This window comes from Shouchella phoenicis, assembly GCF_047238345.1.
Classification (GTDB): Bacteria; Bacillota; Bacilli; order Bacillales; family Bacillaceae_D; genus Shouchella.
Genome location: NZ_JBDFMQ010000001.1, coordinates 624,994 through 737,358 on the forward strand (window position 1 = coordinate 624,994; position 112,365 = coordinate 737,358).

General features: G+C 40.6%; 130 protein-coding genes, 1 pseudogene, 1 riboswitch and 1 other annotated feature (2 of these 133 cut by a window edge). Of the genes and pseudogenes, 86 read left to right on the top strand and 45 right to left on the bottom strand.

What is annotated here, in order from left to right:
- Both ABC361_RS03540 and ABC361_RS03545 read left to right on the top strand, forming a co-directional pair.
- Nucleotides 1-988, top strand: partial view of an MFS transporter gene (locus ABC361_RS03540; RefSeq protein ID WP_413072700.1) — the 3' portion only. Its footprint begins 290 nt before the window's first position; only the last 988 of its 1,278 coding nucleotides appear in the window; its start codon lies beyond the left edge, outside the window; the stop codon is at nt 986-988.
- A gap of 405 nt (nt 989-1,393) precedes the next feature.
- Entirely contained in the window at nt 1,394-2,185 is a 792-nt protein-coding gene (locus ABC361_RS03545; RefSeq protein ID WP_413072701.1) for a GNAT family N-acetyltransferase, read from the top strand.
- Nucleotides 2,186-2,254: 69 nt separating this feature from the next.
- Here ABC361_RS03545 and ABC361_RS03550 read toward each other — a convergent pair whose 3' ends face one another.
- A complete protein-coding gene (locus ABC361_RS03550; protein WP_413072702.1) occupies nt 2,255-3,280 on the bottom strand; it encodes a serine hydrolase domain-containing protein in 1,026 nt (341 codons plus the stop codon).
- A gap of 109 nt (nt 3,281-3,389) precedes the next feature.
- Between ABC361_RS03550 and ABC361_RS03555 the strand changes: the two genes are divergently transcribed.
- The 13 genes and pseudogenes from ABC361_RS03555 (at nt 3,390) to ABC361_RS03615 (ending at nt 12,330) form a co-directional block, all read left to right on the top strand.
- Entirely contained in the window at nt 3,390-4,316 is a 927-nt protein-coding gene (locus ABC361_RS03555) for a phosphotransferase family protein (RefSeq protein ID WP_413072703.1), read from the top strand.
- Between the two features lie 133 nt (nt 4,317-4,449).
- Nucleotides 4,450-4,911: an NUDIX domain-containing protein gene (locus tag ABC361_RS03560; RefSeq protein ID WP_413072704.1), complete on the top strand. Its 462-nt coding sequence runs from the start codon at nt 4,450-4,452 to the stop codon at nt 4,909-4,911.
- A 117-nt stretch (nt 4,912-5,028) separates the two neighbouring features.
- On the top strand, nt 5,029-5,412 hold the full coding sequence (locus ABC361_RS03565; protein WP_413072705.1) for a hypothetical protein: 384 nt from the start codon (nt 5,029-5,031) through the stop codon (nt 5,410-5,412).
- 133 nt (nt 5,413-5,545) lie between these two features.
- Nucleotides 5,546-6,397: an MBL fold metallo-hydrolase gene (locus tag ABC361_RS03570; RefSeq protein WP_413072706.1), complete on the top strand. Its 852-nt coding sequence runs from the start codon at nt 5,546-5,548 to the stop codon at nt 6,395-6,397.
- 153 nt (nt 6,398-6,550) lie between these two features.
- The gene (locus ABC361_RS03575; protein WP_413072707.1) at nt 6,551-7,012 is read left to right on the top strand and encodes a GNAT family N-acetyltransferase; all 462 of its coding nucleotides are present in this window, start codon (nt 6,551-6,553) and stop codon (nt 7,010-7,012) included.
- A gap of 8 nt (nt 7,013-7,020) precedes the next feature.
- Complete coding sequence (locus tag ABC361_RS03580) at nt 7,021-7,464, top strand: GNAT family N-acetyltransferase (RefSeq protein WP_413072708.1); 444 nt, start codon at nt 7,021-7,023, stop codon at nt 7,462-7,464.
- A gap of 9 nt (nt 7,465-7,473) precedes the next feature.
- A complete protein-coding gene (locus ABC361_RS03585) occupies nt 7,474-7,944 on the top strand; it encodes a cytidine deaminase (protein ID WP_413072709.1) in 471 nt (156 codons plus the stop codon).
- Nucleotides 7,945-8,004: 60 nt separating this feature from the next.
- On the top strand, nt 8,005-8,478 hold the full coding sequence (locus ABC361_RS03590; protein WP_413072710.1) for a GNAT family N-acetyltransferase: 474 nt from the start codon (nt 8,005-8,007) through the stop codon (nt 8,476-8,478).
- Between the two features lie 87 nt (nt 8,479-8,565).
- Nucleotides 8,566-9,342: pseudogene (locus ABC361_RS03595) on the top strand (alpha/beta fold hydrolase).
- 24 nt (nt 9,343-9,366) lie between these two features.
- On the top strand, nt 9,367-9,885 hold the full coding sequence (locus ABC361_RS03600) for a DinB family protein (RefSeq protein WP_413072711.1): 519 nt from the start codon (nt 9,367-9,369) through the stop codon (nt 9,883-9,885).
- 4 nt (nt 9,886-9,889) lie between these two features.
- Nucleotides 9,890-10,303, top strand: a complete 414-nt coding sequence (locus tag ABC361_RS03605) for a DUF3997 domain-containing protein (RefSeq protein ID WP_413072712.1) — start codon at nt 9,890-9,892, stop codon at nt 10,301-10,303.
- A gap of 99 nt (nt 10,304-10,402) precedes the next feature.
- Complete coding sequence (locus ABC361_RS03610; protein ID WP_413072713.1) at nt 10,403-10,894, top strand: GNAT family N-acetyltransferase; 492 nt, start codon at nt 10,403-10,405, stop codon at nt 10,892-10,894.
- A 146-nt stretch (nt 10,895-11,040) separates the two neighbouring features.
- Complete coding sequence (locus tag ABC361_RS03615) at nt 11,041-12,330, top strand: acyl-CoA thioesterase/bile acid-CoA:amino acid N-acyltransferase family protein (RefSeq protein WP_413072714.1); 1,290 nt, start codon at nt 11,041-11,043, stop codon at nt 12,328-12,330.
- 86 nt (nt 12,331-12,416) lie between these two features.
- Here the strand turns inward: ABC361_RS03615 and ABC361_RS03620 are convergent, their stop codons facing one another.
- The 4 genes from ABC361_RS03620 to ABC361_RS03635 are packed head-to-tail and all read right to left on the bottom strand — an operon-like array spanning nt 12,417 to nt 16,142.
- Nucleotides 12,417-13,484, bottom strand: a complete 1,068-nt coding sequence (locus ABC361_RS03620) for a sulfate/molybdate ABC transporter ATP-binding protein (RefSeq protein ID WP_413072715.1) — start codon at nt 13,482-13,484, stop codon at nt 12,417-12,419.
- Nucleotides 13,481-14,299, bottom strand: coding sequence for a sulfate ABC transporter permease subunit CysW (gene cysW / locus ABC361_RS03625; protein WP_413072716.1), 819 nt, complete (start codon nt 14,297-14,299; stop codon nt 13,481-13,483). Before cysW ends, ABC361_RS03620 begins: the two co-directional genes overlap by 4 nt.
- Nucleotides 14,300-15,127 carry a sulfate ABC transporter permease subunit CysT gene (cysT, locus tag ABC361_RS03630; protein ID WP_099302488.1) on the bottom strand — a complete coding sequence of 276 codons (828 nt, stop codon included), beginning with the start codon at nt 15,125-15,127 and terminating at the stop codon, nt 14,300-14,302.
- A gap of 16 nt (nt 15,128-15,143) precedes the next feature.
- A complete protein-coding gene (locus ABC361_RS03635; protein ID WP_413072717.1) occupies nt 15,144-16,142 on the bottom strand; it encodes a sulfate ABC transporter substrate-binding protein in 999 nt (332 codons plus the stop codon).
- A 243-nt stretch (nt 16,143-16,385) separates the two neighbouring features.
- Between ABC361_RS03635 and ABC361_RS03640 the strand changes: the two genes are divergently transcribed.
- The 3 genes from ABC361_RS03640 to ABC361_RS03650 are packed head-to-tail and all read left to right on the top strand — an operon-like array spanning nt 16,386 to nt 17,598.
- The gene (locus tag ABC361_RS03640; protein WP_413072718.1) at nt 16,386-16,760 is read left to right on the top strand and encodes a response regulator aspartate phosphatase; all 375 of its coding nucleotides are present in this window, start codon (nt 16,386-16,388) and stop codon (nt 16,758-16,760) included.
- Nucleotides 16,745-17,479, top strand: a complete 735-nt coding sequence (locus ABC361_RS03645; protein WP_413072719.1) for a hypothetical protein — start codon at nt 16,745-16,747, stop codon at nt 17,477-17,479. The genes ABC361_RS03640 and ABC361_RS03645 overlap by 16 nt, the downstream gene beginning before the upstream one ends.
- Nucleotides 17,476-17,598, top strand: coding sequence for a hypothetical protein (locus tag ABC361_RS03650; RefSeq protein ID WP_413072720.1), 123 nt, complete (start codon nt 17,476-17,478; stop codon nt 17,596-17,598). Before ABC361_RS03645 ends, ABC361_RS03650 begins: the two co-directional genes overlap by 4 nt.
- Before the next feature lie 28 nt (nt 17,599-17,626).
- Here ABC361_RS03650 and ABC361_RS03655 read toward each other — a convergent pair whose 3' ends face one another.
- Both ABC361_RS03655 and ABC361_RS03660 read right to left on the bottom strand, forming a co-directional pair.
- Complete coding sequence (locus ABC361_RS03655) at nt 17,627-18,136, bottom strand: GNAT family N-acetyltransferase (RefSeq protein WP_413072721.1); 510 nt, start codon at nt 18,134-18,136, stop codon at nt 17,627-17,629.
- Complete coding sequence (locus ABC361_RS03660; protein WP_413072722.1) at nt 18,129-18,617, bottom strand: GNAT family N-acetyltransferase; 489 nt, start codon at nt 18,615-18,617, stop codon at nt 18,129-18,131. The genes ABC361_RS03655 and ABC361_RS03660 overlap by 8 nt, the downstream gene beginning before the upstream one ends.
- A 73-nt stretch (nt 18,618-18,690) precedes the next feature.
- Between ABC361_RS03660 and ABC361_RS03665 the strand changes: the two genes are divergently transcribed.
- From ABC361_RS03665 to ABC361_RS03740, 16 genes are all read left to right on the top strand, one after another.
- Nucleotides 18,691-19,119 carry a DUF3888 domain-containing protein gene (locus ABC361_RS03665; protein ID WP_413072723.1) on the top strand — a complete coding sequence of 143 codons (429 nt, stop codon included), beginning with the start codon at nt 18,691-18,693 and terminating at the stop codon, nt 19,117-19,119.
- Nucleotides 19,120-19,507: 388 nt separating this feature from the next.
- On the top strand, nt 19,508-20,695 hold the full coding sequence (locus ABC361_RS03670; protein WP_413072724.1) for a CaiB/BaiF CoA transferase family protein: 1,188 nt from the start codon (nt 19,508-19,510) through the stop codon (nt 20,693-20,695).
- Between the two features lie 14 nt (nt 20,696-20,709).
- Nucleotides 20,710-21,918, top strand: a complete 1,209-nt coding sequence (locus ABC361_RS03675; protein ID WP_413075710.1) for an acyl-CoA dehydrogenase family protein — start codon at nt 20,710-20,712, stop codon at nt 21,916-21,918.
- A 47-nt stretch (nt 21,919-21,965) separates the two neighbouring features.
- Nucleotides 21,966-22,289 (top strand): DUF3870 domain-containing protein, encoded by a 324-nt coding sequence (locus ABC361_RS03680; protein WP_413072725.1) that lies wholly within the window; start codon nt 21,966-21,968, stop codon nt 22,287-22,289.
- An 18-nt stretch (nt 22,290-22,307) separates the two neighbouring features.
- Complete coding sequence (locus tag ABC361_RS03685; protein WP_413072726.1) at nt 22,308-22,724, top strand: hotdog family protein; 417 nt, start codon at nt 22,308-22,310, stop codon at nt 22,722-22,724.
- Between the two features lie 10 nt (nt 22,725-22,734).
- Nucleotides 22,735-24,033, top strand: coding sequence for a sigma-54 interaction domain-containing protein (locus tag ABC361_RS03690; RefSeq protein ID WP_413072727.1), 1,299 nt, complete (start codon nt 22,735-22,737; stop codon nt 24,031-24,033).
- A gap of 178 nt (nt 24,034-24,211) precedes the next feature.
- On the top strand, nt 24,212-25,363 hold the full coding sequence (locus ABC361_RS03695; protein WP_413072728.1) for an acyl-CoA dehydrogenase family protein: 1,152 nt from the start codon (nt 24,212-24,214) through the stop codon (nt 25,361-25,363).
- 15 nt (nt 25,364-25,378) lie between these two features.
- Nucleotides 25,379-25,756: a hotdog family protein gene (locus tag ABC361_RS03700; RefSeq protein ID WP_413072729.1), complete on the top strand. Its 378-nt coding sequence runs from the start codon at nt 25,379-25,381 to the stop codon at nt 25,754-25,756.
- A 13-nt stretch (nt 25,757-25,769) separates the two neighbouring features.
- Nucleotides 25,770-26,570, top strand: a complete 801-nt coding sequence (gene menB / locus ABC361_RS03705) for a 1,4-dihydroxy-2-naphthoyl-CoA synthase (protein WP_413072730.1) — start codon at nt 25,770-25,772, stop codon at nt 26,568-26,570.
- Between the two features lie 16 nt (nt 26,571-26,586).
- Nucleotides 26,587-28,221: an AMP-binding protein gene (locus tag ABC361_RS03710; RefSeq protein WP_413072731.1), complete on the top strand. Its 1,635-nt coding sequence runs from the start codon at nt 26,587-26,589 to the stop codon at nt 28,219-28,221.
- A gap of 16 nt (nt 28,222-28,237) precedes the next feature.
- Entirely contained in the window at nt 28,238-28,984 is a 747-nt protein-coding gene (locus ABC361_RS03715) for an SDR family NAD(P)-dependent oxidoreductase (RefSeq protein WP_413072732.1), read from the top strand.
- Nucleotides 28,985-29,023: 39 nt separating this feature from the next.
- Entirely contained in the window at nt 29,024-30,172 is a 1,149-nt protein-coding gene (locus ABC361_RS03720; RefSeq protein WP_413072733.1) for an acyl-CoA dehydrogenase family protein, read from the top strand.
- A 19-nt stretch (nt 30,173-30,191) separates the two neighbouring features.
- On the top strand, nt 30,192-30,938 hold the full coding sequence (locus ABC361_RS03725) for an SDR family NAD(P)-dependent oxidoreductase (protein ID WP_413072734.1): 747 nt from the start codon (nt 30,192-30,194) through the stop codon (nt 30,936-30,938).
- Between the two features lie 14 nt (nt 30,939-30,952).
- Nucleotides 30,953-31,714 carry a 3-oxoacyl-ACP reductase FabG gene (fabG, locus tag ABC361_RS03730; protein ID WP_413072735.1) on the top strand — a complete coding sequence of 254 codons (762 nt, stop codon included), beginning with the start codon at nt 30,953-30,955 and terminating at the stop codon, nt 31,712-31,714.
- Between the two features lie 12 nt (nt 31,715-31,726).
- On the top strand, nt 31,727-32,176 hold the full coding sequence (locus ABC361_RS03735; protein ID WP_413072736.1) for a MaoC family dehydratase N-terminal domain-containing protein: 450 nt from the start codon (nt 31,727-31,729) through the stop codon (nt 32,174-32,176).
- Nucleotides 32,173-32,580, top strand: a complete 408-nt coding sequence (locus ABC361_RS03740; protein WP_413072737.1) for a MaoC/PaaZ C-terminal domain-containing protein — start codon at nt 32,173-32,175, stop codon at nt 32,578-32,580. Before ABC361_RS03735 ends, ABC361_RS03740 begins: the two co-directional genes overlap by 4 nt.
- A gap of 34 nt (nt 32,581-32,614) precedes the next feature.
- On the opposite strand, the gene ABC361_RS03745 is transcribed toward ABC361_RS03740, so the two are convergent.
- Complete coding sequence (locus ABC361_RS03745; protein WP_413072738.1) at nt 32,615-33,109, bottom strand: hypothetical protein; 495 nt, start codon at nt 33,107-33,109, stop codon at nt 32,615-32,617.
- 100 nt (nt 33,110-33,209) lie between these two features.
- Here ABC361_RS03745 and ABC361_RS03750 point away from each other — a divergent pair, with 100 nt between their 5' ends.
- On the top strand, nt 33,210-33,815 hold the full coding sequence (locus ABC361_RS03750) for a hypothetical protein (protein WP_413072739.1): 606 nt from the start codon (nt 33,210-33,212) through the stop codon (nt 33,813-33,815).
- Between the two features lie 29 nt (nt 33,816-33,844).
- Here the strand turns inward: ABC361_RS03750 and ABC361_RS03755 are convergent, their stop codons facing one another.
- On the bottom strand, nt 33,845-34,714 hold the full coding sequence (locus tag ABC361_RS03755) for a TetR/AcrR family transcriptional regulator (protein ID WP_413072740.1): 870 nt from the start codon (nt 34,712-34,714) through the stop codon (nt 33,845-33,847).
- 150 nt (nt 34,715-34,864) lie between these two features.
- Between ABC361_RS03755 and ABC361_RS03760 the strand changes: the two genes are divergently transcribed.
- Entirely contained in the window at nt 34,865-36,337 is a 1,473-nt protein-coding gene (locus ABC361_RS03760; protein WP_413072741.1) for a DHA2 family efflux MFS transporter permease subunit, read from the top strand.
- Nucleotides 36,338-36,396: 59 nt separating this feature from the next.
- On the opposite strand, the gene ABC361_RS03765 is transcribed toward ABC361_RS03760, so the two are convergent.
- A complete protein-coding gene (locus ABC361_RS03765; protein ID WP_413072742.1) occupies nt 36,397-37,251 on the bottom strand; it encodes a glycoside hydrolase family 16 protein in 855 nt (284 codons plus the stop codon).
- Nucleotides 37,252-37,506: 255 nt separating this feature from the next.
- Here ABC361_RS03765 and ABC361_RS03770 point away from each other — a divergent pair, with 255 nt between their 5' ends.
- From ABC361_RS03770 to ABC361_RS03795, 6 genes are all read left to right on the top strand, one after another.
- Nucleotides 37,507-38,688 (top strand): amidase, encoded by a 1,182-nt coding sequence (locus ABC361_RS03770; protein WP_413072743.1) that lies wholly within the window; start codon nt 37,507-37,509, stop codon nt 38,686-38,688.
- Between the two features lie 114 nt (nt 38,689-38,802).
- Nucleotides 38,803-39,138 (top strand): MazG nucleotide pyrophosphohydrolase domain-containing protein, encoded by a 336-nt coding sequence (locus tag ABC361_RS03775; protein ID WP_413072744.1) that lies wholly within the window; start codon nt 38,803-38,805, stop codon nt 39,136-39,138.
- Between the two features lie 10 nt (nt 39,139-39,148).
- Nucleotides 39,149-39,607: a hypothetical protein gene (locus ABC361_RS03780; protein WP_413072745.1), complete on the top strand. Its 459-nt coding sequence runs from the start codon at nt 39,149-39,151 to the stop codon at nt 39,605-39,607.
- Nucleotides 39,608-39,622: 15 nt separating this feature from the next.
- The gene (locus tag ABC361_RS03785; protein WP_413072746.1) at nt 39,623-39,949 is read left to right on the top strand and encodes a DNA-binding protein; all 327 of its coding nucleotides are present in this window, start codon (nt 39,623-39,625) and stop codon (nt 39,947-39,949) included.
- A gap of 35 nt (nt 39,950-39,984) precedes the next feature.
- Nucleotides 39,985-40,332: an antibiotic biosynthesis monooxygenase family protein gene (locus tag ABC361_RS03790; protein WP_413072747.1), complete on the top strand. Its 348-nt coding sequence runs from the start codon at nt 39,985-39,987 to the stop codon at nt 40,330-40,332.
- Between the two features lie 4 nt (nt 40,333-40,336).
- Entirely contained in the window at nt 40,337-40,654 is a 318-nt protein-coding gene (locus ABC361_RS03795; RefSeq protein WP_413072748.1) for a hypothetical protein, read from the top strand.
- 54 nt (nt 40,655-40,708) lie between these two features.
- Here ABC361_RS03795 and ABC361_RS03800 read toward each other — a convergent pair whose 3' ends face one another.
- From ABC361_RS03800 to ABC361_RS03810, 3 genes are all read right to left on the bottom strand, one after another.
- The gene (locus ABC361_RS03800) at nt 40,709-41,506 is read right to left on the bottom strand and encodes a MerR family transcriptional regulator (protein WP_413072749.1); all 798 of its coding nucleotides are present in this window, start codon (nt 41,504-41,506) and stop codon (nt 40,709-40,711) included.
- A 62-nt stretch (nt 41,507-41,568) separates the two neighbouring features.
- Nucleotides 41,569-42,285, bottom strand: a complete 717-nt coding sequence (locus ABC361_RS03805; protein ID WP_413072750.1) for an ABC transporter permease — start codon at nt 42,283-42,285, stop codon at nt 41,569-41,571.
- Nucleotides 42,282-43,004, bottom strand: a complete 723-nt coding sequence (locus tag ABC361_RS03810) for an ABC transporter ATP-binding protein (protein ID WP_413072751.1) — start codon at nt 43,002-43,004, stop codon at nt 42,282-42,284. Before ABC361_RS03810 ends, ABC361_RS03805 begins: the two co-directional genes overlap by 4 nt.
- A gap of 123 nt (nt 43,005-43,127) precedes the next feature.
- On the opposite strand from ABC361_RS03810, the gene ABC361_RS03815 reads away from it, so the two are divergent.
- On the top strand, nt 43,128-43,574 hold the full coding sequence (locus ABC361_RS03815) for a hypothetical protein (protein WP_413072752.1): 447 nt from the start codon (nt 43,128-43,130) through the stop codon (nt 43,572-43,574).
- Nucleotides 43,575-43,936: 362 nt separating this feature from the next.
- Nucleotides 43,937-45,865, top strand: a complete 1,929-nt coding sequence (locus ABC361_RS03820; RefSeq protein ID WP_413072753.1) for an endonuclease MutS2 — start codon at nt 43,937-43,939, stop codon at nt 45,863-45,865.
- A gap of 33 nt (nt 45,866-45,898) precedes the next feature.
- On the opposite strand, the gene ABC361_RS03825 is transcribed toward ABC361_RS03820, so the two are convergent.
- Complete coding sequence (locus tag ABC361_RS03825) at nt 45,899-47,263, bottom strand: FAD-dependent oxidoreductase (protein ID WP_413072754.1); 1,365 nt, start codon at nt 47,261-47,263, stop codon at nt 45,899-45,901.
- Between the two features lie 219 nt (nt 47,264-47,482).
- Nucleotides 47,483-48,319, bottom strand: a complete 837-nt coding sequence (locus ABC361_RS03830; RefSeq protein ID WP_413072755.1) for a class I SAM-dependent methyltransferase — start codon at nt 48,317-48,319, stop codon at nt 47,483-47,485.
- Between the two features lie 91 nt (nt 48,320-48,410).
- Between ABC361_RS03830 and ABC361_RS03835 the strand changes: the two genes are divergently transcribed.
- Together ABC361_RS03835 and ABC361_RS03840 are read left to right on the top strand one after the other, a co-directional pair.
- Nucleotides 48,411-48,587, top strand: coding sequence for a hypothetical protein (locus tag ABC361_RS03835; protein WP_413072756.1), 177 nt, complete (start codon nt 48,411-48,413; stop codon nt 48,585-48,587).
- A 96-nt stretch (nt 48,588-48,683) separates the two neighbouring features.
- Nucleotides 48,684-48,786, top strand: a riboswitch (TPP riboswitch).
- Nucleotides 48,784-50,133, top strand: coding sequence for an acetylornithine deacetylase (locus ABC361_RS03840; RefSeq protein WP_413072757.1), 1,350 nt, complete (start codon nt 48,784-48,786; stop codon nt 50,131-50,133). It overlaps the preceding riboswitch by 3 nt.
- Nucleotides 50,134-50,145: 12 nt before the next feature.
- Here the strand turns inward: ABC361_RS03840 and ABC361_RS03845 are convergent, their stop codons facing one another.
- Nucleotides 50,146-50,649: a cupin domain-containing protein gene (locus ABC361_RS03845; protein WP_413072758.1), complete on the bottom strand. Its 504-nt coding sequence runs from the start codon at nt 50,647-50,649 to the stop codon at nt 50,146-50,148.
- Between the two features lie 151 nt (nt 50,650-50,800).
- Between ABC361_RS03845 and ABC361_RS03850 the strand changes: the two genes are divergently transcribed.
- Nucleotides 50,801-50,980 (top strand): PspC domain-containing protein, encoded by a 180-nt coding sequence (locus ABC361_RS03850; protein ID WP_413072759.1) that lies wholly within the window; start codon nt 50,801-50,803, stop codon nt 50,978-50,980.
- 14 nt (nt 50,981-50,994) lie between these two features.
- Here ABC361_RS03850 and ABC361_RS03855 read toward each other — a convergent pair whose 3' ends face one another.
- From ABC361_RS03855 to ABC361_RS03870, 4 genes are read right to left on the bottom strand one after another with little or no spacing between them, the layout of a single operon-like run.
- The gene (locus ABC361_RS03855; protein ID WP_413072760.1) at nt 50,995-51,255 is read right to left on the bottom strand and encodes a YciI family protein; all 261 of its coding nucleotides are present in this window, start codon (nt 51,253-51,255) and stop codon (nt 50,995-50,997) included.
- A 20-nt stretch (nt 51,256-51,275) separates the two neighbouring features.
- Nucleotides 51,276-51,896, bottom strand: coding sequence for a class I SAM-dependent methyltransferase (locus ABC361_RS03860; protein WP_413072761.1), 621 nt, complete (start codon nt 51,894-51,896; stop codon nt 51,276-51,278).
- Nucleotides 51,897-51,920: 24 nt separating this feature from the next.
- Nucleotides 51,921-52,388, bottom strand: coding sequence for an HIT family protein (locus tag ABC361_RS03865; protein WP_413072762.1), 468 nt, complete (start codon nt 52,386-52,388; stop codon nt 51,921-51,923).
- Nucleotides 52,389-52,404: 16 nt separating this feature from the next.
- Entirely contained in the window at nt 52,405-53,118 is a 714-nt protein-coding gene (locus ABC361_RS03870; protein WP_413072763.1) for a hypothetical protein, read from the bottom strand.
- A gap of 169 nt (nt 53,119-53,287) precedes the next feature.
- On the opposite strand from ABC361_RS03870, the gene ABC361_RS03875 reads away from it, so the two are divergent.
- The 7 genes from ABC361_RS03875 (at nt 53,288) to ABC361_RS03905 (ending at nt 58,915) form a co-directional block, all read left to right on the top strand.
- The gene (locus ABC361_RS03875) at nt 53,288-53,884 is read left to right on the top strand and encodes a hypothetical protein (RefSeq protein WP_413072764.1); all 597 of its coding nucleotides are present in this window, start codon (nt 53,288-53,290) and stop codon (nt 53,882-53,884) included.
- 15 nt (nt 53,885-53,899) lie between these two features.
- Nucleotides 53,900-54,700 (top strand): SDR family oxidoreductase, encoded by an 801-nt coding sequence (locus tag ABC361_RS03880; protein ID WP_413072765.1) that lies wholly within the window; start codon nt 53,900-53,902, stop codon nt 54,698-54,700.
- 99 nt (nt 54,701-54,799) lie between these two features.
- Entirely contained in the window at nt 54,800-55,006 is a 207-nt protein-coding gene (locus tag ABC361_RS03885; RefSeq protein ID WP_413072766.1) for a hypothetical protein, read from the top strand.
- A gap of 101 nt (nt 55,007-55,107) precedes the next feature.
- Nucleotides 55,108-56,166, top strand: a complete 1,059-nt coding sequence (locus ABC361_RS03890) for a tetraprenyl-beta-curcumene synthase family protein (protein ID WP_413072767.1) — start codon at nt 55,108-55,110, stop codon at nt 56,164-56,166.
- Nucleotides 56,167-56,220: 54 nt separating this feature from the next.
- The gene (locus tag ABC361_RS03895; protein ID WP_413072768.1) at nt 56,221-56,700 is read left to right on the top strand and encodes a GNAT family N-acetyltransferase; all 480 of its coding nucleotides are present in this window, start codon (nt 56,221-56,223) and stop codon (nt 56,698-56,700) included.
- 4 nt (nt 56,701-56,704) lie between these two features.
- Nucleotides 56,705-57,595, top strand: a complete 891-nt coding sequence (locus tag ABC361_RS03900) for an aminoglycoside 6-adenylyltransferase (RefSeq protein WP_413075711.1) — start codon at nt 56,705-56,707, stop codon at nt 57,593-57,595.
- Nucleotides 57,596-57,697: 102 nt separating this feature from the next.
- On the top strand, nt 57,698-58,915 hold the full coding sequence (locus ABC361_RS03905; RefSeq protein WP_413072769.1) for an MFS transporter: 1,218 nt from the start codon (nt 57,698-57,700) through the stop codon (nt 58,913-58,915).
- 17 nt (nt 58,916-58,932) lie between these two features.
- On the opposite strand, the gene ABC361_RS03910 is transcribed toward ABC361_RS03905, so the two are convergent.
- The 3 genes from ABC361_RS03910 to metG form a co-directional block, all read right to left on the bottom strand.
- A complete protein-coding gene (locus ABC361_RS03910; protein WP_413072770.1) occupies nt 58,933-59,328 on the bottom strand; it encodes a RidA family protein in 396 nt (131 codons plus the stop codon).
- A 122-nt stretch (nt 59,329-59,450) separates the two neighbouring features.
- On the bottom strand, nt 59,451-60,209 hold the full coding sequence (locus ABC361_RS03915) for a class I SAM-dependent methyltransferase (protein ID WP_413072771.1): 759 nt from the start codon (nt 60,207-60,209) through the stop codon (nt 59,451-59,453).
- 371 nt (nt 60,210-60,580) lie between these two features.
- Nucleotides 60,581-62,230: a methionine--tRNA ligase gene (gene metG, locus ABC361_RS03920; protein ID WP_413072772.1), complete on the bottom strand. Its 1,650-nt coding sequence runs from the start codon at nt 62,228-62,230 to the stop codon at nt 60,581-60,583.
- Nucleotides 62,231-62,274: 44 nt separating this feature from the next.
- Nucleotides 62,275-62,535: a binding site (T-box leader), on the bottom strand.
- A 52-nt stretch (nt 62,536-62,587) separates the two neighbouring features.
- Here metG and ABC361_RS03925 point away from each other — a divergent pair.
- Together ABC361_RS03925 and ABC361_RS03930 are read left to right on the top strand one after the other, a co-directional pair.
- A complete protein-coding gene (locus ABC361_RS03925; RefSeq protein ID WP_413072773.1) occupies nt 62,588-63,553 on the top strand; it encodes a helix-turn-helix transcriptional regulator in 966 nt (321 codons plus the stop codon).
- Between the two features lie 61 nt (nt 63,554-63,614).
- Nucleotides 63,615-64,103, top strand: coding sequence for a DinB family protein (locus ABC361_RS03930; protein WP_413072774.1), 489 nt, complete (start codon nt 63,615-63,617; stop codon nt 64,101-64,103).
- Between the two features lie 39 nt (nt 64,104-64,142).
- On the opposite strand, the gene ABC361_RS03935 is transcribed toward ABC361_RS03930, so the two are convergent.
- The 3 genes from ABC361_RS03935 to fosB are packed head-to-tail and all read right to left on the bottom strand — an operon-like array spanning nt 64,143 to nt 64,955.
- Nucleotides 64,143-64,289, bottom strand: coding sequence for a hypothetical protein (locus ABC361_RS03935; RefSeq protein WP_413072775.1), 147 nt, complete (start codon nt 64,287-64,289; stop codon nt 64,143-64,145).
- Nucleotides 64,290-64,328: 39 nt separating this feature from the next.
- Entirely contained in the window at nt 64,329-64,520 is a 192-nt protein-coding gene (locus tag ABC361_RS03940) for a hypothetical protein (protein ID WP_413072776.1), read from the bottom strand.
- An 18-nt stretch (nt 64,521-64,538) separates the two neighbouring features.
- Entirely contained in the window at nt 64,539-64,955 is a 417-nt protein-coding gene (fosB, locus tag ABC361_RS03945; protein ID WP_413075712.1) for a metallothiol transferase FosB, read from the bottom strand.
- A gap of 408 nt (nt 64,956-65,363) precedes the next feature.
- Here fosB and ABC361_RS03950 point away from each other — a divergent pair, with 408 nt between their 5' ends.
- The 3 genes from ABC361_RS03950 (at nt 65,364) to ABC361_RS03960 (ending at nt 67,149) form a co-directional block, all read left to right on the top strand.
- A complete protein-coding gene (locus ABC361_RS03950) occupies nt 65,364-65,687 on the top strand; it encodes a YqfO family protein (RefSeq protein WP_413072777.1) in 324 nt (107 codons plus the stop codon).
- A gap of 85 nt (nt 65,688-65,772) precedes the next feature.
- Nucleotides 65,773-66,192 carry an Rrf2 family transcriptional regulator gene (locus tag ABC361_RS03955; RefSeq protein ID WP_413072778.1) on the top strand — a complete coding sequence of 140 codons (420 nt, stop codon included), beginning with the start codon at nt 65,773-65,775 and terminating at the stop codon, nt 66,190-66,192.
- A gap of 63 nt (nt 66,193-66,255) precedes the next feature.
- Nucleotides 66,256-67,149 carry an NAD(P)/FAD-dependent oxidoreductase gene (locus ABC361_RS03960; protein ID WP_413072779.1) on the top strand — a complete coding sequence of 298 codons (894 nt, stop codon included), beginning with the start codon at nt 66,256-66,258 and terminating at the stop codon, nt 67,147-67,149.
- 73 nt (nt 67,150-67,222) lie between these two features.
- Here the strand turns inward: ABC361_RS03960 and ABC361_RS03965 are convergent, their stop codons facing one another.
- Together ABC361_RS03965 and ABC361_RS03970 are read right to left on the bottom strand one after the other, a co-directional pair.
- Nucleotides 67,223-67,540, bottom strand: a complete 318-nt coding sequence (locus ABC361_RS03965; protein ID WP_413072780.1) for an AzlD domain-containing protein — start codon at nt 67,538-67,540, stop codon at nt 67,223-67,225.
- Entirely contained in the window at nt 67,533-68,222 is a 690-nt protein-coding gene (locus tag ABC361_RS03970) for an AzlC family ABC transporter permease (RefSeq protein WP_413072781.1), read from the bottom strand. Before ABC361_RS03970 ends, ABC361_RS03965 begins: the two co-directional genes overlap by 8 nt.
- Before the next feature lie 306 nt (nt 68,223-68,528).
- Between ABC361_RS03970 and ABC361_RS03975 the strand changes: the two genes are divergently transcribed.
- From ABC361_RS03975 to ABC361_RS03990, 4 genes are all read left to right on the top strand, one after another.
- Complete coding sequence (locus ABC361_RS03975) at nt 68,529-69,080, top strand: helix-turn-helix domain-containing protein (RefSeq protein ID WP_413072782.1); 552 nt, start codon at nt 68,529-68,531, stop codon at nt 69,078-69,080.
- A gap of 115 nt (nt 69,081-69,195) precedes the next feature.
- Nucleotides 69,196-69,771 carry an LOG family protein gene (locus ABC361_RS03980; RefSeq protein ID WP_413072783.1) on the top strand — a complete coding sequence of 192 codons (576 nt, stop codon included), beginning with the start codon at nt 69,196-69,198 and terminating at the stop codon, nt 69,769-69,771.
- Nucleotides 69,768-70,541 carry an alpha/beta fold hydrolase gene (locus ABC361_RS03985; RefSeq protein WP_413072784.1) on the top strand — a complete coding sequence of 258 codons (774 nt, stop codon included), beginning with the start codon at nt 69,768-69,770 and terminating at the stop codon, nt 70,539-70,541. The genes ABC361_RS03980 and ABC361_RS03985 overlap by 4 nt, the downstream gene beginning before the upstream one ends.
- Entirely contained in the window at nt 70,538-71,275 is a 738-nt protein-coding gene (locus ABC361_RS03990; RefSeq protein WP_413072785.1) for a hypothetical protein, read from the top strand. Before ABC361_RS03985 ends, ABC361_RS03990 begins: the two co-directional genes overlap by 4 nt.
- A gap of 45 nt (nt 71,276-71,320) precedes the next feature.
- On the opposite strand, the gene ABC361_RS03995 is transcribed toward ABC361_RS03990, so the two are convergent.
- Nucleotides 71,321-72,772: an aldehyde dehydrogenase family protein gene (locus ABC361_RS03995; RefSeq protein WP_413072786.1), complete on the bottom strand. Its 1,452-nt coding sequence runs from the start codon at nt 72,770-72,772 to the stop codon at nt 71,321-71,323.
- A 271-nt stretch (nt 72,773-73,043) separates the two neighbouring features.
- Between ABC361_RS03995 and ABC361_RS04000 the strand changes: the two genes are divergently transcribed.
- On the top strand, nt 73,044-74,120 hold the full coding sequence (locus tag ABC361_RS04000) for a hypothetical protein (RefSeq protein WP_413072787.1): 1,077 nt from the start codon (nt 73,044-73,046) through the stop codon (nt 74,118-74,120).
- A gap of 128 nt (nt 74,121-74,248) precedes the next feature.
- A complete protein-coding gene (locus ABC361_RS04005) occupies nt 74,249-74,797 on the top strand; it encodes an NADPH-dependent FMN reductase (RefSeq protein ID WP_413072788.1) in 549 nt (182 codons plus the stop codon).
- A 34-nt stretch (nt 74,798-74,831) separates the two neighbouring features.
- On the opposite strand, the gene ABC361_RS04010 is transcribed toward ABC361_RS04005, so the two are convergent.
- Nucleotides 74,832-75,155: a thioredoxin family protein gene (locus ABC361_RS04010; RefSeq protein WP_413072789.1), complete on the bottom strand. Its 324-nt coding sequence runs from the start codon at nt 75,153-75,155 to the stop codon at nt 74,832-74,834.
- 99 nt (nt 75,156-75,254) lie between these two features.
- Between ABC361_RS04010 and ABC361_RS04015 the strand changes: the two genes are divergently transcribed.
- The 3 genes from ABC361_RS04015 to ABC361_RS04025 all read left to right on the top strand — a co-directional run bounded on the left by ABC361_RS04015 (nt 75,255) and on the right by ABC361_RS04025 (nt 77,324).
- Nucleotides 75,255-75,731: a metal-dependent hydrolase gene (locus ABC361_RS04015; RefSeq protein ID WP_413072790.1), complete on the top strand. Its 477-nt coding sequence runs from the start codon at nt 75,255-75,257 to the stop codon at nt 75,729-75,731.
- A gap of 124 nt (nt 75,732-75,855) precedes the next feature.
- Nucleotides 75,856-76,578 carry an ABC transporter ATP-binding protein gene (locus ABC361_RS04020; protein WP_413072791.1) on the top strand — a complete coding sequence of 241 codons (723 nt, stop codon included), beginning with the start codon at nt 75,856-75,858 and terminating at the stop codon, nt 76,576-76,578.
- Nucleotides 76,578-77,324 carry an ABC transporter permease gene (locus ABC361_RS04025; RefSeq protein WP_413072792.1) on the top strand — a complete coding sequence of 249 codons (747 nt, stop codon included), beginning with the start codon at nt 76,578-76,580 and terminating at the stop codon, nt 77,322-77,324. The genes ABC361_RS04020 and ABC361_RS04025 overlap by 1 nt, the downstream gene beginning before the upstream one ends.
- A 46-nt stretch (nt 77,325-77,370) precedes the next feature.
- On the opposite strand, the gene ABC361_RS04030 is transcribed toward ABC361_RS04025, so the two are convergent.
- The gene (locus tag ABC361_RS04030; RefSeq protein ID WP_413072793.1) at nt 77,371-78,108 is read right to left on the bottom strand and encodes an NADPH-dependent oxidoreductase; all 738 of its coding nucleotides are present in this window, start codon (nt 78,106-78,108) and stop codon (nt 77,371-77,373) included.
- Nucleotides 78,109-78,253: 145 nt separating this feature from the next.
- Here ABC361_RS04030 and ABC361_RS04035 point away from each other — a divergent pair, with 145 nt between their 5' ends.
- Both ABC361_RS04035 and ABC361_RS04040 read left to right on the top strand, forming a co-directional pair.
- Nucleotides 78,254-78,445 carry a DUF899 family protein gene (locus tag ABC361_RS04035; RefSeq protein ID WP_413072794.1) on the top strand — a complete coding sequence of 64 codons (192 nt, stop codon included), beginning with the start codon at nt 78,254-78,256 and terminating at the stop codon, nt 78,443-78,445.
- On the top strand, nt 78,372-78,542 hold the full coding sequence (locus ABC361_RS04040; RefSeq protein ID WP_413075822.1) for a hypothetical protein: 171 nt from the start codon (nt 78,372-78,374) through the stop codon (nt 78,540-78,542). Before ABC361_RS04035 ends, ABC361_RS04040 begins: the two co-directional genes overlap by 74 nt.
- Nucleotides 78,543-78,560: 18 nt before the next feature.
- Here ABC361_RS04040 and ABC361_RS04045 read toward each other — a convergent pair whose 3' ends face one another.
- Entirely contained in the window at nt 78,561-79,847 is a 1,287-nt protein-coding gene (locus ABC361_RS04045; protein ID WP_413072795.1) for an alpha/beta hydrolase, read from the bottom strand.
- 186 nt (nt 79,848-80,033) lie between these two features.
- Between ABC361_RS04045 and ABC361_RS04050 the strand changes: the two genes are divergently transcribed.
- On the top strand, nt 80,034-80,636 hold the full coding sequence (locus tag ABC361_RS04050) for a DUF998 domain-containing protein (RefSeq protein WP_413072796.1): 603 nt from the start codon (nt 80,034-80,036) through the stop codon (nt 80,634-80,636).
- An 88-nt stretch (nt 80,637-80,724) separates the two neighbouring features.
- Here ABC361_RS04050 and ABC361_RS04055 read toward each other — a convergent pair whose 3' ends face one another.
- Together ABC361_RS04055 and ABC361_RS04060 are read right to left on the bottom strand one after the other, a co-directional pair.
- Nucleotides 80,725-81,438, bottom strand: a complete 714-nt coding sequence (locus ABC361_RS04055) for a TspO/MBR family protein (RefSeq protein WP_413072797.1) — start codon at nt 81,436-81,438, stop codon at nt 80,725-80,727.
- A 243-nt stretch (nt 81,439-81,681) separates the two neighbouring features.
- Complete coding sequence (locus tag ABC361_RS04060; RefSeq protein WP_413072798.1) at nt 81,682-82,545, bottom strand: phosphotransferase family protein; 864 nt, start codon at nt 82,543-82,545, stop codon at nt 81,682-81,684.
- A gap of 224 nt (nt 82,546-82,769) precedes the next feature.
- Here ABC361_RS04060 and ABC361_RS04065 point away from each other — a divergent pair, with 224 nt between their 5' ends.
- Nucleotides 82,770-83,993 carry an MFS transporter gene (locus ABC361_RS04065; protein ID WP_413072799.1) on the top strand — a complete coding sequence of 408 codons (1,224 nt, stop codon included), beginning with the start codon at nt 82,770-82,772 and terminating at the stop codon, nt 83,991-83,993.
- A gap of 47 nt (nt 83,994-84,040) precedes the next feature.
- On the opposite strand, the gene ABC361_RS04070 is transcribed toward ABC361_RS04065, so the two are convergent.
- Nucleotides 84,041-85,282, bottom strand: coding sequence for a hemolysin family protein (locus ABC361_RS04070; RefSeq protein WP_413075713.1), 1,242 nt, complete (start codon nt 85,280-85,282; stop codon nt 84,041-84,043).
- A gap of 228 nt (nt 85,283-85,510) precedes the next feature.
- Here ABC361_RS04070 and addB point away from each other — a divergent pair, with 228 nt between their 5' ends.
- The 3 genes from addB to ABC361_RS04085 all read left to right on the top strand — a co-directional run bounded on the left by addB (nt 85,511) and on the right by ABC361_RS04085 (nt 93,964).
- Complete coding sequence (addB, locus tag ABC361_RS04075; protein ID WP_413072800.1) at nt 85,511-88,960, top strand: helicase-exonuclease AddAB subunit AddB; 3,450 nt, start codon at nt 85,511-85,513, stop codon at nt 88,958-88,960.
- Nucleotides 88,953-92,627 carry a helicase-exonuclease AddAB subunit AddA gene (gene addA, locus ABC361_RS04080; RefSeq protein WP_413072801.1) on the top strand — a complete coding sequence of 1,225 codons (3,675 nt, stop codon included), beginning with the start codon at nt 88,953-88,955 and terminating at the stop codon, nt 92,625-92,627. The genes addB and addA overlap by 8 nt, the downstream gene beginning before the upstream one ends.
- 215 nt (nt 92,628-92,842) lie before the next feature.
- Nucleotides 92,843-93,964, top strand: a complete 1,122-nt coding sequence (locus tag ABC361_RS04085) for a DUF418 domain-containing protein (RefSeq protein ID WP_413072802.1) — start codon at nt 92,843-92,845, stop codon at nt 93,962-93,964.
- A 53-nt stretch (nt 93,965-94,017) separates the two neighbouring features.
- Here the strand turns inward: ABC361_RS04085 and ABC361_RS04090 are convergent, their stop codons facing one another.
- From ABC361_RS04090 to ABC361_RS04100, 3 genes are all read right to left on the bottom strand, one after another.
- A complete protein-coding gene (locus ABC361_RS04090; RefSeq protein ID WP_413072803.1) occupies nt 94,018-94,908 on the bottom strand; it encodes a TetR/AcrR family transcriptional regulator in 891 nt (296 codons plus the stop codon).
- Nucleotides 94,909-95,013: 105 nt separating this feature from the next.
- Complete coding sequence (locus ABC361_RS04095) at nt 95,014-96,219, bottom strand: CynX/NimT family MFS transporter (protein ID WP_413072804.1); 1,206 nt, start codon at nt 96,217-96,219, stop codon at nt 95,014-95,016.
- 166 nt (nt 96,220-96,385) lie between these two features.
- Complete coding sequence (locus tag ABC361_RS04100) at nt 96,386-97,333, bottom strand: sigma-70 family RNA polymerase sigma factor (protein WP_413072805.1); 948 nt, start codon at nt 97,331-97,333, stop codon at nt 96,386-96,388.
- Nucleotides 97,334-97,841: 508 nt separating this feature from the next.
- On the opposite strand from ABC361_RS04100, the gene ABC361_RS04110 reads away from it, so the two are divergent.
- Both ABC361_RS04110 and ABC361_RS04115 read left to right on the top strand, forming a co-directional pair.
- Nucleotides 97,842-98,276, top strand: coding sequence for an NUDIX domain-containing protein (locus tag ABC361_RS04110; RefSeq protein ID WP_413072807.1), 435 nt, complete (start codon nt 97,842-97,844; stop codon nt 98,274-98,276).
- 5 nt (nt 98,277-98,281) lie between these two features.
- Nucleotides 98,282-99,277 carry a phosphotransferase enzyme family protein gene (locus ABC361_RS04115; RefSeq protein WP_413072808.1) on the top strand — a complete coding sequence of 332 codons (996 nt, stop codon included), beginning with the start codon at nt 98,282-98,284 and terminating at the stop codon, nt 99,275-99,277.
- A gap of 5 nt (nt 99,278-99,282) precedes the next feature.
- Here ABC361_RS04115 and ABC361_RS04120 read toward each other — a convergent pair whose 3' ends face one another.
- Nucleotides 99,283-99,735, bottom strand: a complete 453-nt coding sequence (locus ABC361_RS04120; RefSeq protein WP_413072809.1) for a MarR family winged helix-turn-helix transcriptional regulator — start codon at nt 99,733-99,735, stop codon at nt 99,283-99,285.
- Between the two features lie 89 nt (nt 99,736-99,824).
- On the opposite strand from ABC361_RS04120, the gene ABC361_RS04125 reads away from it, so the two are divergent.
- Together ABC361_RS04125 and ABC361_RS04130 are read left to right on the top strand one after the other, a co-directional pair.
- The gene (locus tag ABC361_RS04125) at nt 99,825-100,256 is read left to right on the top strand and encodes a GNAT family N-acetyltransferase (RefSeq protein ID WP_413072810.1); all 432 of its coding nucleotides are present in this window, start codon (nt 99,825-99,827) and stop codon (nt 100,254-100,256) included.
- A 26-nt stretch (nt 100,257-100,282) separates the two neighbouring features.
- On the top strand, nt 100,283-101,686 hold the full coding sequence (locus ABC361_RS04130; RefSeq protein ID WP_413072811.1) for a DHA2 family efflux MFS transporter permease subunit: 1,404 nt from the start codon (nt 100,283-100,285) through the stop codon (nt 101,684-101,686).
- Nucleotides 101,687-101,719: 33 nt separating this feature from the next.
- Here the strand turns inward: ABC361_RS04130 and ABC361_RS04135 are convergent, their stop codons facing one another.
- A complete protein-coding gene (locus ABC361_RS04135) occupies nt 101,720-102,193 on the bottom strand; it encodes a GNAT family N-acetyltransferase (RefSeq protein WP_413072812.1) in 474 nt (157 codons plus the stop codon).
- 156 nt (nt 102,194-102,349) lie between these two features.
- On the opposite strand from ABC361_RS04135, the gene ABC361_RS04140 reads away from it, so the two are divergent.
- On the top strand, nt 102,350-102,490 hold the full coding sequence (locus tag ABC361_RS04140) for a YpzI family protein (protein ID WP_099302389.1): 141 nt from the start codon (nt 102,350-102,352) through the stop codon (nt 102,488-102,490).
- A 170-nt stretch (nt 102,491-102,660) separates the two neighbouring features.
- The gene (locus ABC361_RS04145; RefSeq protein ID WP_099302388.1) at nt 102,661-102,843 is read left to right on the top strand and encodes a hypothetical protein; all 183 of its coding nucleotides are present in this window, start codon (nt 102,661-102,663) and stop codon (nt 102,841-102,843) included.
- Between the two features lie 221 nt (nt 102,844-103,064).
- Here ABC361_RS04145 and ABC361_RS04150 read toward each other — a convergent pair whose 3' ends face one another.
- The 4 genes from ABC361_RS04150 to ABC361_RS04165 form a co-directional block, all read right to left on the bottom strand.
- Entirely contained in the window at nt 103,065-103,913 is an 849-nt protein-coding gene (locus ABC361_RS04150) for a 3D domain-containing protein (RefSeq protein WP_413072813.1), read from the bottom strand.
- A 359-nt stretch (nt 103,914-104,272) separates the two neighbouring features.
- Nucleotides 104,273-104,524: a hypothetical protein gene (locus ABC361_RS04155; RefSeq protein ID WP_413072814.1), complete on the bottom strand. Its 252-nt coding sequence runs from the start codon at nt 104,522-104,524 to the stop codon at nt 104,273-104,275.
- 157 nt (nt 104,525-104,681) lie between these two features.
- Nucleotides 104,682-105,386 (bottom strand): DUF554 domain-containing protein, encoded by a 705-nt coding sequence (locus ABC361_RS04160; RefSeq protein ID WP_413072815.1) that lies wholly within the window; start codon nt 105,384-105,386, stop codon nt 104,682-104,684.
- 252 nt (nt 105,387-105,638) lie between these two features.
- Complete coding sequence (locus ABC361_RS04165) at nt 105,639-106,286, bottom strand: TetR/AcrR family transcriptional regulator (RefSeq protein ID WP_413072816.1); 648 nt, start codon at nt 106,284-106,286, stop codon at nt 105,639-105,641.
- A gap of 128 nt (nt 106,287-106,414) precedes the next feature.
- On the opposite strand from ABC361_RS04165, the gene ABC361_RS04170 reads away from it, so the two are divergent.
- The 3 genes from ABC361_RS04170 to ABC361_RS04180 all read left to right on the top strand — a co-directional run bounded on the left by ABC361_RS04170 (nt 106,415) and on the right by ABC361_RS04180 (nt 108,490).
- On the top strand, nt 106,415-107,155 hold the full coding sequence (locus ABC361_RS04170; RefSeq protein WP_413072817.1) for an SDR family NAD(P)-dependent oxidoreductase: 741 nt from the start codon (nt 106,415-106,417) through the stop codon (nt 107,153-107,155).
- 256 nt (nt 107,156-107,411) lie between these two features.
- Entirely contained in the window at nt 107,412-108,080 is a 669-nt protein-coding gene (locus ABC361_RS04175) for a DsbA family protein (RefSeq protein ID WP_413072818.1), read from the top strand.
- Nucleotides 108,077-108,490, top strand: a complete 414-nt coding sequence (locus tag ABC361_RS04180; protein ID WP_413072819.1) for a disulfide oxidoreductase — start codon at nt 108,077-108,079, stop codon at nt 108,488-108,490. Before ABC361_RS04175 ends, ABC361_RS04180 begins: the two co-directional genes overlap by 4 nt.
- Before the next feature lie 28 nt (nt 108,491-108,518).
- Here ABC361_RS04180 and ABC361_RS04185 read toward each other — a convergent pair whose 3' ends face one another.
- A complete protein-coding gene (locus tag ABC361_RS04185; protein ID WP_413072820.1) occupies nt 108,519-110,177 on the bottom strand; it encodes a ribulokinase in 1,659 nt (552 codons plus the stop codon).
- Between the two features lie 172 nt (nt 110,178-110,349).
- On the opposite strand from ABC361_RS04185, the gene ABC361_RS04190 reads away from it, so the two are divergent.
- Together ABC361_RS04190 and ABC361_RS04195 are read left to right on the top strand one after the other, a co-directional pair.
- The gene (locus ABC361_RS04190; protein ID WP_413072821.1) at nt 110,350-111,429 is read left to right on the top strand and encodes an alcohol dehydrogenase catalytic domain-containing protein; all 1,080 of its coding nucleotides are present in this window, start codon (nt 110,350-110,352) and stop codon (nt 111,427-111,429) included.
- A gap of 63 nt (nt 111,430-111,492) precedes the next feature.
- Nucleotides 111,493-112,365: the 5' portion of an MFS transporter gene (locus ABC361_RS04195; RefSeq protein ID WP_413072822.1), read on the top strand. Its footprint extends 381 nt past the window's final position; 873 of the gene's 1,254 nt are visible here — the first part of the coding sequence; it begins with the start codon at nt 111,493-111,495; its stop codon lies beyond the right edge, outside the window.

The window sequence follows — 112,365 nt, forward strand, 5'->3', positions numbered from 1 at the left end:
CAATTTCCCAATGTTGCTTATTGGCTACATTGTGGTCGGAATCGCTGTTGGTGCGCTCATACCAGCAGCTTGGACCTATATAGCAGAAGAGGCACCGCCTAAAGAACGGGCAGCAAGGGTTGGTTGGAGTCAATTTGCTTGGTCGATTGGTCCGGCAATTACACTGTTTTTATCGGTTGCTTTAGCACCACTCGGTTTACTTGGCAGCAGGCTAATCTTTGCACAGCTCTTTGTTGTCGCGATTATTACTTGGATCTTGCAGCAGCAAATCAACGAATCTACGATTTGGGAAGAGGAACAACAGAAAGAAAAAGTAATTCGTGCAGCAGGTAAGCAGGTTCAGAAAGGATCAATGAAAGATCTGTTTACAGTAAAAGCAAATGTGAAAGCGCTTGTTTTCTTAGTTGGTATCTACCTTTTCTGGAATCTCGTCGCAGGAACAATGGGTTATTTTATGCCTTACATCTATGAAACCGTTGGTGGATTAACGGCCGCACAAGCCAACCTCTTGCAAGGTGTACTCTGGACCTTTACGGTCATTTCCACGTATATTGTGTTCATTCGACTTGGTGACAAAGTCAATCGAAAGCTCCTATTTGGAATCGGAAGCGTCATGGGTATCGTTGCTTGGATGATCTTAACCTTTGGTGGTATGGGCATTGTTGAATTGATTCTGTTTGTGACGCTTTGGGGAATCGCAGCAGGCTTTGGCGCACAGGCATTTTATGCTTTGTTTGCCAGCGAATTATTTCATACAAAGTATCGCGCGCAGGCGCAAGGGTTTATGTTCTTTGCCGTACGGATCGGCGTTGGTTTAATTTCACTGGTAGTGCCGGCGATGATTACTGGGATTGGCTTTCAGGCAGCAGGAATCATTATGATTGTCTTCTTGGTAATCAGTCTAATCATTGGTATAACAATGGCACCAGAGACACGTGGACGTTCACTTGAATCGATTCAAGACGAACGTTATGGAAAAAGCGCATAAAACGATTTTAGGCTACTAAAATTGTCTGAGAAGACACTTTAGTAGCCTTTTTGTCATGTGATTCTAAGAAGATTCATTCTTACCTTGCTTTTTTTCGAGATAGACCCAAAGATAAAAGATAGCCCAAAAACAGCTAATAATGATTAACGGTACAATGAGGTTATCAGTAAGATAGAGAATAGAGACACCTAACAATAAAGTTGGAACGATTAGGATAAAATACTTTTTCCAATGACCTGCCAATGTGATCACCTCTTATGTTTAATTCGTACTAACTCTTTACCACAACGTACAATTTCTAACATGATTGCTCTTTCTAAGAGTAAGATTGAGTTTATTTTATGATAAAATAAACAAAGGGAAATTTCTGAAAATATAGCCCGTATGTGCAAGGGGTGCTGATAGATGAAGCTGAAGAGACTAACAATAAACGATCATGAAGATGTTTTACAGTTATTTGGAGACGAAAAAAATCATTATTATTTCATCATTGATGGTATGATCCGCCACGAATACAAAGGAAATTTTACCGTTTATGGTGAGTATGAAGACAATCAATTAGTATCGTTATTACTGAATAACTATAATAATATCACTTATTTTACAAATACGGATAGAGATATTGAGATTTTTGAACCATTGCTAAAAAGGTTGTCTTATTCAAAGTTAAGTGGACCAAAGATGTTTATGGGGAAATTTTTGGCTTACATTCATGCGAAAGAAACGACACTCTCTTATTTAGGAGTCGTGAAAAAGATTTCAACGAAAGAAAAAAGAAGCGATCAAGTGAAAGCCCTTCAAACCGTAGAGGAAATAAACAAACACTATGATTTGTTCTCATCTGCCAATGAATATAACGAGACGTTGCTTGTTGATCGAGATACCTATATTCAAAGTGAATTAGGAAAATTGAAGAATGGAAACGGGAGAACGCTTTATTTAGAAATGGATGGAAGAATGGTTGCCTCTTGCTCAACTGTAGCAGAAGATAAGCACAGTGCCATTGTCGTGGGTGTATTAACAAGCGTTGATTATAGAAAAAAGGGGCTTGGAACAGACGTATTATGTAAGTTATTTTCAGCATTGTTGCGTGAAGGGAAGTATCCCTACTTGTTTTACAATAATCCTGCTGCAAAAAGTGTGTATGAAAAAACCGGAATGACTGAAGTCTGCGAATGGCAAGTGATTATTGTGTGAGTCTCAACGGCAATAAAACTCATTAAAGTATAAACAAGGGCTAATAAACCATCAGCCCTCACGACAATTTTATAAATGTACGGTAAGTTGTTCCACTTCTTCAAGAATTTCAAAAGCACCGTCTGATTTGTTTGAGCAAACAACAATGGTTAAATCTTCTTTTGGATAATAAACAGAACGGTAGTTGACGCCAGGATCGTAACCCATTTGAATGTATTTTATCATACCTGATTCATTTGATTGCTGAAATCCACCATAAGCATAATAAAGATCGTCGTCAACAGGGACGTGAGGCGTCATCAATGTGCGTACCATATCACCCGATAAAAGCTTTTCATTCATTAATGCTTTCCAGAAACGTCCAATATCGGGGGCTGTAACGTAAGCACCACCGTCAGGGCCGCCTGTAGCAGGTAATGAAAAGATATTTGTTTTCCATGTACCATCTGTTTTTTTTATGTAACCGATGGAGACATCAGCTGGTAACGCGTCGGCTGAAAAATATCCTGACTCGCTCATACCGGCCGGTTTAAAGATTTTTTCTTCAACATAATCCACAAATTTTATTCCGCTAACCTCTTCAATCACAAGCCCAAGAAGGATATAACCGGAATTATTGTATGTAAACGGACTGCCGACTTCTTTTTTCATAGGTTTATGCTGAAACAGTGGCAAAAAATCTCTTGGCGATTGAACTCGGTACATCGGATACTCTATCCATAATTCTTCGTAATCGTCCATTTCACTTTCATCAAAATAATCAGGGATGCCCGACGTGTGCGTGAGCAGGTGATGAATGGTGATGTTGTCATCGAAATGAGGAAATGGTATGGCTACACAATCCTTTAACTTTGTAGTGAAGGCAAGCTTCCCTTCTGCCACTAACTGACAAATGGCAACGGATGTAAAGATTTTGCAGCCAGATGCTATGGAAAAACGTGTCTTCGGCTGGTTTTTAATTTTTTCAGAATGAATGGCATAGCCAAAGCTATCTGAAAAGAGCGCTTGGTCTCGTTTGCTCACATAAATACTTCCAGAAAATTGAGTTTCTCGCTGCGCTTCAAACAATTTTGACCAGGTTGCATGAGTGTTCATATTGATCCCCCCTAGATACAGTGAAATAAAGCTATTTGTTTCTCTCATACATAAGATTAGCAGGTAGAATGAATTGTTACAATTGTAAAAATGTTATGGAGGTAAGAATATGAAAGACTTACTTGAACAAATTCCTCTTATAGGTCGTTACCGTAAGAGTGTGGAAATGACAAAAGGCTTCTCTTCAGATAAAAAATACTGCATCCATTTGCCAAAAGGAGAAAAGGTACTCCTTCGAATCTTTCATAAAGGAGAGTACGATTCCAAGCAGGTGGAATATTCGATGCTAGAAAAGCTGAAGGCCTGTGGTGTAGCTTGCGCAAAACCAATGGAAATGGGGGTAATTGGAGACCGAGGTTATATGGTCACCTCTTACATAGAGGGGCAGGATGCAGAAGAAAACATTCAGACGTATTCCCTTCAAGAACAATATGACCTCGGGTATAGGGCTGGAAAAGAATTAAAGAGGATGCATCAAATACCTGCGCCAGCCCACGTCACTTCTTGGTATAAAAGGAAAGTCGAAAAGCATAAGAATTACATCGATGCTTATGTAGCATGCGAGATTAAGATTACCCACGACGATAAAATTATGAGGTTTATTGATGACCACATTCATCTAATGAAGCAAAGACCTAATCTGTTTCAGCATGACGATTTTCATCTTGGAAACATAATTGTGAACGAAAGAAAATTTGCAGGTATCGTTGATTTTAATCGATATGATTGGGGAGATCCCGTCCACGAATTTCTTAAGGTGGGCATGTTTACCCGCCAAGTCAGCATTCCGTTTTCAAAAGGCCAAATAAAAGGATATTTTCAAAATCAAGAACCAGATGAAACGTTTTGGACATTATATGCCCTTTACTTAGCGATGTGTGTGTTCTCTACCGTCGTATGGACATTGCGAACAGTCCCAGACCATTTAAGCGACATGCTAGACAAGATCGATGTCGTGCTAGACGACCATAATTATTTTGCGAGCGTGAAACCTAAATGGTACGAATCCGTAGCTGATACGAGTCAGCTTAAATAAACGTATGTGGGAGGTGCTAGTATGAAGAAAAAATACGTTTTATACGTGTTAATCGCAGCGGCGGGAGTCATTGTCGGTGTCACGTTATCGAGGTTGGTTAATGGATAAAAAAATGTGGAGAGGAGAAGAGCTCATGAATGTGAGAAACGCAGCAAGAGCGGTGATTATAAAAGATGACAAGCTTTTGTTAACAAAAAATAAAGATGCTGAGGGATTTTTTTATCTTTTTACTGCTGGGGGACAAGAGCATGGTGAGACCTTACATAAGGCATTGGTTCGAGAGTGCCTAGAAGAAATTGGGGCAGAAGTCGAAGTGAAAGAGCTTCTCCATATTCGAGAGTACATTGGAAAGAATCATGAGCATGCTTCTTTTGATTCCGATGTGCATCAACTTGACTATTTCTTCGTCTGCCACTTAATCGAGCAAAGTCTCGATTCTGTTCCTATTCTCCCAGATTCCCATCAAGTGGGGATTGAGTGGCTCGATATGAAAGAACTTTCGCATTATCGTATCTATCCTAAAGAGTTAAAGGGACACCTTAAAAAATATAATCATCTTATTCCTTCACCTGTTTATTTAGGCGATGTCAATTAAACTGTATAGATTTTTAGGTTAATTATCAATAAATAAAGAATAATTATTTTATTAGTTATGTACTATGCTATGATGAACAAGTGACCTTTCCTATTATTTACATTCTGGAGGCGCACAATGGATCTTTTACTCCTATTAACCATTTTAGTAACACTATTATTTTTGTCTATCAGTGTTTTTCAGGTGTTTCTTGCGCTTGGCTTTCCGTTGGGGGAGTTCGCCATGGGCGGATTTTATAAAATTTTACCCTTAAAACTACGTATCGTCAGTATGTGTAACGCGATCATACTACTCATGATGAACGTTCTATTTTTGCAATATACTGGAGTCATAAACGGGTTTGACTTTCTTCCTGTGACCATTTTTGTTTGGCTCATTACGGGATTTTTATTTCTAAATACTGTAGCAAATTACTTTTCTAAAAGTGATAAAGAGAAAAAAGTTATGACACCTTTATCTGCTTTAATGTGCGTGTGTTGCCTGCTCATTATTCTTTTATAATATCGAAAAATAGTAAGGAGGTAGGTCCAATGGTAGAGCAAGTTTAATAGAAAATCTACAATTTAATAAGCTTGTTTAAGCGTGTAGATTTTCTCTCGTATCTGTTAGATATAAATAATAGAGGAGAATGAACATGCTTAATAAAATAACGAATGCTACTTATTATTTACTTAATGACGATACAAAAGAACGACCAGCCTTAGGTTTAGTTTGTGGCGATGATTATAGCCTTGTAATTGATGCGGGGAATTCATCGAAGCATGCGCAAGATTTTATAAAACAAATGAAGTTGATGAATGTACCTCCTGTCAAATATGTTGTCATTACCCATGGACATTGGGACCATTTTCTAGGAATGAATGAGTTTGAAGATGCAATTGTAATCGTCAATCATCTCACGGATCAGATACTGCATAAATGGCGAAGTGTCTCCTTTCATGACGATGACCTTCATAAATTAGTAGACGCCATGATGGTAAGCGAAAAACATCTACAGATTATAGCTGATGAAATACCGAAGAGAGAGTCATTTAACTTACAATGTCCAGATCTTGTTTTTCAAGAATCGCTTAAGATTGACCTAGGTAATAAGGTTTGTATGTTGGAAACCATAACATCGACACACACGGATGACTCAACGATTGTTTATGTACCTGATGACAACGTGTTGTTTCTTGGTGACAGTGCTTATGGAGCGACAACCCGTTCTCTTTTTCATTATAAGCAGGATCACTTAATTCCAATGATAGAAGAGATTCAGAAATACGATGCCAAGTACTTTATACTTGGACATGAATCAATCTGTGATCAAGAAGAAATGAACGTGTATTGGAACGAACTCCTCTCTACAAACCAAGTAACCACATCACCTTTTATGGATGAGGCAACGAATTCCTTTATATCCACGTTTAAAAGAGAGCCAAATCAACATGAAACAATCTTTTTACAAGCATTTGTGAATGACCAAATTCTTCGGAAAAGATGATGATTGTAAGTGGGTTGCCTTTAACGAGGTAACCTTTTAAGCAGAGGTTACTTTTTAATAACGAGCAGGTACTATTACAAATCATTTTTTACTAAAGAGATTGATGAGAGAACAATCATTACTGACATACATTCACTTTGTGAGGAGATTCATATGAAAATAAAATACTTAGAAATGAAGGATTTTGAAAAAATGAAAGAATTGTTTCGAGATGTATTTTCAAGTCATCCTTGGTTTGATAAGTGGGATAATCAAGCACAATTAGATGCCTATTTAAAAGATTTAACGGATAACACGAATTCGCTTTCTCTTGCTTTATATGATGAACGACATGAACTAATTGGTTGTTCATTAGGCTATATCTTTAACTGGTGGGAAGGAAGAGAGTACTTTATTAAGGAATTTTTTATCGCTAAAAACAAACAGAACCAAGGCGCGGGTCGCACTTTTTTACATTTAGCCGATCGTTTCTTACAGGATCAAGACGTTGCATGTATCATTTTAGCTACCGAGAAACATGTTCCTGCGTTTCAGTTTTATCAAAATAACGGGTTCTCTGTATTGGAGAATTCTGTGCATATGGTTAAAAGAGTTACACAAAAAGAGAAAGGTTGAGGAATTCAATGGAAATTAGACAGCCAAACGATGTAGAAATTGAAACAATCAGAGAACTGTCTCCGCAATCTATCTTGGAGGGGACCTTAGGTGCTGTTAAGCTAACTAAAGAAAAAATCGACAATCTCATCACTCCGCTATTAGAAAGAGGGAGTTATTATTTAATTGCTGTTGAAGATACAACGTTGATGGGGTGGATTCTGGTTGGCACGAATAAAGATCAGTTTACTGATTCTATAAACGGATTTATATATGAACTTTATGTGATCGAAGCGTATAGAGGAAATGGAATTTCTAAGCGTTTAATGACTGCGGCTATCAATCAAGTAAGAGAAGAAGGATATGATGAAGTAGCCCTGAATGTATTCTCAGGAAATGATGATGCTATTCAATTGTACGAAAAATTGGGTTTTAACGTAAAAACATTTTCAATGAGTTTGCCATTAAAATGAGAGACCAAAATGGTTGAGCGCAAAGAAGAAAGCAGGGACTTTATGGACAGCGAGAAAAAAATTGAGTTGGCAATGTATCAAAAAGCAATTGCCTTTATCCCAGAGAGATACCCGAGCGGTTGGGGAGGCGTAGCCATTATACGAACCGATGATGACCACTATTTTACGAGTGTCTCAATTGAAACAGCAAATGCAAGTGTGGATTTATGTATTGAGGTAGGCGGGATGTGTGATGCGCATAAATACAATAAGCGCGTGACCCATTGTATATGTGTTGTGCGTGATGATGAAACGAGTCCTTTTAAAGTGCTGTCTCCTTGTGGTGTGTGCCAAGAGAGGCTTCGATTTTGGGGAGAGGACGTCAAAGTGGGCGTGACCACGACAGACAATTTGTTAACTTTTGTCCGTTTAAAAGAGCTACAGCCATACCATTGGACGAGAGCATACCCGGCAGAAGAAATCGAACAGTACCAAAAATAGGTTCAACGTAGTTCTTACTTTTTTAACGGGTCAAGTTCTATTAAGTAAGGGGGATGTACCATGGCTTATGAATTCACTGTTATGACACAAGGGCAAGCAGAGAACATCGCATCATCCTGGCATTATGAAGGAATTTATTCATTTTATGATATGGAAGCTGATGAAGAAGACTTGGCTGCTTTTTTGAACCCTCAAGAACGTGGAGATCATTACTATATGGTGAAAAAAAGAAAAGAGGAAGTCGGCTTTTTCTATTTCAATCATAAAGATGAAGCTGTTGAAGTTGGATTAGGGATGAAACCAGAGCGGACTGGCGAAGGAGGGGGATTATCTTTTTTAAGAGCGGGCATGAATTTTGCAAGAATGAAGTATGAACCGAAAGAACTTAACCTCGCAGTTGCCACTTTTAATTCAAGAGCAATAAAAGTCTATCAACAAGCAGGATTTATACCCGATGGGACCTGCATGCAAGAAACAAACGGAAGTCTGTTTGAATTTGTGAAAATGAGCTATGCATGTGCTGGACACAAATGAAGGAGAGCGGTTATGAAAACGACGAATCTTAAAATCAATGAATCTCACGTTCATTATTACGAGTGAGGGACGAACAAAAAAACAACAATGGTTTGTTTACACGGACTTGCGAATACAGGTGCCGTCTTTTCCGAATTAGCTGAATATCTAAAAGATGAGTATCATCTCATTTCGTTTGATAGTCCAGGTCATGGAAAAGCAAGTTCTTTTAAAAAAGAAACAGATTATCTTTTCTAAAATCTTGCCGACTGGTATGACAACGTTTTTCAACAAATTGTACAAGAGCCTTTTTATATTTTAGGGCATTCTTGGGGAGCAGACATTGCATTACATTATGCAAAAAAATATCCTGAAAAGATAAAAGGCGTCATCTTGCTAGATGGTGGTTATACGTTTCCAGATTTTCAGGAAGACATGACTTTTTTGAACGTGTATGATGCGTGGAATCATTATATGGATCATTCGTCGACTTTTGACACTTGGACGGGTGTCGTTGAGGCGTACAAGCACTATACAGCGGATTGGAATGAGGAAAAAGAACAAATGGTAAGAACGCTTTTTCATCGAAAAGAAACCTATCAACTAATTAGTTCAACGTTTACGGTATTATCCATTATTAAAGCTTTTTTCAAAGAAAGTTTTCAACGAACGTACCCGTACATACAGTCACCATTACTATTAATTTGTGCAACGTTGCCAAAAGATTTAAATGAAGCGAGAAGTAAAGGGATAAGGGAACTAAAGCAGCATATTGAAAACGTTACAATCGTTCCAATAGATGAAGCCGGCCATATGGTTCACTGGGATTCTCCAAAAAAAGTGGCAGATTCTATTAAACACGGGTCTAAGAAAAGCGATAGCTAGGATTCTATCATTGGAGGCAGATGAATGATTGATTATAGGATAAGACCAGTTGAAAACTACACGGATAAGATAGGTGAACTTGTGAGCATGCTTGAACACGCTAGGCAAGTTACGTTAAGTGAAATTTCTTCATTCGATCAATCTGAGTTAGACTACTTGCCTTCCCAACACGCAAATTCAATTGGCAGCCTCTTATTTCACATTGCTTCAATAGAATTTGTCCACCAGGTTATTTCTTTTGAGAAAAGGGATTTAACTTTAGAAGAAATCAAAAAATGGGGGATGGCATTATCCTTAGGTAGTAAGGCAAGGCAAGAAATAACCGGTTATTCACTTAACTATTATCTCGATACATTATCAGAGGTCAGGGGAAAAACGCTAGCTCTCCTCAAATCTAAAGACGATACATGGTTATTTGAAGAGCACAACTGGGACAACGGGGTTCCCTACAACAATTATTATGTATGGTTTCATGTTATGGAAGATGAAATGAATCATCGTGGACAAATTCGCGCATTGAAGAGGCAGTTGGGAAATAGATGAAAACATGAAACGAACGATTCGTTATCTTTTTATTATGTTCATCACTTTAGTTGGTTGTGCTGGATTAGGGAACAAATCTTACCTCTTACAAGATGGCTATTCTGTTATGTATATTTCTGTTTATAACGCAAAGCTGATTTATGATGAGACTGGAACAAATACGAGTGGAAGTACGGTTATACCAGAAATGGTTGTTCGAATCAATGAAAATGACCGCTATATCATCGCAGAGCAAGAGCTTTTAAAAAGAGGCAAACCGACTGGAGAATATACTTATTGGATCGAAGACAAATTAAATCGTACTATCGTTGGTCGTGCCTTAGACTTTGATGATTTTCAAAATCAATTAAGTGAGCTCTCAATAAAGGATTTAGAGCTATTAGACGTTAAAACGTTCCCAGTTTTAGAAGAATCGTAGAGAATGTAGTTTTCTTGAACGTCGTTTTGGCGATCTGGTTGAAAAGAAAAAGGAGCATTAAACTTTCACTTCTCTATAGCTAGTACGAAAGGAGAAAAAATGATTGAACTGAAAAGAATAACTGAGGACAACATTGACCAAGTCATTGCACTTGAAGTTGGAGAAGGTCAACAACCCTTTATTGAAACGACGAACCTTAGGAGCATTGCAGACGCTTATGTTTTGAACGCAGATGGGATACCGGCCACGCCCTTTGCTATTTACGTAGATGAATTAGTGGTCGGCTTTTTAATGTATACATATGATACGACAGACCATGAATCATTTAAGAATACAGCTTTCTACGGGAAAAAATGCTATTTTATCTGGCATTTTATGATTGGAGAGCGTTATCAAGGAAGGGGATATGGTAAGCTTGCAATCGAAAAAATATTGACTGAAATTAAACAGATGCCCTTGGGAGAAGCAGAGTATGTGGACCTTTTCTATCATAGAAAGAATGCCATAGCAAGGACAGTATATGCCTCATGTGGTTTTGTAGATTCAGGCATCATTCAGGGAGATTCGGTGCATGCCAGTAAAAAGCTATAGAACGTTGGGTTAGCAATTGCCATCGAGAATAAGAATTGATCACATTAGAATGGAAATAGATGTGGTTGCATCTTGATGAGCATATTTAATCTTTTCTCCTTATATTGCGTATCGGAGAGAAATGAAAGGTTTTTTAGGAGGTCTACATGAGTCAGTTAACTACAAACATACAAATCCACGTAAAAGAAAAAGCGAGTATACTAGAACCCTTATCTGTAAAAATTGAGACCGGGGAACCTAAAACCGCGTTTAGGATGACATTGGAAACTAAAGACGACAAAGACAATGTTTTTATATCAAAAGCTGTGTTTGAAAGCGATGAGAATGGATGGATTGATGTAGCTACGTTTAAACCGGTTAGCGGCGACTATGAATCAGTTGATTATTTGGGAATGATTTGGTCGATGAGTGTAGGGAAGAAAAACCGAATGTTCGTAAAACATTCGGCTGAGGCGATCATATTTGATATGAATCTATATAGCTCTAACGGCGAACTTTTAGCAAATAAGTCGTTTGAAAGAACGTTCCTAGAGAAACCTATCATAAAAGAAGCGTTGCAAGATGATGTTGTTGGCTCGTTATTTTATCCAGAAGATCAAACCGATTTACCAGCAATTATTATCGTAGGCGGTTCGGATGGTGCTGTGCATGAGTCGGCAGCTGCAATATTAGCTTCAGAAGGGTATGCCGTTCTTGCGTTAGCGTACTTTGGAAAAGAAGGATTGCCTAAAGGAATTGAACATATTCCGCTCGAGTATGTAGATCATGCATTTTCTTTTTTGGAGAGTCGCACGAATGTTAATCAGGATAGGCTCGCCATCATTGGTCACTCGAGAGGTGCAGAACTTGCGCTTCTATACGCATCCAATCATACGAAAGTAAAAGCGGTGATTGCATCTGGGGCAAGCTCCGTTATCTTTTCTGGAATGATCAACTTTCAACCTACAAAAAAATCTGCGTGGACCTATAAACAGGTTCCTTATGAATTCTATGCTGTAGAAAGAGAATTTAAAGATACAGTGTCCTTTTTCCGACATTTGATATCGCGAAAACCTTATTCCGGTATAGAGACGATGAAAGCGAGTCTACAGGATAACGAAAGATTGGCGTTGTATTCCATCCCTGTCCAGAACATTCAAGCTCCGATCATGCTATTTGCTGGAACAGATGACCATGTACAGCCAGCTGAGCTTTTTCTGAATCGAATGAAAGCAGACTTATATGATCATGCGTATAGCAAGGATAATCAATTTATTCTTCATTCTGGTGCTGGACATTTTGCTGCATTTCCGAGTAGTTTGCCTAACCTACCGCAAACAGTGGAAGAGAGTAACGCGCTCATGACGTTAACATTTGGTGGAACGAGAAAAATAAATGCGGATGTTGCGCAGCAATCGTGGGACGAGACGGTCACTTTTCTACATACACACCTCTAAAATTCACTAGCTTTTTAACTGAGGGAGCTGAGATGACAGGATGAAAAGAACCTATATACTCGTATAGGTTCTTTTGCTTCGCGATTCTAAATCACATAGTCGTCAACATGGAAGACGCCAATTTTTTCTGGACGAATATAGGCGGTGTCGCCAACTTGTAAATTGAGATCGGCTAGATGTTTTTTTGGTTGTTGGATATCAATCATTTCGTTTTGTTCTTCGTGTTTCACTTCAATGAACACGATGGGGCCAACTGGATGAATGGATTGAACAATGACTTTTAAGTCGGCTTTCCCCTCGTATGTTGTTGAGATGGCAATCTCGTGTGGACGAGCAAACCCGACTGCTTGAGATTCTTCTAGTGTTGAGGCGGTTTGCCAGTCAGCTCCGTGTATGTGAAGTGTTCCTGCTTTCGCTTGGCCTGAGAAACGGTTGGCGTTGCCTAGAAACTCGTACACGAACGGTGTTTGTGGTTCTTCATAGACATGAGTGGGTGTGCCGATTTGTTCAATTGCGCCATTCCGCATAACGACGACCTTGTCTGCAACATCAAGTGCTTCTTCTTGGTCGTGGGTAACAAAAACCGTTGTGATGCCAGTTTGTTTGTGAAGCGTGCGCAACCAACGTCTAAGTTCTTTTCGTACTTGCGCATCGAGTGCGCCAAAAGGTTCATCGAGCAAGAGGACATCTGGGTTAATGGCTAGGGCTCTTGCCAAGGCGACGCGCTGACGCTGACCGCCAGAAAGTTCAGCAGGAAAACGATTGCCGAGTCCATCTAATTTTACGAGCGTTAGCAGTTCCTCCACACGCGCAGCAATCGCTTGTTTTGATGGGCGCTCACGCCGTTTTAACACATTGAGTCCATATGCAATGTTTGTGGCGACGGTCATGTGAGCAAACAATGCGTAATGTTGAAAAACAAAGCCAACTTTTCGTTCTCGAGGGGAACGGTTTGTCACGTTTTTTCCGTTTATATGAATATCACCTTGATTTGCTGTTTCAAGTCCAGCAATCATACGTAATAAAGTGGTTTTTCCAGAACCGGATGGACCTAATAAAGCGAATAACTCACCCTGTTCAACTTCTAAATCTATGTTGTGTAAAACAGGTGTTGTGCCAAATGCTTTATGGATGCCTGTCATTTTGATCGTCATTTCGTCTTCACCTTTCCTTGTCGAGATTCAACCCATTGCTTCACAAAAATGGTGACGATGGCAAAGAGGGACATCAACGCTGCGATGGCAAAAGATGCGGTAAATTGATATTCGTTGTAGAGAATTTCCACATGCAAAGGCATCGTATTCGTACTCCCGCGAATTTTTCCAGACACAACGGATACAGCGCCAAATTCACCAATGGTGCGAGCTGTACAGAGAATCACACCGTAAAGCAGGCCCCACTTTATGGATGGTAGTGTGACACGAAGGAATGTTTGCCATCCATTTGCTCCAAGTGTAATGGAGGCTTCTTCTGCTTCTGAACCTTGTGCTTCCATAAGTGGAATCAGTTCACGGACAACAAAAGGCAAGGTGACAAACATCGTTGCAAGCACAATTCCTGGTAAAGCAAAAATGATTTGAAACCCATTTGCTACGAGCCATTCTCCGAAGAAACCGTACACCCCATACAAGAGAATAAAGAGTAGCCCGGCGATGACTGGAGACACAGCGAACGGAATTTCAATAAGGGTAATTAGAAGTTGTCGGCCTCTAAACTGGAATTTCGTTAATGCCCATGCGGCGGCTAAGCCGAAAAGTGTATGAAGCGGAACCGTAATCACAACAACAAGAAGGGTTAACTGTATCGCTGATAACGCATCTGGCTCGGTGATCGATGCCACAAACACTTGAAACCCTTGGGCAAAAGCGCCTGAAAAAATAATGACGAGCGGCAAAAAAAGAAACAGTAGTAAGAACAAAAATGCAATGCTAATTAACATATAGCTCAACCATGTTTTTTCAGAACGCATTTAGGACAACCTCCTTTGACCTAATTTTCTCGATAAGAGCCATTGTAGGGCGTTGACTGCTAGGAGCAATGCAAAAGAGAGGACAAGCATCACGACAGCGATTGCCGTTGCGCCACCGTAATCAAATTGTTCAAGCTTTGTCATAATGAGAAGAGGAACAATCTCTGTTTGCATCGGCATGTTTCCTGCGATAAATACGACTGAGCCGTATTCCCCAAGTGCCCGCGCAAACGCCAGCGTCATTCCCGCTAGTAGCGCTGGGACGAGTAAAGGGAAAATGACGGTTCGAAACGTTTGAAAAGGTGTAGCACCCAGTAATGCAGATGCTTCTTCCGTTTCTTGATCAATGGTTTTTAAAACAGGTTCGACCATTCGAACAACGAAAGGAAGTCCGATAAACGTAAGCGCTATGGTGACGCCGAGTGGTGTAAATGCAACTTGAATGCCGAGTGGCGCAAGCAAAGAACCAATCCAGCCACTTTCGGTATAAAGACTCGTTAAGGCAATCCCAGCGACTGCAGTCGGTAAGGCGAAAGGTAAGTCAATTAACCCATCCATCAATCGTTTACCAGGGAAGGTATAACGAACCATGACCCACGCAATTAATACGCCGAACACACCATTAATGAGTGCCGCAATAAACGATGCAGTGAAGCTTAATCGAAATGCGGCAAAAACTCTTGGATCATTAAGGGCATTCCAAAACGTATCCCACCCGTTGTAAACCGTAAAGACAACAAGTGCTGCGAGAGGAATAAAGACAATAAAGCTCATATAAAGCATGGTGAATCCTAGGCTAATGCCGAAGCCTGGTAATATTCGTTTCATAATCGACTCCTACTTGTTAAGGTTGGTAGATTTCGTCAAAGATGCCGCCGTCTGAAAAGTGTTTTTCTTGTGCTTCTTGCCAAGAGCCAAATTTCTCGTCGATGGTGAACAAATCGAGTTCAGGGAATGAATCGCTATATTCAGCTAGAACATCTTCGTTTCTAGGACGGTAATAGTGCTCAGCAATCAAGCGCTGTCCTTCATCGGTGTATAAAAATTCTAAATAGGCTTCGGCGACGTCACGGGTTCCTTTTCGATCAACTACTTTGTCAACAATTGCAACAGGTGGTTCGGTTAAAATGGACATAGAAGGTGTTACAATATCAAACTCATCTTCGCCTAATTCATTTGCAGCAAGAATCGCTTCGTTTTCCCAAGCAAGTAAGACGTCACCAATACCACGCTCTACAAATGAGGTCGTTGCTCCTCTAGCACCGGAATCGAGTGCAACTACATTTTGATAAATGTCGCTGACAAAGGTTTGTGCTTCCTCTTCTGAACCGTATGCCTCTTCTGCATAGCCCCAAGCTGCTAAGTAATTCCAGCGAGCACCACCAGATGTCTTTGGATTTGGCGTCACGACTTCTACATCCTCGCGAATAAGATCATCCCAATCTTTGATGTCTTTCGGGTTTCCTTTTCGGACCAAGAAATTAATCGTCGACGTATATGGAGCTGAGTTCTCTTCAAATTGAGATTGCCAGTCTGCATCCAGAAGTTCCCGTTCTTGTAACACATCAATATCGTAAGCGAGCGCTAATGTCACCACGTCCGCTTCTAATCCGTCCAAGACAGAGCGGGCTTGACTGCCAGATCCTCCATGAGAAGCATTGATTTTAATCGTTTCGCCTGTTTCCTCCTCCCAATAATCAATAAATGCATCATCTACATCCGCATATAGTTCACGAGTTGGATCATACGAAACGTTTAATAGTTCAACAGAATCACTGGAACTTGACGTATTACACGCAGTAAGAACACCGATTGCCAGGATAGGGAACGCGATTTTTCTCATTTCAACACTCCTTTTTGTGTATCCCTATACATTTAGTAGGGATTAAGGTTAAAAAATATATGTAAGAATTGTGTTTTATATTATTCTTATAATTCCGATCTGTCAATAAGTTTTTTCTATAGACATCAAATGGACGTTTCCCAAGTTCTTTGACTGTATTGGGAAATATCATCATATCGACAATTTTTCCCATTTGTGTGGTATGTTTAATAAAACAAGTAAATAACGAGAAGGGGTGATTGAATGCAAGTGAAGATACCATCCGAAGCAGTCGGTGCCAAGATTGTTGAGTGGTATAGTTGTCTTGTTTCACGTTCGTATGACCAAGCTATGTTGTTAAGGGATGAAACAAAAACAATGATTCGTCAAATGGAGAAGAATGACAAGATTTTGGCATATTTTTCACTCGTTGACTATAGACACAGTATGCTTATGAACAGCTATGATAAAAATACACTAGACGAAGAGTTGTTGGAGGAGCATGAAGAGATCACGCAAATTGATAATATGCTCAAGTATTTTTATTATTTTATTAGTGGTCAATCTGAGTATGTGCATGAACGGTATCGTTCAGCTGTAAAACTTTTGAAAGAGCAGGTAGATTGCTGGAGCATGTGAATGATGAGGCAGAGGAAGCTGAGTTCTATCAATATACGGGATATGTCTATTACCGCTTAAATCAATACTTAATCGCTTCTTCTTATATGGAGAAAGCATCTGTTATTTATCAGCGACTTCAGTATACTGAACCTTATCTGAATTGTCAGATCATACTTGCCGCCATATATCAGGAACTACATAATCCAGATAAGGGTGAGGTATTATTAAAAGAGGCTCTAGAAAAGGCGAGAGGGAAAGGGAAACTTAGTGCTGTCATAATTAGAGTGTTAGGTTTAAATAAATTAAGCGTAAAAGATTATTTATCCGCAGAACTATATTTTAAAGAGGCTTTAACTTTCGGGGAGCATAAAGATGCTTTAGTCGGAGCGAAAACGTCGTATAACTTAAGTAATGCATTATTTAATCAAGGGAAAAAGGATGAGCCACTACGATATTTCCAGATAGCAGAAGCGGAAATGACCTACTACCAAAATAAAGAATATCTGGCGCGATGTTTAGCGACAAAAGGCTTGCATATTAAAAATGATTATCAGCTAGTGGATGAAGCAATTGAACGATTAACAAAACTCGGTTTAGATTTTGAGATTGCAGAAGTAGCAGAAGACGCTTCAGGTTACGCTGAAAAAGAAGGAAATGATTCGTTGGCGTTGAAGTATATGAAAGTTGCTCATAGAGCTCGTTTGTACCAAAATGCGATAGGAGAGGATAGTAAATGATTAAAAAGTTTGTTCTTATAACAATGTTAGCTGTTGCACTAACGGTAGGATCATCTGGAAGTCTCACCGCAGATGATGCAGATCTAATTCAAACGCGTGATAAAGCAGAAATGACGTAAAGAAGATGCTGGCATGCATCTTCTTTTTTCACCCTCTCCACATGCTAAACACGAGAATCTCTTTTCCCCATGTAAGAATGCGTTTTTCTTGCTCCATTCCTACACGTTTAGCAACACGAATGGAAGGATAGTTAAGTGGAGCAATTAAGGAAATAACCCGCTTGCGGTCCAATCGAGAAAAAGCGAAATCCCGACAAGCGGAAGCAGCCTCCGTCGCATAGCCATTTCCCCAAAAATCTCTTGCGAACAAATAGCCAATTTCAAGCTCGTCTTTTTCCTCAATAACTTGTGGAACAAGACCACATTGTCCGAGAAACGTTCCGGTTCGTTTATCTTCTACAATCCATAAACCCGCCCCTTGAGTGTCATAAAGTTGAAGTTGCCAGTTAATCCATTTCATCGTTTCTGCTTCATTTTTCGTTTTAGGGTAATGGGCCATTGCTTCGGGGTCGGAAAAAATCTTTAATAAATGCTCTACATCATGATGGGTCATAGCCCGTAGTGCTAAACGATCTGTTTCCATGATAGACTCACTCACTTTGCTTGCCTCCTTTATTTCTTAACTTGTATAGATGTTGAGATTCTCCGAACCGTTGAACGGTTCCCGTAACCTCCATATTTAGTTTTTCTAGCAATTTTCTCGAACGATGATTGGCTGTTTGTGTTTCGGCGACAAGATAAGGAAGGTGTAAGGACTTGAAAGCATAGTCGATGACGGCAGTAGCAACTTCAAATGCATACCTTTTTCCCCAAGCGTGTGGCATAAACTGATAGGAAATCTCGGTACTTGTTTTGTCATGATGCTGATCAAGAGAGATCAAACCAATAAAATTTTTTTGCGTATAAATTCCCCATGTGTGCTCGCTCATTTCCTGCTTAATTGTATCAAGACAGATGGTTTCTTGTTGGAGTGCTCCTCCTAAGTAACGTCGAACTTGTTCGTTTGTATACATGTTTAACAAATGATCGGGTTGCACATGTTCATGTGTAAAAAGTACGCAACGAGTCGTTGAAAGCATCGGCATCACCTTTTTATGAATTTTTATAGTGAATTAAAGGGAAAATAAAGCCATAGATAGAAAGGTGGTTAAGTTGAGTTTGCGTTGGTTAAGGAACATTATCTTTTTTGGGCTCATTGTCATGTCGTTGACGCAGCCTTCATGCGTGCAGGCATATACGGTTAATACAATGAAAGATTCAGATGAATTAAGGGTGTACGACAGTTTAATGGTCTTCTTAGCAGACCCAATTAATCAGGCAGTTAATACGTATTATAAGCCTTTTTTAAAAGAGGATGTGATTGTTTATGATTACGAAATTTATCTTTTAAAAATTGACCGCACTGAAAGCTTTCGTGGGTTTTCGTTTAATTTACTCGTTGAGGTTGAACCTGTCGTTGGTCCACATCTTTCCGTAGGTCGAGATCAGCTTCTGTTAAGCGTATCACCAATGAATCCTGAGAAAGTGAAGCTGCTCTCTTATGAACATTTAGAGACATATGAAGTGTCGAATTGGCGATGAAAAATAGTGAGGACAACGAAATGATACGACAATTTATGATTGATTGCGGCGACATTGAGCTTAGGGAATTTAGTATGAAAGATGCCAAAGGACTGTAGAAATTGACGGTAAGACGCATCATCATAATCAGAAGGTGCGAAAAAGATTAAAATAAATTGTTGTAAAATTCTAACGTCTATACTATACTAAAACAAATGACCATCGACTGCAATGACCTTGCAGCGTTTCTGGTCTCAACTGGAAAACGATAATAACTTGGCGACGTTCACTTTGATCTTCGGTAGCCTGAAGACGAGCCTTGAATAGAGTCAGTAGAGCAATTCATGTTTGTAAACATGGTTTGTTTTACTGGCTCTTTTTTGTTGCAACTAAAGAAGGAGGGAGTGTTTTGCGCGGCGCTTTAGAAGGGATGCGTATTATTGATACATCAAGGGTATTGGCTGGTCCATTTTGCTCGATGATTCTGGGTGATCTAGGTGCTGAAGTCATTAAAATTGAGCATGTCCGAAACGGTGACGAAACAAGAAGTTGGGGGCCTCCTTTTGTTGGGACTGAAAGTGCGTACTACTTAACCGCAAATCGCAATAAGCGTGGGATAACGTTAGATTTAGGTTCAGAAAAAGGGAAGGAGATCTTCCTTGAACTTGTAGTTGATGCGGATGTAGTGATTGAAAATTTTAAAGTAGGCACAATGGCAAAATGGGGACTAAGTTATGACGATTTATCCCAGCACAATGAAGGAATTATCCTTGCCTCGATAACGGGCTTTGGTCAAACAGGTCCATACCAATCCTTACCTGGCTATGATTACATTGTGCAAGCGATGAGCGGTCTTATGAGCATCACTGGAGAGAAGGAAGGCCCACCGTTAAAAGTGGGTGTGGCTATTTCAGATGTGTTAACCGGGCTCTATACGTGTATTGGCATTTTGTCGGCTATCCATCATCGACAGCAAACAGGAGAAGGGCAAGCAATCGACATCTCGTTGTTGGATTGTCAAATATCCGCTCTAGTGAACGTTGCGAGTAACTACCTTGCAACAGGTGACACGCCCACTCGGTTAGGAAATCAACATCCGAACATTTCCCCCTATCAAGTGTTTTCAGCGAAAGATGGAGATATGGTCATCGCCGTAGGGAACGATCGCCAGTTTGAGCAGTTCGCCCATGTGATTGAAAAGCCCGAGTTATTGGATTTACCACTGTTTCAAACAAACACGATGCGTGTTGATAATCGTACACGATTGCTCTCTATTTGCGGAGAGGCGATGCTAGCGAAAACGAAAAGAGAATGGAAAGCATTGTTTGATCAAGCAGGGGTACCGAATGGACCGATTCAGACAATCCCTGAAATGTTCGCAGATCCGCACATTCAAGCGCGGGAAATGTGTATGTCAATGGAGCATCCGTCGTTAGGCGCGTTAAAGCTAGTAGGATCACCGCTGAAATTAAGCAAAAGTCCTGTGAAAATGGCTAAACCGCCACCGCTATACGGGGAGCATACTGAGCAAGTCTTACGTGAGTTAGGTTATATAAAAGACGATATTGAAGGACTTAGACAAAACCACATTATTTAGGAGGCGTTTCTATGATGAATTTTGAACTGACTGAAGAGCAAGTAAGCGTGCAAAAAATGGTGCGAAAGTTTGTTGATAAAGAAATTATTCCATACATTCAAGAGTGGGACCGAAACGGGGAATTTCAACCACATATTCTAAAAAAGCTGTCGGAATTGCAGTTAATGGGCGTATGTATTCCAGAGCAGTACGGCGGGGCGGGTATGGATTATAACACGCTAGCAATTGTGTGTCAGGAGCTAGAGCGTGGGGACACGGCTTATCGGACCGCCGTATCTGTTCATACAGGTTTAAACAGTATGACCGTGTTGCAGTGGGGAACAGAAGAACAGAAGCGAAAGTATTTAACGCCTCAAGCAGAAGGAACGAAAATTGGTGCTTTTGGTTTAACAGAGCCTGATGCTGGTTCGGATGTTGCAGCGATGAAGTCAACTGCAGTGCGGGACGGGGACTCTTATATTTTGAACGGTTCCAAAACATGGATCTCTCTTTGCGATGTAGCCGATCATTTTCTTGTGTTTGCAAAAACAGATCATGATCAAGCGCACAAAGGAATCAGCGCGTTCATTGTCGAAAGAAGTTACGAGGGTGTGGAAACAAAGGCGATCAAAGGAAAATTAGGGATTCGAGCTGGGAATACCGGGGAAGTTTTTTTGACAGATGTTCGCGTACCAGCTGAAAATCTGCTTGGCGAAGAAGGAGAAGGGTTTAAAATTGCCATGTCGGCACTGGATAATGGCCGTTTCACGGTTGCAGCTGGTGCAGTAGGGTTAATTGAAGCGTCTCTTGAAGCGAGCTTAAAATATTGCCATGAGCGGAAAACGTTTGGAAAAGAAATTGGCAAGCATCAGCTTGTCCAGCAAATGATTGCAAATATGAGTGCGAATTTAGAAATCTCGCAGACGCTTGTTTTTAAGGCAGGATGGTTAAAAAATAACGGCGAGCGAAATACGAGAGAAACGTCTTTGGCAAAGTGGATTGCCTGTAATGCCGGCTTTGACGCAGCGAATGATGCTGTTCAAATTCACGGTGCGTATGGCTATTCAGATGAATATCCAGTCGAACGTTTTTTAAGAAATTCAAAAGCGCCGGTTATTTATGAAGGAACAAAAGAAATTCATACGATTATGCAAGCGGAATATGCGCTTGGTTACAAAGAAGATCGTCCGTTGCGAAAACAGCTACCTGCTTGGCCATTTGAAGAAGTAACGGTGACAAACTAAGGCGAAGCAGATGAAAGGTTGTAGCGCGGACATAAGGGAGATGTGTGATGAACACTTACTTTATTGCTGGCCATGCAAAACTTCCTCAAGGAATGGCAGCGCGAAATGTATACGATTCGCTCACGATTACGTTAGAGCTAGACTTTACGTACGGCGTAGTCGTGGATTGTTCTTGTACGCTAGCAACCGAGCACGGGCGCAACTTTATTCGCCAATTGTTGCGTGGGTATTGTTTACAACATGGTGTAGATGAATTAATTCAAACGGTCCAGCATCACTATTGTGGGAAAGCAGGGCACGCCATACAAGCTGCTTTAAAAGATGTCTACGCCCAGTATGAAACATCAGGCGCAACTTTTAAAGAAGTGTGAAAGGAAGGTGGTTAGGTGATGACGAGTCTAGTGGCTGATTTATTCATTGGGCAGATTGCGCGATTACAGCGAACCTTTACGGACGAAGATGTAAGGGTTTGCAAAGCGCTGACGAACGATTACAGTCCTGTATATAACTCGGATCAAGATGTGTGGAAAACGTATTATAATCAACCGATCGTGCCAGGGTTATTGGCAGAAGGTCTGATTACTCAGGTCGTCAGTGAAAAACTGCCTGGCAAAGCGTGTGTCCTTTTGCAAAAAGAGCTTGTGTTTTATCGACCTGTCCATGTCGGCGATGTCATTACAGCAGAGCTTGAAATAATCGATATTCATGAAGAACGCAGCTGGATTACGCAAAAAGTTACCTGTTTGAATGATCAAGGCAATGAAGTGATTAAAGGTCAAATTGTCATACTTGTTCTAGGTAATTGATGTGAAAAACATGCTTACTACGGCAGAGCGCAGGATCAATTGGGGTTATATTGAAACCGACGAACATAGTCAGATTGTTTTTCTTAGTGATGAGTTATGTGCTACTATCCAGATCAATAAAGAAGAGTGGGTAGGCATGCCGGCGAGGGAGCTCATTCGTGATCCGAGTAGCCGCAAACCAAAACAGGTCTTTTTTGGTATTATATCTGGCTATGCGTGTCTCATTCGAGTGGTACATCTTGATCAACATAGGCAATACCATGTTCTCGTCCGTCAAGATGATGTTGCGCATGTTGAATTGATGTCGTTTATGAATGCAGTGGATGGGTTAACAAAGAAAAAAAGCCAGTCGCGGCAAAGTAAATATAGTTTCTCTGAATTGATAGGTGGAAGTGAGTCGATGGAGCAGGCAAAAGAATTAGCTGCTCGGATTGCCACAAGTCAATCGACTGTTTTACTTACTGGTGAAAGTGGAACAGGGAAAGAGCTGTTTGCGCAAGCGATACATGGATTGAGTACCCGCAAACATAATCCATTCGTGGCAGTCAATTGTGCAGCGATTCCTGCTGACCTTTTTGAATCAGAAGTATTTGGTTATGAAGGTGGTGCGTTTAGCGGGGCGAAAAAAGAAGGGAAGCCAGGAAAAGTTGAGTTAGCTCAGCACGGGACGTTATTTTTGGACGAAATTTCTGAACTTCCCTATGCGGCGCAAGGAAAGTTATTACGGGTTTTACAAGAGCGAGAAATTGAACGGCTTGGCGGTACGAGTAGCAAAAATGTTGATATTCGCATTATTGCGGCCACAAACCGAGATTTAAGTATGCTCGTCCATGAAGGTAAATTTCGACAGGATTTGTTTTATCGGTTATACGTATTTGATTTGAAAATTCCAGCGTTACGTCAGCGTAAAGAGGACATTTTGCTTTTGGCTAATTCATTTGTCTCTTTATTTAACGACCGATTAGGTTTGCAAGTAGAGTCAATTGATATGGAGTTGCAGCAATGGATGCTCCACTATGAGTGGCCAGGAAATGTAAGAGAACTCAAGGCGTATGTGGAGCGAGCGATGAATCTAACAAATGGACGAACGTTGAAGCGCCCCGTCGAAACCATGCTTTCACAACCAGTAGAGGTAGAAGAAGATCGACCACTTTATTCATTGGAAGATGAGGTAAAGCGAGCGGAGGAGAACGCAATCCGTAAAGCGTTAAAACAAGCAGATGGGGATCGGACAACAGCCGCGCGATTGTTAGATATTCATTTGGCTAGTTTATATCGGAAGCTTTCTAAATATGGGATTAAAGACTAACGTGTACAACCTGACGGATTGTGCACGTTTTTCAATAGAGTCGCTTTTTCGCAATGGTGTTTCGCAGGAGTGCGAATAGATGCATTACTGCGAAACGGAAACGCTGAAAGAGGAGGGTTTATTAGCAAAATTCGGTTGGCATAACCTTTGCAAGAAGAGAGAGAAGGAGATGATAGAGATGGACTTTTCATTTAATGAAGAACAGCAGTACTTCGCTAAAATGCTACGAGAGTTTGCGAAAGAGGAGCTGCTACCAAACTATACACGCTGGGATCGAGAAGGGGTTACACCGAAGCACTTGTGGAAGAAGCTAGGCGAGCTAGGCGTTAATGGACTACGCATTCCTGAAGAGTACGGAGGCAGTGGTGCCGATTGTGTGACAACGGGAATTGCAGCCGAAGAGATTGGAAAAGGTGACTTTAATCTAACGTATGCCGTTATGCTCAATGCTCTGATTGGCGAAATCATTGCGACACATGCAAGCGACAACATAAAAAAAGAATGGCTTCCTAAGATTGCTTCAGGTGAGAGTATTGTCGGTATTGCCATCACAGAACCCTCTGCTGGCACCGATGCCGGTGGAATTAAAACGACGGCAGTCTATAAAGATGGCGCTTACGTGTTAAATGGCGAAAAATCTGGAATTAGTGTCGCCACTTCAGGCGATGCGTTTATCATTTTTGCGAAAACGAACCCTGAGCTCGGGAATCGTGGCATATCAGCTTTTATCGTGCCAGCTGATTTAAAAGGGTTAGAAACGAAAGGGTATGAGGATTTAGGCAATATTCCAGTGAGTCGAGGCTCTCTTTATTTACATGATGTTGTTGTGCCAGAAGAATATTTAATTGGGCTAGAGGGGAAAGGATTTGCACAAGTAATGAATGGGTTTGATTTAAGCCGATTGTTAATCGGGCTGCAATGTGTTGGAGCAGCGATGCAAAGCCTAGAGGAAACAATCGAGCATGTGAAGATTAGGCATTCATTTGGAAAACCACTTGCTACCTATCAAGGTGTTTCGTTTCCAATTGTTACCCACTATACACAGCTCGATATGGTGAGATGGCAAGCCTATCGAGGACTTTGGTTGCGCGACCAAGGCTTAAAACATTCAAAAGAATCGGCGGCAGTTAAATGGCTTGGACCTAAATACAGTCAAGAAGCGATCCATGAGTGTCTGCTCTTAAACGGGCATTATGCCTATACAAAAGAAATGCCGTTAGAACAGCGCCTGCGAGATGTCATTGGACTGGAGATAGGGGATGGCACCGCACAGGCGAACCAAATGGTCATTGCCAAAGACATTATTGGAAAAGAGTACCGGTCTTACTAAAGCGGAGTGGTGAGGATGAGAAAAGCAAATCACTATGCAATTGGTCAAGTGGCAAGCAGAAGCTGTTCGTTCCACTTAGAGGATTTGTCAAAATGGAAGGCACTTGGATGCGCAGAAGAGGGTCATTCTGCTGAAAAGAGACACGTACCTTGGTTGATGAGTGAAGGGTTTATCAGTGATGTCATGAGCAATACATTGCCCGGTGTCCCATGTGTCATGATGCAAAAAGAGTTGTACTACCTACATCCCGTCTATGTAGGGGATGAGCTCACAACGTATGTAGAAATCATTGACGTAAACGAAGAGCGGAACTGGTTAACCGAAAAAGTCACGTGTATGAACCAAGAAGGAATTGAGGTCATAAAAGGGCAAGTCGTTTTAAAACAATTATAGGTGGTGACGAGAATTGGAACTAAAAGATGTGCAGTATGAAAAAGCAAATGGAATTGCAAAGATTACGATTAATCGTCCAGAAGTATACAATGCGTTCCGAGCGCGAACGATTGAAGAGCTCATTTGGAGTTTTCGAGATGCATGGGATGACAACCGAATTGGAGCGGTAATTTTAACAGGAGCAGGAGAAAAGGCGTTTTGTGTTGGTGGAGATCAGAAAGAAAAAGGCGATGAAGGCGGCTACGATTATCAAGGCGGACTTGGCGGTGGGATTGGTCTTGAAGTGGAAAACTTGCATCAAACGATCCGGAATATTCCTAAGCCAGTCATTGCTGCAGTGAACGGATTCGCAATTGGTGGCGGTCATGTGCTCCATGTCATTTGTGATCTAACGATTGCCGCAGATACGGCCAAATTCGGGCAAACCGGTCCGAAAGTTGGGAGTTTTGATGCTGGGTTTGGTTCCGCTTATTTAGCTCGAATTGTCGGAGAGAAAAAGGCGCGGGAGATTTGGTATTTATGTGAGAAATACTCGGCAGAAGAGTGTAAGGAGATGGGATTAGTCAACAAGGTAGTTCCAGCTAATGAATTAGCACAAGCCGCTCAAGAATGGGCGGAGAAAATTGTTGAGAAGAGCCCAACGGCGATTAAAGTATTAAAGCTTTCGTTTAATGCAGATAGTCAAAATATCCAAGGAATCTCTCAGCTTGCCATGTCCAATCTAGCATTGTTTTACAATACGGCCGAATCAAAAGAAGGGAAGAATGCATTTTTAGAAAAAAGACCCGTTGATTTCAAAAAATTTAGAGGGTGAGTAGGAGGACAAACCAGTGAAACAAAACACGCTGTTGACTCCAGAGTATATCGCAAAAAACGAATCAAACTGGCCGAATAAAACGATCATTGAGTATTTAGACGAAGCGATTCGCCGTTATCCAAGTAAGAGAGCAATCGTTGATCACAAAAGTTGTTATACCTACGCAGAGCTTGGAAAAATAGTCAATCGTGTCGCGTTAGGCTTGCTGGAACATGGATTGCAAAAAGGTGACGTGCTTTCGCTTCAGCTACCGAATTGGAATGAATTTATTATTCTTCATTATGCAGCTAGTAAAATTGGCGTGATTACAAATCCACTTGTCCCGATCTATCGCGATCGTGAAATTGGCCATATGGTCGCAACAGTTGAGGCGAAAATGCTCGTCATTCCTGATGAGTTTCGTGGTTTTCGCTATACAGAAATGCTGGAGCGGTTAAAGCCGACATTACCAAATCTGCAAGAAATTTTCGTATTAGGCGAAAACGTTCCAGAATTAATGAAACCGCTTACTAGATTAATGGGTGAGCCATGGGAAGAAAGAAAGTCAGTCGCAGAGCTACAGCAGATTACCCATGATCCTAATGATGTAACGGAAATTATTTTTACGTCAGGCACGACAGGGCAACCGAAAGGCGTGATGCATACGCATAATACTTTATGCGTGTCGACGAATTATTGGATTGATCGGCTACATTTAACAGCCGATGATGTTATGTTTATGGCGTCCACATTTGCCCATCAAACCGGTTTTGGTTATGGTGTTCGTCTTCCTACACATTTTGGTGGAACTGCCATCTATCAAGATATATGGGACCCAGGCGAATTTTTGAAATTAGTCGAGACAGAAGGGATTACCTTTACGGCAGGGGCAACCCCTTTTCTTCAAGATACCGTGCAGAATCCAGATGTAGAAACGTACAATCTCGCATCATTGCACTACTTTGTAGCACTTGGTGCCCCATTACCTCGCACACTTGTCAAAGAAGCGTGTGCAAAGGTTCCGTTTACGATTCTAGCAGGGTGGGGCCAAACCGAAGATGGATTAGTGACGCTGACGAAACCAGAAGATGAAGAAGAGAAGATTACAGGGACAGACGGTGTTCCTTTTGAAGGAATGGAACTAAAGATTGTTGATGAAACCGGAATAGAAGTGGCGCGAAACACGGAAGGCGACCTTCTATGTCGAGGACCTGCGTTATTTATTGGCTATTACAAACAGCTTGAAAAAACATTGGAAGAATTTCATGACGACTGGTTTGTGACAGGTGATCGAGCGGTAATGGATGATGATGGCTATATTCGCATTGCTGGTAGAAATAAAGACATTATTATACGGGGTGGCGAAAACATCCCAGTGGCTTACGTGGAAAATGCCCTTTATGAGCACCCGGATATCGCAATTGTCCAACTTATTGCGATGCCTGACCCACGATTACAAGAAAAAGGTTGTGCATTTATCCGTTTGAAATCAGAAGCATCAAGATTAAGTCTCGCGGATGTCCAACAGTTTTTAAAAGAAAAAGGGGTCGCAAAACAGTATTGGCCGGAGCATGTCGAAATTGTCGATGATTTTCCGCGAACGCCTAGCGGCAAAATCCAAAAATATCGTTTGCGAGATGAGATCTCAAAGGTAATAAAAGAAACGTAAAGATGGAGGGAAAACAATGGAAAAGCGAGTGGCATTTGTTACTGGTGCAGGACGAGGAATGGGTAGAGAAATATCGTTAACGCTAGCAAAGCAAGACATGACGATTATTGTGACTGACGTCAATATGGAAAATGCAGAAGAAACCGTCTCGCGCGTGCATAATTTGGGAGGCGAGGCGTATGCTGTTTATTGCGATGTGACGTCATTAGAAAGTGTCCAACAAGCCGTAGAAAAGGCAATGAGTCATACGAGTCAAATTGATGTACTTGTCAACAATGCAGGTTGGGATAAGATTGAACCTTTTTTAAAAAGTGAACCGAGTACGTGGCAGACGATTATCGCGATTAATTTAATGGGACAAATTCATACATGTAAGGAAATTTTGCCGAAAATGATTGAAAGCGGTTACGGAAAAGTCATTAACATCGCCTCTGATTCTGGAAGAGTTGGCTCAAGTGGGGAAGCGGTCTATTCAGCAGCAAAAGGCGGCATCATTACCTTGACGAAAACCCTTGCTCGGGAAATGGCCCGACATAAAATTAATGTAAACTGTATTGCGCCGGGACCAGCCGATACACCGTTATTTCAAGAAATTGGGACGTACAACGAAGGCATTGCAGCTGCATTAACAAAGGCAATTCCGTTCCGACGTCTGGCAGAACCGAGTGATATTGCCAATGCGGTTCGTTTCTTTGCATCAGATGAATCGAGCTATATTACCGGGCAAACCCTTTCTGTCAGTGGCGGATTAACAATGGTGTGATGAAACTCATTCGATTAAAAAGAAATGTGGTGAAGTCAGTTGAACTTTAATTTAACGGAAGATGAACAACTACTGAAAAAAGGCATTCGCGATTTTATTGACCATGAAGTTGATCCAAGAGCGATGGAGATCGAAGAAACCAACGAAATTCCAGCAGATATCATGGAAAAGACAAAAGAAATGGGTTTGTTTGCTTTAAGTGTACCGGAACAATATGGCGGACTTGGACTTAGTATGGTCGGGAAATGTGCGGTTCTTGAAGAAATTGGTCGAACCCATAATGGCTATACGACTGTAATTGGCGGGCATACAGGCATTGGTGGCGTCGGCATTGTCGAGTTTGGGACAGAAAAACAGAAAGAAAAATACTTACCGCAGATGGCAAGTGGGGAGATGATTGGTGCGTTTGCATTAACAGAGCCAAGCGCAGGCTCTCACGCATCCAATCTAAAAACTACTGCTGTGAAAAAAGGTGATCATTATATTTTAAATGGAAGTAAGCACTATATTACGAATGCTCCAATTGCTGGTATTTTTACCGTAATGGCTGTGACAGATCCGTCAAAAGGAGCGAAAGGAATTACGTCGTTCATTGTCGAAAGGGATACACCGGGACTGATTATCGGCAAAATTGAACAGAAAATGGGTTTACACGGGTCCCACTCGTCGGAACTTTTCTTTGAAGATTGTGCAGTTCCTGCTGAGAACATCCTCGGCGAAGTTGGGCAAGGTTATATGAATGCGTTAAAAATTTTAGCAAATGGGCGCGCAGGGATGGCTGCCCGTAATCTTGGGTCTTGTGATAAACTGCTTGATTTATCGCTTACGTTTTCACAGGAACGGATACAGTTTGGGAAGCCGATTTTTGAACAGCAAATCATTCAACATTATCTGGCAGATATGGCGATGGAAATAGAAGCATTGCGTTCCATGACATACCGGGTTGCTTGGATGGTCGACGAGGGGAAAAAAGTGATTAAAGAAGCTGCGATGGTGAAGCTCTTTGGTTCAGAAACCTATGGGAGAGTGGCAGATAAAGCAGTTCAAATTCATGGTGGGATTGGCTATATCTCGGAATATCCGATCGAACGGTTTTATCGTGATGCACGAATTACGCGCATCTACGAAGGCACATCCGAGATCCAAAAGAACATTATTGCAACCCAATTGCAAAAGGAAATGAAGTGATTTTTCAGGAGGGCATCCTATGGATTTACATGGAAAAACCGTACTCGTAACAGGAGGTGCAAAAGGGGTTGGTCGAGCAATCGTGCAAGCTCTAGCGGAGGCTGGGGCCACGATTGCGCTCCACTACCATCACTCTGAAAAAGAAGCCCACGAGACTGTGGAAGAACTAAGGGGAGCCAACATTACGATATGCGCAGTAAAGGGCAACCTCGCACATTTTGCAGAGGTGGAAGCAATGAAAAACCAGCTTGATCAAACCCTCGGGCACGTGGATATGGTCGTCAACAATGCAGGCTATACGAAAACAAAATCGTTTTTTGATTATAAGCCAGATGAGTGGCGCGAAGAAGTGGACGTCTGTTTACACGGTGTTATGAATCTCGCGTACACCTTTGTTCCACCAATGAAAGAGCGCGGTGAAGGCAAGTTTATTCAAGTCGTTGGGGATTCTGCACGGACAGGGGATCGTCACCTGATTATTTCAGCGGCAGCTCGTAATGGGACGATTAGTTTTATAAAATCGCTGGCGCAAGAAGTCGGGCGGGATAACGTTCAATGTAATACGCTCTCCCTAGGTTTAATTGATAAAGGAGATTTGCCATTTAAAGACGAGGTACGCCAGAAAATTATGAAGCAATATCCAGCAAAGCGGTTAGGAGAACCGTCTGATGTAACAGGCGCCGTGGGATTTTTGTTATCACCTGCTTCAGATTGGATTACAGGGCAAGTGCTGCCGGTTAATGGCGGTCATTCCATGTTTGGATAAAGAGGAGGATGTACATGTCACATTTACAAGGACAAACGGCGATTGTGACGGGTGGTAGTCGAGGCATTGGAAAGGCGATTGTTGAGCGACTCGCAACGGATGGGGCAAACGTCGTCATTTTTGATATAAATGAAGAGGCATTGAGTGAAGCGGAACAATCGTTACAAGATAAAGGCTTAACGGTTCGTGCCATTCAAGCAGATGTGACGAATCGTGACCAAGTAACGAAAGCGGTTCAAGACGTAATGGAGACTTTCGGTTCAATTGAAATTCTTGTTAATAATGCGGGTGTTATTCGTGATCAAATGTTTTATAAAATGTCAGAGCACGATTGGGATACGGTGATGAATGTCCATTTAAAAGGTGCATTTATCATGACACAAATTGCGCAAGCTCATATGATCAAGCAATCTTACGGTCGAATTATTAATTTATCATCAACATCGGCGCTCGGCAATCGTGGTCAAGCCAATTATGCAACAGCAAAAGCAGGCTTGCAAGGTTTTACGAAGACGATGGCAATTGAGCTCGGGAAATATGGGGTTACGACAAATGCGATTGCACCAGGGTTTATTGAAACAGACATGACTCGTTCCACCGCGGATCGGTTAGGGATTTCGTTTGAACAGCTCATTGAAGCAAGTGTCGCAAAAATTCCTGTAGCTCGAAGTGGAAAACCAGAAGATATTGCGAATACCGTTGCATTTTTTGCTGATTCTCGCTCTGGATTTGTAAACGGACAGGTCATTTATGTCGCAGGTGGACCAAAAGCATAAGGAGTTAAGGCTATGTTTGAAGATATCATTGGAAAGAAATCGAATCGAGTGAAAAACACGGTTTCCCGTGAGGCCGTCGTCACGTTTGCCGCTGCGATCGGTGACCCTCACCCTATCTATGTCGATGAATCGTACGGAAAGACAACCCGCTTTAAACAAAATCTCGCCCCACCAACGTTTCCGCGCACGTTTCAGTATGGTGAGGTTGCAGGGTTGAATTTGCCGAAGAAAGGACTGATTCACGGGGAGCAAACGTATCACTATACGCGCCCCCTTATGGTTGGTGAGGAAGTCTACTGTTTCTTAAAAGTGGAAGCGTACGTGGAGAAGGAAGGAAAGAGTGGGAAAATGGGCTTCCTAACATTAGTAGGCACTGGTGAAGATGTGGATGGAGACGTTCTCTTCTCCGCAAAACAAGTGATTATCATCAACGCCGCGGTGAGAAAGGCGATGAGCCAATGAGCACAATCATGAAGATGACAAACGGTGATTCACTCCCATCTATAAAACTTGAGCCAGTGACACGTGAAGATTTAATTGCCTATGCGAATGCTTCTGGAGATCATAACCCGATTCATCAAGATGACCAAGAAGCGTTAAACGCAGGGTTACCGGGAATTATCGCCCATGGCATGTGGACAATGGGGAATCTAACAAAACTGTTTACGCCATATGTGGAAGAAGGATATATGGAAGAGATTCAGATTCGCTTTCGGGGAATGGTTTTTCTAGGTGATGTGGTGACGCTTGAAGCTCAAGCAGATGAGGTGTCTCATGAGACCGTTCGGTTTAGCGTTCGTGCAAGTCAGCAAGACGATCGATCCGTATTAGAAGGGGAGGTATTCATGCGGTTGTATGGAGAGTAGGGTAGCTCGAAACAGGTAGCTACCCTTTAAATATTTAATCTCCTGACACCTCAAATAGGACCATCGTCATAATGACACCAATTCGCTCATCTTCAGCATTTGTATAATCCGTGTAGACCCGATAGGTGACTTCAGGACCTAAGCTATCAATAATAAAAGACGAATCGTCGAGCTCAATTCCTGAAGTGGACTGGGACCCTTCGTGAACATCTAACCAAAAAATGGGCTCTTGCGGATAATTAATATCAATGAACTGATCATTCACGACAATCTCTACCTCCTGGCCATGGGTTACTGGTATGGGGTTAAGTAAGGCGCTATCTTCATCGTGAACAGAGAGATTTTGATCAATATTAAAGCAGTTATTCCAGCAAACAGGGCGATGAATGGTTGGTACTTCTTCGTTATCAATGAACAACGAAACCGTTGGAATTTGTCCTAACAGTTCTGATTCCTCTTCTCCCACCGTACAAGCCGTTAAAAAAGATAAAAGTAGAATGAGCGCAACAAATGAAAAAAATGCCTTCATAGGATTTCCTCCTTTTCTTCTATTTGTTACCATATACCCATAAGGACGTAATAGAAACTTTTTCCAGACGAAATCGTAGAAATAATGGAGAGGTGGTTTAATGAAGAAATGGGTCATCGTTATTGGGACGATTGTTTTGATTGCTGGTGGGCTTATGTTCTTCCAACATCGGTCCGAGGCTCCAGAAGTCAGTCAAGAGCCGCAAGAAATGGATGAACCGATGTCCGAAGCGGAAACAACTGCGGCAATCGAACAGGCAATGGACCATGTGGGTGAGCTAGAAGGGTTGGAAGAAGGAATTGAGAAGTGGGCTGTTCGACTATTAGTTGCTTCTGATGAACCTTTATCAGATTCAGAACTGGTAGCGCAGGCGGAAGAAGCCTATCAAGATCGACAGGATGCACTGGATGTTGCTGAAGAGATTTACGATGTTGATATGAGCGAGGGACGCATATATGCTTTTATTGAACAAGAAGTCGAACAAATCGATGAAGCGTTTATGGAGTCGATTGCTTCCGCTCATGGATTATCGTTAGAAGCTTTTCTATACGACTGGGAATATGACCACTTTGCTTACAATTACGCATGGCGAGAAATGAGTACACAATTAGAAGAAGCCTTTCCAATGGAAGAAGGCGAGGATGCTGAAGCGTACAGGGATCGTTTGAGGGAACAGTGGCAAAACAAAATGGATGAGACGAGGTAGCGGGCGTGAACCCACCAGCTACCTCTTTTTTAATAAGAATGTACATAATACCAGATCATATTAATGAACGACTGAACCGAATCTTCCATGGTCGTGTCTTGTGCAGACGCTTGGAATGGCTTTAATAAAGGTAAAAGAACCGCTTTTCGGATTCGTTCTTTATGGAGCTCTTCCAGGATCGCATCAAATAAGTCTTTTTGCTCTTCATAAAAGTGAGCAATATCCAATGAGTCTGCATAAGACAGGACGTCTTGTTTCGTGACGGCTTTATGCTCTACTTGCGAGCGAAATTGCTGAATGGCTGCATCATTAAGCAAAAATTGCTGTTCCCGTGCCATTTTCTTTAGAATTTCTTCTAAATACGATAAAAGAATGTCTATGACCGTTTCTAAATGGTAACTACTATTTGTATAACGATGGACAAATAGGGTGTGTTGAAGCATTCCTGTAAACAAAATAACCCCTTCAAAAGCAAAAGGTCGAATGGAATCACCTTGTACTTCAATTAATCGTTCAGATAGCCATTCTATATCATGAACGCGATGCTTGAGCACGAGTTTTTTTAAATCTGCTTCATTTGAATGGAGAATGGCTTCAAATAAACGATAGAGGTGTTTTTCTTCTTGTAGCTTAATTAAAATCGAAATTTGTTCAATGAAAATAGTGCGATCATTGCGTGCTTTCCCAATCTGCGCGGCAATTCGACGTTGACTTGCTTCATACCGCAAATCTTCCAATATTTCTGCAACACAGTCGTTTTTTGAAGAAAAATAATTATAAAACGTCCCTTTAGAAATAGCGGCCGCTTTTAAAATATCTTGAATCGATGTATGTTGAATGCCTTTCTCTTGAAAGAGTTTAAGAGCAGATTCGGCTACATGTTTCTTTCGTTCGTTCATTAGAGCCTCCTTGCGATAATCCGATGTGTTTAGTATAAATTGTAGGACGAAAAAAAACAATTTATACAATGAGTATAAATTATTGACTATATTGTACCATAGGTATAATATAGCTAAGTGTTGAATTTTGATTTAGAAGGGTGACGATGCATGGACGATAGCATGCAACTGAAAAAACCGCCTTATCTGATGATAGGGATCTTATTTGTTGGTGCATTTGTAGCATTCTTAAATAATTCTTTATTAAATGTTGCATTACCAAGTATTATGGTCGATTTAGGTGTTGAGGATTATTCTACAGTCCAATGGCTCGCAACAGGCTATATGCTTGTTAGTGGTGTTTTAATTCCCGCATCTGCTTATTTATTAACGAGATTTACGAATCGACGTCTTTATATAGCCGCTATGGCGATCTTTACACTTGGAACGGCTCTAGCAGCCTTTGCTCCTAACTTCGGGTTATTATTAACTGGAAGAATGGTTCAAGCGGTTGGGGGTTCAGTCATGGGACCACTTTTAATGAATGTCATGCTCATCAGCTTTCCTCGTGAAAAAAGAGGAACAGCCATGGGGGTATTTGGCCTCGTTATGATTACGGCTCCTGCCATTGGACCAACGCTTTCGGGCTTCATTGTACAAAATTATGATTGGCGTTTACTGTTTGAAATGATTTTACCTCTTGCGATCATTAGCCTTGTATTGGCTGTATGGAAACTAGGAAACGTCATGCCACAAAATAAAGACGCAAACTTAGATTACACATCCGTGGTTTTATCTAGTTTAGGTTTTGGTGGTTTGCTCTACGGATTTAGTTCTGCAAGTGCAGACGGTTGGACTAATTTTTGGGTATTAACCACATTAATTGTAGGGCTTGTTTCATTAGTAGCGTTTGTCTTGCGCCAATTACGAATGGAAGAACCGCTCTTAGATTTACGGGTTTACAAATATCCGATGTTTGCGCTGGCATCCGTCATTGCTGCAGTTAATGCTGTAGCCATGTTCTCTGGTATGATCTTAACGCCTGCTTACGTCCAGAGCGTGCGCGGAATTTCCCCACTAGACTCAGGCTTATTAATGTTGCCTGGTGCAATTATTATGGGCTTGATGTCGCCTGTAACAGGTAAGTTATTTGACAAGTTTGGACCGCGAACCATTTCAGTAATTGGTCTGGTCATTACGGCTGTATCAACGTATATGTTGGCGAACCTTCAGCTGGATACACCATATGCCACGATCGTTGTGATCTACAGTATCCGTATGCTAGGGATGTCGCTTGTCATGATGCCAATTATGACGAACGGCTTAAATCAGCTCCCGACGCGCTTAAACCCGCACGGAACAGCGATTAATAATACTGCTCAGCAAGTTTCTGGTTCAATTGGTACAGCGATCCTTGTCACAATTATGAACAGTGTTGCCGCAAGTGAAGCAGAAACTATTCTAAGCGGTACCGACCCTGCCGCCGTTGATGAAACCTTGTTAATGCAGGAGTCGCTTTTAGCAGGGATACAGTACTCCTTCTATGTAGCGTTTGGTATGACGCTCATTGCGTTGATCCTATCGTTCTTCGTAAAGAGAGTGGATACGAGTATGGAAGCCGTTCGACAAATAGAAGAAGAGTAAAAAGAACCCTGCCATTAGGTATAACACCTTTTCGGCAGGGTTTTCTCCATTTCCGCAACTTATCTTTCGTACACTCGTACGTAATCAACAGCCATTGTTGATGGGAATGGCGTGGAGCCATCTGGATTCCCGCCGTACCAGCCGCCAACAGCAAGGTTAAGGATTAAGTGGAAATCTTGATCGAATGGGGCAGGGTACGCGCCACCTGTTGAATACCAGTCGTTAATTGTTTGATACAAGTTTCCATCGACGTACCAACGAATTTCTCCTGGTTCCCATTCAACTGCGTATTCGTGATAACCCGTGGCATCGGTGCCATCAGGAAAGAAATAGTCGCCAGCTTGGAATTGATTCTCAGGCCAAGGCCCACCATAATGGATCGCTCCTCCGACTTTGTAAGGGGTACCGCCAGCATTCTCCATAATATCAATCTCTCCAGAAGCAGCCCATCCACCATATTGATCATTTTCTGGCATCATCCAAAAAGCGGGCCAAAACCCTTGTCCAGCAGGTAATCGCATACGTGCCTCAAAGCGCCCGTAAGTTTGACTAAACAGTCCCTCTGTTAACACTTTGCCAGACGTATACTCATAGCTACCGAATGCATCGGAAATCGGTTCTTGATGTGCTTCAATAATTAACTCACCGTTTTCCACGCGAACATTTTTTGGATCATCATTGTAATATTGTAATTCCTCATTGCCCCAACCTGGTAAATTGGGTTGTCCGTTTCCAATATCATAGCGCCACTTTGATTGATCAAGGGAATCCCCATCAAATTCATCATTCCAAACGAGGTTCCATCCTTCTTGTTCTATAGAAATGTCTTCTTCTGTTTCCGTTGCGCCAACATAAGAGGTTGCGATAAAGGTTGCACATGCTGCGATTGATAATGTGCCAAGCATTTTTTTCATGTCTTCTCCTCCTCAATCATGTATGGTGTTTGCTCTCAGAAGCGTCTCTTCTATTTTAAGTATAAAAGAGATCGCTTTTTGTCACAGTTGGGAAAAAAAGATCGAGGTTGGGAAAACGATTGGGTTTTAACACCGTTTTTGTAGAACAGGCGTCCATTCGTTCTCGTGTTAGGTTTTGTAACGAGGTTGTGGTTAGTGGAACAATTCGAACGATAAAATAAAGGAAGATACGAACAGGAAAAGGAGTGAGTGGTTGTGCAACATTCTGGCGCTTTTGTTGAATCAGGATGGGACTTAACAGAACATAGTCAAGGTGGATCATTACGTAATCTTCGGTTTGCGGTAAAAGATGTTTTTCACATTCGCGATCATTATGCGAGCGCAGGGAATCCAGATTGGCTTGCGACACATGAAGCTGCTGGCGCGCACGCACCTGTGGTACAAAAGCTTTTAAATGAAGCCGCAACGCTTGTTGGCGTTACCGTAACAGATGAGCTGATGTTCAGTTTAAATGGCGTTAATGTCCATTACGGAACACCTGTAAACCCTGTGGCGAACGACCGTATTCCAGGAGGGTCATCAAGTGGATCAGCGGTTGCTGTTGCAAACGGCAGTGTTGATTTTGCCCTCGGTACAGATACAGCAGGATCGGTTCGGATACCAGCTAGTTATTGCGGTGTGTACGGATTTCGACCAACCCATAATGCGATTTCTTTAGAGGGTGTGATTCCCCTTGCGAGTCGTTTTGATACGGTTGGATGGTTTGCGCGCTCCGCATCACTCCTCGAAAACGTAGGGGCGGCCCTATTGCCTGAGCAGGAAAAAACAATGACTTTTGCTACTGTCTATGTGCCTGAAGAAGTACTGGAACTTGTTCAGCCACATATCGCTAAGAGATTTTTGACTGAATTGAAGACACTTGTAGGAGAAGAGAAGCTAGTGTATACCTCAATCTCAGAAGATAAGCTAGACACCTATATGGATACATTCCGTACTCTTCAAGGCTATCAAATTTGGCAAACCCATGGTGAATGGATTGAAAGCAACAAGCCGACATTTGCGGATGATATTGCTGCTCGATTCCAATGGACGAGCACATTACCAGCAGACGGTCAAGAACAAGCAGAAGGAACAGCAAACGCGATTAAAGAAAAAATGGCCGATCTTTTAAAGGAGGGCTGTTTACTCGCGATTCCGACATCACCAGACGTTGCACCTCACATTCGTACGGATGCAGCTCTGCTCGAAACGCACAGAACGAATACATTCAAATTAACAGCGATTAGCGGATTAACCGAGACGCCTCAATTGACGCTCCCATTAATGGATGTAGAAGGTTTGCCAATTGGCCTTTCGTTGATTGCAGGAAAGCACATGGATCGTGCCCTTCTTCAATTTGCACGACAGGTGGAAGAAACATTCGCGCTTTCGTTATGACCTGAAAGGATTGTTAGTGAATTCAGAAATGTGATATGATTTATGAAATATCTAAGACTAATTAGAGAGGGCTATTAAAGTCCTTTTTTTATGTCATTGTAAAGGAGTTCGGCCATGAAAGACTTGACGTTTACACAAATGCAGGCCTATTTAGCGGCTAAATATGAGGAGAAAGCCACGTCATCAGGTTTGTTTATGAAACTTGTCGAGGAAGTCGGTGAAGTAGCGGAGGCACTCAATCGCATCGAAGGAAGAAAGAAAAGTTCAGAAGACGCCTCACTAGAAAAAGAGTTAGCCGACGTGATTCACTATGCCGTTGCAATTGCTAGCATCAACCAAATCGATCTAACAAGTGTCATTATGGAAAAAGATCAAGACGCAGCCGCAAGATACAACCATTCTCTTAATCTAGTTGAATTCTTGAATAAGGATGGTAGAGGTCAAACCTAGGAGGGCTTTTATGAAAAAGGTAGTTTTTATTCTTAGTGTTAGTGCCTTAGTGAGTGGATGTAATTTACTGGGAAGTAGCCCAGATAAGACCGTGGAAGCAGGTAACGGATATTGGGTATTAAAAAATGACTATGCAAATGAGTTACAAAGCAATGGTCTGAGAAATTCTCAGAATCAGACGTATGTAAACAATAATGTGTTTTTTGTGGAAGATGTATCTGAAGGAAAGAAAATGGCTGTTATCTTCTCAGGTGATGAAGACGTTGCTTATTTATTGGCCGATATTGATATTCAAGATACTGAGACAATTATTACTGTCGAAGAATCGGCTAATACAGAAGATCTAACTAATCCTTATTTACTTGTTGGGATGGATGAACTGAATGGAGACCTAACGGTAATCAATACGCACAACGATAAAGAAATCAAACAAGTCGACCAGAATTTTGAGAGAGATTCAATCAATTAAAAAGGAGCAAGTGCAATGAATGGAGCGTTTTGGATAGCGATTGGCATGATCGGAGCAGCCTATTTTATTGGAAACGGTTTAAAAAACTTTAAAAACCCTGATTCTTCCTCTTCAAACTCAGTTTGGGATAACGATCACAATCATTTTTGGGGAGCACCAGAATTAATAAGAGAAGATAAAGTTCATAGTTACATAGGGATCTTAAAAGAAGATGCGACGTCTTTAGTAAAAGATTATCCATCGATTCCGCACATGGTTATTAATGGGCGCGTTTATTTCCCTGCTGACCAACTGAAGAAATGGGTTAATGATTTTACAATTGATTCGTCAGGTTCCGTTTAGATTTTAGGGTGTATTGAATGGAGAGGTGGCATGACATGCTTATTAAAGAAAATAACATTCATATCCCTTATTACGTCGTAATATTTGTGTCTAAGCGAACGAATGGTGATAATGGTTATGCAGAAATGGGTCAATTAATGGTAGATTTAGCGTCTAAGCAAAAAGGGTTTTTAGGTATCGAGAGTGTGCGAGACGATGAATTAGGAATTACCCTTTCATATTGGAATTCATTAGAAGCGATTGAACATTGGAAGAAACATTCAGTCCATAAATTGGCACAACATAAGGGGAAGGAAGACTGGTATGAGAATTTCGCAATTAAAGTTTGTCGAGTAGAGAGACATTCATTTTTTGAAAAAGACCGTGCTGGAAAAAGGAGTTGAATGATTGATGCGTGTGTCAGACTTGCCGTGGAAAACGAAATGGTATGTTTTCCTCGTGTTTCCGCTCGGTGCAGGAGGCCTCTCCTATGTATTACGAGCCTTTCTAGAAGTAGGTTGGCCGGATGTGGGAACGGCATTAGCCATGACAATCGGTTTTTTTATCGGTAGTTCTTCAATTGCTTTCATGAAACCTGATTGGCTAACGAGACACACACAGCCACAAACGCGTAAACAGAAAACCATAAAGAATGTGTTAGTTGTGCTAATGATCGTGTTTATCGCTTTTATACTCATTCGCTTTTTTGTCATTCTTTTAAATTGAAGGCTCGTCTATAAAACGCAAATTGAATCTATAGCGAGTCAGGAACAGCTATGGCTATTCCTGACTTTTAAGAGGAAACTGGACCTCTGTTAACCAGTTTGCTTGATCTTCTTCATTCCAGATTCCGTCAATGACGGCTTCTCGTGGTGGCCCGGCTAAGGTGTAGTGACTTTTGAGAAGCCATTGATGAAGTTTAGTATGGGTATCGCCGATGGTTTCATAAGGGCCACGATGGAAAAGGCATGCTGCCTGAGGGACTGCGTCGAATGTCTTAAACGTCAAGCCATTTCGATTTTCTTTCTTCTTTTTCACTGCTTCACAAATTTCAATGTCAATGTTTGTTTCCTTATATTCGCCATCGTGGAAAAGTTGAAAGCAGTAGAGAATCTCATCTAGGACACAGCCTTGTTCACGCATTTTTTCGCCCATGGCAGGGTACGCAACAAACAGATCATTATAATGTTCGAGCGTCAGTCTCATAGAAGCAACAACCACTTTTGGGAGGCTCTTGATGTAAATATTCGGCTCTGTAGCAGCATGTAAGTAATAGGCCGCCTGTCGAAGTTTGTTTTCAATTTCTTGCTTTTCAAGCTGGAGTTGATGTTGTTTCAATCGAATGTGAGCTGGAATTGCTTCTTTGTGGGTAAGGGATTGTTGGATTTCCGCAATGGAAAAGCCTATTTGTCGTAATGCCATAATGGTATGCAGTTGCTCCATTTGTTGTGATTGATAATAGCGGTACCCAGTGCTTTGATCCACAAAGGCAGGGCGCAAGATGCCGACTTGGTCATAATAGCGTAAGCTTTTGATTGTCACTCGGTTCATTTTGGAAAATTGACCTATACTATACACGTTTCTCACCTCAATTACACGATAGATAAGAGAAAGAAAGCAGCAATCCGCTGCTTTCTTTGTTATTCCCATTTAAAGGAACGGATAGACACGACAACACCGATCAGGCTGATCATTAACAAGATAAATAAACTGAACCAGTGATCGAACGGTTGCTGTTGCACGGTAGTTTGCAAGAGCTGAATGCCATGTGTTAATGGGAAGATTTGTCCAAGAGATTCTAAGGCGCTTGGCATGACAGATAATGGGATGGTCGCCCCCGATAGAAGAAACATTGGAAAAAAGACGGCGCTGCTAATGGCGCCTGTTGTTTTCTCACGTGGGGATAAGGATGCAATCACCATTCCAATTGCGTGAATGCTGACCATGATGATCACATAGAAAAGGATAAAGCGCACATATGACCCAGCAAAAGTCATTCCAAAACCTAAGGTTGCGACAAGGTAGACGGCTAGCATGGAAACGATGCTTAACGAAAAGCAGTACGCGACATGAGCAAGTAATAGCTGAGACGGACTAACCGGTGTGACTTTGTAGCGTTTGAGTACTTTTTTCTCTCGGTAGGAAGAGAGGGATAACGGTAAACTCATCACACCAGTGGAAACAATTCCAATTGTGGCAACTGCTGCAAATGAGGAGGTTAACTCTTCATTCGACGAGGCTAAAAAGCCCATTAATGCCATTAACCCGATTGGAAGAAAAAGCCCAAAGATAAAAGAAGACATTTCCCGTAACGATAATTTAAATTCTGCGGTGTAAAAAAGCCAGAATGTTCTCATTGCCATTCCTCCCCAATTAGTGTTAAGAATGCGTCTTCCATATTTTGTTGTCCGCTTGCTTGAATGACGTCTTGCACGGTGCCGCTAATTTGTTCTTTTCCGTCTCGTAACAATAAAATTCGATTACACAGGTGTTCCACTTCATTCATATCGTGAGACGTTAAGAAGATCGTTACACCTTGGTTATTTAACTGTGTTAGCGTGTGCCAAATATCTCGTCTCGCAACAGGATCGAGTCCAGTTGTTAACTCGTCGAGAAAGAGAACGTCAGGATTGCCCATCATGGCAAGCAAGATACAGAGCTTTTGGCGTTCGCCTCCGGATAAATCTGAGATTTGCGTGTGACGTTTTTCTTCTAGTCGAAACGTGGCAATCCATTCCTGCCAATTGATTGGATTGTTGTATAGTGAATGCGTAATCGCACAAATTTCGCTAACTTTGAGCCCATTTTGGAAGGCACTTTGCTGAAATTGAACACCGACCCGTTGAAAAAGTGTTTTTCGATTTCTGAGGGGGTTTTGTCCTAAGAGTGAAACAGAGCCTGCATCGATTTTTTGTGTACCGAGAATGCAGTCAATCGTCGTGGACTTCCCTGCCCCGTTATGGCCGAGCAGCCCAAAGATCTCTCCTTTTTCTACAGTAATGTCGAGTTGATTGACCGCTGTTTTCCTGCCGAATGATTTTACTATGCCGCGGGTTTCAATTACTGTTTCTTTCATTTGAATCCCTCCCTTTTTTTGTCGAACTTTCATAGTGTAAAGTCTCCTCTAAAGGGAGAGTCAACGTTAAAAAACGATTTAAAAAAGAAATTCATAAATAAAAAAAGAAAGATGGTGGACGATATGAAAGGAAAAAGAATTTTCATCATAATAATTGTAATAGTTGCGGTTTTTGCATTTTCTCAATACTTAGAGAGGGAACCTGGACCAACAACTATCGGGGAAGAGCTGGCTAATCGGTTTGATCCTATTGAAGTCTTACAAATTGAGATTAATCATTATGTAGAGAATGGAATAGATGTTGGCTATTTGAAAGCGGAAGAGGATATGGAAGAATTGATACATAAAATAGAAAAGCTAGACATTCAATTCGTAGACAATATGTACGTACAAGCAGGGGAGAACTCCTATGAGATCTATTTTAAAGTAGCTGAAGGTGGAAGTTTTTCGGTCCATTTTGATGATCCACATGTGTCACTGCCAACTGGAAGGTTCACATTACTTGAAGAGAATGAAGTAGCGGCTTACATTGATGGGCTAGATACGATCGAATGGTATGAGAACAGGTAGGGAGAAGTTTCCATTGAGGTTCCCTTGACATTTATAGGAGGAACACTCTATAGTTAATGTGTAAATAATATTGCACGTAAGAAGGAGACGACTTTTATGTATCTGGTGGTTCTTAACTAATCCAGCAATTGGATAACTTGAAATGCGATTTTTTAGCGTACAAGAGACGCTTATTTTGTTATGGCATTTCGAGGAGTTAAGAACACGTTTACGATAGAGTTGTCCTACTTGAAGTGTACCTACAAGAGGTATGTACTTCTTTAAGCAGACCGCTGTGAACGCTTGTTCATAGCGGTCTTTTTGTCGTTCCCTGAACAATGTTTGCGCGGTTCTTTTTACAAGCAAATGAAGGAGGAAGTATCATGAATCAACAAGCGTTACACGATATTGGCTTTACAGACGTACTTGAACAAATTGCAGGCTACACGAGGATGGAGCGAGGAAAAGAAACGGTGCTCCGCATGCAGCCTGTTTTTAACAAAGATCAGATTGAGCATAAGATGATTGAAGTGCAGGAAGCGATCGAGGTCCTTAAGCGTAGTGGGAGTGTACCGATCCACGTGGTCGATGACATTGCGCAAATGCTTCCACAGGCGAAAAAAGGTTTATTTATTCGTGCCGATCAAATGACGCGAATTATCTCTTTTCTAGAGCATTGTGGAAAATTAAAACGATTTATGAATGATAAACAAGAAATTGCTCCTCTCGTCAGCAGCTATGCCTTTTCTATTGATGACTTGTCAATGCTGGAAGAAGAACTCGGGCAAGCGATTCGGAATGGGCAAGTGGATGACTACGCGTCGAAAGAATTAGGCTACCTTCGACGTCAAAAGAAAATGGCATTAGAGCGATTGAAAAATAAAGTCGAGCATTTAGCGAGTGGTGGCAAATACAAAAGTTACTTGCAAGATAAAATGGTTTCCACCCGTCAAGGCCGCTATGTGCTCTCAATTAAAAAAGAATACCGAAACAAAGTAAATGGTACGGTACTCGATACTTCTGCTTCCGGTTCCACACTTTTTATTGAACCAGCAGAAGTTGGCGACATTCAAGAAGAAGTGAGTATGTATACGTACGCAGAAGAAACTGAGGTTGAGCGCATTTTATTTGCGTTGACTGAATCCGTGTTAGCGCAAGAGCATACCATTCATATTGCCATGGATGTCATGCATGAGTACGATGTGTTGTTCGCAAAAGCAAAATACTGTCAAGACATTAACGGGATTAAGCCACACCTATCAGCTGAGCGAAAAATGAATCTCATTCGCGCAAAGCATCCAGCTTTAGGCGAAAAAGCGGTTCCTCTTTCTCTTACATTTGGAGGGGAAGTTGACCGAGCGCTTGTGATTACGGGACCAAATACAGGAGGGAAGACCGTCACCCTTAAAACGGTAGGCTTGCTAACGGCAATGGCACAAGCAGGGCTTTTAATTCCAGCTGAAAAAGGAAGTCAGGTGGGAATCTTCCAAAGTCTGTTTGTGGATATCGGTGATGGTCAAAGCATTGAGGATAACTTAAGTACGTTTAGTTCGAGGCTCGTCTCCATTATTCAAATTTTACGAGACGCCAATGATCGCTCGCTCCTTTTAATGGATGAATTAGGCTCAGGAACCGATCCGAATGAAGGAATGGGTCTAGCGATTACGATCTTAAATCAATTGTATAAAAAAGGGTCGACCTTACTTGCGACTACCCATTACAGTGAAATGAAGACCTTTGCGGATACAACAGACGGATTTATTAATGGGTCAATGGAATTTGATCTTCAAAGCTTGCAGCCAACGTATAGATTATTAATTGGTGAGAGTGGAAAAAGCCAAGCCTTTGAGATTGCGCTGAAGTTAGGATTACATCCAAGCATCGTTGATGAAGCGCACCACATTTCTTATGGACATGAAGGCTCTTATCAAAATCGATTTTCACAAGAGACGTTACAAGCAGATGAGTTCCGTAAGCAGGTGATTGTGAACCGTCATGCGAACAAACAGAAAAAACGTCAAGTCCAAGATGTAAAGCAGTTTCAGCAAGGAGACAACGTGACCGTGCAAGCTTCAAATGAAACAGCGATTGTTTATAAAGGACCAGACGATAAAGGCAATTATGTTGTGCAAATTAAGGATGAAAAACGAACAATTAATCACAAACGCTTAACCCTGCACATTCCAGCTGCAGATCTCTATCCAGCTAATTACGATTTCGATATTATTTTTAAAAGTAAAGACTATCGAAAAGTGAAAAATGACCAGAACCGTAAGCATATGGACGGCGTTTGGTTGGAAGAGGAAGAGTGAACAAAAAGCCGCACAACAATGTGCGGCTTTATTTTACGTTAATTGTGATTGTAGCTGATCCTGCTCAGTTAGTGCTTTTAACGCAATTGTATTTAGGATATTAACTGGCTTGTTGTAGTGCGGTTGGAAGAAGAAGTCGCTAAATGCTAGGTCTTCAACGGTCATCCCTTGTTGTATACAAACAGATAACGTATTCATCAGCTGTGTTTGGTCGATTTTACTTAACACTTGTGCGCCAATTAAACGCATCGTATCTTGATCATACACAAGCTTCAGCTTCACTTCTGTCGCAGTTGGCATAAAGGTTGGGCGTTCGTGATCCACAAGTGTAGTGGAACGAACATCTAATCCGTACATCGCTGCGCCTTCTTCTGTTAAGCCTGTGGAAGCCATATTCAGGTCGTAAAGTTTTAACCCTGATGTTCCTTGTGTACCTCGATATTTAATGGTGGGCTTTACAATATTGTACGCAACGAGTGTCCCCATCTTTGTCGCATTTGTGGCGAGAGGGATATAGGCGTGATGCTGAGCTGAATTGTGAAACACTGAGCAATTATCGCCAGCGGCAAAGATCGATGGGTCGCTTGTTTGCATGTAATCATTCACAAGCAGTGCGCCATTCTCTAGGGTGTCTAGTTCGCCTTTTAACAATTCTGTCTGTGGTCGGAATCCGACACAGAGTATGACAAGATCAACATCGTGGGTCGTTTTGCTTGTTTGGATGGCCGTAACTTCTCCGGCTTCATTACCGGCGAATGCCTCAACTTTTTCATTTAGCGCCAAGCGAATGCCTTTTGCTGTTAATGTCTGTTCAACCTCATCAGTAAATTCGCGGTCGAGATATTTGTTTAAGACACGGTCTGCGCCTTCAATGAATGTCACATCTTTTCCATATGCTTCAAACGCTTCAACAAGCTCTACACCAATATAGCCAGCACCGACAACAGCAATTTTATTTGCATGGGTGGCTTTTTCAATAATCTCTTGGGCTTGTGCATAGTTTTTGCATAGTTGAATGTTCTTTAACCCAACACCTGAAATCGGTGGAACAATTGGGGAAGAGCCAGTGGTATAGACAAGCTTATCGTAGGAATCATTAAACTGTTCACCTGTTTCCAAATTCTCCACAACAAGAGTCTTTTCCTGTCGGTTGATCGAGTGGACATTGTGACGAACACGCATCTTCGCTCCAAGTGCTTCTAATTCCTCTGGGGAAGAGTAAAAGAGCTTTTGAGCATCATCGACGACACCGCCGACATGTAGTGCAATTCCGCATGAAAGAAAGGAGACGTTGTCGTTTCGCTCATATACCGTAATAGCTGCTTCTGGATGAAGTCGAAGTAAGTTTTTAACCGTTTGTGTCCCTGCATGTGTACAACCAATAACAATAATTTTCAATGAAAAAACCTCCTGAATTTATATTGTGAAATACTGAGCATGTTTAGTTATAAAAAGAAGGAGAAAACACTCCTCGATTTGACTTTGTGAAGAAATGAGCAAGTAAAAATGAAGACCATCTCTATTTGCTTACAATATAAGACTAACACATTGTGAAATGGTGAGCAAGTAGTTTATGCAAATACCATAGTCTTTTCTTTATAGACTATGGCAAGTTTGTTAGTTCTTCTTTGCTAAGAAAGCCATTGTGTCGCTTTTGGCCGTATATGGCTTTCCAGTCACATCACTATATACCTCTTTAGTGCTAAAGCCGGCTTCTTCTAATTCTGTTTGCAGCATAGGTTTAGTGAAATATTGATTCCAAATATAATAGGTTTGAGTATCATCTGCGGTCATTACATTTGTTTGTTCAAGGCTAACGCGTTCGTCTGGATAAGTACAATTTTGTTGAAGTTCAAGATGATTTTCAGGCGACCAAAAGCCGCCGTGTTCATGATGATTCCAATAGCGTTGGTCTGAAAATCGTTTGAATTTCTCTTCTGTAAACACGTCTAAAAACAATTGACCCCCAATGTTTAAGCTGTCATAGATACGTTGTAAAACTTGCTTTCGTTCTTCTTTTCCAAGCGCACCGTAATCACAATAAATGAGTAAGGCAAGATCAAACTCGGGCTTCAATTGAACCGAGAGATAATCTTGATTAATATACGTAATGGGAAGACCTTTTTTCTTCGATTGTTCTTGTGCGTATTGAATGGAGTGGGAAGAAATATCAATTCCCGTGACAGTATGCTGTAATTGTGCAAGCGGTTCACAATAGAGCCCAGGTCCACAGCCAAAATCAACAATTTTTGTAGGCTTTTCATTTAAAATGTGTTGATGAATGAAATGAACAGAAGTTCCAACCGTACCAGCGTGTCGACTAGCACCTTCATGATCTTGACTTAAGTGGGCATCCAATAAAAAAGGCGCAATGTGAGGGTCCTGCCAAAACATATTTTTATTTCTTGCAAAGAGAGCAGGGCGTTTGATGGTTTCTAAAAGTGTGCGGTTCATGGTGAATGAGTCCTCCAATTCTTTTTTTTCATACAAAAAAACCGCAGAGCTCTGCTCTACGGGGTAAGTTGGTGACCGTAGTGAGCAAAACATGAAAACAGTGATCACAAAGAAGCGTTGCTTGGCTCTAGCAACTGTTTATCTCCCATATGATTCCTTGTTTTTCAATGTTTTACTCGTTTCCAGTCATCGTCAAGTTTGTGTCAATCCAACTTCGACGATGCCGAATGTCGTCACCGATCCTTTTAGTATGATGCCGCAATTATAACGTCAGAAAAAGAGTGACGCAAGTATTTATTGAATTAATTATACAAACGTTCTTATTACTTTGGTAAACTAAGGAAGGGAATAATTAATTGAATAAAAACACCACTAGGGGTGCGCAAAGCTGAGAGAGGCAAGGATGTCTTAACCCTTATGAACCTGATCTAGATGATACTAGCGGAGGGAAGTGGCTGAACCGAATGTGCTGTTTTTTTTCGTTCAACACTTCTTTTCCTATAAAAGAGGTGTTTTTTATTTTTGAGGAGGAAGAAGCAGTGGATTTGTTAATGAAACAAGTAGATGAACGAGAAGAAGAGTTAATCCAACTTGTGAAAGATCTAATTTCGTTTGAAACACCAGCGCCGCCTGCTCGAAATACGGCAGGAATCCAAACATTTATTGCGGAATACTTAGAAGAATTAGGGGCAACGGTTGATCAGTGGGACGTTTATGAAGGGGATCCGAATGTAGTTGGCACATTAAAAGGATCGTATTCAAATGCGTTTCACAGTTTGATTCTAAATGGTCACGTTGATGTCGCTTCTGTCGATAAGGATGAGGTGTGGAGGACGTCCCCTTTTTCTGCCGAGGTTATGGATGGAACGATTTACGGTCGTGGTGCTGCAGACATGAAAGGTGGTCTTGCTGCTTGTTTGTTTGCACTAAAACTTGTATCTGATCATGGTTTGAAGTTAAAGGGAGATGTCTTTTTACAATCGGTTATCGGAGAAGAAGTGGGGGAAGCAGGGACGAAGCAATGTTGTGAGCATGGCTATCAAGCAGACTATGCGATCGTAGCGGATACAAGTCACTGTGCAATCCAAGGTCAGGGCGGCGTTATTACAGGTTGGATTACCATTAAAAGTCCGACCACGCACCATGACGGCACGAGAAGACAAATGGTTCATGCAGGTGGAGGCGTGCATGGAGCAAGCGCAATTGAAAAAATGACAAAAATGATTACGGCTTTGCAAGAGTTAGAACGACATTGGGCCATTACAAAATCGTATCCTGGATTCCCTTCAGGAACCAACACGATTAATCCAGCCGTTATTGAAGGTGGACGGCATCCTGCTTTTATTGCGGATGAATGCCGTTTATGGATAACTGTTCATTTCTATCCAGATGAAACGGTTGAAGAAGTCACAAAACAAATCGAAAACCATCTTCTTGCTGTTGCACAGGGAGATGTCTGGCTCCGAGATCATCCACCGTTGTTTAAATGGGGCGGAGAATCCATGATTGTTGATCGTGGCGAGGTGTTTCCTGCATTTTCAGTTGACCAAGAACATGCTGCATTCTCGATGGTTGCGGAAGCACATGAAGCGGTTTTTGGAGCACGACCAGATGTGGAAATGTCTCAAACGGTAACAGATGGAGGATGGCTAGCCTCTTACGGTATCCCAACGATTCTTTATGGACCAGGGAAATTAGAACATGCGCATGCCGTGGATGAGCAACTAAAAATTGAGGAGCTCGTAAAATATACAAAGTCGTTGCTTCGTTTTATGATTAGCTGGTGCAACACGCCAAAAAGTAGCGCAGATTAATGCGCTACTTTCTTACCACAAGGTGGAGAGTGGTCCGTGTTCGCCAAAGACAGGGTCATGACTTGGCTTCGGGACTTGTGTGATCTTTTGGATATGCTTTTCTTTTTCCACAGGATCACCAGTACATAAATCGTAAGGAACACCATCCGGGTACGCACCAATCACTGTGAAAGATTCACTACTTTCAATAAGCTTATGACCCGTTCCAGCAGGTAGAATGAGCACATCTCCAACACCTACTTCGAGCTGTTCGCCGGAAACACCACCGACTTGTAGGGTCGCTTCACCTTGCATCACAACTAATACTTCATGGGCGTTACTATGATAGTGATGGTAATCAAAAATGCCACCACGCCAAGAGTTATACCATTGATTCTCTTTTAAAATCTCTTCAATGCTGTCTTCTTTTTCAATTACTGCTTGATAATGCACAAATGGATAGCTCGGATGGTTTGGAACTTGACCATCATCGTTAAAATAAAGGTGCTTCACCGTAACTTGATTTAAATCGCGCATCTGAAAATCCTCCCATTCCCCTTTTATTATCTATACCACCCATATGAGAGCGCAAACATAAAGATGATCAATAAATGTGAAAATAAAGTCGTTTACGAAACATGAAAGCGGGTAAGATACTTCCAAATATAACCATAGTGAGGTGGTAAAGATGAAGCGAAAATTAATGAAAGCTGAACAAGATCGTGTGATCAGTGGCGTTTGCGGGGGAATTGCAGACCATATGGGGATCCCGACCCTCGCTGTCCGCTTGATTTTTCTTGTGTTACCCGCTAGCTTATTGATTTATATTATCTTGGCGATGTATTTAGAGACCAATCCAGTGATCTAAATGGGGATTGGTTTTCACATTACCAAATCCCATTCATGAATCTCAAAATCTCTTGCTCGTTCGACGACGTAAGGATCATTTTGCACAAGCTCTAGTAATTCTTCGAAGGTGTTCGTTTGATAGATAACGAGCCCTCCTGTGCCGTCGATAAATCGGCCATTGGCAAAGATTTTTCCTTCTGCCTTTTTCTCCTGAAGGTATGCAACGTGAGCTTCACGATAGTCTTCGCTCTTCTGTTCATCTAACATCGGTAATAGTACAGCATAATAGGTCATAGAACGTTTCTCCTTTTTGGTTAGAATTCTGTTTTTCGCAACACAACAGATTGAAAGGCTAAATTTCCACCAATGACTTCTTTTGAAATGACTTGGAATGATTCAATCGAGAAATGTGCAGTTACCAATGTTCGGAGTGCATCATCTTCATAGAAAGAAAAAAATCGTTTGGGCTCGTAAACATCATCTTCCCAAATGCCTTCAGAATTCTTCCCACCATATACACCTAAATAAAACAGCCCACCTGGTTGTAGCACACGCTCTAGTTCAATTAAAACATTCTCCAGTTCAGCTTTTGGCACATGAAGTAAGCAGTTGAGTGCATAAATGGCGTCAAAGTGGTTTGAAGGGAAGGTTAAGTCATAAAAACTCATTTCCGCTGCTTCCAATCCTTTTTCCTTGCATAAGGCAATCATTTCTGATGATAGGTCAGTACTAAACGTTTTTAATCCATTTTCTTTAAAATAAAGGCTATCATTTCCCGGACCTGCGCCAATTTCTAGAAGGCTTGTTTTTGCTTCGTCCTGCACTAGTTTTAGAAAATGATTTCTTTCTTTGACTTTCCAAGTTTCTGTTGTTGCTTGATTTCGCTGATTTGCTTGTTTGTTATAAGCGTCTATTAGCTGCTGTTGGTTGTCCAATTTTTCCCCTCCGTTATAGCGATGTTACATGTATGCGGCTTTCATTTTTTCTTCCAGCTTTTTCGTTAACTTGTCTCTTAGTGCACCGTGAGTCGCTTCTTGAAACTGTTCCTGTTCGTCCGTCCATTTTTCTTGTGGGTATTGCCAAACGGGATGAGGAATTCGTTCTGCTGGTTCCCAATCGTATCGTGGGAAAAGATGGGCATGTAAATACGTATCGGTATTGCCATAGATGGAGTAATTCACGCGTAGGGGCTGGCATACGTCAACAATGGCATCCCCTATTAAACTCATATCTAGAAGATAGTCGCTGCGTAATGCTAGTGGCATCTTCTCAAGAGAAGGCCATTTTTCAGTCGGTAACAAAACGCAATAGCCAGGCAAAAACTGTGTGTCACCGATAACTGCAAATCCACTGCGCATGTTGACCATCACCATCGGATTTTGATTGGTTTGTGCTGCTTTGATTCGATCTTGTTTCCAATTGTGCATGTTTGTTTCACTCCTCTTATTTACTATGAATAAAGTGAAAGGCGATGTAAGCAGCAAAAAGGATGTATGAAACTTCTGTAGCCAAATCACGATTTAATTCCAACTGGTAGGTATAGCTTTTTTGATAGAATCCCTTTCCGATTTGTTGATTGCCATCCCTTATTTGCAGGTCTTGACCAATGAGTGCGGTTTCAAACACAAACGTACGTGCATGGTAGTCTACATACATTTGATTACGGGTATGTTTTAAACTAGATAATGCTTTTTCAAGACATATCAAGCCAACTGGTTGATTATTCTCAAGGATTTCCCATTGTAAGGTTTTGTCTTTCTTACGCTCTTTAATAGTAATCGTTTGATTGTGATCAAAAGCGAATTGTAGTTGTAAATGCCAAGCGCCTTGATTTTTTACAACCGATTCAATAAATTGATGCAGTCGCTTTTTATAAAACCGGTGAAACGAACCGATTTGTTGTCCGTTAAAATAAAGTGGTCGTGTGTTTGTGGTAACACGGTCAAACAAACGGACAGAAAAGCCATCATGATTCTGCGCAGGCACATAGTGTTTATCTTTTCGGTATTGCTGATAGATGAAGCGATTTAATCCAACAGCAAAAATGAGAAAAAGAAGCGTCGCGATAACTGCGGATCGCTCAATCTCTCCAACAAAGATATAACGAAGCGGTATGGCAATTAATCCAATTGCAAAAAAGGTATAAAGAATATTCATCGTAATCTACCATTCCTTCTAGTATAAGCGATTATTTTCTAAATAAATAGTTTAAAACAGGAGTCATTTTTAAGAAAGCCCTCTTAAGTCTAAAGAAGGATGAAGGAAGATTCAATTCAATCGTAAAAGTAAGAATTGTAAATGTTATAATGATGTGGGAGGGGTGTACATGGGTGATTCAAATCAAGACCGGTATGACGGTTCTACCGAGTCAATAGATCGAGAAATTTGTGCATTGATACAAAAGCGGAAACAATTGTCGAACGAGCAAACGGCTTCTCCAACGCCTGAAAAGCTAAACGAATGGGCACATACATATGAGCTTGAAAAGGAAATGTTGAATGCTTTATTTAGTACGATTGAGAGTGAAGGTGATTTTAAACCGATCGTCAAGCCGAAAGGGTATCTCGGAACGGTTCCACTGTCATTGTTTCACGAAGAAAATGAGATCATCTATAGCTTAACAGCCATTCAATCTTATAAAAACGCTTCCGTTCTCTTTTTTCAAGTAGCGAGTAATCCGCAGAAGCAGAATTTACAAGAACCGATGCGGACATTTGAGCTTACGATTAAGGGAACAACATCATACGTGACACAACTGACCGGAGGAAGCGGTGGCGACGCAATGTTTAACCATCGTTTTGTCATTAGTCCAGCCATTAAGGAAGATGTCACGATCTCGGTTCGAGAAAGGTTTGGTGAAGGGGAGTGCGTGACGCCGTTTGAATGGAAGGTCGACAAACAAGCGTTGATTATGAATAAGTAAATAGGGGGAAACCAATTGCTACAAAGAGAAACTTTGCCATTAAAACATAAAACAATTCTTATTACCGGCGTAAGTCGGAGAAAAGGAATTGGCTACGCGATTGCACGTCAATGTGCCGCTTTTGGAGCGTCGATTATTACGCAACATTATCAAGCTCATGATGAACAACAAGACTGGGGCGCTGATTCTTTAGAAGACGTATCGGCGGGAATCAAAGCTGAATTCATTGAAGACGCAACGCACACGCATTATTCGGCAAATTTTGAAGAAGAGCAGGCGCCAGCAACCCTTTTTCAAGCGATCGCAGAACAAGGTGCAGTCGTAGATGCAGTGGTCTGTAATCATGCTATGAGCGGAAATGATGGCACATTGATGGAAATGAATGCGCTGTCACTTTCGCGGCATTACACCGTCAACACGCAATCAAGTTTGCTCCTTGCTCAACAATACGTAAAACAATTTAACAGCAAAAACGGCAGAGGAAAAGTCATTTTTATGACGTCAGGTCAGGAACTAGGTCCGATGCGTGGCGAAATTGCTTACGCCGCTGCAAAGGGGGCACTTGCTTCGTTGACCGAAACGATTGCAGATGAATTAGCGGATCACGGTGTGAATGTGAATACGGTCAATCCTGGTCCAGTTGATACTGGCTATATGACGGATGATCTATGGCAATCGTTAAAGCCGAAATTTCCATTTGGTAGAATGGGTGAAGGGGAAGATCCTGCACGTCTAATTGCGTGGTTGTTAACAAATGAAGCCAATTGGATTACAGGGCAAGTGATTAATACGGAAGGAGGCTTTCGCAGAGGGTGAGAGCCTTCTTTTTTTTATGGGATTTTATAAAAAATTTAGAATTTATTAGCGATCAATCATTTATAATGTAAGAGAAACTCATTAGAAAAGGAGTAGGGTATGAGCGATAATGTGCTGTGGTATGGGCGTTGTTTGTTTGTGACAGGTGCACTCTTATTTGGATTGCTTCAAATTGCTCTTGCCATTGGTATTCATGACGAACCATTTTTATTAGGGGCAATGGTTGCTTATTACGCCAGCATCATCTTTTTTGTAGTTGGACTCGGAATTATACTGGCTGATATTTATCGAAGTCAAGGTGAGTAATTCTTACAACCTCGTGGCAATTGAGGATATCATTTAGTATTTTTTTATTTTGATGCTACAATATAGGGAAATTGGAAGTTGTGAAGCTGGAGGAATTTTGTATGCAATCTGTCCCAACAAATGCAATAAAAGTCGTATCAAGAGCGAAGAAGGAAACGATTCCTCAAGCGCATGAAGAGCTACGTCACTGGAAAAGTGAAGCATTAAAAATAAATGATGACGAAATTAGAGAACAAGCGGCTTGGACCGTTAGCGACAAGACATTTCACGCAGAGGGTGGTAGCATCATTGGGCTTCTTTCTGGTGCCAATAAAGACCGCTATATTCAATTTATGGTCGGCTATCAGTCGATCTGTGATTATTTAGATACCCTTTGCGATAAAAATGATAGCCATAATCCAGACGATTTTCGTTCGATTCATGATGCGCTTTTAGACACACTTGAACCGGAAAAGGACTTTAGTGATTATTATCAATACCGTCCTGGTTTTAATGATGATGGCTATCTGCAAAAGTTAGTCACACGCTGTCGTGAAGCCGTAACATTGTTCCCAGGCTTTGAGGTTATGAAAGACGATATGAAAGAAGTGGCACAATACTATATTGACTTCCAAGTGTATAAGCATGTGGAAGAAGAAAAGCGTGAACCGTTGTTAAAGAAATTTTACGAAGACAATCAACACCTTGTACCAGGTATGCGCTGGTATGAGTTTGCTTGTGGTGCGGCTTCAACGCTCGCTCTTTATACCCTTGCGGCGTATGCAGCAGCGTCTGAGCGAACGAAAGAAGAGTCGAAACATATTAAAGAAGCATACTTCCCGTGGGTACAAGGTTTGCACATCATGCTTGATTACTTTATCGATCAAGAGGAAGATCGCTTAGAAAATGAGATGAACTTCGCTGCGTATTACGAGTCAAAGGAAGACATGATGGAGCGATTCCGCTTTTTAGATGAGCAGGCAAATGAAAAGCTTAAAGGACTTCCAGATGAAAAATTTCATCTGCTTTTGAAAAAAGGGCTTTATGCGCTTTATCTTTCTGATGGAAAAGTGGCAAATAATCCTGAGTTGAAAAAGGATGCAAAAGAAATTATTAAACTAGGTGGGAAGTCAGCCGCATTTTTCTTCCAAAATCGCTGGATGTTTAAGCGCGCTATTTAAATTTACGCACCTCGTAGAGATTCATGCGAGGTGCTTTTTATGGAGTGGAAGAGTATGAACATTAATACAATTAATGATGGAAATAGGCAATGTGCTATAGATTTTTTTGTTCAGCATTGGGGTTCTCCAATTATGGTCATTGCAAGCGGTACGTATAATTGTAGTGAACTCGAAGGGTATATGGCAACAGATGAATCGGGACAAACCGTTGGATTAATTACATATAAGGATCGAGATGGGCGTTTTGAACTTTTGTCTCTAGACAGTGTGGTTGAGAAAAGAGGAGTTGGAACGGCACTAATGGTAGCAGTGGAAACACTTGCCAAGCAAAAGGGGGCAAAAGCCATTCACCTTGTCACAACAAACGATAATCTTTATGCATTAGGCTTTTACCAAAAGCGAGGCTACGTGCTTTACAAACTACATAAAGATGCCGTCAAAAAAGCACGCCTCATTAAACCGGAAATTCCTTTTGTTGCGGAAAATCAAATTCCGATCCGTGATGAAATAGAATGTGTCAAATACATCGTATAAGGGAGTGTCTGCGTTGCGAACGGAAACAGAAATGATGGACCTCATTCTAACAAAAGCGGCAGAAGACGACCGTATTCTGGCAGTCTATATGAATGGATCGAGGACAAACCCTCATGCACCAAAAGACCTTTTTCAAGATTATGACATTGTCTACGTTGTCAGGGAAACGGCACCGTTTGTTACGGATCGCACGTGGGTCGACTATTTTGGTGAGCGACTTATGATTCAAGAACCTGACAAGAATGATGCCGCGGTAGGGAAACCAGTAAATAACCATAAATCGTATACGTATTTAATGCTGTTCACTGACGGAAATCGCATTGATTTACACGTGGAGACGGTAGCTTCTATGCAAGAGGGTTATGAATCAGATTCTTTAACCGTTCCGTTGCTTGATAAAGCGGGTATATTGCCTTCAATTGCGCCAGCGACAGATCAAGATTATCGAGTGAAAAAACCGACGGAAGCTGAATTTTTAAACAGTTGCAATGAGTTTTGGTGGTGTTTGCAAAACGTAGCGAAAGGAATATGGCGTGATGAACTACCTTACGCAAAAGAAATGTTTGAGCAGGTTGTCCGAGTGCCATTAAACGAAATGGTTTCTTGGTGGATTGGACATAAGCATGGTTTTCAAGTAGCTACTGGGAAAATGGGGAAGTATTTTAACGTGTATTTGCCGAAAAACATGTGGCTACAATACGAGCAGACGTATAGCGGGCCTAATGTGAAAGCGTGTTGGACATCCATTTTTGCAGCAACATCTTTGTTTAGTGCTTTAGCGAAGGAATTGGCGAAAGAGTTCCATTTTATGTATCGTCAATTTGATGAAGATAATATGTTGCTGTATTTACGACATGTACAAGGGTTGCCAGCCGACGCTAAAACGATTTTTTGAGCATCTCCCACGAAGTGCTTTTTGTTTTTTGTATTGTTTCGATGAATCGTTAGGGATACAATATTCTAAATACATAGAATAGGGGAGATGGTTTTTGAACCGATGAATTCGAGGTCGAGGGTTGTTGCAATTGCACTTATTACTGCTGTCACGGTTTTAGGCGATTCCATGTTGTTTATAGTTCTCCCTCTTTATTGGGAGGACTTTGGTTTAACGGAAGTGTGGCAAGTTGGTGTACTTTTGGCGATTAATCGTTTTGTACGCTTGCCGATTACACCGCTTGTTGGTTTGTTTTATAAAAAATATGATGTTCGAGTAGGTATTCTACTTGCGGTTTTTTTGGCAGGTCTTAGTACACTGTCGTACGGTTTAGCGAGTGGGTTTGTTGTACTTCTCATTATGCGCATGTGTTGGGGTATTGCGTGGTCATTCATCCGACTCGGTGGCATGCTGACGGTAGTGTCGTCTTCAGAGGATTATAATCGAGGCAAGTTAATGGGTTTATACAACGGACTTTGGGGCTTAGGTGGATTAACGGGAATGTTAGCAGGGGGCTTTTTTATTGATATCTTTTCCATTACGGCTGTGACGACCATTTTTGCAATGGGTTCGTTCCTGCTTCTTCCATTTATCTATCTTTTAATTCCTAAGACAGAAGAGAAAAAAGCCGCACAAGAGGCCGCAAATAAGTTTAAAAACCTTGATTTATCTTTCCTCACTCCATATACGCGCTTAGTCATCGCTACGAGCGCGACGATGGGTTTTATTGTATTAGGCATCTTTGCATCTTCTTTAAGTACACTGATTGGTCAAAGTTACGATGCCCAATGGACGCTTTTTGGAACGATCATTAGTGTTACAGCATTAGCCGGAGCGATTCAAGCCTTTCGCTGGTCATGGGAGCCATTTATTGCGCCCTTATTCGGACGAATGGTTGATCGGACAGATAGTAAGCATGTACTCATTCTCATTCCGCTATCTGTTAGTATCATTACGTTTTGGTTATTAGGATATGTAGACGTGATTGTTCCTTTGCTTATCGTTATTTTTGTTTTTCAGTTAGCTTCAACGATGTTTGTCACGGTTACAGATACGTTAGCTGCTGGAGCTGCGGCTAAAACCGATTCTGTAAAAATGATGACCCTCCATACCATTATGGTCGATTTAGGCGCTGCATTTGGACCATTGCTGTCATTCTTAATTTTGTTTTGGTTTGATCTAAACATGGTCTTTTATGTGTCGAGTATGATTATGAGCGTTCTAGCTGTTGCATGGTTAATTTACGGTATAAAACAGAAGAAACCCATGAGTAGAGCTTGATACTCATGGGTTTTTTATTATTCATGTATTGGTTGCGCAGCCCAAGCGTCGATTTCTACTTTAAAGGGGGGAGCAGCCAAAGCAACAACATACATCATGGTGGTACAAGGGAGATGTTCGCCTAGAAATTGGTTTATGACTTCACGTCGAGACTCGCTATTAAATTCGCCTACTAAATAAAAGACGAGTTTCGTTAAATCTTCTACGCCCATGCTCGCTTCTTCTAGATTCAACTTAACATTTTCTAATGCTAGTTTAAGCTGATCGATAGGTTCTTCAGGTACGGAACCGTCTAAAGCCATTCCTAATTGCCCTGATAACGTTAACCACCTACATGGTTCCGCGATTTCCACTTGATGGACGTACGGTGCAACTGGTGGATGGACAGTTTGAGGGTTTCGGTTAATCTTCATCGTCTTTATTCTCCTTACATGTTGTAAATTGAGCACGAACCTTAGTCTTTTTTGACAGTTTATTTCCTGGGGAATAAAAAGTATGTCAATTGGTGGAATCTAATCTGTATCTTGTTCTCAGATTAAGTTCTGGTAGCCTTAATTAAAAATCGATGTTGAGTGAAGTCGATATAGCCGCATTGTTCGATTCTCTCATGAATCTTCCTCAGAGAATGCTCATACGTTTGAACAGAGAAATCAGGTACTTGCCAAGGGATGGCGTGTAAATAGTAAATAACGGCACCGACATCATAAAAACGTTGTGTCCCAACATGTTCTTGGGCGTCATCGATTTCTAGAGAGGTTTTTGAGAACATGTTTAATGCCGAGCTTAAATTCCAGCCGGAATACGTTTGATCGATATCAGCGCCTAAGGCTGCGTTTAAATCACGACAATCTAAGCCACCAACTTGTTGTGTTAAAAACGTTCCGCCTTTTTTCAATAGACGAGCTAGTTCCTTCACACAGAAAGAATCATGTTGATTTAAGATTAAATCAAACGTGTTCGTTGGTAAGGGGATGTGGCGATCGTCTTCGAAAGAGACAACATGAACACCAAGTGGCTTTAAGCGGTTTCGAGCAATTTCTAGATTCGGTGCATATCCTTCTGTTGCGTAAACGATTTTTGGGAAGGGCTGTAATCGTGAAAAAAACTCCCCTCCGCCAGTCCCCATATCAAGAACGGCTTCTGAATCTTTAATCATTGAAAGTGCTAGCGAACCATAGGACCACGGCAATAAACTACTGCCAAACCGTCCTAATTTAGAAAGGTGGGAAAAATCCCAGCCAGAAAAAAATTGATTCTGTTCCGATACATAGTAGTCAAATAAATGATTTGTCATCGTTTCTCTTCCTCCATTCATCATTTTTAGTAAGACAAGCTTGATGAAGAAGGAGGTCCGCGAATAAAAGATGCATTGTGTTATAAAGGATGATAGAAGGTTGGCAACGTGGTCAACTCCTTAATTTGGTTATTAGTAGTATTTCAAATGAGAAAGACAATTGTCAATTTTAATTCAGAATTTTTTTATTTTAATGTTTACTTGAGTTGGAAAAAGAGAATAGATACTGAAAAAGTAAGGAGGCATAAAAATGGATTCTCTTACCCTCTGGTTAATTGTGTTAGCCATTATTGTCTTCTTTTCATTAGGAATGATGGCTTATACATCAGTAAAGAAATAATGAAAGGGACATTCTCTTAAGCACCTAAAAATCAATTTTCTTTTTTAGTAGCTAAATGATTCAAACGCTCAATTTCTTCATCAATGACTCGGACGTCGATACGCTCATATAGTGGGTGGAATTGTTTTATAGGCAACGCCGATGGTTCAATTGATTCCCAAGTAAATGAGTCAAGGTGCAGTAATTCTTTGAGTGCATGACTAGAGAAAGGCAGAAATGGGTGTAGAAGCTGAGCATAGTTCACAATCATGTACAAACACTGGTATAACGTATAAGCGCATGCGTCAGCGTTCTGTTTCATTTGTGCCCAAGGTTTCTGCTCGTCAAAATATTTGTTAGCAGAACGAATTGAAACAAAGATACCCTCAAGCGCTGTTTTCATATGGCCTTTTTCAATCGACGATCCTACCGATAAATAAAGTTGGTTTATCTTTTCTCTCAGTAAGGGATCAACCGGCTGTTTTGGTAACACGCCACCAAATGATTTTAGAATAAATTTCACTGTACGTTGAACAAAATTGCCGTATGCTCCTAGTAATTCGCTATTGTGACTGTAAACAAATTCACGCCAAGAGAAATCGCCATCTCGTTGTTCAGGCGCGTTAACAGTTAGGTAGTAGCGAATGGTATCAGCATGAAAACGTTGAAGAAGATCAGGTATCCATACGGCCCAATTTTTGCTCGTTGAAATTTTTTGGCGCTCAATTGTCACATATTCATTTGATAGAATATAGGTCGGTAGACTAGAATTCTTTCTTAATCCCATTAAAATTGCCGGCCATATTAATGTATGAAAAGGAATATTATCCTTTCCGTGAACATAGTAAGAGCGGGTGTCATTCTTCCAAAATGTACCGTAATCTTTTCCAGTTAACTTGCTCCATTGTTTGCTGGCAGTATAGTAGCCTGCAACTGCTTCAATCCAAACATAGATTTTCTTATTGTTGAAGCCTTCTAGTGGGACAGGTACGCCGTAATCAAGGTCTCGCGTTGCCGCTCGATCTTGCAACCCTTCATCTAAATAACGTTCTGTTAACGTAATAGCATTTTCTCTCCATAAATTTTGAGCTTTTGCTTGGTGCACATAAGCTCGTAACTGGTTTTGGAAGTGAGACAGAGTGAAGTCGTATTGTTCGGTGTTTTTAACTCCTGGTTGTTGAAGACAGATCTTACAACGTCTGTTATCTAAAATAGTCGGATCAAGCAATGTCGCACAATGATCACATTGATCGCCTCTAGCATCCAGTCCGCATGTTGGACAAGTGCCTTCCACATAACGATCTGGCAAAAACTGCTTGCAGTGGTAACAATAGACTTGTTTAACCCATCGCTTAGTTAGATGGCCATTTTCAAATAATTGTACGAACATTTCTTGAACGGTTTGATGATGATCTTCAAGATCCGTTCTTGTATAAAGGTCATAACTAAAGCCTAAATCTGTAAAATTCTGTTTAAACTCTTCGTGATAGCGATCGGCAATCGTTTTTGGGAAAGTCTCTTCTTGACGGGCACGAACCATAATCGGTGTCCCGTTACAGTCGCTACCAGAAACGTAAAGCACGTGTTCCCCTTTTTGGCGATAATATCTCGCTAGTATATCTCCAGAAAGTAAACTGGCGATATGACCAACATGTAGTGAACCATTTGCATAAGGCCATGCACCACCAATAAATATTGCCATTATTTATCCCTCCTAAAAATAAAAAAACTCGCCCTCAGAATTTATCTAAGGACGAGTGTTATACCCGTGTTACCACCTTTGTTTACTCGTTACTCACATAACAAGCCTCAACAAGTACGGAACGTCAAAATGTTCGTATACCCAGGCATTTGTAACGAGTGACTACGCTCGTCACCACCTAACAGCTTGCTCGGTGGTGCTGCTCAGAGACCATGTTCAACCAATTGTTCTTTGCTTCTTTTCAGCAACCGAAGCTCTCTGTATAAAAACGTTGATTGGTTTACTTTCCTCATCATCGCGTTTTGTGTATATGGTTTCTTATCATAGCACGAAGTAAGATAAAAGCAAGGAGATCTTTTGAAGAAAAAGGGTGAAGGGATGTCAAAGTCAGCACGGTTGATCGAAATGATGCTTTACATCAATGAACGGACGAAATTTACGGCGACGGAATTATCCGATCATTTTCAAGTTTCGTATCGGACGATCTTAAGAGATTTAGAAGAATTGAGTACGTTAGGTGTTCCTTTCTATTCTGAAGTTGGACACGGAGGGGGATACTATCGAATCTCTGAACAAATGCTCCCACCGTTATTTCTAAAAGAAACGGAGGCAGTGGCACTTTATTTTTCCTTTCAATCGTTAGCGTATTTTCCGACTCTCCCATTTAAGACGGAAACGGATTATGCACTCAAAAAATTAAAACAACATTTCTCTAAAGAAGCGCGAGAAACCATTGAAAAGATGAGTGGAAGAATTGTCTTTTGGAGTCCATCACGTCACCATCAGGCGAATTACCTAGAAGAACTCTTACATGCCTCAACCAACAGGGTGCCAATTCGAATTACGTATCAGAAAGAAGATACGCAAATGGAACGAGAGATTCAGCCGATTGGTCTTTATAGTTCCTATGGATTCTGGTACTGCCCAGCTTATTGCTTTGAGAGAAAAACCATTCGATTGTTTCGTGCTGATCGTATAACCGCCGTTAAAAAAGGGCAAGAAAAAGCCGTAGCCCTACCATATGAGTCGGTTCTTGATTGGCTACACCAAGCGGAGGAAGAATGTGAACATCCCCTTTCTTTCATTGTGGATTTAACACGAACAGGTGTCAGGAAAGCGCAATCGATGATGGACTTGGAGAGATTTATTCATGTAGGAGCGAATGGAGAAGCTCAACTTCAAGCAACTGTACCGCTTAAGGAAGTTCGATATTTTACTGAAATGATTTGGAATTTAGGTTCGGAGGCGACAATCAAAGAACCGCAAGAAGCGATTGATTTTATACAAGAGAAATTGCAAAAGATATGGTCAAATTATCAGTAAGGTGACAGCTCTTGTCACATTAACCATTTATACTTGAAAGGAAAGAAAGGAGTCGTTCAATATGGAGGCAGTCCAATCGATAAAAGAAACAGCGTTACACGAGCTTGAAGTAGGTATTCGTTCAATTGAAGGGTTACTTAAAAAAGTGAAGGAGGAGGATTTATCCTACAGACCTTCAGAAAACATGCGCACGATAAAGGAGTTAATCGCGCACATCATCTCGATTCCTGAAGTTGATCTAGCCATCATGCAGGAACATTCTGAAGAATATATTCGTGCATTAGAGCAAAAGTACGAGACGTTAGCTGCTACTGAAGATAAGATGACACATATGTATAGTGGGTTCGAGCAGTATAAGGCGTACGTGATCTCTTTATCGGATCAAGAATTTCTAACGAAAAAAACAGCCCCTTTTTACTTGGAAACAGGCTCAACCCAAATTCAATGGCTAATGGAAGTAGTCACACATATATTCCATCACCGTGCCCAGCTGTTTACTTACATGAAACAAAGCGGCTATGACGTAAATATGTTTGATTTGTATGTGTGAATATGAATAAGAAGAGGGCGACAATGGAGCGTTGCCCTCTTAAAGTTGCTGCTGAATTTCATTTGCGAGAAGCCATTTATCATGATCGTGAATCCAGTTCTCTACTGTAAAAAGACGACTTATCTGCTCCTCATTTTTCTCCACAATTAATTCATAAAAAACGACGGCTTCATTGTCGTTCTTCATTCGAATAAGACGATTATGAAATCGTTTCTTTGCACCTCGTCATTCATCGACAGACTGCTGCATGCCAATTAAAGCTTCATCTTTCGTGAAAAACAATGGTTTTTCACTTGATTCGTAGAAAAAAGTAACGAAGTACGAGTCTGTCATTCTCTCCAATTTACTAGTTTCACCTGTCTGCATGGCATCATGCCAATCCAAAATAATCTGATCATGCACCTTTTCAAAATTCATCGATGAGCTCCTTTTTGATTAATAAAATGTTAAATGACTTTTTTCTGTGCGATAGTAATCGAGTCGGTCTTGTAAGGTTCCAGTATGGTACTCAAATTTATGGCCGTCTGGATCGGTAAAATAAATCGACTGTTTATCCTTTTTGTCTCGTGTTCTTCCGCTAAGAATGTTGACATTTAACGCTTCCAGCTCCCTCCACGTATTTTCATATTCTTCTTCCTTTATAGAGAAAGCAATGTGGGTATAGGATCGGGCGATGTCGTTTCGAGGAATGCTTTCCTCGACGTTAAGCGCAAGCCAGATGCCATCTAAATCGAAATAAGCTAGTTTTTCTCCTTTTACGAGAAGGGTTGCGCCTAGCGCTTGTACATAAAAGCGAATGGACTCTTCTAAATCCGAAACAGAAAAGGTTAAGTGGTTAATGGCCAATAGGATCACTCCAAGCTAATAGATTTTAAAGCGATTCTCTTTTTTGTATAATGAAAACAGAACTTTTAGATATCTTTTATTGATTTTAGTATGCAAGCTATAAAATTTCAATGGAAGTAGAGTATTAACGGATTTAGTATGAGGCTTAGATAGGGGAAAAAGAATGCTTGAAACGAGAATTGTAGACCGTTATGTCAATGCCATTCAAGTGTCTAGACAAGAACCAACGCTCGTGTTCTTGAAAGAAATATGCCGGAATCATGTCAGGTAAAAAAGTAACGAAAAAACTTATAACGATAGAAGATTTGCAAATGTGTTTAATAAAAGAATTTCATTTATCTTATTTACCAGTAAAAGATAGCATTCGTTTATTAAGAGAAAATGGAATTGCATTATTCAAATAAGGAGATTCGTATGGATATTAAACATGTGAAGGTGGAAGTATTGCTTCCAGAAGAGACAATCGTTCCTCTACGCGATGCGCTACATAGCAAGGGGTTTTTAAAAGTCGGAGATTATGATCATGTGGTTTCGTTTTCGTATGTTCATGGATATTATCGTCCATTGGAGACGTCAAATCCTTTTAAAGGCGAGAGAGGAATCATTCAAACGGGGACAGAGTGTAAACTGACTTTTCGTTGTATGTTGGAAGAAGTACGTGCTGTTCAAGCTATTATTGAACGTGTTCATCCATATGAAGAACCTGTTATGTATGTTATACCATTGCTGGAGATTTAAATGAAAAAGTTGACGAGCTTCTGTATGCATGATAAACTGAATTAAAGATATAAAAGGTCTGTAATAACGTCTGTAGGTGATGAACGTGAAATATTCAAAAGCGACAAACTATGCGCTGCATACAATGGTCTTTTTAACTACGGTAGAAAAAGGGCGCTCAACAGGCGTGGACGTCTTAGCGAAAAAGCAAGATGTGTCACCAACGTATTTGTCTAAAATCTTAACGAAGCTTGTAAAAGCAGGGTTAGTGGATTCAACACCAGGGGCAAATGGTGGGTATAGCGTAGCGCAATATCGAAAAAATATCTCATTTTTAGATGTTATTCATGCGATTGAAGGCCAAACGGTGATGTTTCGCTGTTCATCTGAGCATGATGATGCGGAACAGAGTCATGATTGTCTAATTGAACAAGCGATGACAAACGCAGAAGACCGGTTAAAAAAAGAGTTAAGTGAAACGTACATTGCAGAGATTGCTATGAAAATGACTGCTGTCAAAGAGTAGTGATTCTCTTTTTATTGTTATTACAGACATAATGAATCTATAATATCTAAAAAGGGTGATGACATGATAGATGCAGTGATTATTGGTGGAGGGCCTGCAGGATTAAGCGCAGCCCTCGTATTGGGAAGAGCCAAGCGAGAGGTCGTTTTGTTTGATGAAGATCAACCAAGAAACCAAGTGACGGCACACTCTCACGGTTTTATCACACAAGATGGAGTGAGCCCGGCAACGTTTAAAGAAACCGCATTGGGAGATCTTAAGAAATATCCGCGTATTCAGGTTGAAAACCAGCGAGTAACAAGCGTTAAGAAAGGAGGCTCATTTTTTATCGTTGAAGCAGAAGGGAAAACGGTAAAAGCACGTAAAGTTTTACTTGCGACTGGTTTGACTGACGGTCTACCTGATGTTAAAGACGTTCATTCATTTTATGGGAAAAGTCTATTTCCTTGTCCATTTTGTGATGGTTGGGAACTTCGTGATCAACCATTGCTTGTACTTGCAGAGAGTGATCATGCATATATGTTCACGAAAATAATTTCGAACTGGAGTAAAGATTTAGTGCTCGCTACAAACGGCAAGAACCTTTTAACAGCTGAACAAGAGAAAGAACTTACATCGAGAGGGATTCGAGTAATGGATGAAAAAATCGATTCTCTGATTGGTGAAAAAGGCAAATTGAAGAGCATCCGTTTTGAAACTGGTGTTGAATTGGAGCGTGTTGGAGGATTTGTTACCAGTCAATTGCAGCAAGCTTCTTCGTTAGCTGATCAGATTGGCTGTAAAAAAAATGAGCAAGGTGGATATGAAGTCGATGAGTCTAGTCAGTCTAGTGTTGAAGGGGTCTATGTAGCCGGTGATATGACCATGAATCAAGCACAGCAGATTGTCCTAGCTGCTGCGAATGGGAGTATGGCTGCAAGTCGAATGGTTGCAGCACTTGCATTTGAAGATTTTTAAACGAGACCCCCCGTTATGTAACGACGGGGTATTGTTTGATTTTAGATTATTGCCACTTTTTACAGGGCAATTCTCATAAAAATGTGCGCGTTAGGACTCCGATCAGTACGCCAATCACTACTGAGAGAAGAAACCGTTTTGAGAAATAAAAAATAAGTCCTGTACATAAACAAACGAGTAAAGTTGGGTAAGAGATCAGAGTAGATGAGGTCTTTTCAATTGTCAACACTTGTTTCACCAATAATGTTGTGAGAATGGCAACGGGTACATACTGAAAATAAAGTTCCGCTGTACGGTTTAGTTTAATGGTACCTAACAAGTTCAATCCAATAAAACGAATGGAAAACACAATAATGGCTAGTAGGCCAATTAATAACCACTGATCAGTCATCGTGTACAACCTTTCTTTTGATTTGAATACCTACAAGTGGTGCAATTAAAGCGGAAATGATAATGGTTATGCTGTTTGCTGGAGTAAGCCATTCTAGAGATAATGTAATGATGATAGCTACTGCTACCGTAACCCACGCTGCAATATGCGTTAACGCAGGCATAAGCAAAGCAGTAAAAGCAGCAGGAAAGGCAAGATCTAAGCCAAATTTCAAAGGATCTATTTGATCCCCTACCCACACACCTAAAAAAGAAGAGATTACCCAAGCAATATAAAACAACAGCGTCACAGTAAAGAAATAAGGAAGGTCGGTCCCTTTAGTAGCAAACCGGGCCTTCGCAAGAAAATAAGGTTCATCGGAAACACCGAAAACACTAAGAAAACGCCATTTTTTACTTATGCCTCCAAGGTCTTTGGATAAATCCATTCCATACAAAAAGTCACGTAAATTTAAGAGGAAAGCAGCGAATAAGATAGCTGGAACAGTTGCGCCCGCTGCATACATCGCTACGGCAACGAGCTGAACGGAACCAGCAAATAAAAGAAGCGACATCACGGTAGCGACTATAATCGAGAAATCGGCTTGATTGGCAAGGATTCCGTAAGAAACACCATATGATGCGATTGCGATGGCAACAGGTAAACCATCAGCTAGCCCATCTTTTAATGAACGATTACCCATGACTTCTCCTCTCGATGTATTGTATACTAAACAAAATGTATATTTAAATTTACTTTATTGAATGATAACAGCAACATTGTTTGTAATAGTTGTCTTATTAAATGGAAATGGCGACGACTCCTATGGGAACAGCACGTGACCGAAGACAATGGAGCGGTTTTTGCGGAATGGCTGAGGCCGTGCCCAAGGAAAGCGTTCGCCATTTAAATTGTTTGTCCGTTATTTTCCTATCAAGCTTGAAAGAAGAAATTGATTCTATTGTATATTATAATAAACTTTATGTAAATTAAAATAGTTGAGGTGAGTATGATCGAAGGAAATGTTACTCGACAAATTGGTGAACGAGTTCGGACATTACGTCATGGAAAAGGTTATAGTCTTGAAGGTTTTGCAGAATCTATTGATATAAGTAAGCTGACGTTACTAAAAATAGAGAAAGGTGAAGGAAATCCGACACTGTCCGTCATCTGGAAGATCGCAAATGGTCTTTCGGTTCCTGTTTCCTCACTCTTAATGGTTGAAGAAGATGTTGAAGTAGTGAGAAAGCAGCAATCAATCGAATTGGCTAGTCAAGATAAGAGCTTTGTAGTGGAACCTCTTTTCCAAAAAAAACATTATGAACTATATCGAGGTTATTTGCAGCCGGGTGCTGTCTATCAATCTGAGGCACATGCTCAAGGTGTAAGTGAGTTTATCACGGTCATGGAAAATCAATTGGTTGTGCATCTAGAAGGGGAAAAGTATCATTTGGCACAACATGATGCCATTCGTTTCCGTGGGAATCAACCACATGCTTATGAGAACCCTTCAACCGAAATAACAGCAATTCATTTTGTTATCTCCTACGAAGGTTTGTAGTGTAAACGATTTCATTGCGACATTTCTATTTAAAAAACAGGGGAACGAAGAAAACTGTCGAATCGTTATGTTAGGTAGGAATGAGAGTATTTAGAGACAGAGAGGATTTTCAAAGATGATAAATGCGTTAGCCGTTTTTTGTGGATCGAGTAGTGGAATAAACCCCATTTATATTGAGGAATCGAAGCGTCTGGGAGAATTACTCGCTGACCAGAAGCGAACACTTGTGTACGGTGGTGCGCAAGTAGGATGTATGGGCGCTATCGCCGATCAAGTGTTAGAGAAAGGCGGTCATGTCTTAGGAGTCATTCCGAAAAGATTAAAGCGAGTTGAAGTGGCGCACAACCATTTAGACGAGCTCTATGTTGTTGATACTATGCACGAACGTAAAGCAAAAATGGCGGAACTGGCAGATGCGTTTGTGGCGTTGCCAGGAGGTGCAGGAACCTTAGAGGAATGGTTTGAGGTGTTTACTTGGGCACAACTTGGTTATCATCAGAAACCTTGTGCTATTTTAAATGTAAATGGCTTTTATGATCCACTTTTGTCGATGATTGATCATACGATTGAGCAAGGGTTTATGAATCCTGCCTATAAAAAGATGATTCTTTTTGCCTCAAGCCCTGAAGATCTGTTGCAACAATTAGATGACTATCAGCCGACCTATCTATCAAAGTGGAGCGAATCGTGAGCACAAGGCTCTCGTTTCAAGAAACAGGTAATAGGGACAGCCCCCTCCTCTTCTTTATTCATGGTGGAGGGGTGAGTCGATGGATGTGGCAAAAGCAAGTTGATTACTTTACTGCGTATCACTGCGTTGCTGTGGATTTGCCTGAACATGGGAAGAGTCGAGAGGTTGGAAACTTTTCAATTGGGGAGAGTGCAAAGCAGTGCCTTGCATTAATAGAGGAAAAAGCAGCTAATAAAACTGTTCATCTTATTGGGTTCTCTCTTGGAGCACAAGTTGCGATTGAAGTGTTAAGTCAGGATTCTAATCGAATCACTTCTGCAATGATTAACAGTGCCCTTGTGAGTCCGTCATCATTATTAAATCGGAGTGTAGCCTATACTGCTCAACTCGCGCTCCCTCTGGCAAAATGGGAAAGGTTCGCTAAAGCGCAAGCAAAGGTGTTGTACATACCGGAAGACCAATTTTTACTTTATTATTGCGAATCGAAACAGATGCGAGCTCAGACATTTGCGCGTGTGATGAAGGAGAATTTGTCTTTTTCCATTCCACCTTCCTTTCGCGACGTATCGACGAGAATGCTTGTAACCGTTGGTGAAAAAGAATCTCGTCTCATGCGTAAATCATTACTCGAATTAACCTATGCAAATGAACAATGTCAGAACCTTACGATAAAAGGGTATGGTCACGGTTATAGTCTCGCTAATCCAGCGGCTTTTAATTCACTTCTTCAACGTTGGATTGAAAAAGAAGAATGGTGGGATGACAATTGATACACATCATCGCAACAGAAACAGATGTTCAGTGGAAGAAACAAAAGAAAATGAAAGAACAGCTTGAGGATGAATTTAACCATTTTTGTGAGAAAGTAAACGATGCATTTTGTATTGTTGAAAAACCGAATACAATAATTTGGACGCCTGCGGAACATGTCATGAATACATTTTCGACAGTGCCAGTTCCAGCTTTCACGAGAAAAAATCAAATCTATCTTACTGGGGATCTGTCAGAGTGGTCAACTTATTTTCTTCACCTTTTAACAAAACCCCCTCAAACGAATGTAAAACAGTATTTTGAAACTTTTAATCAGAAAAATTTGTTAACGATTATAGGCCACGAATGGATGCATCACTCGAATTTATTTGTTGATGATTTTGACGAAGGAAGAGAAGATGAGATTTGGTTTGAAGAAGGAATGTGTGATTATATCGCGCGAAGATGGCTATTGACGAAAACCGAGTTTGAAGAAATTGTAAATGTTGAACAAGCACTCGTGCATCAATATGCAGAAGCGTTTTCATCTTTTACACTTGATCAATTTGGCCAGCAGACGTATGAAGAGTCTACGACGAAAATTATGTACGCATATTGGAAGAGTTTTTTAGCTGTCAAAGACATTGTGGAATCAGGTGATTATCTTCATGTGCTTGATGTATTTAACTGCTATCAAGACTGGCATAAACAAGGAAGAGAAGGAAAACTCTACGATTACTTAATGGCAAAATAAAGAAAAGCACATCCTCTTTGTAAATGAGGATGTGCTGCTATTGGATTAGAAAGGGAACTGTCTTCGTCCGCTTTGCACTCCAACCCATTGGAAGGTAGTGAATTTATCGAGGGCCCATTCACCACCGAAACGACTAAGTCCAGAGGCTTTTTCGCCACCGAAAGCAACATGTGCTTCATCATTAACAGATTGATCATTTACATGAATCATACCGGTGTTAATTTTTCTGGCGACGTCCATACCGCGAAAGCGATCGGTTGTGAAAACGGAACCACTCAGACCGTATGGCGTATCGTTAGCAATATCAATGGCCTCTTGTTCAGACTTCACTTTAATAATTGGCGCGACAGGACCGAAAAGCTCGGTTTTCGCAACGGTCATATTCGCGTTGACATTCGTTAGAACCGTTGGCGCAAAAACAGCACCTGTTGCAGATCCTCCAGTCTTGACAGTAGCGCCTTCTTTAATGGCTGTATCGATTTGTTCTGTTAGGTGATTTAGTTGATCTTGATTAATGATAGGTCCAACAATGACGTTTTTATCTGCAGGATCTCCTGTTGGCAATTCGTTGGTGCGTTTAACAAATTGTTCAACAAACTCATCATGAACGTGCTCATGAACAATAATGCGATTTAGCGACATGCAAATTTGCCCTTGATGTAGAAATTTACCGAAAATCGCGGCATTCACCGCAGCCTCCACATCTGCATCTTCTAGCACGAGCATAGCGTTATTTCCACCTAACTCTAACGTCGTTTCTTTTAAGTGTTTACCAGCAAACTCTGCGATGTGACGACCTACTTCTGTTGAACCAGTAAATGAAATCAGCTTTGGAACCGGATGCTCGACAAACGCATCACCAATTTCTGATCCTCGTCCCACTACAACGTTTAAGACACCAGCTGGGAAGCCAGCTTTCTCAAAGAGATAACCGAAAAGTAATCCTGCACTAACAGGCGTATCTGAAGCGGGTTTCAGTACAGCTGTATTTCCAGTTGCAAGGGCTGGTGCAATCGAACGCATCGCTAAATGGAACGGGAAATTCCATGGACCAATAATGCCAACAACACCTTTAGCTTTACGATAGACGTAGTTTTCTTTACTTTCATTTTCAGAAGGTAAAATTTGTCCGTTCATCCGAGTCGGATAGGTCATTGATTCTTCAATAACAAGCCGTGCTGAATCAAGTTCTGCCTGAGCTTTAGCCACTGTGCTACCTGATTCTTTTACAAGCCAATCAATAATCATTTCTTTTTCATCTTTTAACACATGAAGCAATTTATGAAATCGATTACGTCGCTTCGACGGAGCTGAATTAGCCCATTGAGGTTGCGCTTGAAGTGCCGCTTGATAAGCATCATCTAGATCTTCTTCATTTGCAGATTGAATAATTTGAATCGTATCTTCTGTATATGGGTTTTTATTTTCAATTGTTTTATCACTACGGCCTGTCAGCCATTCACCGTTAATATATTGTTTATCTTGTGGAAATGTCATAAAACCTTGTCCTCCTCTTAATATCGTACTACACATATTCCCAATGAAAGAAGGAATCAAACTGGGAGAGAATTTCGTCTTAAAACGTGACAAGAAAGAAGCTAAAACACAATTTTAGCTAATTGTAAATGAGTTTGAATGATTTTTTACTGGGAAATGGAAGGATATTTATTTAATTTAATCGAATAAAGGGAGAAGTGAATGGTTATTCATTAAACCGATGACGTTTTGCGGTTTAAAATTACATTAAACAGGGTGGATTTATTGACTTATGCATAATGAGATTATAGAAAGATATCAATTAGATCGTAAAATGATTGAACGTGATGGTATTGAGTATTTAGTCAGTTGCGGGGATATGATTGATTTTGAGCAAATAGTCATTCTGTTGGAAGCTTTTTTTGAAAGTACAGAGGCAAGGAAACAAATGGCAACTTACTGCCGGACTACAACAAACCGAGCAAGTATTAAAGCAGCATTTGAATACACATCGCTGTACAATTTAGATGAGGAACAACATTATTTGTTCGAGATGTACGAGCTAGATAAAGAATTGAAAGAGCATGTATTCGTTTATAAGCTTGCAAAAGAATCAAAAAAACTTCAAGGTTCTGTACCAATGATTATGGAAAAGGCACGTATTTTATATGGACAAGTAGACGATGATTCGTTAAAACTAAAGCTTGATTTAATCATACAATATGAGCTATTAATTAGTAACCAAGCTTCAGGCTCTAAATTTTATGAAAGTATGCTTTTAAAATTACGTCAGTTAAAGCCAAATTACGTGAAGACTGTCTTGCTTACAAGATTAATTCACTATTATTCTCGATCTCTCTTTATTGAATCGAATGATTGGGAGGAAGCAGAGAAAAATTGTTTGGCAAATATCGTCAATCCACTTGCCCCACCCATATTTAAAGGAAGCGCTCACCATATAGCAGGTTACATCGATGCTTTATCACAAAAAGGGGAGCGAGGGGTGAAACATTTATGGAGTGCGGTGGATTATTATCAAATGACAGAAAATTTCGATGTTGTAAATAAATTGAAGACAAAGGGGATTCCGTTTTGCTTAAATTTATATCAACAAGATTTCCCGAAAGAATTGTGTTTTGAGGATGTCAATCATGCAGAACAGGCTCATTATTACATTGTACGGGATGAGCGGAGTAAAGCAGAGCATGTCTTGAAAGAGATACTAGCAAGTGATCAGACCTGCTTTAGAGGGAATTTATATTGGGCATATTTAAAACGAGATGCCGCACACTTACTTCAGTTGGCATGTGATTACAAGCGAAACGCATTTGAGCTGAATTTAATTAAAACGTTTGCAAAAAAAATGTAAGTAAGTGTGGTTAAGCTTGTCGCATTGTCGAGAAGCTTTTTCTTTTATTAGAATGGTCTTAAATGATTATAACTATTGAAAAAGGGGAACGGGTTTCTACAAGAATGAAAAACGAGAGGAGTCATTTCATGAATGTCGCTATTCTTTGCGGAAGTTTGCGTAAACAATCGTATAATCGAAAACTAGTAAATACCATCAAACATTATGCACCTACTCACTGGACGTTTAACGAAATTCCTATTGGCACGATTCCTTTTTATAACGCAGACATTGAAGAAACTGGTGACCCTAAAGAGGTCACAGCGTTAAAAGATGCTATAAGACAAGCGGACGGTGTGTTAATCGTGTCACCAGAATACAATAATGGCATGCCTGCAGCTGTAAAAAATGCCTTGGACTGGGCGGCAAGCCCTCCAGATGAGTCCCCCTTACCGAAAAAGCCATTTGCTCTCGCCGGTGCATCGCCGCAAGGAGCAGGGACGGTGCAAGCTCAAACGCAAATTAGACAGACCCTAGTTGCTATTGATGCACATGTCATGCCTGGACCGAAATTATTAGTCGGTCGCGTTCATACTCGAATTGGAGAAGATGAAGAGAAGATGACAGATGAATCAACGGTCAAACGAATTAAGAACTATGTAAATGTTTTTGATGACTGGATGAAGACGTTTAACTAATCATTGTGCAAGAAGCCTAACCTTTCTTTTAGAGTTAGGCTTTTTTCAATTGTTCAAACTGGTGCTGTAATTCCTCCATTCGAATAAAGCGACTTGCTCGATACCATTCTCTCCCTTTGAGAAAAATTAAGATGGTAGGAACCGTAAATACTTCATACTGGCTAGGAACATCTTCGGCATCGTCTAAATGAACATAGGCCGTTTCAATAAACGGATAATGGGTTAATTGTTCCTCTACTTTTGGCCATAAGGCGTGGCAAACTGAACAATTTTCTTTAGAAAGATAAATGAGCGCAACATGATGTTGGTCAATAAATTCGTTTAAATTGCTTGTGGTGTGTAGATTATAGATCGACATGTTCATCATCCTTTTCTTACTGTTTTGCAAATAATTTGCATACGTATGTTCGTATTTGTGATAAAATGAGTCGTTGTCACATTATTAGAGGAGGGAACGATGACTGGAAAAACACATCTTATTGGCGGCATAGTCGCATGTCAGGCAGCTGATATATTCATTCTTAACAACGATGGTTCATTTGGTTTTTATGCTGCCGGATTCATTGGTGCTCTTATACCCGATATTTGCCATACTCATTCAAAAATTGGACGAAGATTACCGGTATTGTCCAAAATCATCGGATCGGTTTTTGGTCATCGAACGTTTACCCACAGCTTGCTGTTTCTTTTGCTAACAAATCTTTTATTCCTTTACTTCTTTCCTGAACAAGAAGGGATTCGAGTTGGTTTTTTAACTGGGATGATTTCACATTATGTATTAGATGCCATGACTGTACGGGGCATACGGCTTTTTTACCCTGCGTCGCTTCGGTTTCGTATTGCTAAGCTAAGAACAGGCGGTAAGGTAGAGGGCGTATTCTTAGTTTGTTTGACGCTATTTATTTGTTGGTTGTACGTACGCTACCAGATGTAATTAATAAATTATATTGATTATTATTTAATACTTGTTATAATTAATGGAGTGTCTAAGCATAGATTGCACGAATTTGGAGAAACGTATACGTATACGAATTCTCCCACGAGAAAGGAAGATGTCAATGGTTGCCGAAAAGGCCATTGAACTTCAAGGTGTTACATATAAAATCGATGGAACAACGATTTTAAATCGAATTGATGGTTCATTTTATAAAGGAAGAATTACCAGTCTTGTTGGTCCTTCAGGTGCAGGAAAGACATCATTGTTCCGATTATGTAATGGCATGAGAACAGCAACTGATGGAACCATTCAGTACAATGGAAAATTGTTATCAAGCTATGTGCCAACGGAGTTACGTAAAAAGGTTGGGATTGTGTTACAACAAGCGACGATGATCAACGGAACAGTAAGAGAAAATTTAGTCTTACCTCTCACATTGGCAAATGAGCAGTTGAAAGACGACGCCGTCAAACAATCGTTAGAGGAAGTCGGGCTTGCTGCTTCAACGATGACGAAACAAGCAAAAGAACTATCAGGCGGTCAAAAGCAAAAATTATCAATTGCTCGAACGTTGTTAAATCAACCAGACGTTTTGTTATTAGACGAAATTACGTCATCATTAGATCGCGTTTCCGTCCGAGAGATTGAGCATTTAATCGAGCAAATTCATGAACGGTATGGAACAACTATTATTTGGATTACACACCAAATTGAGCAAGCGAAACGACTATCCCACGACAGTTGGGTGATGATGGACGGCCAATTAGTTGAGCACGGTTCAACGCAAATTCTTGATCATCCTCAAGATCTTCGTGTCATTGAATTTTTGAAGGAGGAACGATAATGAGTCTGATCTCACTAGTACTGACGCTCATCTTTGTTCTTATCCCTCTTCTATTGTCACAAACGTTAAGGTTAGGGCTGAACCGGGATATTGTAGTCGCAACCATTCGATCAATTGTACAATTACTAGCTGTTGGGTACGTGTTACAGTTTGTTTTTGATTCGGAGAGCTATTTATATATTGGTTTGATGATCGCATTAATGATTGGTGCGGCAACACAAAACGCGCGGAAAAAAGGAAAATCGATAAATGGAATTACGTGGAAATTAATTGTTACGTTTCTTTCCGTCCAATTTTTAACGCAAGGGATATTATTAGGCTTATCAATCACACCAGCAACGGCACAATATATTATTCCAATAAGTGGAATGGTTATCGGAAATTCGATGGTGCTAGGAATTTTGTTTTTAAATCGATTTACAGCTGAAGTTGAAGCACGGCATGATGAAGCGGAACTTATTTTGAGTCTAGGTGGAACACCAAAACAAGCGATTCATAAACAATTAATATCATCCATTCAAGCGAGTACAATTCCTACGATTGAAAGTCAAAAGACAATCGGACTTGTGCAGTTACCTGGGATGATGAGCGGGCAAATTATTGCGGGAGCGGATCCTGTGCAAGCGGTATTGTTTCAGCTACTGATCTTATTTTTATTACTAACAACTGCAATTGTGACGAGCATTATGTTAGGTTTTTTATCGTATCCGACTTTGTTTAACGATCAGATGCAACTAAAGCAGTAACAAAAAAAACATGGGTATCCATGTTTTTTTTGTTCATTGCGTTGTCTTAGTCATTTTTACGAAAATGAAATCCTTGTTTTTCTAAGCTTTGACTTGTTTGAGGGATTCCTTTGTCATGACTGTAATAGCGAGCGACGGTTTCCGTCCACGTTTTTTGGATAGGGCGAGACTGCATATACGTTTTTATCGCATCTTCGTATTGTTGAATCGCTTCAAGTTGGTCATGTTGATAGGAATCTTTATGATAAAAAGCATGAACTGGCAAACGAGGTTTACGCTCATTGATTTCGTCAGGATAGCCAATCACAAGACCAACGATTGGAAAAACATATTTCGGAAGATCAAGGACACTCACAACCTCTTCTGAACGTGTACGAATCGCACCAATTGGTACAATTCCAAGACCCATTGATTCTGCTGCGGCGATGGCATTTCCCATGGCGATGCCAACGTCGGTTGTCCCAACTAGTAAGGTATCGACATTTTCAGCAGCTTCAAAAGATTGCCCATCGGCTTCTAGCGCTTGACTAATGCGATGGAAATCTAAATTAAATGATAGAAAAACAGGTGCTTGATCAATCCATGGCTGTCCAATAATCTCAGATAGCTTCTTTTTCTTGTCAACGTCAGTGACCCCAACAATACTAAGTTGTTGCGCATTCCCCCATGTAGGTGCTGCTTGAGCCGCCTCAATAATGACTTGAAGCTGTTCTTCTTTAATAGGGTCAGGTAAGTAATTGCGGACTGAATAATGGTTTTTTAACGTAGCTATGGTTTCGTTCATTCTTAATCCCTCCTATAGTTGTTATAACAAAAACAAGCGCATGAAGCATCTGAAACGCTTTGTCCATATTACAACCGTTATAATTTGAATTTTCAGTTAAGATAAAGCTATACTAGTATCAGTCAAAGGGAAAGGAGGTTGGGAATTGTCGGACGATTGTTGTCAAACAAATAAGAATGAGCAGATAGAAAATGAATGGGAAATTGTCCACGCACGATTTCGAGAAAAAGAGAAACAATTGACAAGAGCGAGAGATGAACTGAATGCGGAACGAAGACAGTTACCGAAAAAAGAAGTTACGAATCTTAGGCTATCTGGATATGACGCCGCTCGGTAGGCAAGAGAAATGGGAGCAGGCACCACCGGCAGTAAAAGTGAAGCAGACTGATACGTATGAGTGGTGGCGACATCATGATCGTTATAAGAATGAGTAAAAAGCGACAGAGAGTACCTCAGTCGCTTTGATTTAGAATACGAGATGATAAAATTTCAAGAAGTTCTTCAGATACAGGCTCCTCACTACGAATCGCCGAAAGAGCTTCTTCCTCGATGTCTTCAGATACATGACGCAATACATGACCCATGTCTTCAATAAGAAGAAGCTCTGTGTCGTTGTTTGCATCATGTAGAAGATGAGCGTCATCGACAGGAATTTGTTGGTCATTCTCCCCATGTATCACAAATGTAGGGAAGGTCACATCTTGTATGAGTTCAGCAGGGTCATAAGCCATCCACGATGAAAGAAAAGGTTGAACGGATTGATTAAATAATGATTGGAGTTCAAGACTAACTTCATCAACAGTATCGCCATTGGAAAGGTGGTCGATAATGTCAGCGGATTCTTGTAAAAGTTCATCTGTAATCAACGGGTCTTCTTCAATTTGCTCCAGTAAGACATCATCAATTGTTCTCCCTGCGCCAGCTAAAGAAAAATAGGCATTTACGTTTTCTTCTAAAGCGGCTGCTAAGCCAACAAGGGCTCCTTCACTATGACCGATCACGTAAACAGAGGTGAATGCTTCATTCTGACTGGCATACTTTAACCACGCGACTGCATCCTTGATATAATCATCAAACGTCGTCTCTGCACTATTTGGAGCTAAGTCAAGGTTATCTCCAATGCCTCGCTTATCATAGCGGATAGTAGCAATGCCGTTCTCATTCAAATACTCTGAAATTAATTTCAAGTTATCATTTCTCCCTGGAAGAAGATATGAATTGCCGTGCTTATCTGTCGGGCCTGAACCTTGTAAAATGAGCGCAACGGGGTATGCATCTTGTTCTTCTTGGGGAAAATCTACTTTTGCTTTCATGACTTCAGAAGAATCTAGTGTTAGAACGGTTAATTCCTCTTCTTCTTGAAAGCGAAGGTGAAAGGGAAGCTGTTGGCCTAGTTGAGTAAGTTCGCCGCTAATTTCCTCTTCCTCTCGTTCTCCTTCAAATAAAATTGTCTGTCCCTGTAAGGTAGTCTCTAAAGAAAGACGCTGTTCATCTATCTCAACTGTATCAAAAGGTTCGTCAAAAATGCCTTGCACGGGGATGGATAAAGTTGCTTGATCCTTTTCTACTGAGATCTCAATAGAGAGCGGTTGCATCGGGATAATGATTTCTCCTTCCCAATTGCCAGTGAGCGCATAAGGTTTCTCCGTCTGTTCAGGTTCGATTGTTTCCTGCTGGCAAGCGGATAACAAAGATAAAAAAAGAATCATAGCTGTTGAATAAGAAATCTTCGTGAACATATGTAACCCCCTCTGAAATAAAGGTTAAATTTTTGTAAGGGTGCAAACACCAAAAAAGCATAAATAGAAATATAAAGAACGTCAACTCCTCTATACAACATATTCAACAAAGGCTTGCGGAATCCTTGAAATTCAAGGATGAAAACAGAGCATATGAGTTTATCCATCTATTAACGAGGTGAGTCTGTGAGAATTTCTTTTCGAGTGGGTCTGTTAGGTTGGATTGTCCCGCTTCTATACTTTCTTTATGAACCATTTGCGATACAAGCATCACGAGTCCCTTACTCATATATTGCCCAACCGATGAGTGATTTAGGTGTGACAGCATGTGGAATTGGTACGTACCCTTGGGCAGATTATGCGATTTGTTCTCCTCATTCTTCATTAGTAAATGTTCTATTTTTTGTTACGGCTGTATGTTTATTGATAGGGATTATAAGTGTCTATCAACGCTTACCGTTAGCGTCATTAGGAAAGTTTAGTTTTTTACTATTAGCTCTTTTTGCGATTGGAAATGGGTTTAGTGCCATACCTGCTAATATAAGCTTTGCGTGGCATACATATCCTGTGATGTTCATGTTTTTAGTTGCGCCAGCGTTATTTGTTATAGCAAGTCAAATCAAACAGGGGAAAGTGTTCACGTATAGCATGGCAACTGGCTTACTATTCATTAAACTAGGTATCATCGTTATGGTTTTTTTCCCAGTTGAAATTGGAGGAATTCTTCAAAGAGCGTTTTATTTAGTGTTTTATTGTTGGGGGCTAGGGATGATGATGAAACTAAAATAAATGTTTCACCTGAAAGTCTTATCTTCTTAAAACCAATTTTGAGCGATAAAAAGAACCAAAAGTTTAAAGGACTTTTGGTTCTTGTTGTTTATCTTCTCTTGATTAATACGAACAGGACAACGGCAAGTTGAAGGACGATACATATGGCGGTCACAATTAAAATGCCTGTCATGCTGTTTTCTGCAAAGATAGCAGCATATGCCCATACAAAGACTAATGGATAGAAGATGTCACGATACGCAAGCGCAATGATGACTGCTAAAAGCGTACCTACAAGGAGCATAATAATGGTCCATGGCACTTCTCCTAAACCAAGGAACGTCGTAACATCACGCTGAACGAGCCATGCAAAAATGTTAACAATGGTAGCAACGGATACCCAACCAAGGTAGATGGAGAATGGGATACGATCAAACCAACGAAAGTCGAGTCGATTTATTTTAAAGTAAATCACGATCAAGGTTAACAATAGGCCTACAATAATGATGACTGATAAAAGCAACCATTCTTGTGTAAAGGCGATAATCCACATGCCGTTTAATAAAAAGTTTGCAGGTAGCCAGTACCCAACGCGTGTATAAATGTCGGCATTCCAACGATTTACGAAAAAAATACGAAGAATCCAAATGAACAACAACAGGTAAATTAATCCCCAAATAGAGAATGCAAATCCTGCTGGCTGTATAAGTGCTTGTTCCTGGTTGGCAACGGAACCAACGTTTGTTGTCGATAAGTAGTTCACGACTATCATAAAAGCAAAGAAAACTAAATAGATCACGCCTAAACGTGTTGTTTGCTTCATAGTAAATCCTCCTTGTTTTTTGTTTCTACTCGCTTATATTCACGCTTTTATTTCGACATAAACGTCGGATTTTAAAAGAATGTTAAATTTCGCTTTTAAAGTGAAATTATTTTATCACCCTACATCGTCTTATAAAAGCAAATATTCACCTCGAATGGAGAGCGTTTTCAACACAATCACAAGCTTTCGTCTATCGTTTGTTAAAGCTTCTTCGAAAACCATTATGAAAAACGACTCAAGTAGTTAGATTAGGTTAAATGGATCAGTGTAAATCATCTGAAATAATCGGTCAGAATCATCGCTTGGAACCTGCTCAGCTAGCCTTGCGCAGGCAAGGATTGGAAGCCACTTTAGAATCGCATCTTCGCTATCACCGGAAGCAGCACAATAAAGGCGTAAATAGAGTTCTCCAAGTGCTTGTGAATGGTTTGTGTAGAGCAAATAGGAGCGACACACGTCTGCAAGTTGATCACCGATACTCGCATCAACCCAGTCAATGATGACATTTCCTGCTTTTGTAGACAGGATATTTAGAAAGTGAAAGTCACCGTGACAAAGACAAAGACTTGTTTTAGATAAGTCGTCTAGCCGTAATGTTAATTCAGATCTTTTCTGAATGCTTACTTCTTCTACGCTCTGAATTTGCTTTTTGATTTTTGTTCTTAATTGTTCCATTTGGTTAACTTCTTTAAGCGGAATTTGATGTAAGTGTTGCTGTAACTGAATAGCGGTGGTGAGACCGCTGATAAGTGCTTCTGGCGAATGCACACTTTTTTCACCTAGAGGTTGCCCCTCTACATAGTCCATAACCAAAGCTTGTTGATGATCAATTACTCGAACATGATCTACTTTTGGTGTAGAAACCTTAAGAGAATAAGCGTAAGCATGCTTGTTATATTCCCTCCTCGCTTCGTCTTTTGGGCTGCGTGGATTGAACAATTTTATTGCTTTTTTGTCGTGATAATACAGCGTAGCGGTATTGCCAACTGCAAATGGGAAACCGAATATAGGATGAGCATGGTGTAGGCTAGAAGTTTCAACTGTTGTTTTTGAGAAAGATAAGGTTGGTAAGGCACGCTTAGCTAAATTTAGTGTGAACGTATCCATAAAGGTTCCCTTCTGTTTCAGGTTTATATTTTTTTAAAAGAAATGGGACAAATGATATTTAATAGTGTTAATATATAGAATATTACATAGAGAAAGAGTGATCAATCATGATAGTCTGCTTTGATATTCCCACTAAAAATAAAAAGAAAGCGGGAGTAAAACGGAGTGTTGCCTTCATATAAGCAGTAATGTTTGCTTCCGCTAATAAGAGCGGAGGAACATGTTTGAACAGGTTTCATATTTTTTTATGGATCGTCATAAGCCAAACCATCTCGCTATTAGGTTCGGCAATTACAAGATTTGCTTTAGGTATTTGGATTTATCAAGAAACCGGGCAAGTGATTCATTTTGCTATGATTTTAGTAGCCAGTTATTTACCAAGTGTAATCGTCGCACCTTTTGCAGGGAATGCCATTGATCGCTTTGGTCCAAAATGGGCACTGGTAGTAGGTGGATTACTTGGAACATCGGTTTTATTCTTAGGATTGATTTTCATTGTTTTTTCAAGTATGACCAGCTGGATTGCCCTAATGTTAGCAGGTATCCTTTCAGTAGTTAGCGCATTGGAAAGACCAGCATTACAAGCACTTACACCTCAACTAGTTGAGGATAAGCGGTTGTCGAGAGCAAACGGTCTGGTTGCCACAGGGACTTCTGTAGCAAACATTGTTGGTCCGGTGGTTGCAGGTATCCTTTATGCGTTTGGGGACATGGTCTGGATTGTCATCAGTAATGGCTTGAGCTATGCTGTTGCGCTCATGGTAGTTGTTGCTTTATGGGGTCGTTTTCCTAAGCGCGAATGCGTGAAAAATGAGAATGAAGGATTTTTGAAAGAGCTCATTCGTGGTTTTGTATACACATGGAATGAGAAAGCGTTACTTGCCCTCATCCTTTTTCACATGTGGGCAAATGTAGCATTGGGAATAAATAGTGTCATTCGGCAACCCTACCTTTTAGCCTTCGGTACAGAAGAGCAGTTTGGCTTTGTAACGGCTTTGTTTGGAGTAGGAATGGTGCTAGGTGGCTTCGTGATAAGCACAGTGAAAATCGAAACCAACAAAGTTTGGTGGATGCTTCTTGCCTCATTTGGAATGGGGGTTGCGGTTCTTACCACAGGTGCAACGGAAGCCATTCTCATTATCGGTGGACTATGGCTCTTTATGGGGTTTTGCTTACCGATCACAAATGCGTTGAGCATAACGTTGATTCAGCAACATGTGGAGCCAACTTATTTAGGACGTGTGTTCTCTATTGCGAGAATGCTATCTTGGGCTACATTACCGGTCGCGTACATTGTTGGGGGTATACTGGGAGACTGGTTGGTGAATATCGGAGTTTCTTCAGCTTATGGTCTCTTACTCATGAGTTCAGGTGTGCTCCTCCTTTTTTTCGTTTTTTATTATGGTGTGTCAAATAAAATGAGGCCGCTGGAAAAGCCTAAAAGATAAGCGCATCATTAAAAGCCATGGATCAAAGTCCATGGCTTGTTTGATTGTCACTCTGAAAGCGCCGGATCAATCGTTTTTGTGATTTGTACTCGTTCCACTTTCTTTTCATCCATCGCCAGAATTTCAAAGAGTAATTCTTTATAAGCAAGCTGTTCTCCTTTTGTTGGCAAATAGCCAAACTGATGAATAAGAAAGCTTGCTAAATTATCTTCTTCTTCAGGGATGTTGACATTAAAAGCATTGTTTAAACGTCTTAATGAAATTTTTCCGTCACATACAAGGCGAGACTCGGATTGTTCTTCAATAAGTACATCATCCACATCGGTTTCATCCTCGATATCTTGACCAATCATCGCTTCAATCAAGTCTTCATGGGTAATGATTCCTTCTGTTCCACCATATTCGTCTAATACAATGGCAAAATGTTTTTTCTCCTGTAACATCTTTTGGAAAACACGATTTACAGGATGGAATTCGTAGACGTAGAGTGGCTGTAAATCAGCTATTTCTCGAATAGGCTTGGTGGGTTCTTGGCTCCATTTTAAAACAAATTTAGAATGAAACACCCCGATAATATGATCGATATCTTCCTCGTAGACAGGATATCTTGTATATTGATTATCCAGTAAGATCTCTTTTGCTTCTTCAAACGTCACGTCAGCAGAGATTCCTTGAACATCAATTCGTGGTGTTTGGAGTACATCTGCTACATTTAAATGTTCAAAATCAAGCATGCCTTTAAGTCGGTAAACTTCGTCGTTTTTAAATGTTCCCTCTGTAAGTCCAATGTCGACCATCGCGCGCATCTCGTCTTTTGAGAAAGAAGCTTGATCCGCATCATTTTTACCAAGAAGTTTAATGATGAGCTGGGTAAATTTATTTAAGAGGTACGTAAAAGGTTTTAAAAGAGTTAGTACAACCTTCATCGGCGGATATACCAGATAAGCAATTCGATCTGGAAATGCTGCAGCAATTGATTTTGGTAGTACTTCAGAAAAGATAATGATCATGACAGTTAGAATACCAGTCGCCAGACCGACACTCCACCCATACTCAAGTGCAACGATCGTTACAAGAGATGGGAGTGTAATATTTGGAACATTATTCGCAATCAATATTCCAGGAATAAAATCATTTGCATTTGTTACAAGGTTTAATAATCGCTCTGATCTTTTATCTCCTTGAGCGGCTTTCGTCTGTAATCTCATTTTGTTTGCAGCGGTTAAAGCTGTTTCACTTCCTGAGAAAAAGAATGAAGCCATAAATAACAAAGCAATCGCTATGAATATCAAGATGGTTCCTCCATTTTTTGTTGTCAAAATTAAAGTGCTTCAGTAATGAAACATTTTACCAAGAAACCTTAAGGATGAAAAGGATAAGTAGTAGAATTGTTGCGTTTATTGTTCGTTAAAGATGATGGTTTATACACGAAAGCGTTGGAATACATAGGGATTCAACGTTTGTTTGGATTCGTGGTAAGATGAAAGCAAAGCGAACGGAAAAGGAGGGCGAAACGATTGATTCACTTTTATTTAGGAAGAAGTGGTAGCGGCAAGTCTACAAAAATGAAAGAAGAAATCATGACATACTTAAAGGAAGCCCCCGCTGACGGACCAGAAATTATTTTGCTCGTGCCTGATCAAATGTCGTTTCAAGTTGAGTATGATCTCGCAAAAAAAACGGGCGGGTTTTCAAGGTTAAGCGTATTAAGTTTACATTCTTTGGCCGAAAGGATTCTTGATGAGGTAGGTCAACGAGAGCGACCAATGCTTGATCGAACTGGCGTGCACGTTTTAATAAAAAAAATAATTGAACAGAAGAAAGACCAACTTCGAGTCTTTAAGCGTGCAAGTAACACAAGTGGATTTCTAAAAGAAATGGAGCAAATGATTCTTGAATTGCGTAGGCAAGAACTCTCGCCAGATCAAATACTTGTAGAAGGTGAAATGCTGTCACAAGCGATTCAAGATAAGATGCATGATGTTAAGCTTATCTTTCAAGGATTTGAAGAAACGTTTTCCAACCGTTTTTGGGATAAAGAAGAGCAGGTAAAGAGCGCAATAAAGGCTATTCCAGATGTAAGTATGTTAAAAGGTGCTTTCGTGTACATTGATGGCTTTTATGATTTCAGCAAGCTTGAACGCCGGTTTTTAACCGCTCTCTGTAATGAAGCGGCTACAACAAAAATGGCTCTAACATTAGATGAGCACTTAGGGCAATCCGATACGTTTTATTTGACGAATGAAACGTACGAATTAATGGTGCAATCGCTCCAACAACATAAGCTTCGTTATAAAGAAGAATGGTTTAAAGCCAATCACCGTTTTAATAAGACAGGGCTAGCATCACTGGAAGAAGCGCTCGTTTATCAAGATCATGAGGTCAGAGAAAACGATCAAAGTGTAAAGATCGTTGAAACGGTCAATCGCCGAGTTGAGATTGAATCTGTAGCCAAATCCATTCGCAGTTTAGTGCGAGAGCAAGGATACCGTTATACAGATATTGCAGTCATCACAAGGGATTTACACACATATAGTGATCTCATCCGACGAGTGTTTCCTACTTATGAGGTGCCGTTCTTTCTTGATGATACACATGGAATGATTCAGCATCAGCTCATTGAACTGATTCGATCGTCCTTTGAGGCGGTTATCCAAAGGTATCCATACGAGGCCTTGTTTCGTGCTTTTAAAACCGACTTATTTATTCCACTTGAAGAGGAACCAGTTGCATTTCGCGAAAAAATTGATGAACTTGAAAATGTGGTTCTCGCCCAAGGCATCAAAGGAAATCTCTGGTCCACCGCTCGCGACTGGCAATTGAAAAAAGCGCGTCACGGTTCCGGGGAAGAACCAACCGAAGAAGAGCTAGAAAAGAATGCAACGATGAACTGGTTGAAGAACGTCTTAATTGCTCCACTTAATCAATTTGAATCGAATTTAAAAAGAAGTGAAACGATTTCCGAGATGTGCCATGCTCTTTATACGTTTTTAATGGCGTTGTCGATTCCGGAAAAAATGAACCATCTACAAAGGCAAGCGGAAGAGCGCGGGGACATTCAGATTAGTAGCGAATACAGCCAAGTGTGGGAGGGGGTTCTATCAATTCTCGATCAACTTGTCGATATTGGTGGAGAAGATGAAGTGACCGTCACTACTTTTTTTCACACACTAAATGCTGGGTTTGAAAATATGAGTTTTAAAATTGTTCCTCCAGCGATTGACCAGGTTACTGTGGGAGACATGGAGCGTTCCCGTTTACCGAAACCACGTGCGACCTTCATCGTTGGGCTAAATGAAGGCATCATCCCATCACGACCACGTGAAAAAGGGATGGTAAGTGAGCAGGAAAGAATCGCATTGCAACATGCAGGTCTTTCGCTCGGTCACACAGCAACAGACAAGCTCTGGCATGAAGCATTTTATGCGTATATGAGTCAAACGAGTGCATCGGAGGCACTAACCGTATCGTACGCCCTTGCTGATGAGGAAGGGGCAGCTTTACTTCCTTCTCCTTTGATACGTCATATCCACGATTCTCTGAACGATGTAGAGACTGTATTCGTGCAAAATGAGCCAGAAGCTGAAAGGTATAATCAAGCGATTGAATATATAACACATCCAAAACAAGCCATGTCACAACTCATCCGGCAACTGCAAAAATGGAAGCAAGGAGAGGAAATTGATTCAATTTGGTGGGATGTCTACAACTGGTTTAGAACGCATGCAGAATGGCACGGCCCCCTAAAATTAGGTCTGGAGAGCTTAGACTACACGTATACCCATATTCCTCTGTCAAAGGAAACTACACAAGACATATACAACGCCCATCTAGTGATGAGCGTAAGCCGAATGGAGTTGTTTAAACAATGCTCGTTCCGTCATTTCAGTCAATACGGTTTACGACTAAAAGAACGAGATGTGTATCGATTAGAAGCCTTTGATATTGGGGAGCTTTTTCATATGGTGTTAAAAAGGCTGTCAGAAAAGCAAAAAGATCGAAACAAAACATGGAAGACCCTTTCCTATGAAGAATGCCGCAAGATGACGTCGGAAGCGGTGGAAGAAATTGCACCTACGATTCAGCGTGAGATTTTGATTAGTACAAACCATTACCAGTATATAACAGGTAAGCTCCATGATATCGCTGTTCAGGTAACGGAAGCATTGCGCCAGCAAGCGTTGTTATCGGATTTTGAAACTGTGGAATTAGAAGTTGCATTTGGTCCGCAAAAACCCCTATCGATTCCTTCATACAAATTAGAAAATGGGATGAGTATGACGGTTCAAGGTCGAATTGATCGAATTGATCAAGCTGAAAGGGATGGGCAGTCGTATCTTAGTGTCGTCGACTATAAATCAAGCCCAACATCCTTATCTTTTTCTGATGTAATTGAAGGGATTTCCTTGCAAATGCCTGTGTACTTAACAGTTGCTTTAAAAGGTTCTGAAGCGTGGTTAGAGAAATCCTCAGAAGTGGGGGGGATGTTTTATTTTCATCTCCATAACCCAGTGCTTGAAGAGGATACGAATGAAGACGAACAACGTTTAAAAGCATTTCAATTAAACGGATGGATGAAAGATGATCGTGGTGTTGCCGAATTATTTGATAAAAGCTTTGTTGAAAAGAATAAATCAAATGTCGTTCCAGTTGAATTTAAGAAAGACGGTTCGTTTCATAGTCGCTCAAAAGTGTTAACAGAAGACCAGTTTCAAACACTATTTGCATACACAGAACAAAAAATGATTGATATCGGGAATGAAATGGTAAGTGGAAAAACGACAGTAGCGCCTTACCAAAAGGAAAATGGACAAATTGCATGTACTTACTGTCCTATGCAAGCCGTCTGTCAATTCGACCCATCGTTACCTGGATTTCAATATAATGAACTCATGAAAAGAAAAAATAGCGATGCATTAGAAGAAATGCAGGAAGCAATTGATATAAGGGGGAGCGATCATGCCTAAATGGGAGATGCAAGAACGGCCAAACGATGTGACATGGACGGACGAACAATGGCAAGCGATCTCTCTAAAAGGCGGAAATATTCTTGTTGCTGCAGCAGCTGGAAGTGGAAAAACAGCCGTACTTGTTGAGCGTATTGTTAAACGAATCATGGATCCGGCAGATGAAGCTGAGATAGATCGTTTGCTTGTAGTGACGTTTACAAAAGCCGCGGCAGCTGAAATGAAAGAACGCATTGGCAAGCGAATAGAGGAAGAACTGAGTGTTCGACCAACGCCTTATTTAAAAAGGCAGTATCGCCTATTAAATCGCGCAACGATCTCAACGTTACATTCCTTTTGTTCAGATTTAATTCGAAAACATTATTATGATATTCATGTAGATCCAACGGTACGGCTCGCGAACGACACAGAGCGAGAATTGTTAAAAGAAGAAGTGTTAGAGGCGTTGTTGGAACGTTATTATACACATGAGAAAGAAGCATCTCCTGATTTTTATACGATGGCTGAAGCATATAGTGGCGATCGGACAGATACCAATTTGCGAGCACTTATTTTAAATTTATATACCCGTTCACGGTCTCATCCAAATCCAGATCAATGGCTTGAGCAAAGTGCAACCATGTATGAAGATTCGGTTGAGGATATCGCTACAACCCCATGGGGACAGGTCATTGTGGAAGAAGTCTTAAACTATGTGGCAGGGGCACGAGCGAATCATGCTCGCGCAGTTGCGCTAGCAGAACGAGAAGATGGTCCAAATTTCTATCACGAACGTTTAGTAGAGGAGGGGTCAGCCCTTGAGAGCCTTGAATCTAATTATGATTGGGATGGCCTTTATAACCAGTTAGAAACCTTTGCATGGAATAGACTTCCAAGTAAGAAAAAAGACGACCCGGCAGATCCTGAATTAATAACGAAAGTGAAGCAATTGCGAGATGAAAGCAAAAAACTTCTTCAAAAAGCACAAGAATTAATGGTAGGCAATGAGGCCGAAAATACAACGCGCCTTTATCAGATGCGTGGACGTGTTCGCGTGTTAACTACGCTCGTACAAGAATTTGCGCAGGCGTATCGTGAACTAAAAGAAGAACGTTCGTTAATGGACTTTGATGATCTAGAACATTTCGCTCTTGAAATTCTAAGCGATGAATCAATTGACCACCCATCTACAACCGCTTTGCAGTACAGGGAGCATTTTCAAGAAGTGTTAACAGATGAATACCAAGATACAAATCGAGTACAAGAAGCGATTCTTAATCTAGTCGGCAACGGTCGAAATCGGTTTATGGTTGGTGATGTGAAGCAGAGTATTTATCGATTTCGTTTAGCGGAACCTGGATTATTTATTGAGAAGCAAGACACCTATGCCACACTGAATGCGCCGCTTCACGATCTTCAAGAAGTTCAAGGTATTCGAATCGATCTGGCGCATAATTTTCGGAGCCGGTCAGAGGTGTTGCATGCTGTTAATTATGTCTTTGCACAAACCATGGACAAGCACGTGGGAGAAGTGGTGTATGACGACACACAAGCATTACGTTACGGGAATCTTGATTACAATACGGAAGATGAAGGATACGACATCCATGTAGCGCTTCTCGAAAAGGATGATGAAGAAACGAGCGGGTTTGAACCGTCCGCTGAAAAAGAAGCACGATGGACAGCAAGTAAAATTCAAGAATTAATTACGAATGGCTACCCTGTTTATGATAAAAAAACAAAACAGCTTCGGCCGATTCAATATCGTGATATTACGATTCTTATGCGGTCACTGCCTTCAGGACCAATCTATGTAGACGTATTTAAAGAGGCAGGTATCCCTTTATACTCAGATCGAGATGAAGGGTATTTCCGACACGTTGAAGTGCAAATCATGCTATCACTACTGAAAATTATTGATAATCCATTTCAAGATATCCCACTTGCTGCGGTATTGCGCTCGCCAATTGTTGGTCTAACGGATGAACAGCTGGCACATATTCGTGTTAATCATGTGGAAGGTTCATTTTATGAGGCTGTACAGGCTACACTTGCTATCGACCCTGGAGCGGAACCACTAAAGACTAAACTTGCTCATTTTTATACCCAACTACAAGAGTGGCGTGTTAAAGCACGAACAACACCATTATCAACTTTTATATGGTCACTGTTTTCAGAGACAGGCTACGATATCTTTGTTGGTGGATTACCGGGAGGGAAGCAGCGTCAAGCCAATGTGCGCGCGCTGTATGACCGAGCAAAAGCATTCGAAGATACTTCGTTCCGAGGAATTTTTCGCTTTTTACGTTTTGTTGAGCGTATGGAGGAGCAGGGTGACGATTTTGAGAGTGCACGTACAATAAGTGAACAAGAAAATGTCGTTCGTTTGATGTCGATCCATAAGAGTAAAGGTCTTGAATTCCCGGTCGTCTTTGTTGTAGAGATGTGGAAGCAGTTTAATTTAATGGATACCCGTAGGCCAACTCAAATTCATCAAACATTGGGATTTGGTTCAACGTATTTGGATATCGAGCGCCGTATCAAATATTCAACAATTCCTGAAGTTGCAATAAAAAAATTACAAGAGCGAGAACAGATATCGGAAGAATTACGCATACTCTATGTTGCGTTAACAAGAGCAAAAGAGAAATTATTCATGCTTGGTAGTGTGAAAGATCGAGAAACAAAATTAATGGAATGGGAAGAGCAAGCTGAACAAGCGCTTCCTCTTTATGATCGTAAACAAGCAAGGCGTTTCTTTGATTGGGTTATTCCCGCTGTTCTTAGACATGCAGATATTGAGCGCATCAACGATCCCGAAACCCATGAGTCAAAATGGCTGTTAGATGAACAAGCTGAAGTGCCTGAACTTAAGAATGTTCAATCGCTACCTTCGAACGAGCGTGTTCAACAGTTAAAGAGACTAGAGTATGTGCCATCGTCTTCAATTGAATTGGAAGCAGAAGTCGACCGTCGTTTAGATTTCAGCTACCAATATCCAGTCGCGACTCAAACATTCGCCAAACAAAGTGTGACGGAGTTAAAGCGTAAGTACAACTGGAAAGAGTTTACTGAAGAAGAACAACCCCAGTCGTTTAGACAAGCGACTAGTATGAAAGAACCAACCTTTTTAAAAAAACAACAAAAGTTAAGCGCGGCAGAAAAAGGAACACTGATGCATCGTGTGATGCAGCGGCTATCATTCACTTCAGGAGAGCCTACAGTCATAAAAAGCGAAGTCGAAGGGATATGTAGGCAGCTTGGGTTTAACCGTGAAGAACGAAGCGCCATTTATGATAAACGTATTGTTGATTTTCATCAATCCACAATTGGCAAACGATTAATAAACGCGACTCAAATGAAAAGAGAAGTGCCATTTTCATACGTCCAACCAAAACATTCATTTGCTCATCAAGAGGCTGATGATGATGAGGATGTAGTTCTCATACGTGGCATCATCGATGTGTTATTTTGGGATGAAGATGGTGAATTAATTTTACTTGATTATAAAACTGACCGGGTACAGTCTCTTCAAATAGAGGAAGCCGACTTAAATAAGTTGTTAAACGAGCGTTATCAACATCAGATGAACCAATATAAGCAAGCGATTGAAAGCATCTGGAAAGTGGCTGTTAAAGAATGCTGGCTCTATTTCTTTGATGGTGGCCATGAAGTGAATGTAAAGTAAAAATGTACACATCTATGCGCATAAAGCGTGTGGATGTGTTTTTTTGGTATGGGGCTTATTTCATATAAAACTGGTAATAAGAAACGCTTACTTTACAATAAAATGACTGATAAACGATATAATCCATTTATTGTAAGTTATTAAACGGTGTGTTAAATTGAACTCGATGGTTTTATAAATGACTATAAAGTATAATGCCTTGATGGGAGAGGGATATGCCAAAAAAACGCTACATTTCATTTGATCTTGCGCGAGGGATGATGTTGTTACTTGTTGCTCTGGCTCATGCACAAATCTTTATTAGTGGAACGATTCTTGTTCGTCCTGAGGGGAATGGTGTGGTGGATAGCCTATTAAACTATGCCTCTGTATTTTTTGTTGATAATCGGGCTAGAGCTATGTTTGCACTATTGTTCGGATACGGCATCACCCTTGTTATTCGAAGTTACGTCCGAAAACAAAAGAGTCACTTAGAAATACGAAAATCCATCAATCGGCGTGCAATTGCGTTGTTGATTTTTGGATTCTTATTATCGGTTGTTGTAGGGGGAAAAGACATTCTTGCCATATATGGTGGGGGCCTCTTGCTGATTCATTGGTTCTTATATCGTAGCGACAAATTGCTTGAGCGAACGATGGTCACACTGCTCATCTTTTTTGTTCTCATTTTACCGTTTGTATGGGCGGCCATGTCGACTATGGGAATGGAAACAATTTTTCAAGGTTCGAACAGTTATGTCGACCAGTTAATTGATGGAACGATGCAATTTATAATGGGTGGACCTATTCTAGGAAACTTTGTTTTACCTGTCATTCTCTCCATTCTAATTGGCGTTTGGTTTGGTCGAAAGGGTTTATTAAACGAAGATAAAAAGCATCGACCATTTTTGAAAAAAGTCGCGGTCGGAGGTATTTTCATCTCGCTTGTAGGCGCGATTCCACATGCGCTATATAGCAATGGAGCGTTACAAGTCGAGCATGCTTATGTGATCGGCTTAATCTTTACTGCCCATATGCTAACAGGGATTGCTGGCGGATGTGGATATGCAGCATTATTTGGATTAATTGGACCCCATTTCAATAAGACAAATCCAATCGTCGTTGGCATCACGGCGCTAGGGAAACGTTCTCTAACGTTTTTCATTGTAAATGAGATTCTTTTATTAATGCTTCTTTCTTCAGGAGGTCTAGATTTAGCCAGTCAACTAAGCATTGCGCAAGTATGGCTTGTAGCAGTTCTCGTTTGGCTATTCTCAATCGGAATGGCATCTGTTTTAGAATGGAAGAAAAAAAGCGGTCCTTTTGATTATCTGTTTCGTCGATTTGTATATCGCTAGTAGAGATGGAAAACCCGGTTAAATCATTTGATTTAACCGGGTTTTTCCTATCTTTAGCGACTAAAGTGAAGTTGAAGTTGATCCACCAGTGTATCTACTAATGTTTGCTCCATATTTGCTTCTCTTAAATTGTGAATCATCCCTTTAATAATTGTATGGTTGGGATGAGTGTGTAGGAGTTCTTTTTCAATTAATAAAATGGATTCTAGGACATCATTGCTGTAAGGAGTTGTTTCTTTTTTTACTGCGATCTTTAATGCTTGAGTTAGTTCTAATGGGTGACTATAGCCTTCTACCGAATGGTTTGCGTGCATAAGCGAACGAAGTTGAGAATTGAAAAGCGGGGGATGGTTGATGGCTGAATAATGTGTAAATATAAGATCAGCTTGATCCATACAGTATGGAATGACCTCATCAATCGACACAGGTAATTGATGCGTCATAACAAGCTCTAAATAATGTTTCGTAATTCCTATGAGCGTTAAAGCCCCGTCTGTAACATAGGGCTTAAAAGAAGGACCATAAAGGTTTTCTAATGAGTGTTCAAGCCACCAAATACTTAGTTCTTGCTTATTCTGTATATGTTGGTAAGTTGCGATATTATCAATTTCTGTAAGTTCTTGATCGTGAACGTTATAAAACGGTTGATTATCGATGTAATGATGAACAATCGCTTTGAGTTGCTCAGCAAGTTTTTCTTTTAATGATAAGTTGGGCTGCTTGTCAATACGTGCAATTTGTTCATCTAAGCGTCGTGAATCATGCTCTAAAATACTAATAAACAAGTCTTCTTTCGATTTGTAGTACAGGTATAACGTACCTTTTGATAAACCAGATGTTTCCGCAATGTTTTGCATAGAAGTTCCTTTGTAGCCCTTCAATGAAAATAAGTGTTTCGCCGTCATTAAAATATCAATTTCTTTATTGTGATTTTTTTGCCGCATCGTTTCACCTCCTCCTTACGCCAAGCTTATCACAAAACATGTAGGCAGTAGAACGGATGTAGTTAGACGAAAAACGCCTTTTTTTGTAAAGGCGTTTTTAAACCACTAGATTGCAATTTTTCGATCCTTCCCAGCAGCATAGCCAAATAGTGATATACCAATTGCTGCAGACATGAGAATAAGGAGTGGTACCGTCCATCCATTTGTCCATTCAGCAATGGTACCAAGAAAGAAGGGACCAAGTGCCGCAATCATATAGCCGACCGATTGTGCCATACTAGACAATTGCGAGGATTGTTCCACTGAATGTGTCCGTAACACGAAGAACATCATCGCTAAACTAAAAGCCGTTCCCATACCCATTCCAGTAATGATTAAAAAGACGAGCGTTAGTTGAGAGGCTGTTAAGGCTACCCCAACGAGACCTGTTAAAAAGAGCAGTCCAGCACCAACGCCGACCCACGCTTGATTGTTTAATTTTGCTGCGAAAATCGGAACAAAAAACGTTGCTGGAATTAACCCTATTTGCATAAGTGCCATGAACCAACCTGCTTCATTTTCACTAAACCCTTTAGTAAGTAAAATATCCGGTAGCCACGTAAAAAGGCTATAAGGAATGAAAGATTGTAAGCCCATAAAGAGAGAGACGGACCAGGCAATCTTTGATTTAAAGATAGAGGAGGAAGGCTGGTTATTTACTTTACCTGGAACTTTTTTTCGCGACGATCGAATAACGGGAAGTCGTAAACAAATAAAAAATACCGCAATCGATGATAAAACGGCCCATAAAAGTAAGGCATACTGCCAATTAAATGCCGATGCTTCTGCTAATGGAACGGATAATCCAGACGCAAGTGCACCAAATAGATTCATAGAAACAGAGTAGATGCCCATCATAATACCAATACGCAATGGGAAGCTAAGTTTAATCAAACCTGGCATCAATACGTTTCCGACAGCGATTCCAAGTCCGAGTAGTAAGGTTCCGAGTAATAGCATAGGTGTATTCCCTAAAGAACGAAAGATGATGCCAATTGTTAGGGTAATCATAGCTATTAAGAGCATAAGCTCCATTCCTGTTTTACGAGAAATTTTAGGAACTAATGGGGAAAACAAGCCGAACATAAGTAAAGGAAGAGTATTCACTAGCCCAATTGTAAAATTGGAAACAGCCAGATCTTCTCTAATAAACGGGATTAAAGGACCGAATGAAGTCATCGGTGACCGTAACGTAGCAGCAATTAATAAAATGGAGACAAGTAACAAAAACGTGTAATAATTCTCTTTCTTGTTTGAATGAAGTTTTTGCATCAGTACCCCCCTTTTCACTATTAATAAAATGAGTTTGTTCGTTGAAGTCACAATGCCTCATTGTACTACTGTGAAAGGAGGGAATCAAGCAGGTTCTCGATCTATGAATAAGCGAGAAGAAGTTCCTTATTGAAGATGGGTGACTATAAAAAGAGAGAGGCTTGTCTTAAAGAGATCTAACATGAACATCTCCCCAATAGTACCCATTTTTTATAACAGGCTTTTCCAGTAAACGACCAATTTCTAATAAAAACTCTGGACAGTAATAGTAATCTCTAATTTGGAAGATTGCTTTTTCATTGTACGTTAATTCGTGGATGGTGTTAACGGCTTCACGTTCACCATCTGGTACTGTGACAACAAAAAAGAGTCGTTGATTCTTATAAACATAAAAGGTACCATTCATCGTTACAGGATCTGCAGCCCAATCAGTTAAAGAATTTGTACGTATTGTTGTTCGGCCATACTCTTCAGTAACCCCAACAACTTCCATGACAGCATCTTCATGGAGTAGCGAAACAATACCTTCTATATTACGTTGGTTAAATGCTTGAACATATGCATTTAAAAGAGAACTATTTGGTTCGGCTTTTTGAATGGACAAAGAAGAATCGTTGAAACTGGATTGTCGTAATGTATGTCTAGCACGATGTAGAAGGGAACGCACAGCTCCTTCAGAAAGGGAAAGCATTGCACCAACTTCCTTTGCTTGAAACTCAAAAACATCAATGAGCACAATGCATACATGTTGCTTTGGCGGTAATAAGTGAATGAGGTAATCAATTGCTTCTGATAGGTCAACAGGAGAAATTGGATCGGTTATGGGTTCATTTTCTGGAAGAAGAGCCGTATGATAAACGCCTTTTTGTTTTCGTTTAGCATCAATCCAAGTATTCGTAGCAATTCGAAATAAATAAGATTTTGGATGTTTCGATTGATACAGATGCGTTAGTTTAGCAAATGCTTTTAACAACGAATCCTGAACGAGATCCTCGGCATCCCAAGGAGAGCCTGTTAATTTAAGACAGTATGACCAGAGCGCGGCTCGATCATCTTTAATTAATACTTCAAATTCGGACCTTAAGGACCGAGAAGCTGTATACATGTTTTCCATTCAGTTGGACGCTCCTTTTTTCAGTTAATTACTACTATAACGTAAAAGAGGCAATAAACCGTTCGGTAATAAATGATTTTTATAAATTATAAATTTTCGATATAATAAGAGGCAAGTCTATTTTCCTATATCAGAAAGGAGAAGGGAAAAGTCATGAACATCCCAATTCAAACAATTGGCGTAGCGGAGAGGGGTTAATCCCGTTTCCTCCTTCATTTCTCGAATTGCGGCTTCATACGCCAATGTATACAACTAATACTTTTGACCAATTTTATGACCCCAAAAGAAATATCATTTATATGGCCCCGGTTTTCGTTGCGTTTGTCTCGACAAAAGGACATGTCAGGTTGAATGAGGAGCATAGCAAATTCGAATGGTGTTCGTTTGAAAGTGCGAAAGCTGTTTTAACGTTTCCAGGAACCGAAGCTGTTTTAACTTTCATAGAAAATCATTTTGTTCATCGAACGCCTTTAGAGCTGCTAAAGATTGATCAGTTGGAGGTGCAAACGTGTTCATTGTAAATGTTGAAGGAGCTGTGTGGAGTGAGGGGAAATGGCTAGTAATCGAAAGAAGTATAAAAGAAGATCATGCGGGTGGATTGCTGTCGTTTGTTGGAGGAAAAGTGGAGTCACCAGGAGTGGATAAAGATGTATTAGAAAAAACAGTTCAACGTGAGTTTCTTGAAGAAGTTGGATTAAAGTTGAAAGCGAAAATGACATATGTGTGCAATACGTCATTTTTATATTATGATACGCATGTTATTGACATCGTTTATTTATGCGAAATGGAAGAAGGGAGTAAGCCATCCATTATAAGTCCTGATGAAGTGGCAGCCATTTACTGGTTGAAATATGAAGAAATGAAATTGCGCAGCAACGCACCGGAATATTTATTGGAAGCTGTGCGAATGGCGGAGAAAGTACGAGTACGTAAACTGGAGTGAGGGGAATGGAACAGCGATTACAGCAATTGTTAAATGAACTGTACGAGATAAAATGTGACCAAGTGAAGGCAGTGACAAACGAGATGTTTGCATGTAGAAATGAGAAAGAGTGTTATTTTGTCCGTGTAACAAATTATAAAACTGCAGAAGAGCAGCAAGCAGAAGTGGACTGGACTGTGTGGCTCTATGAGCAAGGACTAGCTGCACCGAAAGTCATCTTCTCTAAACGAGATCTCTCAATTGAAACCATAACCTATAAACACAAAACGGTACGCATGGTCGTCTATCAAGCGGCTTTAGGAAGACATGTACAGAAGAGTGAGTGGACTGGCCCTTTATTCGAACGATTAGGGAAAGAAATTGGTAAAATTCATGTTATGTCGCAAGCGTATTCTGGCAACAAGACAGCGATTAAAGATTGGCATGTGAATGATGAATACAATTGGACTAAACACATACCTAAAGAAGAAAAGGCTGTTCGAGCTACGATCGCAGAAATTTTTCGAGAGGTAGAAGAATTACCAAAAACAAAGGAGACTTACGGACTGGCTCATGGAGATGTGTGGCTAGAGAATGTCGTAGTCGACAAAACGAACCTTACGCTCATTGATTATCAAGATTGCGAAAAGCATTTTTATTTATTTGATTTAATTGTGCCCGTTTATAGTGCGATGGAGTATTCATTTGATGGGAAAGGGAGCATTGTCGAGTATGTTCATGAGATAACGAAAGCAATTTTTCGAGGGTATGCTTCTCAATGTACGCTACCACCTGCACATATCGATCATGTATTGCTAATGTTTAGACTAAAAGAAGTGGCTGATTATATGCTTATGCACATCTATGGAAGCGACGTGCCGACAGAAGAAGAAGAGCGTTTGTTCAACCTCTATCGATTAAAAATTGAACAAAATCAAATTCGAACCATCGTAACAGAAGAGTTAATTGTGGAATTAAAAGCGTTATTTAAGGAAGAGAAAGGGGTGGAGCCTTCCTCTTAAAATCGTTAATAATCTCGTTTATTGCCCTTTTTGACTTCGTTCCAATCTACATTAATGTTATCGCTAACTTTTTGAAGGAGGTCAAAAAGTGTTTCAATTTCATCTATGGATAAACCTTTTAAGGCTACTGCTTCAGAATGATTATTTTCACGTAATAAAAATTGATACACGTCTTTTCCTCGATCTGTGGGGAAAAGTTTTTTTATTTTTTGATTCGTTGGATCCTCTTGCTTATAAATAAAACCCTGGCTTTCTAATTTTTTGACGGCTCTTGCTGTAGTTGTTCGATCAACCTTTAACATTTCTGCAAGTTTCTCTTGAATGGAGCCTGGGTGTTCACAAATACGAATTAAATATAGGTATTGTCCTTTTGTTAATTCAATTTCTTTAAATTCAATATTGCTAATGGAATCGAGGGCACGGGCAATGGTGCCAATTTCACGTAGGATTTCTTTCATTAAATAAAACTCCTTTCTTTTTTGTTGCAAATACAACAAAAATAAGTTACGTTAAAGTTGACTATTCGAATAGAAATGAGGCTACAAATATGGATCAACAAATTATTATGAATCAAGAGCAGTTAGAAGAAGCGTTCGCTATCCGCAAAAAAGTATTTGTAGAAGAACAACACTGTCCAATTGAAGATGAATTTGATTCATTTGATGACTTAACAGCCGATTGTACACATGTTTTAGTTTATTATAACGAAAAACCAGTCGGTACGGGAAGGGTTCGTCGTGTTGAAACGAAAGCAAAGCTAGAGCGAATCTGCCTTTTAGAAGAATATCGAATGCACGGTTTAGGAAAAGAAATCATTGCTTTGCTTGAAGATGTTGCAGGAAAGCTAGGTTGTGAGCATGCCATTTTACATGGTCAAACCCATGCAGAGGGGTTTTATAAAAAATTAGGATACGTCACGACATCTGATGTATTTGAAGAAGACGGGATTCCACATATTAGAATGGAAAAGTCTCTTTAAGTTAAATGGGAAGGGAGGCGAAAACGATGTCTGTTGAATTATTAACGCCTTTTCGTAAAAAGATGCTGGTGGTCTCTATTTTATCTGCGTCTTTTTTGTTTTTGTTAAATCAATTTTTATTAATTACAGCGTTTCCACAAATTATGGACGATTTCTCGGTTAACGCCACTCAAGTACAGTGGTTAACAACCGCTTTTTTATTGACTACAACCATTTTAATTCCTACAATGGGCTATTTTATGGGACGATTTAATGCGCGATCGTTAACGTTTGTTGCCATTTCTTTTTTTATTGCAGGAACCATTCTAGCGATTTTTGCTCAAACGTTTTCTTTGTTAATTGTAGCAAGAGTTGTGCAAGCGGTTGGAGCTGGAATGATGCTGCCACTTGTCCAAACGGTTTTACTGCTTGTCTATCCAATTGAAAAGCGAGGGTATGCCATGGGTCTGATGACCATGGTTGTTAATGTCGCGCCTGCAATTGGTCCATCAATTGCGGGTTATATTGTTGACTTATCAAGCTGGCGCTTTTTATTTTGGCTGGTATTGCCGTTAGCAGTTTTATTACTTGTTTTAAATGTGATTTTTATGAGAAATATTACTGAGAAAGCGAACGCAACATTAAGCGTGCCATCGCTATTCTTTTCGGCAATCGGATTTGCTGGTATCATCTTAGCTATCAGTAACTTCAGTGTCTATGGAATCAGCTTGTATGTCATTATTCCCGCCGTTATTGGGGTTATGTCGTTAAGCGTCTTTATTTGGAGTCAATTAACATCTGAGCAGCCGATGTTAAATTTACGACTATTTCGTTTAAAGTGGTTTGTCCATGGTACAGTTCTGTCTTTCTTAATATCGGTATTGCTGTTATCAACTGAAACGCTCCTGCCACTTTTCATTCAAGATGTCCAAAATCGATCTGCTTTTATTTCAGGAATGACATTACTTCCAGGAACGTTATTGCTTTCCGTAACGTCTTTCCTCGCCGGACGATGGTTTGATCGTTATGGAGGCAAAATTTTAGGGATTATTGGCTATTCCATAATGGTTTTAACATTTGTTTGGTTTACTTTTATGGGAGCCGAGACGAGTGTGGCCACTATGATCATTTGTTTTAGCTTATTTATGGGGGCGGTAGGTATTGTTATGACACCTGCTACAGCCATTGCTATGAATGCACTGAAGCAAAAAGATCTTCCTCATGGTACAGCCATCTTGAACACTGTTAAGCAATTTGCCGCTGCATTAGGGGTGACGGTTTTAACAACACTAGTCAGTTTAAGTGCAGCTCGACCAGAATACAGCTATGCAGAAGGGACATTAATTGGTTTATCACTAGCATTTGCAACAATGGGTGTGCTTTCTTTCATTGCGCTATTGCTAGCAATCTTTACACGAAATCGAAGCAAGTCATCAAATACGTTCATGTAATCCTGACACCCTAGGTATAAAACTAGGGTGTTTTTATGTAATCATACAGCTCATAACCATTTGTTCGCCAATACGACCAACACGTCTTTCTCCGGTATCAAAAAAGCCTGATTTCGTATAAAGGTTTTGAGCAGGTATGTTCTTCTTGTTAACCGCTAGAACCATTTCATTTTTATCTGGGAAGTGGGTCTGAATATAAGTAGAAACGAGATCCATTGCTTGATTCGCATAACCTTTACCTTGCTCACATTGATTAACGGTGAGAGTTGTCAGCAACATTGCCTGAGGATTGGATGAATATTCTTGGACGCGCTCTGTTTCATGAAGTAAGAAGAAGCCTACTGGTTGATCGGTGGCATCTGTGATAACAATACGATGCTGACCTGGTTCAATCGTACGTAAATATGTATTTGGTAAAGCAGAAAATTGAATTTGCTCAGGTGGAAGTTGGAAAGCTTGTAAAGCAGCATCATACTTGGAGTGATAAGGCACTAAGTTTATTGTCATAACAATCCCCTTTAAGAACATTTGTTCTTATTGTAATAGAACCATTGGATTGAAGCAAGTATTTTGTATGTTGTTGGAACTAAAAAGATTTGCGCATGATTCACGTGTATAAGAACGGCTTGTTTTATTATCCTACTATTGAGGAGGTGAGTGAACATGGGTAGAGATCGTCAAGAGAAGAAATTAAAAGAAAGTGGTCGTGTGGAGTCTGATCGAGACGTTGGTTTACGCTATAAGGGAGCAACAAAGATGTCAGGTCCTGAAGAAGCAAGAAGGTTAAATGACGGTCATAAGTAGGAAAAATGCATGCAATCATCAACTTGGTTGCATGTTCTTGTTTAAATAGCTAGATAATCGGGTATAAATAATATTTGTTTTTAAAATATACTGTCATTTTATCCGTTTATGTGTCACAATAGGAGTACAGCAATATTTTCGGCTGAATCATTGTAGGGAGGTCCCGAACATTGTATAAAATTATACGAATGTTGAACGGGGCAACAGAGACCCTTAAAGACACGAACAGCCAACTAGATAAGGTATTTATTGATCCTGTTGCCGCGCAATCATTGGCAAGCAAACTGAACAACCATCTTTACAAAAATGCTGAACGCTGGAAAGTCACAACCATTAATGGCGTTGATTATTAAGATAGAGAAGCGATCACGAAGAGCTGTGGTTGCTTTTTTTTGTGCGTAAATAGAAGAAAGGTGATGTTTTGAACTTGAGCGTTCGGGAGTTATTGTAGAAAAGGGCATGAAATTTACCAACAGATTGGAGATCATAAACATCCATATGATGATCCGGCTTTCATTCAATCGAAGTTTAAACAAAACAAAAGCTAGCCAAGGCGGCTAGCTTTTCATGTTACTTATTCATATACGTGGATCGTTAGGTTTTGACGACCGAAGTTAAGAGCATCTTGTTGTTCAGGCATGAATAGGTCAATTTTGTTACCTGTGATTGCGCCACCGATGTCTCCAGCAATTGCTTCGCCGTAACCTTCAACGTATACAGTGCTTCCTAGAGGGATTACGCTAGGGTCAACTGCAATTACTTTTTGATTTGGGTTCTCTCTCAAGTCAATGCCTGTATAAGTTACACCTGAGCATCCTTCACAAAAAGCTGTGTACGCTGTCGCTTCTACGTTCATTGTTGTTGCACCTTCAGATTGTGTAGGCTCTGAGCTACTAGACTCTGTTGACTCGCTTGAGCTAGAAGGTTGGCTCGCTTCTGAGCTGCTAGACTCTGTTGACTCGCTTGAGCTAGAAGGTTGGCTCGCTTCTGAGCTGCTAGACTCTGTTGACTCGCTTGAGCTAGAAGGTTGGCTCGCTTCTGAACTAGTAGACTCTGTTGACTCATTAGAGCTAGAAGATGGGCTTGCCTCTGAACTACCAGATTCGTTTGATGAACTTGTAGATTCAGTAGATTCGTTTGAGCTTTGGTTATTTGAAGACTCTTGAGGTGCTGAGTCGTTAGATTGAATTTCACCTTTCACTTGACCTTGTTCGCCTTCACCAGGCATTGTTAACTGTTGGCCAATGAAAATTAAATTCTTATCATAAATCTCTGGGTTTAATTCAACGATATTTTGAACTTCTGTCTGATGTTGATTTGCTATATCACTAAGTGTGTCTCCGCTTTTGACTTCATATGCAAATGCTGGAGTAGCAACAAGTACAGATCCTAGGACGGCTAATGATGAAACTAATTTTTTCATACTGTAAAACTCCCCTTATAATTTAGTATTCATCCCCCATAAAATGGAACTATGAAAATGTGTAAGATGAGTCGTTCTTGGTTTGAATTCCATTTTTGTGCGGGATGTCTCTCGCAAGTCCAAACTATACAGAACAAAGAGAGACCTTTCAACCCATAAACAAGGAAGTAATCAACTTGTAAAATGACTGTAATCCGCATAGGTAAAGCGATCGATGAGTAAACTGGGGAAAATGTACTAGCGATCACTTGTTCAGCTTATTCGACAAATGGTGATATTACACGGATGTTACAAAGAAAAAGTCTATAAAAGTGTTCATTTCGGGTATAAGAATAGGTAGGCCAGTAGTAATAAGATGGTTAGACTGAGGAAAAATTAGTTGATATCCATGCTAGAAGAGAGCTAATTGTTAGCACACGAATCGTTGCTAACAAGAATGCGTCTGTACGTATGTAGGTGATTACGAAATAGGTGAAAAGGATAAAAATCATCGGCACGGTGTACATGAAAACCGTAGAATCGATCGTAATCGGTATAGCAATAAGGCTAATCGTTAATAGATAGAAATAGGAAATAAAGATGGGGATCGTTAAAAGACATGCGTGAATCACGTATTCCTCTCCTTGTCCAGTAGGTTCGCTATCTCTACTATTAACGTAACGTTTCGAAAATAAACATACGTTCTTCTTTTAAATCGTGAGAACGGCTCATTAGTAGAGCACATTCGAAGTGGATTTAAATAAGAAAATCCACTATCGAGTGCATGTCTTACATTAAAAAGCTTTGAAATGCTACGACGAGACCTACAACAATCAAAAGGCTTGGAAGTAAGTTCGCAATCTTAACATCAATGACATTTAAGAGGTTAAGACCAATGGCAAGAATTAAAATTCCACCGATGCACGTGATTTCTGCAATCACAAGATCCATTAATACATCTGGAACAAACCGATCAATTTGGTTTGCTAATAGGGTGATGCTCGCTTGGTAAAGAAAAACGGGTATCGCGGCAAATAATACGCCAATTCCTAACGTTGAAGAGATAATTAATGCGGAAAAACCATCAATAGAAGACTTTGTAAACAATAAACTATGATCTCCTCGTAATGCTGCTTCAAGCGGACCGAGAATTGCTAGTGCTCCAGTGGCAAATATAAGTGTAGAACTCACAAAAGCTTGTGCCACATTACCTTGACTATTCTTTCCAAGTCGCTTGCCTAGCCAGCCGCCAAGTTGATTTAGCCGGTCATCAATTCGTAACCAGCCCCCAACAAGTGCACCGCTCGTTAAGCTAATAATGATAATTAAAAAATTCTGCCCTGTAACTGCCATTTGCATGCCGATAACAATTAAGGCAAGTGATAAAGCCTGCATGACAAGCTTTCGTATATCTTCGGGTACATTCCGTATGCGTACACCGATTAATGAAGCAACAGCAATGGCTGCTGCATTAATAATTGTGCCTAATAACATCTTACGCCTCATTCCATCCTGCATTTCACTCAGAAACAATGCTTCATTATAGCAAATTCATTTAGCATGTTAAAGTACTTCGGAATGCTAAAGAGTATTCAGTTTATTGCATGGGACAAATTGGCGTCGTTCGGTTTGCAGGATAAAAACAAACAGCTGTCAGAAAGAGAATCAATATAGTGATAACGAAAAAAAGGAGAAACCATTCCCAAAAAGACATCTTATACCACTTGTCTCGCCGATATGGTTTTCTCAAGAGTGGTTCCCTTTCACATATAAAAGCAACATCTCCTTCAAGCGCTGTTGTTGGCGGTGCGGCGCTATGTCCTCTTCTAAATAGGTAATTGGTGATTTAAGCGTAATGTTGCTTCCGAACGTCCCATAACTGTTAATCGCGGTAATAATGGTTTCTTTGACTGGGATATCGGATCGAAAGGATTTATCTCGAACACCTTCATCCACGAGATGTAATACAAGATCGGCTACCCGTTTCTGAGTATCAATATAGTCTTGAATTGTGTCTAATGGTTCTTGGGAGAACGATGCATAGCTTTCAAAGGCTTCCCTAAAAACCGCACTCTTACTTAACGTATCACTTGAATCAATCGTTAATAGATCAAAAAGCTTGATAAGTCGATCGTAAGCGGGAATGTCTTCGTAAACGATTTCAAAAAAAGATGATACGTGTTTTTCTAGGTTATGACTCGCTACAGCTACAATTAAGCGATCTTTTTTAGGGAAATAGCGGAACAGTGTGGCGATCCCAATTTCTTCTTTATCTGCTACGTCTTGCATTTGTACTTGGTCTAAACCGTGTTCTAGAAAAAGCATTTCTGCCGTTTGAATAATGGACTGGTAGCGACGTGTTTTATTATCTGAGCGTTTGGTGGATTCAGGCATAAAGACTCCTTTTTGACACATGATAAATTGAGTGTATAACAGAAAGCGTTTGCAAGAAAATCATATTTCAATTATAATCATATTATGATAGTCTAACTATCATAATTAATATTAGGAGGCTTTTTCAAATGAGATTAAAAAATAAAGTTGCATTTATTACAGGTGCAGGTAGTGGAATGGGCGAAGTTGAAGCGCTTCGTTTTGCAGAAGAAGGTGCAGTTGTTATTGCAACAGACATTAATGAAGAAGCTGTTAATTCGGTTGTTTCAAAAATAAAAGAAGCTGGTGGACAAGCACAAGCTTATAAACATAACGTTGCGTCTAAAGAAGACTGGGCGGCAATCATGGGTAATGTAAAGAACCAATACGGGAAGCTAGACATTCTCGTTAACAATGCAGGAATTTCGCTTGCAACACCATTTGAAGAACAGACAGCGGATGATTGGGCACGCGTATACGGTATTAACATCAATGGTGTCATGTATGGCATGCAGGAAGCTCTTCCTTTAATGGAGGAAAACGGAGGATCGATTGTAAACATTTCATCGATATCTGCTCTAACAGGAATGGCAGGGGCAGGGGCATACACAGCTTCAAAAGGGGCGGTACGTTCAATGACAAAAGCGGCAGCCGTTGATTATGGGAAGAAAAACATTCGCGTGAATTCTGTACACCCTGGTTACATCGTTACGCCGATGAGTGCTCCTTCCATGGAACAATATAAAGAGTATTTCTTAACTCAAGTGGCTTTACCCAATCTGGGAAATGCAGAAGAAGTGGCAAATGCCGTGTTATTCCTAGCTTCAGATGAGGCGAGTCATATTACTGGAATTGAGCTGCCAGTTGATGGTGGCGTTACAGCAAAATAACTGCCTTAACAAAAGCCGATGTGGTCATGTTTATTTTAGAATCAGGAGTGCCGCTAACAATGCAGGTGGACAAATTTTATAACTGAACGAAAAACCACTTTAGAGGTGTTTCCTTTAAAGTGGTTTTTTATCATGAAAAGTCATAAAATGTTCAGAAAATAAGCGGGATCTTGCTATAGGTTTCATAGAGAATAATGATAGTAGGGTCTTGAACTTTATAAATCTTGATTAAATGGTAAACAAGGAGTGTCTTGTGATGCGAAATAAATGGTTAGTAGTAGGTACGTTAGCCATTGTTATTGTTCTAACAGTGGTCGTTTTGATAAGCAATTCATCAAATGTTGACGAGGATGTGGCGATTGAATATGATGCGCCTCCTAATATAGAAGGTCAGCCTACTTTAGGAAATGCGGAAGCACCTGTTAAGGTTGTCGCTTTTGGAGATTACAAATGTCCATCATGTAAGGCTTGGGACGAAACGGTTTTTCCCGAACTAAAAGAAACCTATATTGATGAGGGAATCGTGGAATTTGTTCACGTTAATACTCCCTTTCATGGTGAAGAGTCAATGTTAGCTGCACAAGCAAGTGAGTCGATTTGGAGTCAGAATCAAGAGGCTTTCTGGACATTCCATGAGGAGATTTATCAAAACCAGCCTGAAACACAGCAGCACGATGAGCAATGGGTAACGGAAGAGACACTTCTAGAAATTGCTTCTTCAATAGATGAGAACATTGATTTAGAAAATCTAGAGCAAGACTTACAGCAGCAGGCATTTCAAGAAGAAATTGGTGAAGATCTTGATTTAGTCGAACAGTTCGAGGTTGCACAAACACCGACCATTATGGTAAATCAGTATAAACTAACGAATCCTTTTGATTATGAACAAATGGTTGCACTAATTGAACAGGAGAACGGCGAATGAAAGCGGAACAAAGGAACAATCTATTCTTATATCTTGCTTGGGTAGTCTCTCTCACCGCAACATTAGGCAGTCTATATTTTAGTGAAATTAGAGGATATGTTCCGTGTGAAATGTGTTGGTATCAAAGGATATTAATGTATCCGTTAGCGGTTTTTCTTGGAATTGCTGCTTATGCTGGGGATGTATCAATCAGAAAATATGTCCTACCACTAAGCCTGATGGGCATGGTGGTGTCAGGCTATCATTACCTCATCCAAAAAGTCCCTAGTTTAGCGCCTCTTACCCCTTGTACAGAGGGTGTACCGTGTAATATCCAATACATAAACTGGTTTGGCTTCATATCCATCCCATTTTTAGCGTTACTGGCATTTAGTTTAATTACCATTCTGCTTTTCTTTCAAAAAAAATAAAGATCTTGAACGAAAAAGAGCCAAGTACTTACGTACTCGGCTCTTTTTGATGACATGAATGAAGGTCTTCCAATGCTTTTATTTGGAATTCGGCTAGTCGTTTGTACTGCGTATAAAGTTGATTGTATCGCTCAACGTCTTCGTTCTCGGGATAGATGATGACGTTTCCTGCGTCGCCCATCTTTTTTGACGCTTGCAGAACGGTCTCGTATCCCCCCTCAACCTTAGGAGCAGCTGCTGCTCCTAAGATGGCAGCACCAACGGCAGGAGCATGTGGTGTAGAGGAAATGTGAATAGCTTGATTAAGTACGCTAGCATAGACTTCCATAAGACGCCTGTTTTTTAAAGGTAGTCCACCTGCGGCAACAATTTTGTCGATCGTTAAACCGGCATCGCGGTAATTCTCAATAATCGAGCGTGCGCCAAATGCAGTTGCTTCCATAAGCGCGAGAAAAATTTCTTCAGATTTTGTTTGTAAGGTCAGTCCAAGCATGCTTCCTGAGGCATGTGGGAGGTTATGTGGCGAACGATTCCCGTTGTGCCAATCAAGGGCAAGTAAACCGGTGGAACCTGCTTTCACACCGCCTAATTTTTGTTCTAGGTAGGCAAGAATCGGCAATTGTTCTTGCTGAGCTTGTTTGGCGATGTTCTCGGGAACCATTTGATCGACAAATGCTGCAAATAAATCGCCCACGGCTGATTGACCTGCTTCGTATGCATGCATATCTTTAACAATTCCATTTTTAACAGACCCAGATATTCCTGGAACCTCAACGGACTCTTGATCTACCAAAAGGTGACAAGTGGATGTCCCCATTACCATGACTAATGTACGAGGATCAACTGAGCCAGTGCCTAATACAGCAGCATGAGCGTCAATCATTCCCACTGCTACAGCGGTGCCAGGGCGGAGTTGTAGCAATTTAGCATAGTCTGTAGTTAATTCACCAGCTTTGTCACCAACTTGCGCGACAGTACCCGACAATTTCGTTTGTGGCAACATAGCAAGTAAAGAGCTGCACGAATCAAAAAATGCTTGTGGAAATCCGTTATCTTCATCCCAAAATGCTTTGAAGCCAGCACTGCAGTTACTTCTAACAAGGTTACCTGTTAAGACAAAGCTAATCCAATCAATGGCTTCAACAAAATATGTCGCTTCTTCATAGAGTGCAAAATCTTCTTCAGCTACTTCCAATATTTTCGGAACCATCCACTCACAGGAAATGGACTCCCCATAGTTTTTAAGAAAATGAAATGGTCCTTGATCATAAACCAGCTGCATATGTTCTGCTTGTTTCATCGCGCCATGGTGTTTCCAAAGTTTCGCGAATGCATGAGGGTTATTTTTCCATTTATCTTTGAAGCATAAAGGGGTGCCGTCTTTATCGGTTGGAATGACGGTGGAAGAAGTAAAGTCTACTCCAATTCCAATGACTTGCTCTTTAAGGATATTCCCCTTAACTAATGCACTTGGAATAGATGTATGAAGAACATCTAAATAGTCCTGAGGGTGCTGAAGTGCATAGTTGTTAGGAAGAGACTCCCCGTTTGGTAGTGCCTTATCAAGCACCCCGTGTTTATAAGTAGTAATATCTTCGGATATGATGACACCTGTTGACGAGTCGCAAATGACAACTCTTCCAGATGCGGTTCCAAAGTCTACTCCAATTGTATAGGTAGCAGGCATGTGATCACCTCGAATAAATGAATGCGTTTACAGTATAGGGATAGTTTAACCCTTATACAAAAGAAAATCAAGGATAATGAACATAAATGAACAATTGACAAACATTATTAAGCGATATTATATTTAAATCAAACATATTCAAACATTAGTGAACAACAAGTGGGGGATTAAGATGATTGAAAAAGAGACGATTCTATCGAAAACATATCGACTGACTGAGCCTTGGAAGATTGGGATAGAAGCAATAGAACGTGAGTTAAAGGAAGGGGATGTGCTCGTTCAACCGACGTTGGCAAGTATTTGCCACGCTGATCTACGTTATTATACAGGGCAGAGAAGACCAGAAGCATTGCAAAAAAAATTGCCAATGGCGTTACTCCATGAAAGCATAGGCACTGTAATAAAAAGCAGACATAACGATCGGCAAGTAGGCGATCGAGTCGTCATTGTACCGAATGTACCAGGTAGTCTATTGGAGAGAAGAGATGTGCATGATGTAACGGCTTCCTATAACGAAGAAAACTATAGTAGAGATAATGTCTTCCTTGGAAGCGGATACGATGGGGCCGCGCAAGAACATCTAGTGTTACCGGCTGCATGTACAGTCGTAGTGCCGAATGACGTTCCAGATGAAATTGCGGTTCTTGCTGAGCTGTGCACGGTTTCCAATCAAGCGATTCAACGTGCTGGCATAACTGGAGATCAAGAGCATGTGGCTGTTTTCGGAGATGGGCCGGTTGGATTTATTACCGCTGCTTTGCTTCATTACGTTTATGGCGTTTCTTCTGAGCGACTTCACGCTTTTGGAGCGGTAGAAGAAAAAATTGCTTCGTTTACTTTTGCGAAGCGTCATCTTGTTCAATCGTATGATTTTTCAAAAGAGCCTCTAGTGGATGCTGTATTTGAGTGTACAGGTGGTCGTTTTTCAGAGAGTGCGGCAAATCAAGCAATTGACCTTGTGAAAAGAGAGGGAAATGTCGTGTTAATGGGTGTGACAGAAGATAAAGTGCCGCTAAATACGCGAGATATCCTTGAGAAAGGTATCCGTTTAGTTGGGAGCAGTCGCAGTTCTGTTGGGGATTTTCAAACGGTTGTGGAAGGCTTGCGAAACAAAGACTTCCAACATGCCTTATCTGCCCTTGTGCCAGACGAATTTCATACCATTACATGTGCTGATGATCTAATGAACGCGTTAAATGAAACTGCGGCTCATAAAGCATGGAAAAAAACATTCGTAACATTTACATGGTAAACAGAGAGCACTCTCTGTTTATCTTATAAATGATATCGCTTACAAATAGTGGAGGTAAAAAATATGTCAATCGTACAAAGCCCATCCGCTTTAGGAAAAATTGGAATCCCACCGCATCTGTTTTGGGGATATGTAGGTGTTCTCATTTTTATGATGGGAGATGGACTTGAAATTGGATGGTTAAGTCCTTTTTTAGTTGAAGAAGGGTTTACAGTTCAACAAACATCGATGTTGTTTTCTGCTTATGGTCTCACCATTGCCTTATCATCGTGGTTTTCTGGTGTGTTTGTTGAAGCGTTTGGGCCAAAACGGACAATGTTCGCTGGATTCATTCTTTATGTCTTAGCAACTATAGGATTTATCACTTTGGGCATTAGTCAAATGAATTATTCGATGATGCTTGCGTTTTATGCCTTAAGAGGATTTGGCTACCCGTTATTTGCATATTCATTCCTTGTTTGGGTGACGTATCGAACACCTGCGAATGATTTAGGGAAAGCTGTTGGCTGGTTCTGGTTTGTTTTTACAGGTGGCTTAAATGTATTAGGCGCTTACTTTTCAGTATGGTCAATTAATACACTTGGTTATATCGGTACACTATGGACAGCATTATTATGGGTATCGATTGGTGCTATCTTTGCGCTCATTATTAATCGTGATGTGCTCGTAAGAAAAAGTGATGCAAGTGCGAAAGGAAAAGCAAAGGAATTGTTAAAAGGGCTTACCATTGTGAAACGAGAGCCAAAAGTAGCCTTAGGCGGTGTTGTAAGGATGATTAATACAACGTCCCAATTTGCATTTCCAGTTTTTTTACCGTTATATCTAGCATCTTATGGCATCCCAACATCTTCTTGGTTAACCATCTGGGGCGCGATCTTTCTCAGTAACATTGTCTTTAATCTTGTTGCAGGTTTTATAGGAGATAAGATTGGCTGG

What these genes read in the sequence shown, in the direction of transcription:
- ABC361_RS03790 (WP_413072747.1), top strand. Translation starts at nt 39,985, where the DNA reads ATGCTTATTAAAGAAAATAACATTCATATCCCTTATTACGTCGTAATA.
- ABC361_RS03580 (WP_413072708.1), top strand. Translation starts at nt 7,021, where the DNA reads ATGGAAATTAGACAGCCAAACGATGTAGAAATTGAAACAATCAGAGAA.
- ABC361_RS03605 (WP_413072712.1), top strand. Translation starts at nt 9,890, where the DNA reads ATGAAACGAACGATTCGTTATCTTTTTATTATGTTCATCACTTTAGTT.
- ABC361_RS03745 (WP_413072738.1), bottom strand. Translation starts at nt 33,109, where the DNA reads ATGAAGGCATTTTTTTCATTTGTTGCGCTCATTCTACTTTTATCTTTT.
- ABC361_RS03695 (WP_413072728.1), top strand. Translation starts at nt 24,212, where the DNA reads ATGGACTTTTCATTTAATGAAGAACAGCAGTACTTCGCTAAAATGCTA.
- ABC361_RS04115 (WP_413072808.1), top strand. Translation starts at nt 98,282, where the DNA reads ATGGAACAGCGATTACAGCAATTGTTAAATGAACTGTACGAGATAAAA.
- ABC361_RS03690 (WP_413072727.1), top strand. Translation starts at nt 22,735, where the DNA reads ATGCTTACTACGGCAGAGCGCAGGATCAATTGGGGTTATATTGAAACC.
- ABC361_RS03635 (WP_413072717.1), bottom strand. Translation starts at nt 16,142, where the DNA reads ATGAGAAAAATCGCGTTCCCTATCCTGGCAATCGGTGTTCTTACTGCG.
- ABC361_RS03870 (WP_413072763.1), bottom strand. Translation starts at nt 53,118, where the DNA reads ATGAATATTCTTTATACCTTTTTTGCAATTGGATTAATTGCCATACCG.
- ABC361_RS03820 (WP_413072753.1), top strand. Translation starts at nt 43,937, where the DNA reads ATGAATCAACAAGCGTTACACGATATTGGCTTTACAGACGTACTTGAA.
- ABC361_RS03685 (WP_413072726.1), top strand. Translation starts at nt 22,308, where the DNA reads ATGACGAGTCTAGTGGCTGATTTATTCATTGGGCAGATTGCGCGATTA.
- ABC361_RS04190 (WP_413072821.1), top strand. Translation starts at nt 110,350, where the DNA reads ATGATTGAAAAAGAGACGATTCTATCGAAAACATATCGACTGACTGAG.
- ABC361_RS03715 (WP_413072732.1), top strand. Translation starts at nt 28,238, where the DNA reads ATGGAAAAGCGAGTGGCATTTGTTACTGGTGCAGGACGAGGAATGGGT.
- ABC361_RS03875 (WP_413072764.1), top strand. Translation starts at nt 53,288, where the DNA reads ATGGGTGATTCAAATCAAGACCGGTATGACGGTTCTACCGAGTCAATA.
- ABC361_RS04085 (WP_413072802.1), top strand. Translation starts at nt 92,843, where the DNA reads ATGCCAAAAAAACGCTACATTTCATTTGATCTTGCGCGAGGGATGATG.
- ABC361_RS04130 (WP_413072811.1), top strand. Translation starts at nt 100,283, where the DNA reads ATGTCTGTTGAATTATTAACGCCTTTTCGTAAAAAGATGCTGGTGGTC.
- ABC361_RS03980 (WP_413072783.1), top strand. Translation starts at nt 69,196, where the DNA reads ATGATAAATGCGTTAGCCGTTTTTTGTGGATCGAGTAGTGGAATAAAC.
- ABC361_RS03910 (WP_413072770.1), bottom strand. Translation starts at nt 59,328, where the DNA reads ATGAAGATTAACCGAAACCCTCAAACTGTCCATCCACCAGTTGCACCG.
- ABC361_RS04020 (WP_413072791.1), top strand. Translation starts at nt 75,856, where the DNA reads ATGGTTGCCGAAAAGGCCATTGAACTTCAAGGTGTTACATATAAAATC.
- ABC361_RS03835 (WP_413072756.1), top strand. Translation starts at nt 48,411, where the DNA reads ATGAAAACAGTGATCACAAAGAAGCGTTGCTTGGCTCTAGCAACTGTT.
- ABC361_RS03680 (WP_413072725.1), top strand. Translation starts at nt 21,966, where the DNA reads ATGAACACTTACTTTATTGCTGGCCATGCAAAACTTCCTCAAGGAATG.
- ABC361_RS03915 (WP_413072771.1), bottom strand. Translation starts at nt 60,209, where the DNA reads ATGACAAATCATTTATTTGACTACTATGTATCGGAACAGAATCAATTT.
- ABC361_RS03555 (WP_413072703.1), top strand. Translation starts at nt 3,390, where the DNA reads ATGAAAGACTTACTTGAACAAATTCCTCTTATAGGTCGTTACCGTAAG.
- ABC361_RS03840 (WP_413072757.1), top strand. Translation starts at nt 48,784, where the DNA reads ATGTGCTGTTTTTTTTCGTTCAACACTTCTTTTCCTATAAAAGAGGTG.
- ABC361_RS03810 (WP_413072751.1), bottom strand. Translation starts at nt 43,004, where the DNA reads ATGAAAGAAACAGTAATTGAAACCCGCGGCATAGTAAAATCATTCGGC.
- ABC361_RS03930 (WP_413072774.1), top strand. Translation starts at nt 63,615, where the DNA reads ATGGAGGCAGTCCAATCGATAAAAGAAACAGCGTTACACGAGCTTGAA.
- ABC361_RS03765 (WP_413072742.1), bottom strand. Translation starts at nt 37,251, where the DNA reads ATGAAAAAAATGCTTGGCACATTATCAATCGCAGCATGTGCAACCTTT.
- ABC361_RS03995 (WP_413072786.1), bottom strand. Translation starts at nt 72,772, where the DNA reads ATGACATTTCCACAAGATAAACAATATATTAACGGTGAATGGCTGACA.
- metG (WP_413072772.1), bottom strand. Translation starts at nt 62,230, where the DNA reads ATGGCAATATTTATTGGTGGTGCATGGCCTTATGCAAATGGTTCACTA.
- ABC361_RS03575 (WP_413072707.1), top strand. Translation starts at nt 6,551, where the DNA reads ATGAAAATAAAATACTTAGAAATGAAGGATTTTGAAAAAATGAAAGAA.
- ABC361_RS04165 (WP_413072816.1), bottom strand. Translation starts at nt 106,286, where the DNA reads ATGCCTGAATCCACCAAACGCTCAGATAATAAAACACGTCGCTACCAG.
- ABC361_RS03895 (WP_413072768.1), top strand. Translation starts at nt 56,221, where the DNA reads ATGAACATTAATACAATTAATGATGGAAATAGGCAATGTGCTATAGAT.
- ABC361_RS03650 (WP_413072720.1), top strand. Translation starts at nt 17,476, where the DNA reads ATGATTAAAAAGTTTGTTCTTATAACAATGTTAGCTGTTGCACTAACG.
- ABC361_RS04170 (WP_413072817.1), top strand. Translation starts at nt 106,415, where the DNA reads ATGAGATTAAAAAATAAAGTTGCATTTATTACAGGTGCAGGTAGTGGA.
- ABC361_RS03640 (WP_413072718.1), top strand. Translation starts at nt 16,386, where the DNA reads ATGCAAGTGAAGATACCATCCGAAGCAGTCGGTGCCAAGATTGTTGAG.
- ABC361_RS03725 (WP_413072734.1), top strand. Translation starts at nt 30,192, where the DNA reads ATGGATTTACATGGAAAAACCGTACTCGTAACAGGAGGTGCAAAAGGG.
- ABC361_RS04100 (WP_413072805.1), bottom strand. Translation starts at nt 97,333, where the DNA reads ATGGAAAACATGTATACAGCTTCTCGGTCCTTAAGGTCCGAATTTGAA.
- ABC361_RS04055 (WP_413072797.1), bottom strand. Translation starts at nt 81,438, where the DNA reads ATGAAGCAAACAACACGTTTAGGCGTGATCTATTTAGTTTTCTTTGCT.
- ABC361_RS03970 (WP_413072781.1), bottom strand. Translation starts at nt 68,222, where the DNA reads ATGGGTAATCGTTCATTAAAAGATGGGCTAGCTGATGGTTTACCTGTT.
- ABC361_RS03585 (WP_413072709.1), top strand. Translation starts at nt 7,474, where the DNA reads ATGGTTGAGCGCAAAGAAGAAAGCAGGGACTTTATGGACAGCGAGAAA.
- fabG (WP_413072735.1), top strand. Translation starts at nt 30,953, where the DNA reads ATGTCACATTTACAAGGACAAACGGCGATTGTGACGGGTGGTAGTCGA.
- ABC361_RS03935 (WP_413072775.1), bottom strand. Translation starts at nt 64,289, where the DNA reads ATGAAGAACGACAATGAAGCCGTCGTTTTTTATGAATTAATTGTGGAG.
- ABC361_RS03610 (WP_413072713.1), top strand. Translation starts at nt 10,403, where the DNA reads ATGATTGAACTGAAAAGAATAACTGAGGACAACATTGACCAAGTCATT.
- ABC361_RS04005 (WP_413072788.1), top strand. Translation starts at nt 74,249, where the DNA reads ATGAATGTCGCTATTCTTTGCGGAAGTTTGCGTAAACAATCGTATAAT.
- cysW (WP_413072716.1), bottom strand. Translation starts at nt 14,299, where the DNA reads ATGCGTTCTGAAAAAACATGGTTGAGCTATATGTTAATTAGCATTGCA.
- ABC361_RS03855 (WP_413072760.1), bottom strand. Translation starts at nt 51,255, where the DNA reads ATGACCTATTATGCTGTACTATTACCGATGTTAGATGAACAGAAGAGC.
- ABC361_RS04000 (WP_413072787.1), top strand. Translation starts at nt 73,044, where the DNA reads ATGCATAATGAGATTATAGAAAGATATCAATTAGATCGTAAAATGATT.
- ABC361_RS03850 (WP_413072759.1), top strand. Translation starts at nt 50,801, where the DNA reads ATGAAGCGAAAATTAATGAAAGCTGAACAAGATCGTGTGATCAGTGGC.
- ABC361_RS03940 (WP_413072776.1), bottom strand. Translation starts at nt 64,520, where the DNA reads ATGAATTTTGAAAAGGTGCATGATCAGATTATTTTGGATTGGCATGAT.
- ABC361_RS04045 (WP_413072795.1), bottom strand. Translation starts at nt 79,847, where the DNA reads ATGTTCACGAAGATTTCTTATTCAACAGCTATGATTCTTTTTTTATCT.
- ABC361_RS04095 (WP_413072804.1), bottom strand. Translation starts at nt 96,219, where the DNA reads ATGCAAAAACTTCATTCAAACAAGAAAGAGAATTATTACACGTTTTTG.
- ABC361_RS03550 (WP_413072702.1), bottom strand. Translation starts at nt 3,280, where the DNA reads ATGAACACTCATGCAACCTGGTCAAAATTGTTTGAAGCGCAGCGAGAA.
- ABC361_RS03600 (WP_413072711.1), top strand. Translation starts at nt 9,367, where the DNA reads ATGATTGATTATAGGATAAGACCAGTTGAAAACTACACGGATAAGATA.
- ABC361_RS04010 (WP_413072789.1), bottom strand. Translation starts at nt 75,155, where the DNA reads ATGTCGATCTATAATCTACACACCACAAGCAATTTAAACGAATTTATT.
- ABC361_RS04090 (WP_413072803.1), bottom strand. Translation starts at nt 94,908, where the DNA reads ATGCGGCAAAAAAATCACAATAAAGAAATTGATATTTTAATGACGGCG.
- ABC361_RS04025 (WP_413072792.1), top strand. Translation starts at nt 76,578, where the DNA reads ATGAGTCTGATCTCACTAGTACTGACGCTCATCTTTGTTCTTATCCCT.
- ABC361_RS03590 (WP_413072710.1), top strand. Translation starts at nt 8,005, where the DNA reads ATGGCTTATGAATTCACTGTTATGACACAAGGGCAAGCAGAGAACATC.
- ABC361_RS03845 (WP_413072758.1), bottom strand. Translation starts at nt 50,649, where the DNA reads ATGCGCGATTTAAATCAAGTTACGGTGAAGCACCTTTATTTTAACGAT.
- ABC361_RS03865 (WP_413072762.1), bottom strand. Translation starts at nt 52,388, where the DNA reads ATGCACAATTGGAAACAAGATCGAATCAAAGCAGCACAAACCAATCAA.
- ABC361_RS03950 (WP_413072777.1), top strand. Translation starts at nt 65,364, where the DNA reads ATGGATATTAAACATGTGAAGGTGGAAGTATTGCTTCCAGAAGAGACA.
- ABC361_RS03560 (WP_413072704.1), top strand. Translation starts at nt 4,450, where the DNA reads ATGAATGTGAGAAACGCAGCAAGAGCGGTGATTATAAAAGATGACAAG.
- ABC361_RS04120 (WP_413072809.1), bottom strand. Translation starts at nt 99,735, where the DNA reads ATGAAAGAAATCCTACGTGAAATTGGCACCATTGCCCGTGCCCTCGAT.
- ABC361_RS03750 (WP_413072739.1), top strand. Translation starts at nt 33,210, where the DNA reads ATGAAGAAATGGGTCATCGTTATTGGGACGATTGTTTTGATTGCTGGT.
- ABC361_RS04015 (WP_413072790.1), top strand. Translation starts at nt 75,255, where the DNA reads ATGACTGGAAAAACACATCTTATTGGCGGCATAGTCGCATGTCAGGCA.
- ABC361_RS03905 (WP_413072769.1), top strand. Translation starts at nt 57,698, where the DNA reads ATGAATTCGAGGTCGAGGGTTGTTGCAATTGCACTTATTACTGCTGTC.
- ABC361_RS03890 (WP_413072767.1), top strand. Translation starts at nt 55,108, where the DNA reads ATGCAATCTGTCCCAACAAATGCAATAAAAGTCGTATCAAGAGCGAAG.
- ABC361_RS03740 (WP_413072737.1), top strand. Translation starts at nt 32,173, where the DNA reads ATGAGCACAATCATGAAGATGACAAACGGTGATTCACTCCCATCTATA.
- ABC361_RS03570 (WP_413072706.1), top strand. Translation starts at nt 5,546, where the DNA reads ATGCTTAATAAAATAACGAATGCTACTTATTATTTACTTAATGACGAT.
- ABC361_RS03660 (WP_413072722.1), bottom strand. Translation starts at nt 18,617, where the DNA reads ATGCTTTCAACGACTCGTTGCGTACTTTTTACACATGAACATGTGCAA.
- ABC361_RS04060 (WP_413072798.1), bottom strand. Translation starts at nt 82,545, where the DNA reads ATGGATACGTTCACACTAAATTTAGCTAAGCGTGCCTTACCAACCTTA.
- ABC361_RS04030 (WP_413072793.1), bottom strand. Translation starts at nt 78,108, where the DNA reads ATGAACGAAACCATAGCTACGTTAAAAAACCATTATTCAGTCCGCAAT.
- ABC361_RS03755 (WP_413072740.1), bottom strand. Translation starts at nt 34,714, where the DNA reads ATGAACGAACGAAAGAAACATGTAGCCGAATCTGCTCTTAAACTCTTT.
- ABC361_RS04135 (WP_413072812.1), bottom strand. Translation starts at nt 102,193, where the DNA reads ATGACAATAAACTTAGTGCCTTATCACTCCAAGTATGATGCTGCTTTA.
- ABC361_RS03965 (WP_413072780.1), bottom strand. Translation starts at nt 67,540, where the DNA reads ATGACTGATCAGTGGTTATTAATTGGCCTACTAGCCATTATTGTGTTT.
- ABC361_RS03775 (WP_413072744.1), top strand. Translation starts at nt 38,803, where the DNA reads ATGAAAGACTTGACGTTTACACAAATGCAGGCCTATTTAGCGGCTAAA.
- ABC361_RS03815 (WP_413072752.1), top strand. Translation starts at nt 43,128, where the DNA reads ATGAAAGGAAAAAGAATTTTCATCATAATAATTGTAATAGTTGCGGTT.
- ABC361_RS04185 (WP_413072820.1), bottom strand. Translation starts at nt 110,177, where the DNA reads ATGCCTGCTACCTATACAATTGGAGTAGACTTTGGAACCGCATCTGGA.
- ABC361_RS03700 (WP_413072729.1), top strand. Translation starts at nt 25,379, where the DNA reads ATGAGAAAAGCAAATCACTATGCAATTGGTCAAGTGGCAAGCAGAAGC.
- ABC361_RS04160 (WP_413072815.1), bottom strand. Translation starts at nt 105,386, where the DNA reads ATGTTATTAGGCACAATTATTAATGCAGCAGCCATTGCTGTTGCTTCA.
- ABC361_RS03675 (WP_413075710.1), top strand. Translation starts at nt 20,710, where the DNA reads ATGAATTTTGAACTGACTGAAGAGCAAGTAAGCGTGCAAAAAATGGTG.
- ABC361_RS03545 (WP_413072701.1), top strand. Translation starts at nt 1,394, where the DNA reads ATGAAGCTGAAGAGACTAACAATAAACGATCATGAAGATGTTTTACAG.
- ABC361_RS03975 (WP_413072782.1), top strand. Translation starts at nt 68,529, where the DNA reads ATGATCGAAGGAAATGTTACTCGACAAATTGGTGAACGAGTTCGGACA.
- ABC361_RS03760 (WP_413072741.1), top strand. Translation starts at nt 34,865, where the DNA reads ATGGACGATAGCATGCAACTGAAAAAACCGCCTTATCTGATGATAGGG.
- ABC361_RS04150 (WP_413072813.1), bottom strand. Translation starts at nt 103,913, where the DNA reads ATGAAAAAATTAGTTTCATCATTAGCCGTCCTAGGATCTGTACTTGTT.
- ABC361_RS04040 (WP_413075822.1), top strand. Translation starts at nt 78,372, where the DNA reads ATGCGGAACGAAGACAGTTACCGAAAAAAGAAGTTACGAATCTTAGGC.
- cysT (WP_099302488.1), bottom strand. Translation starts at nt 15,127, where the DNA reads ATGAAACGAATATTACCAGGCTTCGGCATTAGCCTAGGATTCACCATG.
- ABC361_RS04140 (WP_099302389.1), top strand. Translation starts at nt 102,350, where the DNA reads ATGGGTAGAGATCGTCAAGAGAAGAAATTAAAAGAAAGTGGTCGTGTG.
- ABC361_RS03785 (WP_413072746.1), top strand. Translation starts at nt 39,623, where the DNA reads ATGAATGGAGCGTTTTGGATAGCGATTGGCATGATCGGAGCAGCCTAT.
- ABC361_RS03885 (WP_413072766.1), top strand. Translation starts at nt 54,800, where the DNA reads ATGAGCGATAATGTGCTGTGGTATGGGCGTTGTTTGTTTGTGACAGGT.
- ABC361_RS03805 (WP_413072750.1), bottom strand. Translation starts at nt 42,285, where the DNA reads ATGAGAACATTCTGGCTTTTTTACACCGCAGAATTTAAATTATCGTTA.
- ABC361_RS03565 (WP_413072705.1), top strand. Translation starts at nt 5,029, where the DNA reads ATGGATCTTTTACTCCTATTAACCATTTTAGTAACACTATTATTTTTG.
- ABC361_RS04125 (WP_413072810.1), top strand. Translation starts at nt 99,825, where the DNA reads ATGGATCAACAAATTATTATGAATCAAGAGCAGTTAGAAGAAGCGTTC.
- ABC361_RS03780 (WP_413072745.1), top strand. Translation starts at nt 39,149, where the DNA reads ATGAAAAAGGTAGTTTTTATTCTTAGTGTTAGTGCCTTAGTGAGTGGA.
- ABC361_RS03960 (WP_413072779.1), top strand. Translation starts at nt 66,256, where the DNA reads ATGATAGATGCAGTGATTATTGGTGGAGGGCCTGCAGGATTAAGCGCA.
- ABC361_RS03830 (WP_413072755.1), bottom strand. Translation starts at nt 48,319, where the DNA reads ATGAACCGCACACTTTTAGAAACCATCAAACGCCCTGCTCTCTTTGCA.
- ABC361_RS03620 (WP_413072715.1), bottom strand. Translation starts at nt 13,484, where the DNA reads ATGACGATCAAAATGACAGGCATCCATAAAGCATTTGGCACAACACCT.
- addA (WP_413072801.1), top strand. Translation starts at nt 88,953, where the DNA reads ATGCCTAAATGGGAGATGCAAGAACGGCCAAACGATGTGACATGGACG.
- ABC361_RS03735 (WP_413072736.1), top strand. Translation starts at nt 31,727, where the DNA reads ATGTTTGAAGATATCATTGGAAAGAAATCGAATCGAGTGAAAAACACG.
- ABC361_RS04175 (WP_413072818.1), top strand. Translation starts at nt 107,412, where the DNA reads ATGCGAAATAAATGGTTAGTAGTAGGTACGTTAGCCATTGTTATTGTT.
- ABC361_RS04180 (WP_413072819.1), top strand. Translation starts at nt 108,077, where the DNA reads ATGAAAGCGGAACAAAGGAACAATCTATTCTTATATCTTGCTTGGGTA.
- ABC361_RS03615 (WP_413072714.1), top strand. Translation starts at nt 11,041, where the DNA reads ATGAGTCAGTTAACTACAAACATACAAATCCACGTAAAAGAAAAAGCG.